General features: G+C 70.6%; 100 protein-coding genes and 3 pseudogenes. 62 read left to right on the top strand and 41 right to left on the bottom strand.

What is annotated here, in order from left to right; translation table 11 throughout:
- A partial coding sequence (locus ABZ880_RS44940; protein ID WP_361276311.1) for a hypothetical protein occupies positions 1-243 on the bottom strand: 243 nt, incomplete at its 3' end.
- Between the two features lie 563 nt (positions 244-806).
- On the opposite strand from ABZ880_RS44940, the gene ABZ880_RS44935 reads away from it, so the two are divergent.
- Entirely contained in the window at positions 807-2,018 is a 1,212-nt protein-coding gene (locus tag ABZ880_RS44935; RefSeq protein ID WP_361276308.1) for an IS110 family transposase, read from the top strand.
- Positions 2,019-2,604: 586 nt separating this feature from the next.
- Here the strand turns inward: ABZ880_RS44935 and ABZ880_RS44930 are convergent.
- The gene (locus ABZ880_RS44930) at positions 2,605-3,645 is read right to left on the bottom strand and encodes a hypothetical protein (RefSeq protein WP_361276305.1); all 1,041 of its coding nucleotides are present in this window, start codon (positions 3,643-3,645) and stop codon (positions 2,605-2,607) included.
- Between the two features lie 225 nt (positions 3,646-3,870).
- Between ABZ880_RS44930 and ABZ880_RS44925 the strand changes: the two genes are divergently transcribed.
- Both ABZ880_RS44925 and ABZ880_RS44920 read left to right on the top strand, forming a co-directional pair.
- The gene (locus ABZ880_RS44925) at positions 3,871-4,335 is read left to right on the top strand and encodes a MarR family transcriptional regulator (RefSeq protein WP_361276303.1); all 465 of its coding nucleotides are present in this window, start codon (positions 3,871-3,873) and stop codon (positions 4,333-4,335) included.
- A gap of 398 nt (positions 4,336-4,733) precedes the next feature.
- Entirely contained in the window at positions 4,734-5,174 is a 441-nt protein-coding gene (locus ABZ880_RS44920) for a hypothetical protein (protein ID WP_361276301.1), read from the top strand.
- A gap of 17 nt (positions 5,175-5,191) precedes the next feature.
- On the opposite strand, the gene ABZ880_RS44915 is transcribed toward ABZ880_RS44920, so the two are convergent.
- A complete protein-coding gene (locus ABZ880_RS44915) occupies positions 5,192-6,337 on the bottom strand; it encodes an alpha/beta hydrolase (protein WP_361276298.1) in 1,146 nt (381 codons plus the stop codon).
- Between the two features lie 315 nt (positions 6,338-6,652).
- Positions 6,653-7,120, bottom strand: a pseudogene (locus tag ABZ880_RS44910) (FCD domain-containing protein); the annotation flags it as partial.
- Positions 7,121-7,133: 13 nt separating this feature from the next.
- Here ABZ880_RS44910 and ABZ880_RS44905 point away from each other — a divergent pair.
- Positions 7,134-7,415, top strand: coding sequence for a hypothetical protein (locus tag ABZ880_RS44905; protein ID WP_361276295.1), 282 nt, complete (start codon positions 7,134-7,136; stop codon positions 7,413-7,415).
- Positions 7,416-7,421: 6 nt separating this feature from the next.
- Here the strand turns inward: ABZ880_RS44905 and ABZ880_RS44900 are convergent, their stop codons facing one another.
- Positions 7,422-8,624: an IS110 family transposase gene (locus ABZ880_RS44900; RefSeq protein ID WP_361276292.1), complete on the bottom strand. Its 1,203-nt coding sequence runs from the start codon at positions 8,622-8,624 to the stop codon at positions 7,422-7,424.
- Between the two features lie 253 nt (positions 8,625-8,877).
- On the opposite strand from ABZ880_RS44900, the gene ABZ880_RS44895 reads away from it, so the two are divergent.
- Entirely contained in the window at positions 8,878-9,201 is a 324-nt protein-coding gene (locus ABZ880_RS44895; RefSeq protein ID WP_361276289.1) for a hypothetical protein, read from the top strand.
- Entirely contained in the window at positions 9,194-9,574 is a 381-nt protein-coding gene (locus ABZ880_RS44890; RefSeq protein WP_361276286.1) for a hypothetical protein, read from the top strand. The genes ABZ880_RS44895 and ABZ880_RS44890 overlap by 8 nt, the downstream gene beginning before the upstream one ends.
- A 14-nt stretch (positions 9,575-9,588) precedes the next feature.
- Here the strand turns inward: ABZ880_RS44890 and ABZ880_RS44885 are convergent, their stop codons facing one another.
- The 3 genes from ABZ880_RS44885 to ABZ880_RS44875 form a co-directional block, all read right to left on the bottom strand.
- Positions 9,589-11,250, bottom strand: a complete 1,662-nt coding sequence (locus ABZ880_RS44885; RefSeq protein ID WP_361276283.1) for an FAD-dependent monooxygenase — start codon at positions 11,248-11,250, stop codon at positions 9,589-9,591.
- Between the two features lie 330 nt (positions 11,251-11,580).
- Positions 11,581-12,432: an amidohydrolase family protein gene (locus ABZ880_RS44880; protein ID WP_361276281.1), complete on the bottom strand. Its 852-nt coding sequence runs from the start codon at positions 12,430-12,432 to the stop codon at positions 11,581-11,583.
- 253 nt (positions 12,433-12,685) lie between these two features.
- Positions 12,686-13,231: a flavin reductase family protein gene (locus ABZ880_RS44875; protein ID WP_361276279.1), complete on the bottom strand. Its 546-nt coding sequence runs from the start codon at positions 13,229-13,231 to the stop codon at positions 12,686-12,688.
- A gap of 105 nt (positions 13,232-13,336) precedes the next feature.
- On the opposite strand from ABZ880_RS44875, the gene ABZ880_RS44870 reads away from it, so the two are divergent.
- The 7 genes from ABZ880_RS44870 (at position 13,337) to ABZ880_RS44840 (ending at position 21,078) form a co-directional block, all read left to right on the top strand.
- The gene (locus ABZ880_RS44870; RefSeq protein WP_361276277.1) at positions 13,337-14,248 is read left to right on the top strand and encodes an FCD domain-containing protein; all 912 of its coding nucleotides are present in this window, start codon (positions 13,337-13,339) and stop codon (positions 14,246-14,248) included.
- Positions 14,249-14,943: 695 nt separating this feature from the next.
- A complete protein-coding gene (locus tag ABZ880_RS44865) occupies positions 14,944-16,248 on the top strand; it encodes an FAD-dependent monooxygenase (protein ID WP_361276274.1) in 1,305 nt (434 codons plus the stop codon).
- Positions 16,249-16,376: 128 nt separating this feature from the next.
- The gene (locus ABZ880_RS44860; protein ID WP_361276271.1) at positions 16,377-17,624 is read left to right on the top strand and encodes an acyl-CoA dehydrogenase family protein; all 1,248 of its coding nucleotides are present in this window, start codon (positions 16,377-16,379) and stop codon (positions 17,622-17,624) included.
- Positions 17,625-17,683: 59 nt separating this feature from the next.
- The gene (locus tag ABZ880_RS44855) at positions 17,684-18,136 is read left to right on the top strand and encodes a pyridoxamine 5'-phosphate oxidase family protein (protein ID WP_361276268.1); all 453 of its coding nucleotides are present in this window, start codon (positions 17,684-17,686) and stop codon (positions 18,134-18,136) included.
- 62 nt (positions 18,137-18,198) lie between these two features.
- Complete coding sequence (locus ABZ880_RS44850) at positions 18,199-18,648, top strand: OsmC family peroxiredoxin (RefSeq protein WP_361276265.1); 450 nt, start codon at positions 18,199-18,201, stop codon at positions 18,646-18,648.
- A gap of 397 nt (positions 18,649-19,045) precedes the next feature.
- Complete coding sequence (locus ABZ880_RS44845) at positions 19,046-20,284, top strand: CoA transferase (protein WP_361276262.1); 1,239 nt, start codon at positions 19,046-19,048, stop codon at positions 20,282-20,284.
- A complete protein-coding gene (locus ABZ880_RS44840; RefSeq protein ID WP_361276259.1) occupies positions 20,281-21,078 on the top strand; it encodes a citryl-CoA lyase in 798 nt (265 codons plus the stop codon). Before ABZ880_RS44845 ends, ABZ880_RS44840 begins: the two co-directional genes overlap by 4 nt.
- 52 nt (positions 21,079-21,130) lie before the next feature.
- Here ABZ880_RS44840 and ABZ880_RS44835 read toward each other — a convergent pair.
- A pseudogene (locus tag ABZ880_RS44835) lies at positions 21,131-22,345 on the bottom strand (IS110 family transposase).
- Between the two features lie 260 nt (positions 22,346-22,605).
- Between ABZ880_RS44835 and ABZ880_RS44830 the strand changes: the two are divergent.
- The 3 genes from ABZ880_RS44830 to ABZ880_RS44820 all read left to right on the top strand — a co-directional run bounded on the left by ABZ880_RS44830 (position 22,606) and on the right by ABZ880_RS44820 (position 25,786).
- Complete coding sequence (locus ABZ880_RS44830; protein WP_361276256.1) at positions 22,606-23,469, top strand: extradiol ring-cleavage dioxygenase; 864 nt, start codon at positions 22,606-22,608, stop codon at positions 23,467-23,469.
- Complete coding sequence (locus tag ABZ880_RS44825) at positions 23,466-23,828, top strand: hypothetical protein (RefSeq protein WP_361276253.1); 363 nt, start codon at positions 23,466-23,468, stop codon at positions 23,826-23,828. Before ABZ880_RS44830 ends, ABZ880_RS44825 begins: the two co-directional genes overlap by 4 nt.
- 164 nt (positions 23,829-23,992) lie before the next feature.
- Positions 23,993-25,786 (top strand): FAD-dependent monooxygenase, encoded by a 1,794-nt coding sequence (locus ABZ880_RS44820; protein WP_361276250.1) that lies wholly within the window; start codon positions 23,993-23,995, stop codon positions 25,784-25,786.
- A 225-nt stretch (positions 25,787-26,011) separates the two neighbouring features.
- Here ABZ880_RS44820 and ABZ880_RS44815 read toward each other — a convergent pair whose 3' ends face one another.
- Positions 26,012-26,818 carry an IclR family transcriptional regulator gene (locus ABZ880_RS44815; protein WP_361276247.1) on the bottom strand — a complete coding sequence of 269 codons (807 nt, stop codon included), beginning with the start codon at positions 26,816-26,818 and terminating at the stop codon, positions 26,012-26,014.
- Between the two features lie 607 nt (positions 26,819-27,425).
- Here ABZ880_RS44815 and ABZ880_RS44810 point away from each other — a divergent pair.
- Positions 27,426-28,259: an alpha/beta hydrolase gene (locus tag ABZ880_RS44810; protein WP_361276244.1), complete on the top strand. Its 834-nt coding sequence runs from the start codon at positions 27,426-27,428 to the stop codon at positions 28,257-28,259.
- An 80-nt stretch (positions 28,260-28,339) separates the two neighbouring features.
- On the opposite strand, the gene ABZ880_RS44805 is transcribed toward ABZ880_RS44810, so the two are convergent.
- Both ABZ880_RS44805 and ABZ880_RS44800 read right to left on the bottom strand, forming a co-directional pair.
- The gene (locus tag ABZ880_RS44805) at positions 28,340-29,317 is read right to left on the bottom strand and encodes a hypothetical protein (RefSeq protein WP_361276242.1); all 978 of its coding nucleotides are present in this window, start codon (positions 29,315-29,317) and stop codon (positions 28,340-28,342) included.
- A 554-nt stretch (positions 29,318-29,871) separates the two neighbouring features.
- Positions 29,872-30,825: an alpha/beta hydrolase gene (locus tag ABZ880_RS44800; RefSeq protein WP_361276239.1), complete on the bottom strand. Its 954-nt coding sequence runs from the start codon at positions 30,823-30,825 to the stop codon at positions 29,872-29,874.
- Positions 30,826-31,216: 391 nt separating this feature from the next.
- Here ABZ880_RS44800 and rhaI point away from each other — a divergent pair, with 391 nt between their 5' ends.
- The 6 genes from rhaI to ABZ880_RS44770 all read left to right on the top strand — a co-directional run bounded on the left by rhaI (position 31,217) and on the right by ABZ880_RS44770 (position 38,979).
- The gene (gene rhaI / locus ABZ880_RS44795) at positions 31,217-32,383 is read left to right on the top strand and encodes an L-rhamnose isomerase (RefSeq protein WP_361276236.1); all 1,167 of its coding nucleotides are present in this window, start codon (positions 31,217-31,219) and stop codon (positions 32,381-32,383) included.
- 53 nt (positions 32,384-32,436) lie between these two features.
- A complete protein-coding gene (locus ABZ880_RS44790) occupies positions 32,437-34,476 on the top strand; it encodes a bifunctional aldolase/short-chain dehydrogenase (RefSeq protein WP_361276233.1) in 2,040 nt (679 codons plus the stop codon).
- Between the two features lie 204 nt (positions 34,477-34,680).
- The gene (locus ABZ880_RS44785) at positions 34,681-36,171 is read left to right on the top strand and encodes a rhamnulokinase family protein (protein WP_361276322.1); all 1,491 of its coding nucleotides are present in this window, start codon (positions 34,681-34,683) and stop codon (positions 36,169-36,171) included.
- The gene (locus ABZ880_RS44780) at positions 36,171-36,926 is read left to right on the top strand and encodes a (Fe-S)-binding protein (protein ID WP_361276230.1); all 756 of its coding nucleotides are present in this window, start codon (positions 36,171-36,173) and stop codon (positions 36,924-36,926) included. Before ABZ880_RS44785 ends, ABZ880_RS44780 begins: the two co-directional genes overlap by 1 nt.
- On the top strand, positions 36,923-38,347 hold the full coding sequence (locus ABZ880_RS44775) for a LutB/LldF family L-lactate oxidation iron-sulfur protein (protein WP_361276227.1): 1,425 nt from the start codon (positions 36,923-36,925) through the stop codon (positions 38,345-38,347). Before ABZ880_RS44780 ends, ABZ880_RS44775 begins: the two co-directional genes overlap by 4 nt.
- A complete protein-coding gene (locus ABZ880_RS44770) occupies positions 38,344-38,979 on the top strand; it encodes an LUD domain-containing protein (protein ID WP_361276224.1) in 636 nt (211 codons plus the stop codon). Before ABZ880_RS44775 ends, ABZ880_RS44770 begins: the two co-directional genes overlap by 4 nt.
- Before the next feature lie 75 nt (positions 38,980-39,054).
- Here the strand turns inward: ABZ880_RS44770 and ABZ880_RS44765 are convergent, their stop codons facing one another.
- Entirely contained in the window at positions 39,055-41,310 is a 2,256-nt protein-coding gene (locus ABZ880_RS44765) for an MMPL family transporter (RefSeq protein WP_361276221.1), read from the bottom strand.
- Between the two features lie 197 nt (positions 41,311-41,507).
- On the opposite strand from ABZ880_RS44765, the gene ABZ880_RS44760 reads away from it, so the two are divergent.
- The 3 genes and pseudogenes from ABZ880_RS44760 to ABZ880_RS44750 form a co-directional block, all read left to right on the top strand.
- Entirely contained in the window at positions 41,508-42,236 is a 729-nt protein-coding gene (locus ABZ880_RS44760; protein ID WP_361276218.1) for a response regulator transcription factor, read from the top strand.
- On the top strand, positions 42,230-43,291 hold the full coding sequence (locus ABZ880_RS44755) for an ATP-binding protein (protein WP_361276215.1): 1,062 nt from the start codon (positions 42,230-42,232) through the stop codon (positions 43,289-43,291). Before ABZ880_RS44760 ends, ABZ880_RS44755 begins: the two co-directional genes overlap by 7 nt.
- A gap of 113 nt (positions 43,292-43,404) precedes the next feature.
- A pseudogene (locus ABZ880_RS44750) lies at positions 43,405-43,878 on the top strand (SDR family oxidoreductase); the annotation flags it as partial.
- A gap of 257 nt (positions 43,879-44,135) precedes the next feature.
- Here the strand turns inward: ABZ880_RS44750 and ABZ880_RS44745 are convergent.
- Complete coding sequence (locus ABZ880_RS44745; RefSeq protein ID WP_361276212.1) at positions 44,136-46,955, bottom strand: glycoside hydrolase family 78 protein; 2,820 nt, start codon at positions 46,953-46,955, stop codon at positions 44,136-44,138.
- A 542-nt stretch (positions 46,956-47,497) separates the two neighbouring features.
- On the opposite strand from ABZ880_RS44745, the gene ABZ880_RS44740 reads away from it, so the two are divergent.
- The 6 genes from ABZ880_RS44740 to ABZ880_RS44715 all read left to right on the top strand — a co-directional run bounded on the left by ABZ880_RS44740 (position 47,498) and on the right by ABZ880_RS44715 (position 55,003).
- Entirely contained in the window at positions 47,498-48,988 is a 1,491-nt protein-coding gene (locus ABZ880_RS44740) for an MFS transporter (protein ID WP_361276209.1), read from the top strand.
- 91 nt (positions 48,989-49,079) lie between these two features.
- Entirely contained in the window at positions 49,080-51,515 is a 2,436-nt protein-coding gene (locus ABZ880_RS44735; RefSeq protein ID WP_361276206.1) for a glycoside hydrolase family 3 C-terminal domain-containing protein, read from the top strand.
- A gap of 55 nt (positions 51,516-51,570) precedes the next feature.
- Entirely contained in the window at positions 51,571-52,197 is a 627-nt protein-coding gene (locus tag ABZ880_RS44730; RefSeq protein ID WP_361276203.1) for a TetR/AcrR family transcriptional regulator, read from the top strand.
- Between the two features lie 110 nt (positions 52,198-52,307).
- Entirely contained in the window at positions 52,308-52,649 is a 342-nt protein-coding gene (locus ABZ880_RS44725) for a hypothetical protein (RefSeq protein ID WP_361276200.1), read from the top strand.
- A 102-nt stretch (positions 52,650-52,751) separates the two neighbouring features.
- Positions 52,752-53,294: a hypothetical protein gene (locus tag ABZ880_RS44720; RefSeq protein ID WP_361276198.1), complete on the top strand. Its 543-nt coding sequence runs from the start codon at positions 52,752-52,754 to the stop codon at positions 53,292-53,294.
- A 5-nt stretch (positions 53,295-53,299) separates the two neighbouring features.
- Positions 53,300-55,003: a SpoIIE family protein phosphatase gene (locus ABZ880_RS44715; protein ID WP_361276195.1), complete on the top strand. Its 1,704-nt coding sequence runs from the start codon at positions 53,300-53,302 to the stop codon at positions 55,001-55,003.
- A 329-nt stretch (positions 55,004-55,332) separates the two neighbouring features.
- Here the strand turns inward: ABZ880_RS44715 and ABZ880_RS44710 are convergent, their stop codons facing one another.
- The 4 genes from ABZ880_RS44710 to ABZ880_RS44695 form a co-directional block, all read right to left on the bottom strand.
- Positions 55,333-55,986 (bottom strand): DUF2637 domain-containing protein, encoded by a 654-nt coding sequence (locus tag ABZ880_RS44710; RefSeq protein WP_361276192.1) that lies wholly within the window; start codon positions 55,984-55,986, stop codon positions 55,333-55,335.
- Positions 55,987-56,233: 247 nt separating this feature from the next.
- Complete coding sequence (locus ABZ880_RS44705) at positions 56,234-57,622, bottom strand: glycoside hydrolase family 43 protein (protein WP_361276189.1); 1,389 nt, start codon at positions 57,620-57,622, stop codon at positions 56,234-56,236.
- Between the two features lie 165 nt (positions 57,623-57,787).
- On the bottom strand, positions 57,788-58,165 hold the full coding sequence (locus ABZ880_RS44700) for a VOC family protein (RefSeq protein ID WP_361276187.1): 378 nt from the start codon (positions 58,163-58,165) through the stop codon (positions 57,788-57,790).
- Complete coding sequence (locus ABZ880_RS44695; RefSeq protein ID WP_361276184.1) at positions 58,162-58,935, bottom strand: ArsR family transcriptional regulator; 774 nt, start codon at positions 58,933-58,935, stop codon at positions 58,162-58,164. The genes ABZ880_RS44700 and ABZ880_RS44695 overlap by 4 nt, the downstream gene beginning before the upstream one ends.
- Before the next feature lie 165 nt (positions 58,936-59,100).
- Here ABZ880_RS44695 and ABZ880_RS44690 point away from each other — a divergent pair, with 165 nt between their 5' ends.
- The 3 genes from ABZ880_RS44690 to ABZ880_RS44680 all read left to right on the top strand — a co-directional run bounded on the left by ABZ880_RS44690 (position 59,101) and on the right by ABZ880_RS44680 (position 62,425).
- Complete coding sequence (locus tag ABZ880_RS44690; RefSeq protein ID WP_361276180.1) at positions 59,101-60,525, top strand: amidase; 1,425 nt, start codon at positions 59,101-59,103, stop codon at positions 60,523-60,525.
- A 26-nt stretch (positions 60,526-60,551) separates the two neighbouring features.
- Entirely contained in the window at positions 60,552-60,770 is a 219-nt protein-coding gene (locus ABZ880_RS44685) for a hypothetical protein (RefSeq protein ID WP_361276178.1), read from the top strand.
- Positions 60,771-60,937: 167 nt separating this feature from the next.
- Positions 60,938-62,425 (top strand): SPFH domain-containing protein, encoded by a 1,488-nt coding sequence (locus tag ABZ880_RS44680; protein ID WP_361276176.1) that lies wholly within the window; start codon positions 60,938-60,940, stop codon positions 62,423-62,425.
- A gap of 34 nt (positions 62,426-62,459) precedes the next feature.
- On the opposite strand, the gene ABZ880_RS44675 is transcribed toward ABZ880_RS44680, so the two are convergent.
- Positions 62,460-64,055, bottom strand: coding sequence for a hypothetical protein (locus ABZ880_RS44675; protein WP_361276173.1), 1,596 nt, complete (start codon positions 64,053-64,055; stop codon positions 62,460-62,462).
- Positions 64,056-64,174: 119 nt separating this feature from the next.
- On the opposite strand from ABZ880_RS44675, the gene ABZ880_RS44670 reads away from it, so the two are divergent.
- On the top strand, positions 64,175-64,621 hold the full coding sequence (locus ABZ880_RS44670; RefSeq protein ID WP_361276170.1) for a type II toxin-antitoxin system PemK/MazF family toxin: 447 nt from the start codon (positions 64,175-64,177) through the stop codon (positions 64,619-64,621).
- Between the two features lie 53 nt (positions 64,622-64,674).
- Here the strand turns inward: ABZ880_RS44670 and ABZ880_RS44665 are convergent, their stop codons facing one another.
- Together ABZ880_RS44665 and ABZ880_RS44660 are read right to left on the bottom strand one after the other, a co-directional pair.
- Complete coding sequence (locus tag ABZ880_RS44665; RefSeq protein WP_361276168.1) at positions 64,675-65,106, bottom strand: hypothetical protein; 432 nt, start codon at positions 65,104-65,106, stop codon at positions 64,675-64,677.
- Entirely contained in the window at positions 65,106-65,783 is a 678-nt protein-coding gene (locus tag ABZ880_RS44660) for a helix-turn-helix domain-containing protein (RefSeq protein WP_361276165.1), read from the bottom strand. The genes ABZ880_RS44665 and ABZ880_RS44660 overlap by 1 nt, the downstream gene beginning before the upstream one ends.
- A gap of 124 nt (positions 65,784-65,907) precedes the next feature.
- On the opposite strand from ABZ880_RS44660, the gene ABZ880_RS44655 reads away from it, so the two are divergent.
- Complete coding sequence (locus ABZ880_RS44655; RefSeq protein WP_361276162.1) at positions 65,908-66,309, top strand: hypothetical protein; 402 nt, start codon at positions 65,908-65,910, stop codon at positions 66,307-66,309.
- A 420-nt stretch (positions 66,310-66,729) separates the two neighbouring features.
- Here the strand turns inward: ABZ880_RS44655 and ABZ880_RS44650 are convergent, their stop codons facing one another.
- Positions 66,730-67,716, bottom strand: coding sequence for a L,D-transpeptidase (locus tag ABZ880_RS44650; RefSeq protein WP_361276159.1), 987 nt, complete (start codon positions 67,714-67,716; stop codon positions 66,730-66,732).
- 321 nt (positions 67,717-68,037) lie between these two features.
- Between ABZ880_RS44650 and ABZ880_RS44645 the strand changes: the two genes are divergently transcribed.
- A complete protein-coding gene (locus ABZ880_RS44645) occupies positions 68,038-68,217 on the top strand; it encodes a hypothetical protein (protein WP_361276156.1) in 180 nt (59 codons plus the stop codon).
- Between the two features lie 230 nt (positions 68,218-68,447).
- Here ABZ880_RS44645 and ABZ880_RS44640 read toward each other — a convergent pair whose 3' ends face one another.
- Complete coding sequence (locus tag ABZ880_RS44640; protein WP_361276153.1) at positions 68,448-69,272, bottom strand: TIGR02452 family protein; 825 nt, start codon at positions 69,270-69,272, stop codon at positions 68,448-68,450.
- Between the two features lie 300 nt (positions 69,273-69,572).
- On the opposite strand from ABZ880_RS44640, the gene egtA reads away from it, so the two are divergent.
- The 4 genes from egtA to egtD are packed head-to-tail and all read left to right on the top strand — an operon-like array spanning position 69,573 to position 73,997.
- Positions 69,573-70,916, top strand: coding sequence for an ergothioneine biosynthesis glutamate--cysteine ligase EgtA (gene egtA, locus ABZ880_RS44635; protein WP_361276151.1), 1,344 nt, complete (start codon positions 69,573-69,575; stop codon positions 70,914-70,916).
- Complete coding sequence (gene egtB, locus ABZ880_RS44630) at positions 70,913-72,247, top strand: ergothioneine biosynthesis protein EgtB (protein WP_361276148.1); 1,335 nt, start codon at positions 70,913-70,915, stop codon at positions 72,245-72,247. Before egtA ends, egtB begins: the two co-directional genes overlap by 4 nt.
- Positions 72,247-73,038, top strand: coding sequence for an ergothioneine biosynthesis protein EgtC (gene egtC / locus ABZ880_RS44625; protein ID WP_361276145.1), 792 nt, complete (start codon positions 72,247-72,249; stop codon positions 73,036-73,038). The genes egtB and egtC overlap by 1 nt, the downstream gene beginning before the upstream one ends.
- A complete protein-coding gene (egtD, locus tag ABZ880_RS44620; RefSeq protein WP_361276143.1) occupies positions 73,035-73,997 on the top strand; it encodes an L-histidine N(alpha)-methyltransferase in 963 nt (320 codons plus the stop codon). Before egtC ends, egtD begins: the two co-directional genes overlap by 4 nt.
- Positions 73,998-74,069: 72 nt before the next feature.
- Here the strand turns inward: egtD and ABZ880_RS44615 are convergent, their stop codons facing one another.
- A complete protein-coding gene (locus ABZ880_RS44615) occupies positions 74,070-74,756 on the bottom strand; it encodes a DUF4352 domain-containing protein (RefSeq protein WP_361276141.1) in 687 nt (228 codons plus the stop codon).
- Positions 74,757-74,959: 203 nt separating this feature from the next.
- Between ABZ880_RS44615 and ABZ880_RS44610 the strand changes: the two genes are divergently transcribed.
- From ABZ880_RS44610 to ABZ880_RS44595, 4 genes are all read left to right on the top strand, one after another.
- Positions 74,960-76,198 carry a GNAT family N-acetyltransferase gene (locus tag ABZ880_RS44610; RefSeq protein WP_361276139.1) on the top strand — a complete coding sequence of 413 codons (1,239 nt, stop codon included), beginning with the start codon at positions 74,960-74,962 and terminating at the stop codon, positions 76,196-76,198.
- A 127-nt stretch (positions 76,199-76,325) separates the two neighbouring features.
- Positions 76,326-77,165, top strand: a complete 840-nt coding sequence (locus ABZ880_RS44605; protein WP_361276320.1) for an endonuclease/exonuclease/phosphatase family protein — start codon at positions 76,326-76,328, stop codon at positions 77,163-77,165.
- A 216-nt stretch (positions 77,166-77,381) separates the two neighbouring features.
- On the top strand, positions 77,382-78,056 hold the full coding sequence (locus ABZ880_RS44600) for a glycoside hydrolase family 11 protein (RefSeq protein WP_361276136.1): 675 nt from the start codon (positions 77,382-77,384) through the stop codon (positions 78,054-78,056).
- Positions 78,053-78,745: a polysaccharide deacetylase family protein gene (locus tag ABZ880_RS44595; protein ID WP_361276134.1), complete on the top strand. Its 693-nt coding sequence runs from the start codon at positions 78,053-78,055 to the stop codon at positions 78,743-78,745. Before ABZ880_RS44600 ends, ABZ880_RS44595 begins: the two co-directional genes overlap by 4 nt.
- Before the next feature lie 21 nt (positions 78,746-78,766).
- Here ABZ880_RS44595 and ABZ880_RS44590 read toward each other — a convergent pair whose 3' ends face one another.
- A complete protein-coding gene (locus ABZ880_RS44590) occupies positions 78,767-80,005 on the bottom strand; it encodes an extracellular solute-binding protein (RefSeq protein WP_361276318.1) in 1,239 nt (412 codons plus the stop codon).
- Positions 80,006-80,256: 251 nt separating this feature from the next.
- On the opposite strand from ABZ880_RS44590, the gene ABZ880_RS44585 reads away from it, so the two are divergent.
- Positions 80,257-80,472 carry a dodecin gene (locus ABZ880_RS44585; RefSeq protein ID WP_361276131.1) on the top strand — a complete coding sequence of 72 codons (216 nt, stop codon included), beginning with the start codon at positions 80,257-80,259 and terminating at the stop codon, positions 80,470-80,472.
- 42 nt (positions 80,473-80,514) lie between these two features.
- Here the strand turns inward: ABZ880_RS44585 and ABZ880_RS44580 are convergent, their stop codons facing one another.
- From ABZ880_RS44580 to ABZ880_RS44570, 3 genes are all read right to left on the bottom strand, one after another.
- Entirely contained in the window at positions 80,515-81,006 is a 492-nt protein-coding gene (locus ABZ880_RS44580) for an HAD family acid phosphatase (protein WP_361276129.1), read from the bottom strand.
- 100 nt (positions 81,007-81,106) lie between these two features.
- Positions 81,107-81,952 carry an alpha/beta hydrolase gene (locus ABZ880_RS44575; protein ID WP_361276127.1) on the bottom strand — a complete coding sequence of 282 codons (846 nt, stop codon included), beginning with the start codon at positions 81,950-81,952 and terminating at the stop codon, positions 81,107-81,109.
- A complete protein-coding gene (locus tag ABZ880_RS44570; RefSeq protein ID WP_361276125.1) occupies positions 81,945-82,223 on the bottom strand; it encodes a hypothetical protein in 279 nt (92 codons plus the stop codon). The genes ABZ880_RS44575 and ABZ880_RS44570 overlap by 8 nt, the downstream gene beginning before the upstream one ends.
- 151 nt (positions 82,224-82,374) lie before the next feature.
- Here ABZ880_RS44570 and ABZ880_RS44565 point away from each other — a divergent pair, with 151 nt between their 5' ends.
- From ABZ880_RS44565 to ABZ880_RS44520, 10 genes are all read left to right on the top strand, one after another.
- Entirely contained in the window at positions 82,375-83,586 is a 1,212-nt protein-coding gene (locus tag ABZ880_RS44565; RefSeq protein WP_361276123.1) for a right-handed parallel beta-helix repeat-containing protein, read from the top strand.
- 388 nt (positions 83,587-83,974) lie between these two features.
- Complete coding sequence (locus ABZ880_RS44560; protein ID WP_361276120.1) at positions 83,975-84,346, top strand: DUF485 domain-containing protein; 372 nt, start codon at positions 83,975-83,977, stop codon at positions 84,344-84,346.
- Positions 84,340-85,935, top strand: a complete 1,596-nt coding sequence (locus tag ABZ880_RS44555) for a cation acetate symporter (protein WP_361276117.1) — start codon at positions 84,340-84,342, stop codon at positions 85,933-85,935. The genes ABZ880_RS44560 and ABZ880_RS44555 overlap by 7 nt, the downstream gene beginning before the upstream one ends.
- Positions 85,936-86,023: 88 nt before the next feature.
- Positions 86,024-86,467 (top strand): (2Fe-2S) ferredoxin domain-containing protein, encoded by a 444-nt coding sequence (locus ABZ880_RS44550; RefSeq protein ID WP_361276114.1) that lies wholly within the window; start codon positions 86,024-86,026, stop codon positions 86,465-86,467.
- A 98-nt stretch (positions 86,468-86,565) separates the two neighbouring features.
- Positions 86,566-86,736: a 50S ribosomal protein L32 gene (rpmF, locus tag ABZ880_RS44545; protein ID WP_361276111.1), complete on the top strand. Its 171-nt coding sequence runs from the start codon at positions 86,566-86,568 to the stop codon at positions 86,734-86,736.
- Positions 86,737-86,742: 6 nt separating this feature from the next.
- Positions 86,743-87,921 (top strand): GTP-binding protein, encoded by a 1,179-nt coding sequence (locus ABZ880_RS44540; RefSeq protein ID WP_361276109.1) that lies wholly within the window; start codon positions 86,743-86,745, stop codon positions 87,919-87,921.
- A gap of 182 nt (positions 87,922-88,103) precedes the next feature.
- Positions 88,104-89,774 carry a LuxR C-terminal-related transcriptional regulator gene (locus ABZ880_RS44535; RefSeq protein ID WP_361276106.1) on the top strand — a complete coding sequence of 557 codons (1,671 nt, stop codon included), beginning with the start codon at positions 88,104-88,106 and terminating at the stop codon, positions 89,772-89,774.
- A 126-nt stretch (positions 89,775-89,900) separates the two neighbouring features.
- Positions 89,901-91,289 (top strand): FAD-binding oxidoreductase, encoded by a 1,389-nt coding sequence (locus ABZ880_RS44530; protein WP_361276103.1) that lies wholly within the window; start codon positions 89,901-89,903, stop codon positions 91,287-91,289.
- Between the two features lie 135 nt (positions 91,290-91,424).
- A complete protein-coding gene (locus ABZ880_RS44525) occupies positions 91,425-92,504 on the top strand; it encodes a hypothetical protein (RefSeq protein WP_361276101.1) in 1,080 nt (359 codons plus the stop codon).
- 69 nt (positions 92,505-92,573) lie between these two features.
- Positions 92,574-93,584 (top strand): LLM class flavin-dependent oxidoreductase, encoded by a 1,011-nt coding sequence (locus tag ABZ880_RS44520; protein WP_361276099.1) that lies wholly within the window; start codon positions 92,574-92,576, stop codon positions 93,582-93,584.
- 16 nt (positions 93,585-93,600) lie between these two features.
- Here ABZ880_RS44520 and ABZ880_RS44515 read toward each other — a convergent pair whose 3' ends face one another.
- Together ABZ880_RS44515 and ABZ880_RS44510 are read right to left on the bottom strand one after the other, a co-directional pair.
- The gene (locus ABZ880_RS44515; protein WP_361276096.1) at positions 93,601-94,626 is read right to left on the bottom strand and encodes an alcohol dehydrogenase; all 1,026 of its coding nucleotides are present in this window, start codon (positions 94,624-94,626) and stop codon (positions 93,601-93,603) included.
- Between the two features lie 132 nt (positions 94,627-94,758).
- Positions 94,759-95,595 carry a helix-turn-helix transcriptional regulator gene (locus ABZ880_RS44510; protein WP_361276094.1) on the bottom strand — a complete coding sequence of 279 codons (837 nt, stop codon included), beginning with the start codon at positions 95,593-95,595 and terminating at the stop codon, positions 94,759-94,761.
- A 113-nt stretch (positions 95,596-95,708) separates the two neighbouring features.
- Between ABZ880_RS44510 and ABZ880_RS44505 the strand changes: the two genes are divergently transcribed.
- The gene (locus ABZ880_RS44505; protein WP_361276316.1) at positions 95,709-96,314 is read left to right on the top strand and encodes an NAD(P)H-dependent oxidoreductase; all 606 of its coding nucleotides are present in this window, start codon (positions 95,709-95,711) and stop codon (positions 96,312-96,314) included.
- A gap of 21 nt (positions 96,315-96,335) precedes the next feature.
- Here the strand turns inward: ABZ880_RS44505 and ABZ880_RS44500 are convergent, their stop codons facing one another.
- The 4 genes from ABZ880_RS44500 to ABZ880_RS44485 form a co-directional block, all read right to left on the bottom strand.
- Positions 96,336-97,040, bottom strand: a complete 705-nt coding sequence (locus ABZ880_RS44500) for a class I SAM-dependent methyltransferase (protein WP_361276091.1) — start codon at positions 97,038-97,040, stop codon at positions 96,336-96,338.
- Between the two features lie 138 nt (positions 97,041-97,178).
- Positions 97,179-97,811 carry a Type 1 glutamine amidotransferase-like domain-containing protein gene (locus tag ABZ880_RS44495; RefSeq protein ID WP_361276089.1) on the bottom strand — a complete coding sequence of 211 codons (633 nt, stop codon included), beginning with the start codon at positions 97,809-97,811 and terminating at the stop codon, positions 97,179-97,181.
- A gap of 273 nt (positions 97,812-98,084) precedes the next feature.
- Positions 98,085-98,300, bottom strand: a complete 216-nt coding sequence (locus tag ABZ880_RS44490) for a hypothetical protein (protein WP_361276086.1) — start codon at positions 98,298-98,300, stop codon at positions 98,085-98,087.
- 598 nt (positions 98,301-98,898) lie between these two features.
- Positions 98,899-99,915 (bottom strand): NAD-dependent epimerase/dehydratase family protein, encoded by a 1,017-nt coding sequence (locus ABZ880_RS44485; protein ID WP_361276084.1) that lies wholly within the window; start codon positions 99,913-99,915, stop codon positions 98,899-98,901.
- 202 nt (positions 99,916-100,117) lie between these two features.
- Between ABZ880_RS44485 and ABZ880_RS44480 the strand changes: the two genes are divergently transcribed.
- The 3 genes from ABZ880_RS44480 to ABZ880_RS44470 all read left to right on the top strand — a co-directional run bounded on the left by ABZ880_RS44480 (position 100,118) and on the right by ABZ880_RS44470 (position 103,978).
- Entirely contained in the window at positions 100,118-100,693 is a 576-nt protein-coding gene (locus ABZ880_RS44480) for a TetR/AcrR family transcriptional regulator (RefSeq protein WP_361276081.1), read from the top strand.
- An 87-nt stretch (positions 100,694-100,780) separates the two neighbouring features.
- A complete protein-coding gene (locus tag ABZ880_RS44475) occupies positions 100,781-103,183 on the top strand; it encodes an excinuclease ABC subunit UvrA (RefSeq protein WP_361276079.1) in 2,403 nt (800 codons plus the stop codon).
- A 132-nt stretch (positions 103,184-103,315) separates the two neighbouring features.
- Positions 103,316-103,978 (top strand): hypothetical protein, encoded by a 663-nt coding sequence (locus tag ABZ880_RS44470; RefSeq protein ID WP_361276076.1) that lies wholly within the window; start codon positions 103,316-103,318, stop codon positions 103,976-103,978.
- A 4-nt stretch (positions 103,979-103,982) separates the two neighbouring features.
- Here ABZ880_RS44470 and ABZ880_RS44465 read toward each other — a convergent pair whose 3' ends face one another.
- The 7 genes from ABZ880_RS44465 to ABZ880_RS44435 form a co-directional block, all read right to left on the bottom strand.
- Positions 103,983-105,152: an alanine--tRNA ligase-related protein gene (locus ABZ880_RS44465; RefSeq protein WP_361276073.1), complete on the bottom strand. Its 1,170-nt coding sequence runs from the start codon at positions 105,150-105,152 to the stop codon at positions 103,983-103,985.
- A gap of 242 nt (positions 105,153-105,394) precedes the next feature.
- Positions 105,395-106,201 (bottom strand): lysophospholipid acyltransferase family protein, encoded by an 807-nt coding sequence (locus ABZ880_RS44460; protein ID WP_361276070.1) that lies wholly within the window; start codon positions 106,199-106,201, stop codon positions 105,395-105,397.
- Entirely contained in the window at positions 106,201-106,995 is a 795-nt protein-coding gene (locus ABZ880_RS44455; RefSeq protein ID WP_361276068.1) for a GNAT family N-acyltransferase, read from the bottom strand. Before ABZ880_RS44455 ends, ABZ880_RS44460 begins: the two co-directional genes overlap by 1 nt.
- A gap of 170 nt (positions 106,996-107,165) precedes the next feature.
- Entirely contained in the window at positions 107,166-108,188 is a 1,023-nt protein-coding gene (locus ABZ880_RS44450; protein WP_361276065.1) for a hypothetical protein, read from the bottom strand.
- 107 nt (positions 108,189-108,295) lie between these two features.
- A complete protein-coding gene (locus tag ABZ880_RS44445; RefSeq protein WP_361276062.1) occupies positions 108,296-109,045 on the bottom strand; it encodes a succinate dehydrogenase/fumarate reductase iron-sulfur subunit in 750 nt (249 codons plus the stop codon).
- On the bottom strand, positions 109,042-110,991 hold the full coding sequence (locus ABZ880_RS44440; RefSeq protein ID WP_361276060.1) for a fumarate reductase/succinate dehydrogenase flavoprotein subunit: 1,950 nt from the start codon (positions 110,989-110,991) through the stop codon (positions 109,042-109,044). Before ABZ880_RS44440 ends, ABZ880_RS44445 begins: the two co-directional genes overlap by 4 nt.
- A gap of 2 nt (positions 110,992-110,993) precedes the next feature.
- Positions 110,994-111,665, bottom strand: coding sequence for a succinate dehydrogenase (locus ABZ880_RS44435; protein WP_361276313.1), 672 nt, complete (start codon positions 111,663-111,665; stop codon positions 110,994-110,996).
- Between the two features lie 121 nt (positions 111,666-111,786).
- Here ABZ880_RS44435 and ABZ880_RS44430 point away from each other — a divergent pair, with 121 nt between their 5' ends.
- Positions 111,787-112,674, top strand: coding sequence for a LysR substrate-binding domain-containing protein (locus ABZ880_RS44430; RefSeq protein ID WP_361276057.1), 888 nt, complete (start codon positions 111,787-111,789; stop codon positions 112,672-112,674).
- Positions 112,675-112,779 lie beyond the last annotated feature (105 nt).

Genomic DNA, 112,779 nt, shown 5'->3' with positions numbered 1-112,779 from the left:
ACCGCGGCCCGAGTCCACGGTGAGCTGACCGGTCTGCACGTTGATGAACCAGTACGTGGTGCCGGTGTCACCGTTGCACAAGGAGTTCAGAAGCGTGTCCGTGTTGAAGGACTCCTTGCCACGGATGTTGACGACCCCGCTGTCGGCGTGCGCCGGGGCGACGAGCCCCAGGGTCGCGGTGAGGCCGACAGCGCCGGCTATCACCGCACGCTTGAGGGCTGCCCGGGAAAGCGGTTGACGCATGGTGGATGCACTCCAGTTCCTGAAGATCTTGTCCGACTCGGTGGCCATCGGCTTCACGAAAAGAGTGACATCTTCAGACGAATCACAGTATTCAGTTATGTGACGTCATATCAGCTTTCTTATGATGCCACTTCATCACTTGTTCACCAGGAGCGTCTCGCGCACCAACGACGAAGCGAGCCGCCCGTCCTTGACGGACACGGACGTCCTCAACCACCACGGACGGCAGGACTCACAGCCCACCGCTGTCCGGTTGCGCCTACGGGGAGGCGGAAGCGGCACGCCTCGGGTGGAACCGGCGGACGGGCAGCAGATCACGGTCGTCGGCGCCGTCACGCCCATTACCTTCCGAGTAGAGCCCGAACTGGGCTCGTGGCCTCCGGGGCCGGTATGGCTCCTTGCCCCTGTCGTTGATGATCTGGGGGGTGCTGCCACCGGTTCCGGTGGCACCGGAAGGTCGCTGATAGAAGCATGTCCACCCGTCGGCAGGGCTGCGTAATGTGGCTGCCGATCTCCGGTGCCCGGTGGGCCACCGGCTGCAACTCCCGGGGAGGGAAAGCCCGGTGACCAGCAACGACTTCACCTCGATCGACGTGTTCTGCGCCCTGGACGTAGGTAAGTCCGAGCACCACGGCACGGCCCTGCTGCGAGATGGCCGCACCACCTTCGACAAGCCGCTGCCCAACGGTGAACCGGCCCTGCGCCAGCTGTTCGCCCGCCTTCAGCGCAAGGGGAAGGTCCTGGTCGTAGTCGACCAGCCGGCCTCCATCGGCACCCTGGCAGTGACCGTCGCCCGCGCCAGCGGCTGCGAGGTCGCCTACCTTCCGGGCCTGTCCATGCGCCGCCTCGCCGACCTGCACCCAGGCAGCGGCAAGACCGACGCCCGCGACGCCTACGTCATCGCCGATGCCGCCCGCACCCTGCCCCACCTGCTGCACTCCATCGAGCCGGAGGACAGCGTGCGGGCCGAACTGACCATGATCCTGGGCCATGACGACGACCTCGCAGGGGACGCCACCCGCACTTCCAACCGGCTGCGCGGCCTGCTCACTTCGATCCATCCGGCCCTCGAACGGGTCCTGGGGCCACGCCTGCGGCACCCGGCCGTCCTGGCCCTGCTGCAGGACTTCGGCTCCCCGGCCGCCCTCGCCGAGGCGGGCGGCGACCGGATCATCGAGGTCATGCTGGCTGCCGCACCACGGATGCGCAGCGCCCGGCACCTGACCGAGCAGATCACCGCCGCACTCGCCGAGCAGACGGTGCAGGTTCCCGGCGCCGGCTCGGCCGCCGAGATCGTCTCCGGCCTGGCCGAGTCTCTGGCTGTCGTCCTCAAGCGCCGCGAGATGCTGGAGACGCGGGTCGCCGCCCTGCTGGGGGCCCACCCTCTCGCGAAGGTCCTGACCTCCATGCCCGGGGTCGCGGTCAGGACCGGAGCCCGCATCCTGGCCGAGGTCGGCGACGCCAGCGCATTCCCCACCGCCGCCCACCTGGCCTCCTACGCGGGACTGACCCCCACCACACACCGCTCCGGGACCTCCATCCGTGGCGAAGGACCGCCCCGCGGCGGCAACAAGCAGCTCAAACGCGCCCTGTTCCTCGCCTCGTTCGCCTCCCTGAGCAGCCCCGAATCCCGTACCTACTACGACAGGAAACGCGCCGAGAAGAAGCGCCACAACGCCGCCCTCATCTGCCTCACCCGCCGCCGCGTCGACGTCCTGCACGCCATGCTCAAGCACCGCACCCTCTACCAACCCGGGCACGAACAAACAGCCTGACCAAGCCCACAGACCTTGACCGAACAGATAGAAGCACCCCCCCGCAGAGCAAGGTAGTGACGGCGCTCTACGGCCTGGAAGTCCGCACGTCGGCCATCGTCCACGCGTCGCCGCCGGAGCCGGACAGGCCGTACTGGACAGCCGGATCAACCCCACGCCCGACTACGGGACCGTCGCCGGACCGTGGGCGTGGAGCGCACCTGCGGGATTGATGCCGCACCGCAGGCCGCTGCGCGGCCCTGAGCAACAACCCCCGCGCCCGGGAGTCGCTGACGGCGCGGGAGCCGGCCCGGGTCACTACGGCGTGCCAGGTCGCCGTTGAACTGCCGCCCGTCGAGCCAATGCCGTCCGCGTCTGTGGCTGTGGCCTCCGCGGCGGCCCCGGTGGCGTGCGGTCCGCCGGCTGGTGAGGCTCGGGAGCAACTGCCTTGCGGTTCCGGCGCGGTACGACCACGAGGCGGCAGCTCACTCGACGGGAAACGCACCCTGCAGGGAGAAGCTCCACACCGCGTGAGGGGCCGCCGTCACACCACGCCTCGCGCGGTCAGCGGCGCAGGAGTCGTCCGTGCCGGACAGGCGAGGACTCCTCAGCGCCAACCGCAGTCGAGCGCGGCCGGATCGATCGTCCCCCGCTGCACCTTGGCGTCGTGGGGCTCGGGGAAGCCGGCGTCGGTGACGTAGATCCGGTTTCCGTGTACCGCGATGGCGGTCGGTGAGGCAAGGCCGTCCGAGGCGGTCAGGGCGGTCTCGGTGACCCCGCCCGGACGGATGATCACGACCTGACCCAGGCGGTTCAGGGCGGCGAACACCACGTCGGAGCGGTCGTTGAGAAAGTTGAAGTCGTCGACGCTGGTGAGGCCGCCAGCCACGGTGCCGATTCGGCCGGGGGCACCGGAGCCGGTGACCGGGATCCGCAGCAGGGTGCCCCGCGCGGCATTGGAGACCCAGACCGCCCCCCGGTGGAACCGGAGCCCGTTGACACCGAACGGGTTGGACGGGTTGGCCGGATCAGCCGCGAGGGCGGGGTCGGCCAGCCAGGCGGTCGCCTCGCCGCCGACGGCCGGGACGGCCCAGATGGTGCCCTTGCTGCTGTCCGCCACGTACAGGGTGCGCCCGGCGGGGTCGAGGGCCAGGCCGTTGGGGAGCCCGTCGGCGGGCAGGGCGGCGATACGGCCGGGGGTGCCGCCCGGGGACAGTTTCCACACACCGGCCCGGGAGGCGTCGGAGGAGTACACGTTGTAGTAGACGGTGCCGTCGCGGCCACGCGCCAGACCGGTGAACGCGTCGCCCCGCTGCCCCCTCACGATCACCCCACGCTGCCCGGACGGACCGATCCGCAGCAGTGCCGGACGCTCGCCCGGCGCGCTGCTCCCGCCCAGCGTGGAGACGGTCAGCGAGTTGTCGGGGTTGACGGTGATGTTCTCCGGGGAGTCACCAGCGGTGAAGTCGAGTGCGGCGAGTGTCCGCACGCCGGTGACGGCCGGTCGCGGGGACTCCTGCCGTGGCGCCGCGGACGCGTAGGGCGCCGAGACGAGGAGGGCTGCCACGGCGATCACCGCCGCGGGTCCGGACCGCTTCTTCAGGTGGGTTGCCACGGGTACGGCTGTGGAGATTTCCATACGGTTCATCGCGCGTTTCTGAACGGGCGCAGTCGAGGCTGCGCGGAGTATCGGGCATGGGTTGCACCAAGTGGCTCCAGGACGCGGAACGGGTCCGCTCCCGGGCCGGGCACTCGACCGGCGCCCGCTCCCGGCGAGCGGAGGCCGCGCCGGGCAGGACAAGTTGTTCCAACTTGAACGACTTCGACATTAGCGTGAAGTTCCAATTTGAACAAGTTCCGCTAGGATGAAAACATGGACACGTCACGGTCACTGAACCAGCGCGAGGAGCGGGCCTGGCACACGCTGGTCACCGCCACCACGCTGCTCAACCGGGTACTCGATCAGCAGTTGCGCGCCGACGCCGGGTTGTCCCATGTGCAGTACGCGATCCTGGCCCACCTCGGTTACGCCCCCGGCGGGTCGATGCGCATGGTGGCGCTCACCGACGCGTTGAAGGTCACCAAGAGCGGCCTGACCTACCAGATCGTGCAGTTGGAGAAGGACGGCCTGGTCGTTCGCGGAGCCTGCGGCACGGACGACCGCGGAGTGGGCGCCACCCTCACTCCGCGTGGCAGGGAGTTGATGGACCGCGCGGCGCCCGGTCACGTCAGCCTGGTCCGCGAGCTGGTGATCGACGCCCTCACTCCGGAGCAACTGGACGCTCTGGCCGAAGGATTCGCGGAGATCCTGCGCCGCATCGTCGACACCAGGGCGTAGGCGACGCGCAGCGTTCGGCCACCGGTGCCGCTGTCGTCGCAGAGGGCGCGGCGGCCTTCTCAGGCCGACCGCCGACCGCCGGGTACGGCTCCGAGCCGCACGCCCGGCGGCCCACCACGGGTGTGATCGGCCGGCACCGCGGCCGCGATCGCGGACCGGACGGACCGGACGCCGGGCATCTCGCCGGCGACGGGACGGACCGGCCGGCCCGGGGACACCAGACGACCCTGCCCGTACGACGGGGCCACGGTTGCCGGGGCACGGCCGTCGGCGGTGACACGAGCCTCCACAGTGACGCTGTCGCGGCACGCGCGCCCATGGAGCGCCGGCGCGCGTCGGCCGGGTCCCGCCAGGCACCCCTCCCGGTCGATCGCCAACTCGCCTGACATCATGACGACATGAGACCCCCGCTGCGCGTGGTCCTCTGGATCTACATAGTCTTCAACCTGATCCAGACCATCGTGCTCACCTTCGCCCCCGAGGTGATCGACCGCGCCTATCTCGGCGGCGAGATGACCCCCACCCGGCAGTTCCAGTGGTACGCCGTCGCCGGCTACCACATGCTGATCGTCGCCGTCACCGTCGTCGCGATGGGCCTCGGGCGGGCTTCCGACCGCCGCAGGCTCATCGTTGTCAACGCGCTGATGTACATCCTCTGGGACGCCATCGCGCAGCTCGTCTACTGGGGCCGCGCCATCGGCATGGCCACGTCGGACCTGCTGGTCAACTCCGGCGTCAGCCTCACCGTCGGCCTGGTCCTGCTCATGGTGGCATGGCGGGACCACGACACCGAACCGGTGACCGGGTCCCGCGCGTACGGCACCGACAGGACGAGCTAGGCCCCGGCCGACGAGTGTCAGCGGGGTTTCTTCGGCGGGCAGTTGCCCGGTCCGGTGCGGGCGGCCCAGAAGGCGAGTGCCTGGTCGAACCAGCCGTTGGCCGGTGTGCCGACGCCGAGCCCGAAGCCGTGGCCACCGGTGTCGTATCGCCGGTAGTCCACGGTCACGCCGAGGCCGCGGAGCTTCTCGACCAGCGCGTCCACCCCCGCGATCGGCACTACGGTGTCGTCGGCGGCGTGGGTGACGAAGGAGTCGGGAAAGGACGGCCCGACGAAGTCGCTGTACCGCGGGCTCATATAGGCGCTGATGATGGCCGCCGGGTCGCGGAAGCCATGGGCCTCCGCACTGTACTGGCCGTCGGAGCCCCAGGCGCCGACGATGGAGGCGCCGGCCGAGCTGCCCCAGAGCGCGTAGCCGTCCATGCGGTAGTTCTTGGGTAGCAGATGCGAACGGGTGAACCTCAACACTCGTGCCAGGTCGTCCGTTCCGTCAGCCATCGACTTCAACTCCCCTTCGCGGCCCGGCATTCGGCCGTCGGGACTGACACGGTACTTCAGGACCGCGACGTTGTACCCGGCCTCATGGAGGCGCTTGGCGTGGGGGAACGCCTCCTGGATCGAAGCCACCGAGGTGAACCCTCCGCCCGCGAGAACGACCGCGAGAGGCGCGTTGGGCTTTCCGGGGATGAAGAACACACCGGCCGTGCCCTTCGCGGGGTCGGCCGCGATGTCGGCGTCGGAGTAGATCCGGTGGAAGAGCCGGCTGCCCTGGTTGCGCTGGTCGATGAGGAAGTTGACGCCGTCCACCATCGTCGGCACGTCCCAGCCGTACGGCGCCAGGTACGGCGCCACCTGGGTGATGGGCAGGTCCTTGACGACCTCCCACGTCGGACCGCCTTCCCACGGACCGATGTACCGGCCGAAGCCGGCGAACGCGGGATGCTCGGCGAGCTGACCGAACGTCTCGGCGCCGGTGATGTGCGAGAAGCACCCCTTCTTGCAGACCGGGGTCCCCGGTCCGCCCGTGGGCGCCGCCGAGGCGACGCCTGCGGCCAGCGGCACCGTCAGCACCGCGAGGGCGACCGCGCCCGACACGAGCCGCCGGCGGCCGAGCGCCCCGGCCTTCGTGGATCTGCACCCGTCTGCATCCAGGTCGTACGGCATGGAACAGCCCTCCTGTGGAACACACCACTGTCCGGCCAGGCATCAACCCCGGGCCGCGTCGTGCGGCACACGGAACGTCGTCGACGACCGGTACCGGGCATCGCGCACGACGCCCACCTCATGGCCGCACCAGCGAGTGAAACGATTCGGAAACACGGCGCAACGTAGAGGACAAAACCGAACGACGCAAGGTTTTCGGCAGGCGACCGCTCGGTCAACACGATCGGTCGGCTATGTTCGTGCCGAGTCCGGTCCACCGCGGCCCCACGGAGGCCTCGACCCGTGCCGTCGACCGGGCCGCGGCGTCCGTGCCGCTCAGGATGCCTTGCGGGCGGTTTCGAGGGCGGTCTCCCCGGAGACGGCCCCGAGGGACCCCGACGAGCGGAGGTGCTCGCACAGCCACTCCTCGGTGTTGCCGACGTACAGGAGCGCCGCGGCCTGGCTGAGGGCGAAGTCCCGTGCCGAAAGGGCCGCGCAGATCGCCTCGTGTTCCGCGAGGGTCCTCGCCGCGGCCTGGTCGTAGACGAGACCGCGCCGGATGTGGGCCCGCAGGGTACGTCCGGAGATCCCTTCCAAGAGGGTGAGCAGTGACTCGTTGCCCGTCGCGGCCACAACGGCACGGTGGAACGCGGCGTCGTGCGAGTTCGGCCGCTCGACATGCTCACGAGCCCCCCGCATGGTGTCCAGGTGGCGTTTGACCTCGGCCAGGCCGTCGTCGGTGATCCGGGTGGCGGCGAGGGCGGTGGCCAGGTGCTCCAGCAGTCGCCGTACCTCCATCAGGTCGAGCGAGGCCCCTTTGCCGCTCTGCATCAACACCGCTCTGGACACTCTCCTGACAGCACTGCATGTCGAGCTGGACGACGGCATCATCCCCTCGCGCAGGGCGCGTTCGGGGCCGGGGCATCCGCTGGAGGTGACCGACGCGGAACTGGTCTGCCTGGCGGTGGCGCAGGTGTTGCTGCGGTTCAACGACGAGTGGCACTGCCTCCGGTCGGCCCTGTCCTTGGTCGGGCATCGCGTCCCGCGGCTGCTGTCGCAAAGCGAGTACAACCGGCGGCTGCGGGGGGTGCCCCTATGACTTTAGTCAAGGGGTGATCGGGGTTGGTGGTTGGTAGAAGGTGCCGTCGCGGAGCATCGCGAAGAGCACGTCGGCGCGGCGGCGGGCGAGGCAGAGGATGGCCTGGGTGTGGTGCTTTCCCTGGGCGATCTTCTTGTCGTAGTAGGTGCGGGAGGCCGGGTCGGCGAGCGCGGCGAACGCCGAGAGGAAGAAGGCTCGCTTGAGCTGCTTGTTTCCTCTCCGCAAAGGCTGTTCGCCGCGGATGGACGACCCGGAGCTTCGAGTCGCCGGGGCGAGGCCGGCATAGGCGGCGAGATGGGCGGCGGATGGAAACGAGGTGCCGTCGCCGACGTCGATGAGGATGCGGGCGCCGGTCCTGATGCCGATGCCGGGCATGGACATCAGGACCTTGGAAAGAGGGTGGGCCTCCAGGAGTTCCTCGATCCGGTGGGCCAGGAGTCTGCGCTGGTCGAGCACCGCCTGGAGCGAGGAGGCGAGGCTGGTGACGATCAGTGCGGCTGCGTCCGTGCCCGGAACGACGACGGTCTGCTCGTCGAGCGCGGTGAAGACGTCGTCGATCAGCCGCTCGGCCATGCGGGGTGCTTTCGGCCGGATCAGTGCGATGAGCCGTCGGCGTCCGGCCTTGCGGATCTGGGCCGGCGAGCCGAACTGGTCCAGCAGCCTGAGTACGGCCGGGTGCTGCATGCGCGGGCCCAGGACCCGTTCCAGGTGCGGGTGGATCTGGGTGAACAGGCCCCGCAGCCGGTTGGAGAGGCGGGTCGCTTCCGCGGCGAGGTCGTCGTCGAAGCCGACGATCATCGACAGCTCGGCGATCGTCTCGTCGTCGAGGTCCACCGACCGCAGCGTGTGCGGCATCGCCCTGGCCGCGTCGGCGATGATGAACGCGTCCTTCGCGTCGGTCTTGGCCTCGCCGGGGTAGAGGTCGGCGATCCGCCGCATGGTCAGGCCGGGCAGGTATGCGACGTGGCAGCCCAGCTCGCGGGCGACGGTCAGCGGCAGGGCGCCGATGGAGGCGACCTGGTCGACGAGGACGAGGACGGTGCCGTGTTTGGCCTGCAGCTTGGCGAAGACCTCGCGGAGCTTGGGTTCGCTGTTGGGCAGTCTGCGGTCGAAGGTCTTCTTCCCGGCCGGGGTGAGTGCGGTGGCGTGGTGTTCGCCCTTGCCGACGTCCAGTCCGAGGTAGACGTCGATGTCGCTGGTGTCGATCACGTCGTGGTTCCTTCGGTGCTGTTCACCCGGCCTGCCACGGCACTGATCGCCACATCCACATTACGAAGAGCCTCCCGACCTGCGGAAAGGCCGGTGGTCATGCCCCTAATCAGCGGTCTGTCAGTGCCTTCGGAGCTGGTGACACCCCCCCCCCGGGCCATGAACTCGACAAGGGGAGGTAGTCATGCCAACTCCGAAGGCCGGTAACCCCGTTGCGGGGCTACGAAGACGGTAATGGGGGGCAGGTGACCTGATGGAGGCGACCCTGCGCTGGCTCGCGGCGCGGACCCCGTCGAGTCTCGATGTGGTCCGGTTGTGGGACGGTACCCCCGTCCCGTGCGGCTCCTCGCGTCAGACCGCGCAACGCTCGGACCTGTTCGGATGGGCCGGCTATGGCATGGACAAGTCCCACCAGCGCCTCTACTGGGGCGTCGAGCTGATGCCGGTGTGCGCCCCGGACGGGCTGGTCACCGGGTTCGTCATGGTCAACCCGAAGCCGGTCAAGGAGCGTGACGCGATGCGGGTGATGTTCGCGCTGGAGAAGAACCGGCCCGAGCCGGGCACCACAGGTGTGTGACAAGGGCTTCGCCGGAGCCGAGTTCGAGACGGACATGGCCGAGCCGGGGATCATCGTGGTCCGTCCCGCTCGCAAGGATGAGAGGGACCCGGGGATCTTCCCGTACTGGCTCCGCCAGCGCATCGAGTCGGTGAACTGGACGCTCAAGGGCCAGCTCGGCCTGGAGGCCCACGGCGGCCGGGTGCTCTCCGGTCTGTGGGCCAGGGTGCTCCAGCGGCTCCTGGTCCTCAACGCGGCGATCTGGCACAACTGGGCCTGCGGAGCCGAGAGGAAACGCTCGCTGATCCACTACGACCACCCCACCCCACCCCACCCCACTGACCAGCGCGTAAGAGCGCATCAATCATCTAGGCCGTCCCCGGGAGTGGGGTAGGCGTCCACGGGTGGTCAGGCGTCCACGGGAGCGTGTCCGGCGAAAAGGCGCGCCAGCAGTTCGCCCGGGTCGGCGGGCAGCACGTCGCCGCTCCACGCGACGTACATGTCCGGGCGTACGAGCACCAGCGGCCGGTGGTAGACGGCGACCGCGTCGTCCTCAGCCACGGCCAGTTCGGTCAGTGGTATCCCGGCGTTCACGGCGGCCTCCACCAGGGCGTCGACCGGCGGCGCCGACGGTCCGACGCGGACGATCGTGAGATCCCTTCCGAGTTGGTCGAAGATCGACGCGCGGTCCGGACGCCAGTGGTGCGGGAACCGGACGCCGGGGGTCACCGACGGCACGTAGACGCCGATGCCCTCGATCGCGGGCCCCTCGGTGCCGGCGTCCGCGTCGGTACCCGGCGAGCCGGTGTACCGGGAGCCGAACTGGACTCCCTGGCTGAACCACTGTTGCCGGTCGACCTGTTGGATCAGCTCGCCGACCCGCTGCCGCAGCGCCGCGCCCTCCCGGCTGTTCTCGCGCAACTCCGGTTCGGTGCCGATCGCGTCCATGTCCTTGTCGATCTTCACTGCGGCGCGGGAGGTCGCCTCGCCGACCGAGCGCCGTTCCGTGGCGTAGTCGTCGAAGAGGCGCTCGCCGCCCCAGTCGTCGAGCAGTGCCGCGAGCCGCCAGCCGAGGCCGACCGCGTCGGCGATCCCGGTGTTCATCCCGAAGCCACCGAGCGGAAGCCACAGATGTGCCGCGTCACCGGCCAGGAGGACCCGATCGTCGCGGAACCGGTCGGCGACCAGCCTGCGCGGTGTCCAGCGGACGACCTTGATCTTCTCGTGCGGCATCGGCCGGCCCAGTGCCGCTTCGAGGATCCGGTCGGCATCGAGGTCCTCCGGTTCCATGTCCTCCGGCACGCGCGCATGGCACAGGTACAGCGCCTCGCCGTCGAGTTGGACGAACGAGCCGTGCAGCTCCGGCCCGAACCACCAGTACATCCAGCCCGGCCGTGGCCCCAGGTGCCGCGCGAGTTCGGTGCACCGGAAGTAGACGGAGACACGGGCCTCGGCGACCCGGGAATCGCCCTGCAGGACGGCGCCGATCGACCGGCGTACGGTGCTGCCTCCGCCGTCGCAGCCCACGACGTAGTCCGCCGTCACCCGGTACTCCCGCCCGGACTCCACATCGATGACGTCGACGGTCGCAGCCATACCCTCCTGTGTCACTCCTTCCACCCGGTTCGCGCGCCGGATCTGCACCGAGGGCATGGACCGTACATGCTCTTCCAGGATCGGCTCCAGGTAGATCTGCGAGATCCGGTGCTGGGGCTCCGGCGTCGGCCAGTCGTCGAATTCCGGGGCGTGGCCGGACAGGATGTCGCCGCTGCTGGAGAACGGGAACCGGGTCAGTTCCCAGCCCGTCAGCGCCGTGCAGTAGACGACGTCGGTGGGGTGGCCGACCGGCAGGCCCGCCCGTCGGATCCTGTCCGCGACGCCCAGGCGGCGGAAGTACTCCATCGACCGGGCGTTCGTCGTGTTGCATCGCGGGTTGTCGGTCGTCTCCCGTGCCTGTTCCAGCACGAGCGTCCGCACTCCGCGGATGCCGAGCTCGGCGGCCAGCGTCATGCCGACGGGACCGCCTCCGGCGATGACGACTGGCCAGTGCTGGTTCGATTCCGCGTCCATGATAAAGAACCCCTCCATCGATGGTTGGTCGGACGAAACGCGTGCTGCACCGCGTCGACGGGCACGGCGCGGCCCCGGGTCCGTGGTCCCGTGGTCAGGCGCGGACGGGCGACGCGCCTCCGCGTCCGCGGACGGGCCGCTCCAACACGAAGGGGGCGCGGCCCCGCGTCCGTGGACAGGCCGCGCGAGGGCTGAAGCGCGGCGGACGGCCTCGCGTCCGCGGGCGCGTGCTCAGGCACGGACGGCGGACATCGCCCCGCATCCGCGGGCAGGCTGCGCGAGGACTGACGCGCGGCGGCGCCGCGCAGTCGGCTGACGGAGGTCGCTCCGTCAGCCCTCTTCTCCGGTGCGGCGCGCGCGGGCCTGCGGGAACAGGCGCTCGAAGTTGCGCCACATGACGTTGTCCAGGTCCTCCTGCGGCAGCTCGGAAGCGAGCAGCTCGTTGAGGACGGACGGTGTGTTGTAGGTGACGGGATCGGCGTAGGAGTCGGTGCCGAACAGCAGACGCTCGGACCCGAACCGGGCGATGAAGGTCTCGAGCGGGCGCAGCAGCGGGAAGCAGACCGCCGTGTCGAACAGCAGGTGCTCGTAACGGTCGGCGAGGTCCATGATGTAGTGGATCTGCGTCGCCCCGGAGAACCCGTCCAGTGCGACGAGCCGTGCGTCCGGGTGCTGCTTGGCCAGCTCGCCGAGCATCCACGGGGCCTCCACCGCGGACTCGGAGAACACGTGCAGGTAGCAGGGTAGGCCGAGCGCTGTCGCCTCGTCGATCAGCGCGTGCATCCGCCGGTCCGACAGCGCGACGCCCTGGTAGCGGGTGTGCCAGACGAAGCCGTCGAGCCGGAGCTCGTGCGCCGCCCGTGCCATCTCCTTGCGACACAGGTCCAGCCCGTGGAGCGGTTCCACGACCCCCAACGCGACGGGGAAGTGCCGAGGGTCCGCGTCGCGATAGGCCGCGATGGCGTCGTTGACGGCGCGCGTGTTCACGATCCCGTGCGGACGCTCGTACTGCATGCCGGGCAGGACGCAGGCCGCGGCCATGCCGAACCGGGCGAGCATCGCGCGGTGCGTGCCGGCGGGGTCCTGGTCCGATCGGCCACCGCCCTCACCGGTCACCCCCAGCGCAAGCTCACCCACGTGGTGATGGGTGTCGATGACGAGGGCCACCTCGCGTGGGATCACGGTTGATCCTTTCGTCTCGCGGTCCGGGGGCAGTGTCAGTTCCCTGCCCGTCCGGCGCGTTCGAACCTAGTCGGCCCGAAAGAATAGGTCCAAGACAAAGTCTTGGCTGAACACATAGCCAGTGGGCTATTGACTTCGCTGATGCTCCAGTAGGGCCGCCGCACCGGCCTCGACGCGCGGGTGAGGCTGCCGCCTCCGCACGACTTCGATCCCGCTCGGCGTACCTGTCGCCCCGAGGACGGCGGCGCCTTCGTCACGACCGGGCGGCGCCGGCCCCGAGTTCGTCGAACGCCCCGCGGAAGAAGAGCAACGGGCGCCCGTCGGCCTGATCGCGCACGGCCATCGTCCGTCCCACGACCAGTAGGTGGTCGCCCGCCTCGTGCTCGGCCTCGTGGTGGCACTCGATGTGCGCGATAGCGCCTTGGATCAGCGGCGCGCCGGTGATCCCCGGCTCCCACGCCACCCCGGCGAACTTGTCGGTCCCGCTGCGCGCGAACGCGAAGGCGACGGAGGCCTGCTCCTCCCCGAGGACGCTGATCGCGAACCTCCCGGCTCGGCGGATCCGCGGGTAGGTCACGGAACTCAACGCCGGCGCGAAGGCGATGAGCAGAGGATCCAGCGAGAGGCTCATGAACGACTGGCAGGTCATACCGACCGGTTCCCCGCCGTCAACCGCCGTCACCACCGTGACACCAGAGCAGAACCTGCCCAGGACATCCCTGAACCGGTCTGCGGTGACGCCGGAGGCGCGACTGCTCGGCGCCGGGGTCTCGGGCTGCTGCGCACTCGACACGGACATCGGATACTCCTTTCCCGGCCGGCGGCCATGCCGCGGCCACACTTGTTGTCAGGGGAGTCACGAACCCGCAGTGGCGTCGTCCCGAAGCCGGTCGTTGCCCGGGGAATGTATGACGACATCGATCTCGGCAAGCGCCGGATCCGCCTACTCTCGGCTCTCTTGCAGTCTGCTGCCAACCTGCGTTTGCAGGAATGTACGACGATTTGCAATCCCCGACAAGCGCGGGTTCCGTGCACTCCGCCGCTCGACACCGTCTCGCACGCGGTCCGACCGGATGCGCTCGCCCGGTCCGCAGACGGTGGTGAACCGTTGCCCGCGCCGAAGCCCGCGGATACGCTCGACGGCGTGCTCATCGACTTCGTTCCTGCGAATCCGCAGGTGGCGAACCTGATCGCGGTCCGGGATCTCGTGCTTGACTCGATCCTCACCGGTGCGGTGCCCCTGGGTTCCCCGCTCGACGTCCAGGCTCTCGCGGCACGTGCCGCGAGCCGGATCGCCGACGTCCGGCTCGGACTCGAGGAACTCGTCCACGTGGGGATCGTCGTCCGAACCGCCGAGGGATACTCCGTCACCCGGCTCAGCCGCGAGCTCATCGCGGACATCGACGATGTCCGCATCGAACTCGAGGGAGTCCTGACGCTGCGGTTCGCCAAGCGCGCGCCCGAGCCGCGGGTCGAGGCCCTCGGGACGGGTGCCCGCGCCTTTCGGCTCGTGGTAGAGGACTCACCGACGCCGTGGCGCCTGCAGGTCGCACACGACCGCTTCTATTCCCTGCTGGCGCACTCCGCCGGCTCGACGACGACCGAGGACCTGCTCATCGGCCTTTACCGCCAGGTCAGCGTCCTCATGACGGCAGGGCTCGTCGGCCGGGAACGATCCCGGGCCTCGGCGTGTGAACTGGAGGAAATCCACCGGGCGCTGGCCGACCGGGACGCCGCCGCGGCGGCCGAGGCCAGCGCCGTCCACGTGCGGAGGACCACCCTGGCCGGACTCAGGCTGCTCGACGTCGACGCGTGAGCGGCGGCGCGACCTTCGCGCACGTACGTCGACCGCGCCGGCTGCTCCAGGACGGTGACGATCGCGGCGACCGAGAAGTCGGCACGGCGGTTCTCGACCGATGCGCTGACGCGGCGCGGGCCATGCGCCATTGCTCTCACCCGAGGCCGGGCGACTCGGACAACGATCTTGACAGGCGACTACTCCGTTGCCTCCTCGGCCCGTGCCACCAGGGCCTTCGCCGCACCGAACGCTCGGCAGACTCGCTGACCTGTCGTTTCCTCCGCGCAGAGGCGCAGGAGGCTGTCGGCCGTGTCCGGCGGCTCGTCCATCGCCGTTCGGACGGAGCGCAGCGTCACGCCGTCGGCCGACCACCCGCAGTGGCCAAGCCGGACGATCCCTTGTTCGGGTCGGCGAGAGGACTTCCAGCCACCCTCGGCCATGGGATTCCGTATGACAAACAACCAGGTAGGTGCTGGTCACAGAGGCTTTCCACAAGAATGTCATACAAACTTGAGCTCACCGATAGCGAAAAAGCTATCGAAACCAAAACAGATTAGTCCTAGAACTCTCGATCGGATTGCCATAGCGTTTCGGGGCGTTACCGGACGACGACTCGCCAGCGGTCTTCACCCCGGACCGCCCCATCGCCATGGCGATGGGGCGCCGGCTCGGCGACTCGTCTGCCTACGCGTCAGCCCGAAGGAGAAGGCGTCGTGGAGATCGCGATCATCGGAGCAGGCCTCGGCGGCCTGACAACCGCGCTGCGCCTGCAGCAGCAGGGTTTCCGACCACGCGTGTACGAGTCGGCGGTCGAACTGCGCGAGCTCGGGGTGGGGATCGTCCTCCAGCCTTACGGCGCACGAGAACTCGACGAACTGGGCGTGCTGGACGCCGTCAAGGAGGTGACGGTCGACGCGCTCGAGTCGACCTTCTACAACCAGCACGGCCAGCGGCTCTACGGCGAGCGGTGCGGAACCCACATGGGCTACTCGCACCCGATGCGCTTCTGTCACCGCGGTGTCCTGCAGAAGGTCCTCATCGACGCGGTGACCGAGCGGCTCGGTCCCGACGCGATCGTCGTCGGCGCACGGTGCATCGGCTTCGAGCAGGATGACGAAGGGGTGACGGTCCGTTTCGAGCGCAGAAGCAGCACGGTGCCGGAAGAAGTGCGCGCCGACATCGCCATAGGCGCGGACGGCATCAACTCCGCGATCCGGCACGCCATGCACCCCGGCAGGTCCGGCCCCCGCTACTCGGGCGTCACCATGTGGCGCGGTGTCACACTCATGAAGCCCTACCTGGCCGGCGGCACGATTCTCCACATCGGCGCCCCCAGCAAGGGCAGCATCATCTGCTACCCGATCATCGACAACGCGTTCGGCACCGACCTCACCCTGGTCAACTGGGCCATCGAGGAGTATGGCCGGCCACAGATGGTCGAGGACTGGAACCAGACCGCCGACGCGACCGAGATCGCCGGCATGTTCCCCGACTGGGACGCCGACTTCATCGACATCACCCAGATGCTCCGGACAGCGCGCGCGGCGTATGTCATCCCGATGATGGACCACGATCCGCTGCCCTTCTGGAGCGACCGCCGCGTCACCCTGCTCGGCGACGCGGCGCACGCGCTGTACCCGCGCGGCGGCAACGGTCTGGGCCAGGCGCTCCTGGACGCCGGAGCCCTCGCCCGCAAGCTGGGTGGCGGTGGCGATCCGATCGAGGCGCTCCAGGGCTACGAGAACGAGCGCCGGGAGGCGGCGAACCGGGTCGTGATCGCCAACCGCGGGGAGGGGCCCGAGATCATCCGCCGACTGGTCGAGGAGCGCACCGGCGGCAAGCGCTTCGACCACATCGACGACGTCCTCCCTTCCGCGGAGGCCGACGCGATCTTCTCCGAGTACCACCGTCTCGCCGGGATGACGAGGCCCGGCCAGTCGGCCCAGGACGGCGGAACGGGGTTCTTCGACGAAGCGCAGGCAAGCAAGGTCCGGTCCATCGTCGGACCGGCGTCATGAGGCGGCTCAGAAGAGGGACATATAGCTGAAAAGCTATCCGAAGACACCGAACTTCGTCATAACCCTTTCGATCAGCCGACCATGCGGTGAGATCCGGAAACACGCCCGACACAGTCGGAGGGACAAAGATGTCAGTGGTTCACGACACAGCAACAGGACGGATCACACCGCCCGAGCCCGATCTCACGCCCGAGGATCTGGTCTCCCGCGCGCGGGATCTCGTCCCTGAGCTGATCGCCCGCCAGGCGGAGACCGAGGAGTTGACCACCTACTCGGTGGAGATCCACAAGGCCTTCGAGAAGGCCGGCCTGTACCGCACCCTCATCCCCCGGCGCTACGGCGGCTACGAGTTCGACCTGCGTACGTTCAACGAGATCGTCAAGATCCTCGCCAGCGGCTGCCCGTCCGTCGGCTGGAACTTCTGCCTCGGCGCCCACCACGGGACCCAGGTGGCGGCGTTCTGGCCGGAGAGCGCCCAGACCGCCGTCTTCGGTGACGGGGACTTCGTGTCGTCGGCCGCCATCATGCCGTCCGGCACCATGCGCAAGGTCGACGGCGGCTGGGAGGTCACGGCGCGCTACGGCTTCTGCTCGGGATCGCCCTACGCCACCCACCACATAGCGAACGCCACCCCGGTCGACGACGCGGGCAACCCCCTCGGCTCGCCACGGCCGTTCATCGCGCCGCGCTCAAGCTGGACGATGCTCGACGACTGGGGCGGCACCCTGGGACTCAAAGGCACGGGATCGAACACCATCGTGTTCGACCGCGGTTTCGTCCCGGACGACCATGTGCTGGACGCGGGCACCCTGCGCTTCGTGGACGTGACCAACGGGACACCCGGCTACCGCCTGCACGGCAACCCGCTCTACGCGGGTCCGGTGCAGGCGCAGAGCGCGCTCGACATGGGAGCCCTGCTGGTCGGCATGGCGCTCGGTGCCTTCGACGAGTACACCGCGACCAACCGTGCCAAGACCACCTATTTCCCACCGATCATGCCCCGGATGGAGAGCCCCGAGTACCAGCGCTGGACCGGCATCGCGCGCGGCAGGCTGCGTGCCGCCGAGGCGGTCGTGGCCCAGGGCGCCGACCTCTATATGCGCGCCTGTGAGGACTCCGCCAGCGGCAGGCGGCCCTTCGACAGGGCGACCGAATTGGACATCGTCGCGCTGGGGCTGGAGGCGTGGCACATGGCCTGGGATGTCACCCAGCAGGTCCTGTTCCCGACGGCCGGCTCGACCGCCGCAGCGGACGGCAAGCGCATGCAGCGCATATGGCGCGACATGTCGACGGCGCAGACCCACGCCCTGAACACCAGCCTGGAGAACCTGATGACGGAACTCGGCCGGCGAACCTACGGCATTGCCACACCCTGACCCGACGGAAGCGGCACCGCGGTGTCGCGCCCCGATCCGTACGAGAGGAGAGTCACGAGATGATCTACAGCCAGAGCGAGAAGGACTTCATCCATGAGATGTCGAAGGACAACATCGTCCCCTACGGCAGCCCGCTGACCCATCCCGGTCTGCTGGCCCGCCTGGGCACGGTGGGCCCGTCCGGTCAGCCGATGATCCATCCGCTGGTCGCGTGGTTCGACCTCGACTCCGGACTGATCTGGGTCGGCAGCTTCAACCTCCCGAAGACGCAGAAGGCCAGGAACATCGCGGCCGAACCGCGGGTGTCCGTGGTCGTCGACGACTGGCAGGACAAGGGCAGCGACGTGCGGGGCCGGGGCATCGAGGTCCGCGGCGTCGCCACCCTGGTGCCGGTGGAGGAACCCTTCTCCCGCGGCTTCTCCGCGGATGCGCTCCGCATCGAACCGCGCCGCATCCTGTCCTGGTATCTCGAAGGTCCTGGGCACTTCGCCCGCAACGTGGACGTGGCCTGACCGGCCCGCCCCCTCCGTTGCGCACCCGGCTCCCGACCACCCCGACGAGAGGATTCACCCACATGCCCACGCGATTGGCTCGCACGTCCTGGCACGGCACTTCGATGACCGGATCGGGTGACGTCACGTTCGTGGCCAGCAAGACCGCCCCGGTCGGCTTCAGTTACGAGGAGCGGGTCACGAAGAACGACATGAAGGAGGGGATGACGAGCCCGGAGGCACTGGTCGCCGCAGCCGCGTCCGGCTGCTACTCGATGGCGCTCGCGACCCTGGTCGGGCGGGCGGGCGGCAACCCGAAACATCTCGACGTCGAGGTCGAGGTCCACCTCGTGCCGGAGCCGCGCGGTGGCACCGTCGGTCGGCTGGCGACAATGAAGTACGTGGTCGGCGGTGAGGTCGACGGCCTCGACGAGGCGACTTTCCAGGATCTGGCCGAGAAGGCCCTGCGGTACTCCCCGGTGGCAACCGCTCTGGTCGACACCACGAAGAGCGTCACCGCCACCCTGGGATGAGCGGAAGGGAATTCCCCGGCCGGTACGTCGCCGTCAGGAACTTGGCCACGTGACAAGGCCTTCGCAGCTCAAGCCGCCGACCGGGCCGGGCTCACCTCACCCGCGCGGTGAACCGGGTGCGCGGCACCCCGGTCGCCGGCGCGGACAGGTGGCCGGGACGGGACGGCGAGCGCTCCGCGCCTCCGGCGGCAGGCGGAGCCACAACCCCGCCGGCAGGACGCGTGACAGCCCGCGGAGAACCTAACCCGCGCTCTGCCTAGTCGGTGTTCCGACACGGTGATCGGACAGTGCCGGGCAGGGATGTCCGTGCCCTTGGCCAGGGCGTTCGTCGGCCGCAGGCACAGGTGGCATTCGTTTTCGCGGACAGCTGTCCGTCATGCGGTCGAAAGGTGAAGTCATGGAGATGTCGAAGAAGCGCGCGGCGGGGTCCGGCCTCCCGGTGGCGGGCCCACTGGCCGGACTGCTCGTCGCCGACTTCTCACGAATCCTCGCGGGGCCGTACGCGACCATGCTGCTTGCGGACCTCGGCGCCGAGGTCATCAAGGTCGAGAGCCCTGGAGGCGACGACACCCGGACCTGGATGCCTCCCACCCGCGACGAGGTGTCCACCTACTACCTGGCCGTCAACCGTAACAAGCGGTCGGTGGCGCTCGACCTGCGTGTTCCTGAGGACCTCGCGGCGGCCCGCGAACTCGCGGCCCGCGCCGACGTCATGATCGAGAACTTCAAACCCGGCGGACTGCGCCGGTTCGGGCTGGACCACCCCTCGGTCAGCTCCCGCAATCCGGGCCTCGTCTATGCCTCGATCAGCGGCTTCGGCTCCGGGGCCGGCGCGTCGCTGCCCGGCTACGACCTCATGGTGCAGGCGATCTCCGGGCTGATGAGCCTGACCGGTGCCCCGGAGGGCTCGCCGTACCGCGCGGGCATCTCGGTGTTCGACGTGATGGCCGGCCTGCATACGGCGATCGGGATCCTCGCGGCGCTGCGGCACAGGGACGCCACGGGGCGGGGCCAGCGGATCGAGGTCAATCTGCTCTCCACGGCACTGTCCGGCCTGGTCAACCACTCCAGCGCCTACGTGGCCGGTGGAGTGGTGCCCTATCGGATGGGCAACGCCCATCCCAGCCTGTTCCCGTACGAACCACTGCCGACCGCCGACGGTGAGCTGATCGTCATCGCCGGCAACGACGGGCAGTTCCGCAAACTGTGCGACGTCCTGGGAGCGCCGGAGCTGGTGGACGACGCGCGCTTCGCGCACAACCAGGACCGGACGGCGAACCGGGAACAGCTGCGCCCGCTGCTGGTCGAGCGGCTGCGCAAGCGGACCAAGGACGAGTGGTTCCGGGAACTGGCCGCGGCCGGGGTGGCCTCGGCGCCGATCAACACCATCGAGGGCGGGGTCGCCTTCGCCGCCGAGCTGGGCCTCGATCCGGTCGTCGCGTCGGGGGTGGGCGAGGCCGCGGTGCCGGGCATCCGCAACCCCATCACGTTTTCCGCCACGCCGCCGCGCTACGACCTGCCACCGCCGGCCCTGGACGAGCAGGGCACCGAGATCCGCAGCTGGCTCTCCGTACGGCCCGGAGACTTCTCCCCACAGCCCGAGGACGCGTCCGAGCGGCCCGGAGACGCGCGATGACCAGCTACCCGACCTCCATCGGCACCTCGCAGGCCACCTCGATCCACCTCCTCGGCCAGGACCTCGCCGAGGACCTCATGGGACAGGTGGGCTTCGGTGAACTCGCCTTCTGGCTGGTCGCCCAGCGCCGTCCCGCCCCGTCCGAGGTGCGGGTCTTCGAGAGCGTCCTGGTCGCCCTGGCCGACCACGGCTTCACACCGACGGCGATCGCCGCCCGGCTGACGTACCTCAGCGCCCCGGAGTCACTGCAGGGCGCACTGGCCGCCGGACTGCTCGGCGGAGGATCGCGCTTCCTGGGGGTCACCGAGGACTGCGGCCGGTTCCTCGCCGAGACGCTGGCCCGGACGGACGGGCCGCTGCCACAGGACATGGCGGGTTGGGACGAGATCGCCCTCGCCGCGGTCTCCCGTACCCGTGCCGACCACCGGCTGGTTCCCGGCCTCGGTCACCCGGTGCACAAGACCCTGGACCCGCGCACTCCGGCCCTGCTGCGCATCGCCGAAGAGGAGCAGCTCCGCGGCCCTCACCTGCGGCTGTTCCAGGCGATCGGCAGGGTGCACCCGCAGGTGCTCGGCCGCACCCTGCCGCTGAACGGCGCCGGTGTCTGCGGCGCGGCGCTGGCCGACCTCGGTCTCCCGGTCGACCTGCTACGCGGCTTCGCGCTGCTCGCCCGGGCGGCCGGGCTGCTCGGCCATCTCGCCGAGGAACGCCGCCACCCCATCGGCATGGACGTGTACACGGCTGTCGACCGTAACGCCGCCTACGTGGCCCCGGATCCCGCCGACAACGCCTGAAAGGATTCCCAATGAGGTTGTCAAGCCCGGGCGGTGACTCGCTGTGAGCGTGTCAGCCCAGCGTTGCGGGGCTCGGGGGCGCGGTGATCTCGAAGGTGCGGCCGTCGCGTATGAGCGCCCACAGGACGTTCAGGCGACGTCGTGCGAGGGCGATGATCGCTTGACTGTGGCCCTTTCCTTCGGCCTTCTTGCGTTCGTAGAACGCCTTCGAGACGGGGCAGCACCGGGCGGCGACCATCGCGGACATGTAGAACACCCGCAGGAGCCTTCGGCAGTAGCGGCGTGGTCGGCACATGTTGCCGCTGATGCGTCCGGAGTCCTTCGGGACGGGCGCCAGGCCGGCGACGCCGGCGAGGCGGTCGGAGCTGCCGAAGACGTGCATGTCGCCGCCGGTGTGGGCGATGAACTCGGCACCGAGGACGGGGCCGATGCCGGACATGCTCAGGATGACCTCGGCGTGCGGGTGCTCGCGAAACCGGCCCTCGATCAGGACGTCGGTCTCGGCGATCTCCTCATCGAGGGCCATCACCTCCCTCGCGAGCCTGGCCACCACGGCGGCGGCCAGTCCCTCTCCGGGGACCGCGGTGTGCTGGGCCTCGGCGGCCTCCACGGCGGTGGCCGCGACGAGCTGGTAGTTGCGAACCTTGCGGTTCTTCAGCCAGGTGGCGAGGCGGTTCCTGCCGGTGCGGCGCAGGGCGGCCGGGGTCTGGTAGCCGGTCAGCAGGACCAGGGCCGCCTTCGACGTGCTGTAGTCGATGGCCCGTTCCAGGGCGGGGAAGTACTCCAGCATCTGGGCCCGCATCCGGTTGATCGCCCGGTTGCGGTCCGCGGCCAGGTCCAGGCGGCGCGAGGTGAGGATGCGCAGGTCGACGGCGATGTCGTCGCCGTGGTCCATCGTCTGGAGGTCGTGGCGCATGCGGGCCCGGTCGGCGAAGACGAAGGCGTCGTCCTACGCGTCCGTCTTGCCGTCGCCCCGGTAGGAACCGGAGGCGTGGTGGACGGTCCGGCCGGGGATGTAGAGGACCTGCTGGCCGTTGTCGGTCAGCAGCGCGATCATCAGCGCGGCTCCGCCCGCGTTGAGGTCGATGGCCCAGGTCACCAGCTCGCCCTCGCTCAGCGCGAGGACATCGGCGATCAGGTTGAGCCGTTCGGTCCCGTCGTTGGCCACCCTGCGCGACAACTTCCGTCTGCCGCCGGTGTCGATCACCACGCAGTGATGTTCGGCCTTGTCCGCGTCCGTACCAGCCCACAGTTCGGGCACGGCCACCTCCGAAGTCGTATCCGTTCAAAACCCAGCAGACGACCTCGCCAGCGTGTCCTTACCAAGCGATCTTGTCGCGCGCATCCCAATGAGTGGTCGAGCCGTCGCGGGATGCCGAGCGGCCAATCCTTTCAAGCCACCGACGGGCTGGAGGCACCAAGCCACACCCGGCATCCCTGAGCCTCCCTGGGCCTCCCTGGGCCTCCCTGGGCCTCCCGATCCTACGAGCGACCGGAATCAACCCACCTACAACGTAAGGAGGCATCATGGCCACGCTCGCCGCGGTCATCGCTGCGACGCACCACCCCTTCTACTACCGGACGAGCCTCACCGAGGGCGATGACCGCCCACCGTTCGCGGACGAGTGGGTCGCCAAGATCGGCGCGTTCCGCGAGACGCTGACCAAGGCCCGCCCCGACGTGCTGGTGATGGTCGGTTCGGACCACTTCCACCAGCTGTGGCTGGACAACATGCCGCAGTTCCTGATCGGCAAGGCACCGATGTACGACGCCAACTGGTACAACGAGGAACGCGAGTTCGGGCTCCCGCGGATGACGCTGCGCGGCCAGGAGGACCTGTCGACGCACATCCTTCGCCACGGGCTGGACGCGGGCTTCGACCTGGCGTTCAGCAACGAACTGCGCATCGACCACAGCATCACGTGCCCGATCATCACCCTACGGCCCGAGGCCGACCTGCCGATCGTGCCGATCTACACCAACATCTTCGCCCCGCCGCTGCCCCAGCCCGCCCGGTTCGTACAGCTGGGCCAGGCCATCCGGGAACTCGTCGAGTCCTGGCCGAGCCATCTGCGGGTGGCCGTCATCGGCACCGGACACCTCTCGCTGGAGCTGGGCGGTCCGCGCCAGTTCGGCCCGCACGGACCCGATCCGGAGTTCGACCGCAAGGCGGTGGAATGGATCGCGAGCGGCGACGTGGAGGGCTGCCTGTCCGAGGTCAGCCTGGACAGCCTGTGGACGCCGGGCAACGCGACCCACGGCTTCATGGACTTCATGCTCATGATGGGTGTCGCCGGAGAGGGCGCCAAGGCCGACCACGTCGACACCCTCGACCTGTTCCACACCATGGAGGCCTATTTCACCTGGTACCCGAACGGAGTACCGGCATGAGCAAGTACCTGCTCGACAAGTTCCTCTACACCGTCGACCGCGACCCCGACCTCGTCGAGCGCTACCGGAACGAACCACGTGCCACCGTGACCTGGTGGGAGAAGGAGATGGCGGGCACCCTGCTGGGCTCCATCTCCGCCGAGGCCACCACCTGGCTGCGTCTCACCGCGGAGGAACACGAGGCCCTGGCCACGCACGACTACGTGTCGCTGTTCACCCTGGGCGCGCACCCGTTCCTCACCCTCACCCTCTTCATCGCGCTGTTCGAGCGTGACCACGCCGAACCACTGGGGTTCCAACGTGAATACGCGGCCCGGCTCGCGCACTTCTCCCAGCCCTATCCCGACTTCGCCACCTGACCCGGCGGGCGGCCGCTGCGCCGTTCGACATCGTGACGGTGCGCCGTACCTCGGCCGGCGGATCACCGCCACGGGCAGAGCAGCCGGGTCGGCGCCCGCCCCCGACCGACACCCGGCGCCGGCCGAGGCCCCGGTCAAGTTCCCCCCGCAGAGACGAGGTTTCCGTGAGCCCGCAGTCCCCCGTCCCGTCCACCTCGCACGACACCGATGTCCTGGTCGTCGGATCAGGCCCCGCCGGCGCGTCCGCGGCGCTGCTCCTGGCGACGTACGGCATCCGCGTGCGACTCATCACCAAGTACGGCGCCCTCGCCGACACACCCCGCGCCCACATCACCAACCAGCGGACGATGGAGGTGCTGCGCGACCTCGGTGTGGAGGAGCGCCTCCTGCGTGAGGCGACTCCCTGGGAGTCCATGAGCAACACGACGTTCTGCACCAGCCTTGCCGGAGAGGAACTCGGACGCGTTCCCTCCTGGGGAACGGACGCGCTTCGGCACGCTGACTACGTCCTTGCGAGCCCCTGCTCGATGGTCGACGCCCCGCAGACCATCACCGAGCCGATCCTCGTCCAGGAGGCCCAGCGCCGCGGTGCGAAGATCCGCTTCGACAGCGAGTACCTCTCCCACGAACAGGATGGCGAAGGGGTCACCACCCGGGTACTCGACCGGCTGACCGGCACCACGTACAGCGTCCGGTCCCGCTATCTCATAGGCGCCGACGGAGCCCGCAGCAAGGTCGCCGAGACACTGGGCCTGCCCTTCGAGGGCCCGGGACCGGTCGCCGGCGCGCTCGGCATCGTCTTCGAGGCCGACCTGTCGCGTTTCGTCGCACACCGGCCGTCCGTCCTGTACTGGATGCTGCAGCCCGGCGCCGAGAAGGAAGGCGTCGGCCTCGGCGTGCTGCGGATGATCAAGCCGTGGCACGAGTGGATGCTCATGTGGGGCTACGAGGTCGCCGCCGGCCCGCCGGAGCTGACCGAGGAGTTCGTCCGCGAGCTCGCGGTCAAGCTGGTGGGCACGGACGACTTCGAGATGCGAGTGAAGTCGTCCTCCCCATGGACGGTCAACCACCACTACGCCACCACGATCTCCAAGGGACGGGTGTTCTGCGCCGGCGACGCCGTGCACCGTCACCCGCCCACCAACGGGCTCGGCTCCAACACCTCCATCCAGGACTCCTACAACCTGTGCTGGAAGCTGGCACACGTCATCCGCGGCACGGCCGCGCCCTCGCTGCTCGACAGCTACGACGCCGAACGGGCGCCGATCGCCCGGCAGATCGTCGAGCGCGCCAACCTGAGCATCGCCGACACCGGCCGCATCATCCAGGCGCTCGACCTGACCGACACCTCCGACCCGGACACCCTCGACGAACGCCTCGCGGCACGCAAGGCGCCCGGTCCGCAGGGCGAGAAGACCCGGCGGGCGCTGCGCGAAGCGATCGCATACAAGTCCTACGAGTTCAACGCGCACGGTGTGGAACACAACCAGCGCTACTCCTCGGACGCCGTGATACCGGACGGCTCCGCACCTGAGGAGTTCGCCCGCGACCCCGAGCTGTACGCCCAGCCCACCACCCGGCCCGGCGCCAAACTGCCGCACACCTGGGTCACGCGCGGCGGCGAGCGGATATCCACCCTCGACCTGGGCGGACACGGTGAGTTCAGCATCCTCACCGGCATCGGCGGTCGCCCCTGGCTGGACGCCGCCGAGGCCCTTTCCGCCGAGCGGGGGCTGACAATGCGCGGCGTGTCCATCGGGCCCGGGGAGGAGCACGAGGACCCCTACGGCAGCTGGGCGGACCTGAGCGAGATCGAGGATGGAGGAGTCCTGCTCGTCCGACCCGACCTCCACATCGCCTACCGGCACGCCGCGACACCGTCCTCGCCGCAGGAAGCCCACCGTCTGCTCTCCGCGGCTCTCGCTGCCGTCACGGGCACGGCCGCCGACCTCGACTGACCAAGCCCGGAGCGCGCCGTACGCTCCGAACCGTCTCGTCGCGGAGAGCCGCCGTCTCAGTGGCGGCCGTGTCCCCGCTCGTGCACTCGGCTGGACTCCGTCTCCGTGGCCGGGCGGACCGGTGCCGGTTTTCCGAGGTGACGGAGCCGGGCCGATCGGCCGGTCACCCCGGGCCGCCACCCGAGACCTTGATCCGTGCGCGTTCGCCCGCGCTCCCTCAGCCGGTCAGCCGTACAGCAGTGTCGCGGCCTCTTCGACCGTGGCCCGCAGGGTGGTGCAGATGGAACGCTGGACGGCGGCGGTCATCCGGTGAATCGGGGCGGCGACGCTGATACCCAGATGCATCGGCACACTGCGGGCCGGGAACGCGACGGCCACTGACGAAACTCCGGCCTCGCTCTCCTCGCGGCTGGTGGCGTAGCCGAGTTTGCGGATGGTCGTGAGCTCGGCCTCCAGCACGCTGCGCGTCCGGACGCTGCGCTCGGTCAGCCCTTCGAGCTCCTCCCGCGGATACAACGCGCGCAGTTCCTTGACGGGCAGTTGGGCGAGCATCGCCTTCCCGACGGAGGTGGAGCTCGCCGGCATCGACCGACCGAGCCGGGACGCGACCCGCACCGCCTGGGGACTCTCCAGCGCGTCGACGAACCGCACCGTGGAGCCGTCGAGCAGGCACAGGTGCACGGTCTCCCCGACCTCGGCGTTCAGCCGCTCCAGGTGCGGGCGCAACGTGGTGCGGAAGTCGAACCGCTGCAGGATCGAGAAACCGACCGCGGTCAGCGCCGCGCCCGGTCCATAGAGCTTCGTCCGCTCGTTCTGCCGCACGAACCCCCGGTACTGAAGCATGGCGAGCAGGCGGTGCGCGGTCGAGGTGGCCACGCCCAGGTACTCGCTCACCTGAGTCAGCCGCAGCTCCGGTTGCTCGCCGAGCAGGAGCAGCACCTTCAGGGCGTTGTCGACGGACTCGATCGGGTATTGCGGTGCCCGCGGAGTGGTGGTGAATTCCCCGGCGGCGCCAGAATTTCCTCTCTTCACAGCAGAAATGGTACGGGTGAGCGTGGGGTTGGTCACCTGGCACCCAGTGTCGGGGCTCCGCTCCTGGTGGATTGTCTCGGCTTGATCTTGCTGTGTGGTTGGGTAGAGGTGGCGCAGTTTCACGCGTGTGTGTCGGTGGTGTGGGCCGACCGTCACCTCACGATGGCGGAACTGTCGATGTCCCAGAGCCCGCCGGGATCCGTGTGTGGTCCGATGTGCGTCTACGGCAGGCAGGTACCCCTCGGCCAGCACCTTGGCCACGGCGCGCCGCGCCCCGATCACACATCCGCTCCTGCCCGGCATTCCTGCCGTAGCGGATGTCAGCGGATGAAGGAGGGGGAACCTTGCCCGATGCTCGTGGCCCGGCCCGGGGGGACGGAGGCCGATGATCTAGGCTCCGACCGATGCCGGGAACAGAGGCAACGACAGCCGAAGCAAGGTGCGTGACTCAGCGGCGACCATCGCGGAGGAATCGATGCACGCGCCACCCCGGGTCGGCTCGCCAGAGATTCCTACCAGGAGGGCGTCCATCAGCCGGCGTTCTCGGCCTGTGCGTCCCGGCTCCGTCACCGGCAACGACCGACTGATCCATATGAAGGAGTGGCTCGTGAACGAGCTGAGCATCTCCACCGCCGCCGGCGTGTTCGACGCCCTCGTGGCAGGCCCGCCCGAGGGCCCCCCGGTGCTGCTGCTGCACGGCTTCCCGCAGACAGGACGTGCGTGGGAACGGCAGATCGAGGCGCTGGCCGCGCACGGCCACCGTGTCGTAGCACCGGACCAGCGCGGCTACTCCCCGGGTGTCCGCCCCGAGCGGCCCGAGGACTACCGCATCGACATCCTGGCCGACGACGTGGTCGCGATCACGGAGGAGTTGGGCTGGGCGACGTTCGACCTCGTCGGCCATGACTGGGGAGGCGCGGTGGCGTGGTGGTTCGCCGGTGCCCACCCCGGTCGGGTGCGCACGCTGACGGTCGTCTCGACCCCGCACCCCGCCGCTCTCGCCGAGGCCCTCGGCACCGACGAGGACCAGCGCAAGCGTTCCCAGTACATGATCGACTGGCAGGAGACGCCGGCGACCGAGAACCGTATGCTCGCGAACGACGCCGAGGAGCTGCGGGCCGCCTACGCGGGCAGGATCCCGCAGGCCGGCGCCGACGCCCACGCCCGCCACCTGTCCGAGCCCGGCGCTCTCACCGCGGCGCTGAACTGGTACCGAGCCGGTCGGCCCGACGGCGCTGTCGGCGTCATCGACCTCCCCACCCTGTACGTCTGGAGCACGGACGACGCCGTGTTCGGACCAGTGGCCGCACGCGACACCGGGCGGTGGGTCAGCGGGCCGTACCGCTTCGAAACCCTTGAGGGCGTAAGCCACTGGGTCCCCGAGGAAGCACCCGAGGCGCTCAACAGCCTCCTCCTCGAACACCTGCGGTCACACGGCTGACAGGGCGCGGCGCATCCCCGTCGGCCGTTTCCCGCGGCGCCGGTCCGACAGTCTCGGACCGGACGCAGGGCGCGGGGTACTCAGCCGGCGGTGGAGTGCGAGCGCCAGAACGCGACGGCGTGGCCGAGCCAGCCGTCGGCGGGTGTGCCCGTGCCGAGACCGTATCCATGCCCGCCGGCATCGGTTCTGCGGTACTCCACGTCGACGCCCTGCGAACGCAGGTCGTCGACGACGTGGTCGAGCGCGGTCACGGAGATCAGCTCGTCGTCCGCGGCAGCAGTGACGAAGTACGGCGGAAAAGACGCCGAGTACGGCCCGAACGGGGTGCCCGGATACGCGGTGATGATGACGGCGGGCGGGTGGAACCCGTGCGCGCGGGCCCCCAAGGGTCCGTCAGTGCCCCAGCTCGACACCAGCCGTCCGCCAGCCGAGCTGCCCCAGACCGAGTAGTCGTCCAGGCCGATGTCCCACGCGTCCGCGCGTTCGGCGAGCAGACTCATGGCCCGGGCCAGGTCCTCGTTCGCGCGTGCCAGCGGCACCGCCTTGTCATCGCTCTCGTCATTGCCGTCCTTGCTGATGCGGTACTTGAGGACGGCGACGTTGTATCCGAGCGCGTTCAGGGCCTTGGCGTGGGGGAAGCCCTCCTGGATCGAGGCGACCGAGGTGAAGCCACCGCCCGCGGCGACCAACGCGAGCGGCCTGCCCGGGGCGCCGGGGACGAAGAACAGGCCTGCCGCGGCCTTGTCCGGTTCGGCGGCGATCTCTCCCTCGCTGTAGAGGGGATGGAAGATGGTCCTGCCCTGGTTGACCAGGTCGATGAGGAAGTTGAGACCGTCGACCATGGTCCTGGGGTCCCAGGCTCCCAGGTGCGGCGCGAGAGCCTCGACGGTGAGGGGGCGGGTGATCTCGGCGGTCTCGCCGGACTCCCAGGGCACCATGTAGTCGCCGAAGCCCGCGAACGCCGGGTGGTTCACGATGTCCGCGAAGGTCGAGCCGACCGACAAGTGCTCGAACGAACGGGCACTCCCGGTGGCGGGTACGAGGTCAGGATCGGTCATCGGGTATCTCCAGTTCGTGGCCGCAGCGTCCAAGCGGCCGGTCATACGGTGGGGGTGCGGGGGGGGTGGGTACGGGGGTGGGCCGGGGTGTGATGCCGGAGGTTCCCAGGCCCGGTAGGCTTGGGCTGCGGGGCCATGGCCGGAAGGACAGGCTCCCGACGGGCCACTTACCCCACGGAGACCGCTTCGGCTCCGCGACGGCCGGCTCCGGCACCCCGACCGCTCATTCCGGCGAGCGCAACGTCTCGCTCCGACATCCAGAGCAGTCGCCGCCGATCCACACCATGGGCACAGCTTCGGCCGTCGGGCGCCCGGCCGGCTCCGAGCGAGGTGGCACCCGGTCGGCTCCAAGCCCAACGCACGCGGCAGCCCCGCAGGCGCCCCTCCTCCGCCGGTGGCGACGCCAGGCGGTCGAGGACACCGGGTTCGCGGTCGATGACGCAGGTCCGACGACCCCACGTTCACGGGCGAGGGCACCGCCGCCCGCCCCGAAAGGTCGACCAGGGATGTACCGAGCGGCCTCACCTCGCAGCGTCACATCCGGTGAGCCGCTCTCACAGAACTTCGTCGAGGCTCGCCGGGCCGCCGAGGAGGGATGGCCCGTCGACGAAGCGGCCGTCGGCGACGCGCCGCACGAACGCGGCGGTACGGGCCACCGCCTCGGTCGCCTCGGGCAGGAACCCGACCGCCGTCTGCCACACGTGGAACATCTTCGGCCACACCTCCAGGTCGACCTCGACGCCCGCCCGGGCCGCCCGGTCGGCCACCGTCAGCGAGTCGTCCAGGAGGCGCTCGGCGCCGGACACCTGGAGGAACAGGGGCGGCAGACCGGTCAGGTCGGCGACGACAGGACTGGCGAGGGGGTCGTCCGCGGGGTGACCGGCGAGGTAGTCGTCGTGCATGGCCTGGCCGAGTTCGTCCGGCAGCAGCGGGTCGGTGTCCGCGTTGGCGGTCCAGCTCCCCTCGGAGAACCGTTCCTTGCGCAGGTCGAACACACCCGCGTAGAGCACCCCCGCGAGGATGCCGGGATGCCTCTCCGACAGACGGCGCAGAAGCACCGCGAGCGCGAGGTTGGCGCCCGCCGACTCCCCGGCCACCACGATCCTGGGTGCGAGCGAGGCGGCATGATCGAACGCGGCCAGGCAGTCGTCGAGTCCCGCCGGGAAGGGATCCTCGGGAGCCAACCGGTACTCCGGCAGCAGCACCCGCGCCCCGGTCGCCAGGGCAAGGTGCGCACCCAGCCCACGTGCCCCCCTGGCCAGCCCGGAGCGGAATCCTCCGCCGTGGATGAACAGGATGACCATGTCGTCGCGGGCCCCGTCCGGGGTCATCAGGTACGAGCCCGGCCTGAGCGCCTCGGCGGGCTCGTCGACGACACCGGGCAGGGGGCGGTACATGTCCGCCAGGCCGGCCGCCTGTTCACGGTCCGCGGCGAGGTTCATGGGCCCGCGCTGCGCGGCGGCGTCCTGGAACCACCCCTCCATCAGGGCATACGTGGCACTGGGCATGGCGGGCGGCTCCTTGTCGGCACTCCGGAGAGGGCATCCCTGTCGCCACGTGGCCGTGACGTCGTACACGAGGGATCGTACCCTTGAATCCCGAATGCTAGTAGGTTTCTATTGCCTGGAGAACAGCGGCAGCGATGCGGAGAATTGAAATGTTTCAACCCGCCAACGAGGGGCCTGAACCATCATCGACGACCGCCGAGAGGTGAGTACTCGGCCATCGACGAGCAGTCGATACCGCCTCGGCGCACCGACGCGACGAGGCCCGGTCGGGCCGCCGGGAGCCGGTTGACGGGGGTCGCCACAGAAGCTACCTTCCAGCGCGAAAATGAATCGTTTCATAGCTTGTCAATCCCGGTCCCTCCGTGGGACTCCTTCGTGACCTGAGGTGGACATGCCTGACATCGCTGCGGTGAAGGCCGCACTCGCCGGCCAGCGGATCGAGACGCCGTCCTGGGGCTACGGCAACTCCGGCACCCGCTTCAAGGTCTTCGCCCAGGACGGCGTACCGCGCACGCCCCACGAGAAGCTGGACGACGCGGCGCAGGTGCACGCGTTCACGGGCGTGGCGCCCAAGGTGTCGCTGCACATCCCCTGGGACAAAGTGGACGACTACGGCGCCCTGGCCAAGTACGCCGCCGAGCGCGGCCTGGAACTGGGCGCGATCAACTCCAACACCTTCCAGGACGACGACTACCGGCTCGGCAGCGTGTGCCACCCCGACGCCGAGGTGCGTCGGAAGGCCGTGGACCATCTGCTGGAGTGCGTCGACATCATGGACGCGACGGGGTCCACGGACCTGAAGCTGTGGTTCGCCGACGGCACCAACTACCCGGGGCAGGACGACATCCGCGGGCGCCAGGACCGGCTGGCCGAGGCCCTCTCCGCGGTGTACGACCGTCTGGGTGACGGGCAGCGGATGCTGCTGGAGTACAAGTTCTTCGAGCCGGCCTTCTACACCACCGACGTGCCGGACTGGGGCACGGCGTACGCACACTGCCTGAAGCTCGGGCCCAAGGCGCAGGTCGTCGTCGACACAGGCCACCACGCGCCCGGCACCAACATCGAGTTCATCGTGGCGACCCTGCTGCGCGAAGGCAAGCTCGGCGGGTTCGACTTCAACTCCCGCTTCTACGCCGACGACGACCTCATGGTCGGGTCCGCCGACCCGTTCCAGCTGTTCCGCATCCTGTACGAGGTCTCCCGGAACGCCGGTTTCGAGGCGGCGACGAACGTGGCGTTCATGCTCGACCAGTGCCACAACATCGAGGCGAAGATCCCCGCGGTCATCCGGTCGGTCATGAACGTCCAGGAAGCCACCGCCAAGGCACTGCTGGTCGACCGTGAGGCGCTGACGGCCGCCCAGCGCACGGGCGACGTGCTGGAGGCGCACGCGGTGCTGATGGACGCGTACAACACCGACGTACGACCGCTGCTGCGCGAGGTCCGCGAGGAGATGGGCCTCGGTCCCGACCCGCTCGCCGCCTACCGCGCCTCGGGATGGCAGCAGCGGATCACGACCGAACGTGTCGGTGGCACCCAGGCCGGCTGGGGCGCCTGATCCCACCTCTCGCAACCCGCAAGGTCCCGACCAAGCAAGGAAGAGATCCACTCATGGCACTCCACCCCGAAGCCGCCGCCCTTCTCGCCCGTTCCCGTCGGCTGGGCTCCGATGCCCGGAACACCAACTACGCCGGTGGCAACGCGTCCGCGAAGGGAACCGACACCGATCCCGTCACCGGGGGTGATGTCGAGTTGATGTGGGTCAAGGGGTCCGGTGGGGATCTCGGGACGCTCACCGAGGCGGGGCTGGCCGTGCTGCGGCTGGATCGGATGCGGGCGCTCGTCGATGTGTATCCGGGTGTTGAGCGCGAGGACGAGATGGTTGCCGCGTTCGATTACTGCCTGCACGGGAAGGGGGGCGCCGCTCCTTCCATCGACACCGCCATGCACGGGCTCGTCGAGGCCGCTCATGTCGATCATCTGCACCCGGACTCCGGGATCGCTCTCGCCTGCGCCGCCGACGGGGAGAAGCTGACCGCGGAGTGTTTCGGGGACACCGTGGCCTGGGTGCCGTGGCGGCGGCCCGGGTTCCAGTTGGGGCTGGACATCGCCGCCATCAAGGCCGCCAACCCGCAGGCCATCGGCGTGGTCCTGGGCGGACACGGGATCACCGCCTGGGGTGACACCGCCGAGGAGTGCGAGAAGAACTCGCTGCACATCATCCGGACCGCCGAGAAGTTCCTGGAGGAGCGGGGGAAGGCCGAGCCCTTCGGGCCCGTCATCGAGGGGTACGGCGCGCTCAGCGAGGCCGATCGCCGTGAGCGGGCCGCCGCGCTCGCGCCGTACGTCCGGGCGATCGCCTCCCAGGACAAGCCGCAGGTCGGGCACTTCAACGACTCCGAACCGGTGCTGGAGTTCCTGGCCCGTGCCGAGCACCCGCGGCTCGCCGCGCTCGGCACCTCCTGCCCCGACCACTTCCTGCGCACCAAAGTGCGGCCGCTGGTCCTCGACCTGCCGCCCACCGCTCCGCTGGAGGAGGCCATCGCGCGGCTGGATGTGCTGCACGCCGAGTACCGCGACGAGTACGCCGCCTACTACCAGCGGCACGCCCTGCCGGACTCCCCCGCCATGCGCGGCGCGGACCCGGCGATCGTGCTGATCCCGGGTGTCGGCATGTTCTCCTTCGGCAAGGACAAGCAGACCGCCCGGGTCGCCGGCGAGTTCTACGTCAACGCGATCAACGTGATGCGGGGCGCCGAGGCCGTGTCCTCGTACGCGCCGATCGAGGAGTCGGAGAAGTTCCGCATCGAGTACTGGGCCCTCGAGGAGGCCAAGCTCCAGCGGATGCCGAAGCCCAAGCCGCTCGCCACGCGCATCGCCCTGGTCACCGGCGCCGGCAGCGGCATCGGCAAGGCCATCGCGCAACGGCTGGTCGCCGAGGGCGCGTGTGTCGTGGTCGCCGACCTCAACGGCGAGAACGCGGCCTCGGTCGCGCAGGAGCTGGGCGGATCGGACAAGGCCGTCGCGGTGACCGTGGACGTCACGGACGAGGAGCAGATCGCCGGCGCGTTCAAGGCCGCCCTGCTCGCGTTCGGCGGAGTGGACCTCGTCGTCAACAACGCCGGCATCTCCATCTCCAAGCCGCTCCTGGAGACCTCCGCCAAGGACTGGGACCTCCAGCACGACATCATGGCGCGCGGTTCCTTCCTGGTCTCCCGCGAGGCGGCCCGGGTGATGATCGCGCAGAAGCTGGGCGGCGACATCGTCTACATCGCCTCCAAGAACGCCGTGTTCGCCGGACCCAACAACATCGCCTACTCCGCCACCAAGGCCGACCAGGCCCACCAAGTCCGGCTGCTGGCCGCCGAGCTGGGCGAGCACGGCATCCGCGTCAACGGCGTCAACCCCGACGGTGTGGTGCGCGGCTCGGGCATCTTCGCCGGTGGCTGGGGTGCCCAGCGGGCGGCCGTGTACGGCGTGGAGGAGGCGAAGCTCGGCGAGTTCTACGCCCAGCGGACCATCCTCAAGCGCGAGGTGCTCCCCGAGCACGTGGCGAACGCCGTGTTCGCGCTGACGGGCGGGGAGTTGACCCACACCACCGGCCTGCACGTCCCGGTCGACGCCGGTGTCGCGGCCGCCTTCCTCCGCTGACGGTCACCGCTCCGCGAACGTGCCCGGGTCCGTCGCGTCGATACGGCGGACCCGGGCGCGGCCCCGGCGGGAGACCTCAGCCGAGACTTCCATCCCACCCTGAACTCCGGCCCTGTTCCCGCGGCCTCTCCCGAACTGCTCGCTCCACTCCCTGTCCTGCTTCAACCGACCGTGCACACCGCGGAGGTACCCCACGTGAGCACCATCCCGCCGTCCTCCGCCTTCCCCTCCACGTTCGCGGCCGTCGACCTCGGCGCGACCAGCGGACGCGTCATCCTCGGCCGGGTCGGACCGGACAACCTCGACCTCACCGAGGCCCACCGGTTCGCCAACACCCCCGTCCAGCTGCCCGACGGTCTGCGCTGGGACGTCCTCGCCCTCTTCCAGGGCATGCTCGACGGGCTGCGCGAGGCAGCCCGCGCCGGTGGCGTCAGCTCCGTCGGGGTGGACAGCTGGGCCGTGGACTACGGGCTCCTCGACGGCTTCGGTTCGCCGGTCGGCCACCCCTTCCACTACCGGGACAGCCGCACCGACGGAGTCGCCGAACGCGTCTGGTCCCAGGTCGGCCCTGCGGAACTGTACGAGGTCACCGGCCTGCAGCACCTGCCGTTCAACACCGTCTTCCAGCTCGCCGCGGAGGCGGGCGGCGCACGGCTCGCCTCGGCCCGCTCCCTGTTGCTCATTCCGGATCTGTTGATCCACTGGCTGACGGGATCCATCGGTGCCGAGGAGACCAATGCCTCCACCACCGGCCTCTTCGACGCCAGAACCGGAACCTGGTCCAAGGACCTCCTGGAACGTCTCTCCATCGACCCCGGTCTGCTGCCGCCGCTGCGGGCCCCGGGCGACCCGGCCGGAGTCGTCCTGCCACACGTCGCCTCCTACACCGGGCTCGCCACGGGCACGCCCGTCACCACCGTCGCCTCGCACGACACCGCGTCCGCGGTCGTCGCGGTGCCGGCCACGGAGCCCCACTTCGCCTACATCTCGTGCGGCACTTGGTCGTTGGCCGGCCTCGAACTGGACAGCCCGGTCCTGACCGAGGCGTCCCGGGCCGCGAACTTCACCAACGAGCGCGGAGTGGACGGGACCATCCGCTACCTGCGCAACATCATGGGGATGTGGCTGTTGGAGGAGTGCCGCCGCACCTGGGCCGCCAAGGGCCTGCCCGCGCACATCCCGAGTCTGCTCGCCGACGCCGCCCGTGCCGAACCGTTCGCGGCGGTCATCGACCCTGACTCCCCGGAGTTCCTCCCGCCCGGCGACATGCCGGAACGCATCCGGGAGTACTGCCGTCGCACGGGCCAACCAGTCCCCGGCAGTCGGGGAGCCGTGGTCCGCTGCATCCTCGAGAGCCTGGCCCTGGCCCATCGCCGCACGCTCCGTCAGGCCGCCGAACTCGCCGACCGCGACATCACCCACGTCCACCTTGTGGGCGGTGCCTCCCGCAACGACCTACTCTGCCAGCTGACCGCCGACGCCATCGGCCTGCCCGTGGTCGCCGGCCCGACCGAGGCCACCGCGATGGGCAACATCCTCGTCCAGGCCAGGACCGCCGGCCTGGTCGGCGGCCTGCCCGCGATGCGCCGGCTCGTCGCCGACACCCAGCACCTGCGCCGGTACGCCCCTCGCGGCGACACGGCCGTCTGGGACGCCGCCGAGGCCAGGATCTCGCCGACCGGAAAGGACGCGTGATGCGCGTCGCGCTCTTCGCCACCTGCGTCAACGACGCCGTCTACCCGTCCACCGCCATCGCCACCGTCAGGCTGCTCGAACGCCTCGGCGTGGACGTGGACTTCCCCGCCGCGCAGACCTGCTGCGGCCAGCCGCAGTTCAACACCGGCTACCGCCGGGAGACCGAACCCCTGGTCCGCCGCATGGCCCGCGCGTTCGAGGGATACGACCATGTCGTCACCCCGTCGGGGTCGTGTGCCGCGATGGTGCGGGACAACTACCCGCGCATCGGCGCCAGGGCCGCCGCGGAGGGACGCGGCGCCGAACTGGCGGACGCCGCCGCGTCGCTCGTACCGAGGACCTACGAACTGACGGAGTTCCTGGTGGACGTGTTGGGGGTGACGGATGTCGGGGCGTACTTCCCGCACACGGTGACGTACCACCCCTCCTGCCACGGCCTGCGCATGCTGGGCCTGGGCGACAGGCCCCGTCGCCTCCTGCAGGCGGTCAAGGGGCTGGAGCTGGTCGAGCTGCCGGACGCGGAGGAGTGCTGCGGCTTCGGCGGGACGTTCGCCGTGAAGAACGCGGACGTCTCGGCGGCGATGGGCGCAGACAAGGTCTCCAACGCGCTGTCCACCGGCGCGGAGGTGCTGTGCGGCGCCGACAACTCGTGTCTGATGCACATCGGCGGCATGCTGCGCCGCCAGAACGCCCCGCAACGCCCGCTGCACCTCGCGGAGATCCTGGCGAGCACGGAAGAGGAGCCCCTGAAGTGAGCGGGACGTTCGTAGGAATGCCGGCCTTTCCCGAGGCCGCGCGCGAGGCGGTCGGCAACAAGACGCTGCGCGGCAATCTGCGCCACGCCACGCACACGATCCGTGCCAAGCGGGCGAAGGCCGTCACGGAGGTCTCCGACTGGGCGGAGCTGCGCGAGGCGGGCAAGCAGATCAAGGACCACACGCTGCGCCATCTCGACCGCTACCTCGTGCGGTTGGAGGAGTCGGTCGTCGCGGCGGGCGGCACCGTTCACTGGGCGGCCGACGCTGACGAGGCCAACGAGATCGTGACCCAACTCGTCAGGATGACCGGCGAGTCGGAGGTCGTGAAGGTCAAGTCGATGGCCACGCAGGAGATCGGGCTCAACGAAGCGCTGGAGGCCGCGGGCATCCGGGCCTACGAGACCGATCTCGCCGAGCTGATCGTGCAGTTGGGCAAGGACCGGCCCTCGCACATCCTGGTCCCGGCCATCCACCGCAACCGGGGCGAGATCCGGGACATCTTCGAGCGCGAGATGAGCGAGTGGGGCCGCCCGGCGCCCGAGGGGCTCACCGACACGCCCGCCGAGCTGGCGGAGGCGGCACGGCTGCATCTGCGGGAGAAGTTCCTGCGGGCCAAGGTCGGCATCTCCGGCGCCAACTTCATGGTCGCCGACACCGGCACCCTGGTCGTCGTCGAGTCCGAGGGCAACGGGCGGATGTGTCTGACCCTGCCCGAGACGCTGATCTCGGTCGTCGGCATCGAGAAGATCGTGCCGACCTGGCAGGACCTGGAGGTCTTCCTCCAGACCCTGCCCCGCTCCTCGACGGCCGAGCGGATGAACCCGTACACCTCGACCTGGACCGGCACGACCGACGAGGACGGCCCGCGGAATTTCCATCTGGTCCTGCTCGACAACGGCCGCACCGACACGCTCGCCGACGAGGTCGGCCGCCAGGCCCTGCGCTGTATCCGCTGCTCGGCCTGCCTCAACGTCTGCCCGGTGTACGAGCGCGCGGGCGGCCACGCCTACGGCTCGGTCTACCCGGGCCCGATCGGCGCGATCCTCAGCCCCCAACTCCGGGGCACGCAGAGCGAGATCGACGCCTCCCTGCCGTACGCCTCCTCGCTCTGCGGGGCCTGCTACGAGGTCTGCCCGGTCGCCATCGACATCCCCGAAGTGCTGGTGCACCTGCGCGAGCGCGTCGCCGACCAGGGCGGGGCCGGGCACAGGCTGGAGAAGGCCGCGATCAAGGCGGCGGGCTGGGTACTGGACCGGCCGGCCGCGCTCGCGGCGGGTGAACGGCTCGCGTCGAGGACCCGCGGGCTGCATCCCAACCGCCTTCCGGGTCCCGGTGCCCGGCAGTGGACCGAGAGCCGCGACCTGCCGAAGATGCCCGCCGAACCGTTCCGCGACTGGTGGAGGAAGAACCGCCGATGACCGCCACCTCCCGTGACCGGGTTCTGGCCCGGGTACGACGCGCGCTGGCCGACGCGCCCGACGTCCCCGAGGTCTCCCGCGACTACCTCGTCAGCCATACACCCGACGCGCCGGACACGGTCCTCGACCTCCTGCACGAGAACCTCGCCGACTACCGGGCCGTCGTCCACCGTGCCACGGAGGCCGAACTCCCGGCCCTGATCGGTCACCTCCTCGCGGAACACGGTGTCGGACGGGTAGCCGTCCCGCCGGGGCTGCCTTCCGGGTGGCTGGCCACCACCGACGCCGAACGGCTTCCCGACGACGGTCCGTTGTCGCCGTACGAACTCGACACCGTCCACGCCGTGGTCACCGGCTGCGCCCTGGCGATCGCCGAGACCGGCACCATCGTCCTGGACGGCGGCCCCGGCCAAGGCCGCCGCGCCCTGACCCTCGTCCCCGACCTGCATGTCTGCGTCGTCCGCGCGGCCGACCAGATCGTGGCCTCGGTGCCCCAGGCCTTGCCCCGGCTCGATCCGGTCCGCCCGCTGACGTGGATCTCCGGCCCGTCGGCGACCAGCGACATCGAACTCGACCGGGTCGAAGGCGTGCACGGCCCGCGGAGCCTGCACGTGGTCATCGCGGTCGGCTGAGCGTCGGCTCAATCCGACCCGATCGGCTCCGCGAAGGGAGCACGACCGGTGCTCACGCCCAACGGAGGACGTCGGCTACGCACCGCCGCCACCGGAGCGGACCGCGATCCGCTCCGTGCCCGACCGCCCGGGCGGCGCCACCGCTGCCGAGGGGGCGCCGTTCATCCTGCGGGTCAGCCGCTCCCCCTCGATGTCCACGTCCGGGAGGACCCGTCGCAGGAACCGAGGCAGCCACCACGCCCGGTCGCCGAGGACGGCCATCACCGCGGGTACCAGCGCCATGCGAACGACGAACGCGTCCAGCAGCACACCGATGCCGAGGGCGAATCCCATCCCCTTGATGACCTGCATGTCGGCGAAGACGAAGGACCCGAAGACGGCGATCATGATCAGGGCGGCGGCGGTGACGACCTTGGAGCCGTGCCCGAAGCCCCGGATCATGGCGTCGGCGGCCGTCCGTCCGTGGGCGTACTCCTCACGCATCCGCGAGACGAGGAACACCTCGTAGTCCATCGCCAGGCCGAAGAGGATGCCGACGAGCAGCATCGGCAGGAAGCTCAGCACCGGTCCGGTCTCCTTGATCCCGAGCAGGCCGGAGAGCCAGCCCCACTGGAACACCGCCACCATGGCGCCCAGGGAGGCACCCAGCGACAGCAGGAAGCCCAGGGCCGCCTTCAGCGGTACGGCGACCGCGCGGAAGACCACGATCAGCAGGACGAGGGCCAGGCCCATCACCAGCAGGCAGTACACGGGCAGGGCGGCGGAGAGCTTGTCCGCCACGTCGATGTTGACCGCGGTGGTGCCGGTGACGTCGACGGCCGTGCCGGTGCGGTCCTCGACGGCGTCGCGGGCGTGCCGGATCTCCGCCAGGACCCCCTTGGTGGCCTCCGTCTCGGGGCCGCTGGCCGGGGTGACACTGATCAGGGCGGCGTCGCCGGACTTCGCGGGCACCACGGGGGACACGGCGGCCACGCCCGGCAGCCGCTTCACGGTCGAGGTGAGTTCCCCGGCCGCGGACGCCACCGCCTTCTCACCACCCTGGACGAGGACGACGAGGGTGCCGCTGTAGCCGGGCCCGAAGCCGTCGTCGACGAGTTTCTGGGCACGCGCCGCGGAGGTGTCGGGGTCCTGTGTGCCGCCCAGTCCGAGCCGCAGGCCGGCCGCCGGGAGGGCGAGGATCCCCAGGCCGAGCAGGGACACGACGAGCACGGTCCAGCGGCGCCGCGCCACCAGGGTGGCCCATCGCACGCCCGCGGCCGGACGGTCCGTCCGGCGGGCGGCGCGCTCGGTGGAGCGACGCAGCACCGGCACCGTGCTGGTGGCGATCCTCCCGCCCATCAGGCCGAGCACGGCGGGGAGCAGAGTGACGGCGATCAGTACGGAGACCACCACGGTCGCTGCGGCGCCGAGGCCCATCACCGTGAGGAAGGGGATGTTCACCACGGACAGCGCGGCCAGCGCGATCACGACCGTGGCGCCCGCGAACACGACCGCGCCGCCCGCCGTGCCGGTCGCGAGCCCCGCGGACTCCTCGGGATCCATGCCGCCCCGAACCTGCGTCTGGTGGCGGGAGACGATGAAGAGGGCGTAGTCGATGCCCACGGCGAGCCCCAGCATCACGGCGAGGATGATCGACGTGCTGTCCATGGTGACGACACTCGTCAGGGACATCAGGCCCAGGACGCCGACGGCCACGCCGACGAGCGCGGTGGCGACCGGGACGACCGCGGCGCGCAGGGAGCGGAAGACGAAGACCAGCACACCCAGCGCGATCAGCACGCCCACGGCTTCGCCGGGCCCCATCACCTCGACCTTGCTCTGGGAGAACGCGTCACCGCCGAGTTCCACGGTCAGCCCGGCTCGGCGGGCCTCGGCCGCGGCCTTCTCGACGCCGGCCTGGGTGGCCTCCGGCAGGGCGTCGCCCTTCTTCGTGGAGAAGGTCAGCTGGGCGATGCCCGTCCCGCCGTCGGCCGACACGGTTCCGGCCTTCACATCAGGGGCGGTGGCCGCGGTCACGCCCGGGACGCCGGCGACCTCGTCGACGGTCCGGCGCACGGTCTTGGCGCTGTCACCGGCGCTGACGGTCGCGCCGTCCGGCGCCCGGAAGACGATCTTCCCGGTGGTGTGCGTGTCGTCGGTGGGAAACTTCGCCCGCACCACGTCGAGCGTGCGCTGGGCCTCGGTGCCCGGAATGGTGGTGGCCGAGGCGAACGGCCTCATCAGACCGAGCGCGGCCACGACCGCCACGAGCAGCAGGACGGACCAGGCGCCGATGACGGACCATTTGCGCCGGTAGGCGAAACGGCCCAGGCGGTACAGAAGCGTGGACACGCGAATACTCCCGGATGCCGGAGAAGGGAAAGGGATCTGTGTGATCCACGCTAGGAACCCGGCGCCCGTCTCCCCGCCGGAACGGCCTCCTGGAACCGTTCTTCACACACAACTCCCATGGAGCGGAGGCCCGGCGATCCGACATGATCGAACGACACCACGGGGGCACGGCATGCACGACAGGAGAAGCACGCGACATGAGTGACCGGAACTCCGCGTCCGGCGCGGCGGGGCCGCCGCTGCTCGGACGGCTTCTGGTGGTCGACGACGAGCCGGCGATCCTGGACACCGTGGGCCGGTTCCTGCGGTTCATCGGATACGACGTCCGCACGGCCGCCACGGCGAAGGAGGCCCTGACGGCGGCGCGGGACTTCCTGCCCGAACTGATCCTGCTCGACGTGATGCTGCCGGACGGCGACGGCTTCGAGGTGATGCGGCGTCTGCGCGCGGACGGCCTGTCGCACGCCGTCGTCTTCCTCACCGCCCGCGACACCCGGCGGGACCTGGTCAGGGGCCTCACCGCGGGCGGTGACGACTACATCACCAAACCCTTCGGCCTCGACGAGGTGGCCGCCCGGATCGGTGCCGTGCTGCGCCGCAGCCGGCGCCCCGACCGGGACGACCCTGTCCTGCGGGTGGCCGACCTGGAACTGGACCAGGCCACGTACACCGTGCGCCGTGCCGGGACCGCCGTCGACCTGTCGCCCACGGAGTTCAGGCTGCTGCGCTACCTGATGCTGCACAGCGGACGGGTGGTCCCCCGCGCCCAACTCCTCGACCATGTCTGGTCGTACGACTTCAACGGAGACGACACCGTGGTCGCCACCTACGTCAGCTATCTGCGGCGCAAGCTCGACCCGCTGGGTCCCCCGCTGATCCACACACAGCGCGGCGTCGGTTACAGCGTCCGGGAGCCGGAGTGCTGAACCGGATCCGTCGGTGGCCGCTGCGGACCCGGCTCGGCACACTCGTCACCGCCCTGTGCGCGTGCGCCATGGCCGCCACCGCGTTCGCCTGGGTCGTCAGCGGGGACGCGGCCGTCATCGTGACCGTCGAGCTGGCCGGACTGACCGGCGTGGCGGTGATCAGCACCGCCGTGGTGCGCCGCGAACTGCGTCCCCTGGAGCGGGCCGCGGACACCGCCGACGCGATCGCGGCCGGCGAGTTCGGTCAGCGGCTCACCGTGGCCGCCACCGCCCCGACCACCGAGGTCGGCCGGCTCGCCGAGGCGCTGAACCGCATGCTCGACCAGATCCAGACCGCTCTCAGCGCACGTGAGCGCTCCGAGGAGCGGATGCGTCAGTTCGTGGCCGACGCCTCGCACGAGCTGCGTACCCCGCTGCAGTCCCTGCGCGGCTACGCCGAGCTCTACAAGCGGGGCGCGCTGCCGGACACGGCCGCGGTCGACGAGGCCGTGGACCGCATGCTGTCCGAGATCCACCGGATGACGCGGCTGGTCGAGTCCCTGCTGACACTGGCCCGGTTCGACGAGGAGGACGAGGCGGACCTGGAGCCGGTCGACCTCAGCCGGATCGCCCGCGACTCCTGCCGCGATGCCGCCGCGGTCGAGCCGGAGCGCCCGTTCCGGCCGGACATCGAGGCCGGAGTGGTCGTCCTGGGCGACGAGGCCCAGCTGCGGAGCCTGCTGGCCAACCTCCTCGGCAACGTCCGTATGCACACGCCCTCGGGCGCCCCCTGCCACGTCGAGGTGCGTACCACGGGAGACGAGGCGCTGCTCCGGGTCGAGGACGAAGGACCGGGCATCCCGGGGGACGCCGTCGCCCACGTCTTCGACCGCTTCTACCGAGCCGACAAGGGGCGCAGCCGCGCCCGCGGGGGCAGCGGACTGGGGCTCGCCATCGTCGCCGCCGTGTCGGAGCTGCACGGCGGCCGGATCAGTCTCGACAGCGCCCCGGGCCGCGGCACCCGGGTGGACGTGATCCTGCCCCTCCCGCACCGGCCGGCCCGAGAGGCCGTGTGAACGGCGCTGATGACCGGCACTTCGCCATGAACGTCGTCCCTGCGACCGGAGGAACAGCGTGGTGGGGATCTCGGGCAGGACGGTCCTGATCGTCGGCGCCTCGTCGGGGATCGGTGCGGAAGTCGCGCGCCTGCTCGCTCCCGGCGGCAACCGGCCTTGTCCTCACCGCGCGGCGGGCCGCCCAACCGGCCGCGGTGGCGGAGCAGGTGCGCGCGGCGGGCAGCGCCTGTCTGGACATACCCACCGACGCCCTGGACCCACGGGTGGCCGCCGAGGTGGTGACGGCCGCCGTGGCGGAGTTCGGCGGTGTGGACGTGGCGCTGCTCAACGTCGGCCAGGGACCGGACATGTCCATGGACCAGGTGTCCGTGGCCGACGTCTCACGGATCATGGCCCTCGACCACGGCGTGGTGGTGAACTGCCTTGTCCCGTTGGTCGCGCAGATGGAAGGCCAGTGGGTCGGGGGCACGATCGCGCACGCCAACTGGCCGGCCGGCCTGATGGGCCTTCCCCGCCGGGGCCCCTCCTCTGCGGCGAAGGCCGCCGCGCGCACTCTCCTCGACGCGGCACGGGTCGAACTGGCGCCCCGGGGCAGCCGGTTCGCCTCGATCCACCCCGGCTTCGTCGCCACCGACCGGATCAGCGAGGACGGTCCTGCCGAAGCCCCTCCAGATCCGCCAGGACCGCGCGGCGCGACATGTCGTACGGGCCCTGGAGAGGGAACCGGCGCGGGCGTACTTCCCCTGGCCCGCGGCGGCGTCGGTGCGCACGCCGCGGGCCCTGCCCACGCCGGTCTCCGCCCTCCTGCTCAGGAGGCTTGCCTCCGGTCAGGAGGGCGGCGCCGTCAGGCGCGGCCCTCCAGTTCGGCGAACTTCGCCTCCAGGTCGGCGAGGAACTTCTCGGCGTTCGGGATCATCCCCGCGATCGTGCGGACCGTGGTCCCGGCGGGGGCGGCCCCCGACCCGCTCTCGATGAACTCGGCCGCCTCCGGAATGTAGGAGATCAACAGGTCCTTGAAGGCACGGGCGGCCTCCTCGCGGTCCATCAGGGCGTCGACGTCCATGTCCACCGACAGCGGGGGCAGTTCGGCCTCCTCGGAAGCGAGCGTCACCGTCCAGCTGTGCCGGCCCGAGCCGACCCCGACGATCTCGTCCCCGTCCGGCAGGAGGACCTCGGCGGTGGTGTTGGGCGGCACCAGCGCCTCGACCGTCACCTCCGCCCCGGTCCGGGTCCAGGAGACCGCCGCCTCGCCGTACGGGGTGCGCAGCTTCGCGCCGGCGTGGGTGAGGCCGCCGCCGGGGCGGGGCTGGATGCGCAGGCGCCGGTAGCCGGGGGCGGCGGGGGCCAGACCGGCGACGGTGCGGTGCAGCCAGTCGGCGACGGCGCCCAGGGCGTAGTGGTTGAAGGAGGTCATCCCGCTGGGGTTGACGGTGCCCTCGGGCAGCAGGCTGTCCCAGCGCTCCCAGATCGTGGTGGCGCCCATGGTCACGGGGTAGAGCCAGGACGGGCACTCCGTCTGGAGGAGCAGCCGGTACGCGGTGTCCTCGTGCCCGGTGCGGGTCAGGGCGTCGCAGACCAGCGGGGTGCCGACGAAGCCCGTGGCGATCTTGTGTCCGTTGCCCCGGACCAGCCTCGCCAGCCGCTCGCCGGCGCGGTCGCGCTGGGCGTCGGAGTCCAGCAGCTCGAAGCAGATCGCCAGGGCGTACGCGGTCGGCGCGTCGGACATCATCCGGCCCGCGTCGGTGACGTACTCCCTCTGGAACGCCGTCCTCACCTCGCCGGCCAGGGCTCGGTAGCGTTCGGCGTCCTCGGTGTGGCCCAGGATCGCGGCGGTGCGGGCGAGGAGTTCGCTGGAGCGGGCGAAGTAGGCCGTGGCGACCAGTTCGCCCGGCGTCGCGGCGCCGTCGGGCCGCCCGGCGGGGGCCGTCGGGTCGAGCCAGTCACCGAACTGGAAGCCGCTGTCCCACAGCCGGCTGTCACCGGCGAGCGAGGCCACGTGCTCCACCCAGGCCCGCATCGAGCCGTACTGGGCGGCCAGGACCCCGGTGTCGCCGTAACGCTCGTGGAGCACCCAGGGCACGAACACGGCCGCGTCGCCCCAGGCCGCGGTCGGGGTGTCGGCCCCGGCCACGCCCACCCGGGGCACCACGAACGGCACCACACCGTCCGCGCTCTGCTCGACGGCGAGGTCGGCGAGCCAGGAGCCGAGGAAGCCGGCACTGTCGTAGAGGTAGGAGGCGGTCGGTGAGAAGACCTGGATGTCACCGGTCCAGCCGAGCCGCTCGTCACGCTGCGGACAGTCGGTCGGAACGTCGAGGAAGTTGCCCCGCATGCCCCACACCACGTTCTCGTGCAAGCGGTCGACGAGTTCGTCGGAGCACTCGAACGATCCCGTGCGCTCCAGGTCGGAGTGCAGGACCACGGCACGCACCGTGGTCGGGTCGAAGTCGTCGGGCTGTCCCGTGATCTCGGCGTACCGGAAGCCGTGGAAGGTGAAACGGGGCTCGAAGACCTCCTCACCGTCTCCGCGCAGGGTGTAGGTGTCGGTCGCGGCGGCCGTGCGCAGGGGTCTGGTGCACAGTTCGCCGTCCTCCAGGATCTCGGCGTGCCGCAGGGTGACCTGGGTGCCGCTCGCTCCGGTCACGGTCAGCCGCAGCCGGCCCACGAGGTTCTGGCCGAAGTCGAGGAGCGTCCTGCCGGAGGGGGTGGCCGTCACGGAGACGGGGGCGATCTCCTCGATCCGGCGTACCGGAGGGCCGTCGGGCGCCACGAGGGTGCCGAGGTCGCGTTCCAGGACGCGCACCCCGCGCCAGCCCGACTCGTCGTGGTCGGGCAGCGACCAGCCGGAGCGCTCCAGCCGGGCGTCGTACGCCTCGCCGTCGTAGATGCCCGAGGAGAGGACCGGACCGGTCGCCGCACGCCACGAGCCGTCGGTCGTGATCCGCTCGGTCGTGCCGTCGGTGTACTCCACCTCCAGCTGGGCCAGCAGGGCGAGCCGGTCGCCGTAGACCGCGCGGGTCTTGCCGTCGAAACCGATGCGCCCGCGGAACCATCCCTCCCCGAGGACCGCGCCGATCGCGTTGCGGCCCGGCCGCAGCAGGTCGGTGACGTCGTGGGTGCGGTAGCGCAGGCGCTTGTCGTACGCCGTCCAGCCCGGGGCGAGAACCTCGTCGCCGACGCGGACGCCGTTGATCTCCGCCTCGAACACCCCGAGCGCGGTGGCGTACAGGCGCGCCCTGCGCACCGGGACGCGCAGCTCGAACTCTCGGCGCAGGAACGGCGAAGGCTGGTCCGTCTGCGGGTCCTCGTCCCAGTCCGGTGTGACGAAGACGGCCGACCAGTCGTCCGGAGCGAGCAGCCCGGCCTCCACCGGTGCCGGCGTGCTCCAGGGGGAGACCGCGCCGTCGGAGCCGGTGACCCGGACCCGGATGTCGGCCCTGCCACGCGCCGGGAGCGCGTCGAACGGCCAGGGCACGAGAACGGAGTCGGCCGACTCGACCCGCACCGTGACGGCGGGACCGTCGCCGCCCGGCACGGTCAGCTCGACCTCGTACGCCGTCTGGGTCCAGTCCCGGGCCTCGGTGAGCGTGGTCCACGACAGCCGCGGACGGGCGGTTCCGAGACCGAGCGCGTCACGCACGTGCTCGAACCGGACATCGCTCACGACACCCGTCCGGTCAAGGGTTTCCTGACTCACCTGTGGTCCTCACTTTCGCGCCGGCACGACCGTGTGCCTGTGTACATCATGAGTCGCCACGATGATCTGAATCGATTCAAATCCCGTGGGTCAGAGCCCGGGCCGCCCGAGGCGGTGGCCGTGAAGATCCAGACGACGACTCAAAAAAGTTATGAGCGAAACCCTAGCCACGAATCCCGAACGTAGCTAGGTTTCCGCCATGTGAACTTCTCGTTGACTCTGGATCCAACCGGTTCAGAGGCCTGCGGGAGCCGCACTCCGGCCCACGTCACGCCCGCCCGCTCGCCACGGCCGAACGGCCGGAACCAGACGGGTTGACAGACCGGAGCACGACTCCCACCATGACCGCCACGGAGTTGAAAGGTTCCAACCGACGGGCGCCGTTCTGTATCCGCCCACACCCTCGGACGCGTCGTTCGTCCCGTACGAACCTCCCCACCGACCCGACGAGGTCCCTCAAAGCCCCACCTCCGCTCACCACCCTCCCTCCGAAGAGAGGCCACATCGCCGTGTCTTCCTCCACCACGCCCTCGCCATCACCCGCGACCACACCGGCACCGGCGGCCAAGGCTCCCCGAGCCGGCATGGGCGCCCGTTTCGCCCTCATCGCCCTCGCCCTGATGTGGCCCACCCAGCTGCTGTCGCTGGCCGGCCTGCTCGGCGGCAACGCCCAGGCCTCCGTGGCGATCCACTTCCGCACCACCGAAATCGGCTGGTTCATCCTGGTCAACGCGCTGGTCGGCACCGTGGTCGCGCCGTTCGCCGTGAAGCTCTCCGACTTCTACGGCAAGCGCAACGTCATGATCGTCATCACCGTCATCGGCCTCGCGGGCGACATCATCGCGGCTTTGGCGAACAACTACGCCACGCTGCTGATCGGCCGCGGCATCGCCGGCTTCTACGCGCCCATCGCGGCCCTGGCCTACGCGTCCGTCCGTGAGCTCTTCCCGCCCAAGCACGTGGGTGCGGCCAGCGGCATCATCGGCAGCGGCATCGCCTTCGTCGCCATCGGCGGGCCCTTCCTCACCGGCTGGGTCATCGACAGCTTCGGGTGGCGGGGCGTCATGTGGTCGCTGGCCATCGCCACGGCCATCGGCCTGCTGCTCCTGCTCACGCTGGTTCCGGAGACCCCGCACCGCGTGGAGCGGACCAAGGTGAACTGGCTGGGCGGCCTCCTCCTCGGCGGCGGCGCGGCGGCCCTCACCTACGGCATCGGCAAGGGCGGCGAGTGGGGCTGGACCGACGCGGGCACCCTGGCCTACATGTTCGGCGGTGTCGCGGCGGTCCTGCTCTACATCGTCACCGACCTCAAGGGCGCCCACCCGCTGTTCGACCTGACGATGGCCTCCCGCCGTGGCGTCTGGTCCGTCTTCCTGGCCACCGCGCTGGTCGGCGCGACCATCTTCGGAACCGGCATCATCGGCCAGCTGCTGGTGCTCTACCCGAAGATCCCCACGGTCTCCGACGGTCTCGGCATGACCGCCACGCACTACGCGGTCATCGGCATCCCGGCCAGCATCCTGATCCTCGTCGTCGGCTTCGGGACCGGTGTGGCACTGCGCAAGGTCGACGCCCGCCTGCCGCTGGCGCTCGGTGCCGCGTTCGCCGCCGTCGGGTTCGTGCTCCAGCGGAGCTGGCACTACAACAGCACCCAGCTGATGCTGCTGGGCGTCTTCTCCGCGATCGCCATGGGCCTGATGGTGTCCTCCATCCCGGTCCTGATCATCGAGGCGGTCAGCCCCGAGGAGCAGGCGACCGCCAACGGCCTGCAGAGCCTGGCCCAGGGCGTGCTGACGACCATCGTCACCCAGATCGTCTACGTGATCCTCGCCAAGGACAGCACGGTGGCCCAGGGCACCCGCTTCTACCACGACGCCGGCTACAAGAACGCCATGCTGTTCGGCGCGGCCATGGCAGTGGTCGGACTGCTGACCGTCGCCCTCATCCCGCGGCTCAAGCGCGCCGAGGACGTCGAGGCGGGCGAGGCCGTGGCCGCCTGAGCACTCACCCGCTCCGGGGCCGCCGCCCGACTACTGCCCCGTCGCGGCGGCCCCGGCTCCCCCACACCCGCCAGGAAGGCAGGAACGGCCCATGACCCGTCGGCAGACGGTGGACGAAGCGGACCTCACCCGGCGCCTCGACGCCATGTCCCTCAAAGAGAAGGTGACCCTGCTCACCGGCGGCGACGCCTGGACCCTGACACCGGTCGCCGCCGCCGGCCTCGCTTCCCTCACCCTGTCCGACGGGCCCGTGGGCCCCCGCGGCCCCTCCTTCGGAGGCGACACCCCGCCCGCGCTCCTCTTCCCCAGCCCGAGCTCCCTCGCCGCGACCTGGGACGAGGACACCGCGTACGAGACCGGTCGGCTGATGGGCCTCAAGGCGCGGGAGATCGGCGTCCATGTCCTCCTCGCCCCCACCGTCAACCTCCACCGCTCCCCGTTGGGCGGCCGGCACTTCGAGTGCTACTCCGAGGACCCGCACCTGACCGCCCGTGTCACGGTCGGTTTCATCAGGGGCGTGCAGTCGACTGGGGTCGCCGCCACCGTCAAACACTTCGTGGGCAACGACTCCGAGACCCAACGCATGACGTACGACGCCCGGATCGACGAGAAGACCCTGCGGGAGGTCTATCTGCCGCCCTTCGAGGCCGCCGTCCGCGAGGCCGACGTCTGGGCCGTGATGGCCGCCTACAACTCCGTCAACGGCACGACCATGACCGAGAACGGCCGGCTGCTGACGGAGGTGCTCAAACAGGAGTGGGGCTTCGACGGCGTGGTGGTGTCCGACTGGCAGGCCGCCAGGACGACCGAGGCGTCCGCCGTGGCGGGACTCGACCTGGTGATGCCGGGCCCGGACGGGCCGTGGGGCGACGCGCTGATCGCAGCTGTGGAGCAGGGCGCCGTGCCGCCGGCCGTGATCGACGACAAGGTCCGCCGCATCCTGCGGCTGGCGGCCAGGGTCGGCGCCCTCGACGAGGCGGCCGGCCCCGGACACATCCCGGTTCCCTCGAACGTCCGCTCCCGCATGCGGCAACTGGCGGTCCAAGGGTCCGTCCTGCTGCGCAACGACGGACTGCTGCCGCTGCGCCCCGGCACACTGCGCAAGGTGGCCCTCATCGGCCCCAACGCGGTGCGCTTCGCCACCCAGGGCGGTGGCAGCGCCCAGGTCACACCGGAACACGTGGTCACCCCACTCGACGGACTGCGCCGGGCGCTGGGCGAAGACATCGAGATCACCGTCCACCCGGGCGTCTTCCCGCACACCAAGCTCCTGCCGCTCGACGGCGGGACGGCCACCGACCCCGTCACCGGGGAGCCCGGTGTCCGGCTGGACTACCTGGACGCCGACGGCAACCTCGTCTCCGACGAGCACAAGGATCCGGCGAACTGGTGGTTCCCGATCGTCCTCGGCCCCGGAGTGGCGGAACTGACCGTCCGCACGCGTCTCGGACTGCGGGACTCCGGCACCCACCGGCTTTCCGTCATCGGCACCGGTCACTTCACCCTGCGTGTCCCCGGGCACGAACCACTGACCCACGAGCAACTCCAGGAGGGCGACGACATCGCCGCCCTGCTGCTCAACCCGCCGTCACACACTTTCGCCTTCCCCGCCGTCCGCGGCGAGACGGACATCATGCTGAGTGTCCGTCCGCAGCGGAACCTCCCCTACCCCGTCACCCTGCTCGGCCTCGGCTACGACGTCCCCCGCGGCACCGACGAGGAGGAGCTGGAAGCGGCCGTCACCGCCGCGGCGGAAGCGGACGCCGTCGTGCTGATGGTCGGCAGCGACTCCGACACCGAGGCCGAGAACGTCGACCGAACGACACTCACCCTGCGGGGCCGACAGGACGAACTCGTCGAGCAAGTCTGTGCCGCCAACCCGCGCACCGCCGTCGTCGTCAACGCCGGCTCCCCCTTCGTCCTCCCCTGGGCCGAGCGGCCCGCCGCCCTGCTCTGGTCGTGGTTCCCCGGCCAGGAGGGCGCAGACGCCATCGCCGACGTCCTCACCGGCACCGAGCCCGGCGGTCGGCTGCCCACCACCTTCCCCGCCGCCGAAGCCGACGTACCGGTCCTGTCCACACGGCCGGTGGACGGCACGCTGGACTACTCGGAGGGCGGCCTGATCGGCTACCGCGCCTACACCGCCCGCGGCACCGCGCCCCTCTTCCCCTTCGGGCACGGGCTGTCGTACACGACCTGGGACTACGAGGACTTCGCCGTGACCGGCGACATCGAGCGCGGGCTCTCGATCCGCGTCACGGTCCGCAACACGGGCGGCCGCGCGGGCCGCGAGGTCGTCCAGGCGTACCTGGACCCGGCGGGCGACGAGCCACAACGTCTCATCGGTTTCGCCGCGGTCGAGGCGGGGGCCAGTGAGGTGGTGATGGCCTCGATCACCGTGCCGGCCGAGACCCTCAGCATCTGGGGTGCGGCCGGGTGGGTTCCGCGCACCGGGCCGCACCGCATACGTGTGGGGCGCTCCGTGGCCGATCTGCGGCTGACCGCCGCCGCACCCCGCCCGTCATGATCACGATCGGCGCCCCGGCCGACCCACACGCCCATGAGTGAAGTACGGTCTGACCGTGAGCACACCACGCAAACCGAGAGGCCCGTACCGCAAGGGACTGGAGCGCCGCAAGCAGATTCTGCGGGCGGCTCTGGAGGTCTACAGCGAGCAGGGCGAGCGCGGCTCGTCGCTCAAGGAGATCGCCGACCGCGTGGGTATGTCCCAGGCGGGTGTGCTGCACTACTTCGATTCCCGGGAGGACCTGCTGCTGGCCGTGCTGGCCGAGCGGGACGCCCTGGACACCGAAGCGGTCGTCGATGTGATGTCGCCGGGCGAGGCGGTGGCCCGGACCGTCGGTCACAATGCCCGGCAACCGGGTCTGGTCGACCTGTTCGTGAACCTGTCGGCCGCCGCATCGGACCCGGAGCATCCCGCCCACGCATTCTTCAAGCGGCGGTACACCGAGCTGAGCGCCCAGATCCAGAACGGCCTGGACCACGGGAAACAGGAGCAGCGCATCCGCGAGGACGTCGACTCCGAGCTCATGGCACGATTGCTGCTCGCGGTGTCCGACGGCATCCAGCTGCAGTGGCTCCTGGACCCGAGCGTCGACATGACCGTGCTGGTGGAGGCGTTCAACCGGATGTGCGGCCCCCACGTGGGCGAGAGCGCGGACGGCACGCCCATCGGCGAGAACGACTGACACACACGGGTACCCGTGCGCGGCGGACAGCCGTGCCGACGGACGATCGGCGACTCGATGACCCGGCAACGCATGAGGCGCATACTTCGTGCTGCCCCGAAGGGTTCGCAGTGCAACCCGGCGCCCGAATCCTCCTCGTCGACTACCTGACCGTCATCGGGCCCGGGGCCCGTCCCAGCCGTGCGGCACCGTTCGACGAGGCCGACATCGACGCCCTGAGGCGGCTGGGAGAGACGGTCGCCCAGGTCTTCGAGGCCGCCGCATCCCGGTCGGACGCGGAGCTCGTGCGGATGAGGGATCGCAGCTGCGGGCATGAGCTGGGGTCGGCGGATCCTTGGGTGTGCGGCCTGCCGGACCGGCTCCGTCATCTCGGGAAAGTGACACCGTTCCACCCGACCGCGGAGGGCATGCGCGCTGTCGCCGACGCCGTCGTCGAGCACCTGAAGAACTGAACGCAGCCCCGGAAGGCCCGCATCGGCGAGGACCGCCGCTGCAGGCTCCGCCGCCGACAGGCCAGGGCCCATGGCCCGCGACCGACATGAAAAATGACTACCGTGATAGAGCTCAACCTGTTTCAGAGCGGACATAGGGTCATGCCCTTTCCCCAAGCACAAGACCAGCCGTTCGCCTTCGACGGCTTGCCTGCCGCCGCAGCCGACGTCACCGGCGTGATTGTGTGCCGGCCCGACTCGGCGGCGGCGCCGACGGAGTCACCACCTGCAAGCCCTGCGGCCACCCCCACACAGGTTGTGATCGACCGCGAGCGGAGCGTCGCACCCCTCGACGTGCTTGCTTCCCAGCACAGCACCGGGATCGCTCTGCACGACACCGACGTGGCAATCGTGCAGACCAGCGCGTCGTCCGGGGTCACGGGCGGCCCCGGCGTCCCGATCGCCAACCAGGCAGACGATGTGGTGTCCTGGGATGACGCCAAGGGCGTCGAGCCGGTGCTTCGCCCGGTTCCGGAAACCGGCACCCCAGCGGTCGACGGCGAGCGTCGGGTACGACTACGGCACGGCCCGGCACCCTGGCGAGGCCTCTCGCGCTACGTCTTCCGGCTGCAGAACTCCCAGGTCAACCCCACTGGGTGGCGGTGATGTTCATGGAAACAACCGAGCAAATGCTCGCCCGTCGGCGGCTGGAACTGTCCCACGAGGCGGCCGTACGCGTCGGGGGCTCTCTGGACGTTCGGCGCACCGCACAGGATCTGGCGGACGTGCTCGTTCCGACCCTCGGTGACCTCGCGGGGGTCGAACTGGCGCAGGCCGTGTTCGACGGCACCGACCCCCCGCGCGGGCTGGGCGGGGGAGATCTTCATCTGCGCCATGCCGCGCTGGCGCCCGCCACGGTCGGCCCGCTGACCGGCATCGACCTCGGTGACGAGCTTCCGCCGGTCCCCGACAGCCCTCTGCTGCGCGGCCTCCAGCAGGGCATCACAGTCACCCTCGGACGTGACGAACTCACCGCCATGCTCGGAGACCCCGAGCTGGTCGAGCTTCTCCTGCCCAAGTCCTTCCGCTGGGTGATGCTGGCCCCTCTCTGGGCGCGCGGCTTCCTGCTGGGCGACGTGACCGTCTGGCGCATCGACCGGTCCGATCCCTTCACCCAGGAGGACGCGGACCTGTTGACCGAGGTCGCCTCGCGCGCCGCGCTCGCCCTCGACAACGCCCGACGGTACACGCGTGAGCACCGTGCGGCGGTCGCGCTGCAGGAACGTATGCTTCCGCCGGCCACCACCGACACCCCCGCGGCCGAGACCGCAGGCGCCTATCTCCCCGCAGGTGACGGAGTTGACATCGGTGGGGACTGGTTCGACGCTCTGGCGCTGCCCTCGCTCAGGGTCGCCCTCGTCATCGGCGACGTGGTCGGCCACGGCATGCACGCGAGCGCCGGCATGGGGCGGCTGCGTGCCGCCATCCAGACTCTGGCAGACCTCGAACTGGAACCCGAAGAAGTGCTCACACGCATCGCGGACCTCGTCAATCGCCTCGCTGCGGAGGCGCCGCCCGCGGAGCAGGACGGCATCGGGGCCACCTGCCTGTACGCGGTCTACGACCCGGTCACCGGGCGCTGCACCATGGCCAGCGCCGGTCACCCTCCACCCGTCGTCATCCGGCCCGACGGGACCGTGCACATCGTCGCAATCTCCCCCGGGGCTCCGCTCACCGTCGGCGGCATGCCGTACGAGACGACCACCATCGACATCGAGCCCGGTAGCATCCTCGCCCTCTACACAGACGGCCTCATGGAACGGGACAGCCGGGACCTCGACGACGCCCTGCGAAGGCTGACCACCCGTCTCGCCGTGTCATCCGGTCCGGAAGCCGACCTGGTGGAGGTCGGCCAGGCGCTGCTCGCCGACCTCGCGGTCCAGCCGCGGCGCGACGACATGGCCCTTCTGCTGGCCCGCACACGGTCGATCCCGAAGGAGGCAACCGCTCTGTGGGAGTTCCGGGCTGATCCCGCCGTGGTCGCCGAAGCCCGCAAGCAGACAGCCCGCCAACTCACCGCGTGGGGGCTGCAGGATCTTGTTTTCGCCACCGAGCTCATCGTCAGCGAACTGGTGACCAACGCGGTCCGCTACGCGGGCGGACCGGTGGGCCTGCGACTGCTCCGCCACGACGTGCTGGTCTGCGAGGTGACCGACCCCAGCAACACCCAGCCTCGGCTGCGGCGTGCCCGCACTACCGACGAGGGAGGACGCGGCTTGTTCCTCGTCGCTCAGCTCACCTCGCGCTGGGGCTGTCGATACGGCCGGAACGGGAAGACAATCTGGGCTGAACAGCCCATCGACAACCCCCTCTGAAGCGTCCGCCCGGCGCCGGCCGTACGACGCCGAGACCCACCGGGGGTCTCGGTCATGCAGAAGCCCCCGCGGATGACTCCTGTCTACTGGCCTTGGCATCCTCGGAGCAGGCCCACCGGCCCGACCAACTTTCCAGGGTCGGCTTCGACCGGCTGGACAACTACTCCCCCCCGTAGGAAGCTCCGTTTCGACGCGGCCAGGGAACCAAGGCCCGGATCATTCGCGGGCCAGGCAGCCACCCCCATCTCCTCCAAGCCCATTTCCGCAGGTCAAATGCCTCGCAACGCTGTACCACCAGCAGAAGAAGAAGATGTTGGTACTTGCGTCGCTCATTCAAAACGACGTCGCCCCTCCGCCTCTCCTAGTTCGGCAGACCTCGCAGAGGCCTCGGAAACGTTCCTGACGAGAGCAGCAAGGTGTCTTGACCGGGCAGCGCCGATGTGTAGCTCCTTGCGGATCGTTTCCGCCGAAGCGGGGCGCCGATGCTCTTCCCAGTGGCGGGCGTCAAGCGTGCGAGCCTTCTGCAACAGGAGATCACCAGGCCCGTCGGCGGTAGTCGCGTCATCCGCTTCCTGCCCTCGCTCCAGATGGGCTGCGCCGTCCTTGGTTAGGTCTGCCGGACGGTGCACCAACAGTTCGACCGAGAGCAATAGAGCTACCGGAGGCCACCCTGCGACCAGCACCGGTTTCCATTCCACAGCCGGCGCCGCGGCAACGTTCGCGGCCAGCGAGACGGCAATCCCCAACAGGAAGGCCGACCGTACCGCCCAGCGAGCGCGACGCGTCACCGACTCCGAGTTCTTCAAAAGGCCGGCCGTAGCCAAGAGCAGCAGACCGTCCACGGACAGCGGCCACAGCGAGGCACTGACGGGATCCGCTCCCCCTTGCCGGGCGAACTCCCGCTGATGAACGTATGACGCATAGGCGGCGACCCCCGCGACAACCAGTGCGCACAGGGGTCGCACCCACGCTTCGAGATCCATTGCCCGTCGACTGGGGAGGAGCTCCGTCGCCTCTTCGCGACGCTTCATCCCGCCCTCACAGGCAGCACTCGCCCCCTGGACTTCCCGTCCGGCCAACGCTCGCTGCCAGCCAAGGTGCGCCATCCGACCGGCAAGATCGTCGCACATTTAGTGCACACTTGGCCGGGGACTCCCGGGAAATCCAGGGAACTGGAGGGAACTACTCCGTTAGCGCCATCGCTCCTTCCCAGCTCAGCAGCGGTGCAGCTCAGGCCCAGGCAGCCACCGGCACGAACGAACTGTCCTGCCGGAACAGATCCGTCCCGTCCGTCGCGTTCACCACCAGTTGGTAGTTGTAGTGCCGCAGGTAGTAGCCGGGATAGTTGTACGACTCCCAACGGATCGAGCCGCTCGCCGAACCCGTCCGCGCAATGAACGTCGCGTCCTTCGCGAACGTCGACGTGCCGTCGTTCGCGTCGAAGCGGCCCCGGAAGTTGTAGTGCCGCAGGTAGTTCCCGGACGCGTCCCTGAACGAGAAGCCGTTGGAGTCGGCCAGGCCCGCCACGACCGTGAACGTCGACGCCGTCTTCTCCGCGCTCGTGCTGGAGCTCGTCACCACGGGGAGGTTGAGGAGAGAGGACTGCTCCTGCCAGTAACGCGTCGTGTAGTTCGCCGACTGGAAGGAGCGGGTGACGTTCTTCGAGAGGGTCGGGCCGCCCGACACCGTCTCCTTGATGACCGTGAAGTGGCGCGCCGTGCCGGAGATGGTGGGCAGGGCCTTCGGGGCGGTCCAGGTCGCGAACGTGTCGTAGCTGTCGCTGTAGTAGTAGTTGCCGTCGCCGTAGCCGTCGAAGAAGATGCGCCAGCCGCCGTTGTCGAGCTGGATGACGGACGGGCCCTCGCGGTAGCTGCCCCAGCCGGCCCAGTCGCCGGTCTTCGAGATGGTGTAGGGCCCGGTCAGGCTCGACGCCGTGCCGTACTCGATGTACTTGGCCGTCTCGTTCTTCGTGAACGCGTGGTACGTCGAGCCTACCTTCACGATGTACGTGTCGATGTGGTTCGAGCCGATGCCGGACAGGGCGACCGGTGAACTCCACGCCGTCAGGGACGAGTTGGTGGCCTTCAGGACGTACGGGGTGAAGATCCACTCGTCGCTGGTGGGCGAGCAGGACACGATGACGTTGACGCTGCCGTCGCTGTCGACGAACCACTCCGGCGCCCAGGCCCGGGACAGGTTGGTGATCGGCACCGTGTAGTCGTACAGGAACGTCCAGTTGGCCCGGTCGGAGCTGCGCGCGAAGCCGATGGTCGTGCTGACGTCCTGCCAGGTGTGCGTGGTGTAGGTGATGTAGTAGTAGCCGTCCGTGTGCTTGAAGACGCTCGCGTCGCGGATTCTGTTGCTCGGCGGGGTGTAGGCGGAGGCCTTGACGAGGCGGAAGTCCGTGGCGTCGTCGGACTGGTAGACGTTGACCGTGCCGTCGTTGCTGTTGAGGAACGGGACGATGGTGTAGCGGGTGGCGGAGCCACTGGCCGGTGCGGCGGCCGACGCCGTGCCGAGCAGGCCCGGCAGTTCGCCCAGCACGAGGGCCGTGGCGGGCAGGGCGGCCATCGCGCGCAGGAGAGCGCGGCGGGACGGGGCAGGGGGGCGTGTAGTCACGGGCGGCTCTCCCTCGTACACAGTCTATATTCGATATTTCGAACGAAGTTCGGTGAATCGATCAGAAGGTAAGGGTGAGGTACGGGCACGTCAATGCTTTGCACGCAACCAGAAGTGGCCTGTGGGAAAGCTGTGGCGACCGCCCGGAGCCGCCTCCGCCCCGCCCTAGTGGGCGGGTTCGAAGAGTTCGATGAGGTTGTCCGCGGGGTCGGTGAGCAGGATCTGACGGCCGCCGGGGCCGCTGACCACATCGCTGCTGAAGGACAGGCCCGCGTCGCGCAGCCGGTCGATCTCCTTGTCGAGGTCGTAGACGATCAGGTGGATGCGGTTGCGGCCGGCCCCGGCACCGCTGGGGGTGACGCGGGCGCCCGAGCTGGCCGGGCCGGACAGCAGCAGCCGCAGCGGCCCGCGTGTCACGTCGGCGAAGGCGGGGGCCGGATGGCTGCGGAGGGTGAAACCCAGGTGAGTGGTGTAGAAGTCGACGGCGGCCTGGACGTCGTCGACGACGTAACGGACGCTGGCGAACTGCTCTGGCGTGGTCACGACTTGACCTCCTTGGGCGTGCGGGCGAGCTGCGGCAGCAGGAAGCGGATGCGAGTGTCGATCTCTGCTGCCGTATGGACGAAAGCGGGGTAGTCGGCCCGGTGAGGGCCGTCGGCTGCGGCGGGGTCGGGCAGGCTCCAGTGGACGAGCCGCGGCCGGCTGCCGAAGTCGGGGCAGACCTCGCGGACCTTGTCGCACAGGGTGATCACGTAGTCGAAGCGGTGATCGGCCAGTGCGTCCAGGTGACGGGGGCGCCGGGCCGCGATGTCGATGCCGTGGTGCTCGCGCAGGGCCCGTACGGCGTGCGGATGGAAATCGGGCTTGGGGTGGCTGCCGGCGCTCGTCACCTCGATACGGCCGTCGGTGTGATGCCGGAGCAGCGCCTCGGCCATGGGTGAGCGGCTGCTGTTTCCGGTGCAGGCGAACAGCACGGCGGTTGGTTGTGTGGGTGCCGGTGCGGGCGGGGTCGGGTGGAAACCCAGCGCCGGGTGCAGGGCGCCACCGGCGTCGGCGAGCGCCTGCGCGCAGCGTTCCAGGTCCAGGTGGTAGTAGCCGTCCCGGGCGTCGAAACTGCTGCGCCGGGTGGTGACCAGCCCGCCACCGCGCAGCAGCCGCAGATGGTAGGAGACCAGGTTCTGCGGCTGGCCGACCCGCTCCACCAGCTCACGGACCCGGTAGTCGCTTGCGGCCAGTTCGGTGAGCAGGCGCCAGCGCAGCGGGTGCGCGGCCAGATGCACAAACGCCGGGGTGGTGCGACCCGAAGGCATCATCCGCCCAGAATACATCAAATGTATTTGATGGATCTGGCGGGCCCCTCATCAGCCATCGCGGTGGTCGCCTCACCCCTACGCGCCACAAGCCGTCAGAGCCGTTCCGCCTCCGCCGTCCGGACGTTACTGTTCGGTAGACAACGACGTCCCGGAGAGGTGCCCCGCATGACGTTCGACCGTGCCGCAGGCCTGGCGGAGTCCGCCCGAGCACTCGCCGACGGGGAGACCACCTCCCGGGCACTCGTCGAGGAGGCCCTCGCGCGGATCGAGGCCACGCAGTCCTCCCTCAACGCCTTCCGGATCGTGCGGACCGAGGCCGCGCTCGCCGAAGCCGACGCCGCCGACAAGGAGTTGGCCGCCGGGGCGCGCAAGCCGCTGCTCGGGGTCCCGGTCGCGGTCAAGGACGACATGGACGTGGCCGGTGAGCCGACCGCGTTCGGCTGCGACGGGCAGTTCCCGCCGGTCGCCGAAGACGGCGAGGCCGTACGGCGGCTGCGCGCGGCCGGGGCCGTGATCATCGGCAAGACCAACACCTGCGAGTTCGGGCAGTGGCCGTTCACCGAGGGGCCCGCGTTCGGTGCGACACGCAACCCGTGGAGCCCGGAGCACACACCCGGCGGGTCGTCCGGCGGGTCGGCCGCCGCTGTCGCCGCAGGGCTCGTACCCGCCGCGCTCGGCTCCGACGGCGCCGGATCCGTGCGCATCCCCGCCTCCTGGACCCACCTCATCGGCATCAAGCCCCAGCGCGGCCGCATCTCCACGTGGCCGCGCGGCGAGTCCTTCCAGGGCATCACCGTCAACGGCACCCTCGCCCGTACGGTCGCCGACGCGGCCCTGCTGCTGGATGCGGCGAGCGGCAACCACGAGCACGATCCCCACCAGCCGCCCGCCATCGACGCGTCCGCGGCGGTCGGCCGCGAGCCCGGCCGGCTGCGTATCGCGCTCGCGCTGAAGCCGCCGTTCACCGCGCTGCCCGCGCGCCTGCAGCCGGAGGTGCGCGCCAAGGTCGTCGAACTCGCCGGAAAAATCGCCGAGTTGGGGCATGTCGTCGAGGAGGCCGACCCGCCCTACGGTCAGATCGGGCTCACCTTCATCCCCCGCGCCACCGTCGGTCTCGCCGAACGCGTCAGCGAAGCCCCCTTCCCCGCACTTCTCGACCGGCGCACCCGCGACGCCGCCCGGCTGGGACGGCTGCTGGGCGGGGCGCCGCTCAGGGCGGCACGGCGGGCGGAAGCGGTGCTGCACCGTCGTATCGGCGGATTCTTCGAGTCGTACGACGTGATCCTCGCGCCGACAACTGCCGCTCCCCCACCCCGCATCGGCGCGATGCTGCCGCTCAGCGGCTTCGCCACCGACCGAGCCATGATCGCCGCCTGCCCGTACGCCTGGCCGTGGAACGTGCTGGGCTGGCCCGGCGTCAACGTCCCCGCCGGCTTCGTCTCCGGCGGCCTGCCCGTCGGGGCGCAGCTGCTCGGACCGGCCGGCAGCGAACCCCTTTTGATCTCGCTCGCCGCGCAGCTGGAGGCGGAGCTGCGCTGGCACGAGGCGTGGCCGCCGCAGGTCGTCGGCACGGATTCCACCGCTGCCTAGTCCCCTTCCGCCCGTACCCTGTGGCCATGGACGATGCGTCGATGGTCGGGCTCATGGGGCGGGTCACCGGAACGGTCGGGCCCGGGCTCGTCGGCGAGGTGATCGTCCGGGTGCGCGGCGGGGCCGAGCACTTCCTGGCCTATCCGGCCACGGGGACCGCGCGGATCGAGCGGGGCACGGTGGTGATGGTGGTGGAGTACCTGCCGCCGAGGACGGTCTATGTGACTGCGGCGTACGACAGTTGAGCCCCCGCTAGAATTAACACGTGAGCCTGCTTCCGCCCAGGTGAGAGCGTTTTCGAGGGCCGTGCGTCAAGAACGCGACAAGGATTCGTCAGCGTCTTTATCCGGGCGTCGCGCAGGAGCACACTCCCTTCGTTCGGTGCCGAAAGGGCACCATGCAAAGGGGGCGTATGCCGATGGTTGTCGGCGTCGTTGCGGGAGTGGCGGTTGCCGCCGTTCTCGCTCTGATCGGTCTGTTCAAGCTCATGTGGCGCGTCGCGGAACCCAACGAGGCGCTCGTCATCTCCGGCTCCAAGCACAAGACGGAGGGGCTCGGCGAGGGCATGGGCTTCCGCATCGTCACCGGTCGCGGCACGCTGGTGCTGCCCGGTGTCCAGGCGGTGCGCAAGCTCTCCCTCGACCTGAACGAGACCGAACTGCATGTGGACTGCGTGACCCACCAGGGCATTCCGCTCAAGGTGCGGGGCGTGGTCATCTTCAAGGTGGGCGACGACTTCGTGTCGATCGCGAACGCCAGCCGCCGCTTCCTCGACCAGCAGAAGCTGATGGCGGAGCGGGTGCACAACGTGTTCGCCGGTCATCTGCGGTCCATCGTCGGCGGGTTGACCGTCGAGGACATGATCCGCGACCGGGAGAAGCTCACCGCACAGACCCGGGCCGCCTGCGGCACGGAGATGGAGAAGCTGGGACTCATCGTCGACTCCCTGCAGATCCATGAGATCGAGGACCCGACGGGGTACATCCAGAACCTGGCCGCTCCGCACGCGGCGGCCGTCCAGCGGGACGCACGCATCGCACAGGCGGAGTCGAACCGGCTGGCCACCGAGGCCGAGCAGCAGTCGTACGCGCGGATGGCCGAGGCGACCAGGGACAGCGAGATCCTCCAGGCCGGCTACCAGGCCGAGCGGGACAAGGCGGGCGCCAAGGCGCGCCAGGCCGGTCCGCTCGCCGACGCCGCCGCCCGGCAGGAGGTCGTCGTCCAGGAGACGCGGGTCGCCGAACTCGAGGCGCACCGGCGGGAGCAGCAGCTCCAGGCCGACGTCCGCAAGCCGGCGGACGCCAAGGCCTACGAGAAGCGCACGCTGGCCGAGGCCGAGCGCGACGCACGGATCTCGGCCGCCGAGGCCAAGGCCAAGGAGACGGAGCTCGCGGCGGCGGCCGAGGCCACCCAGGTCAAGACGGCCGCGGGTGCCGAGGCCGAGGCGACCAAGACCCGCGGTGCCGCCACGGCGGCCGCGACACGGGCCACCGGTGAGGCCGAGGCGGCGGCCGCTCAGGCCAGGGGTCTGGCGGAGGCCGAGGCGACCAAGGCCCAAGGTCTCGCCGAGGCGGAGGCCATCAAGGCGCGGGCCGCGGCCCTCGCCGAGAACCAGGAGGCGGTCGTCGCCCAGCAACTCGCCGAGAACTGGCCGGAGATCGTCAAGGCGGGCGCGTCCGCCTTCGGCAGCGTCGACAACATGGTGGTCCTCAACGGCGCGGACGGCATGGCCGACATGCTCGCCAAGGCCCTCACCATGGGCGGCACCGGCCTCGGCCTGGCCCGCCAGCTGCTGGCCTCGATGAACCAGAACGGCCAGACCCCGAACGGGACTTCACCGTCCCTGAACGGGATCGCCTCACCGCCGTCGCAGAAGGTGCCCGTGGAGAAGGAGGGTTAATCCGCTCTGTTCCGGTCGGACGGCCGGGGTTCCCTCACCAGAGGCCCCGGCCGTCCGTCGTCAGCAGCCGGTCGATCGTGGCCGGGTCCAGCGCCGGGTTGGCGGCGGCGTGGTGGGCCAGTTCCTCGTCGCCCAGGAGTTCCGCCAGCCGGGACGCCGGCAGGTTCGGATGGCGCGCGAACGCGGCCCGTACGTCCGCATCGGGGTCCTGGGTGAGCCGCTCCACGGTGGCCGGCGCGGTGTCCGGGTCCCGTGCGGCCAGGGCGCGGACCTGCGGGTCCTCGTCATCGGCGAGCGCGGCCAGTTGGGCGGTCGGGAAGTTGGGCCGAGTGGTCAGGTGGTCCCGTTCGGAGCCGGTGTACTCCAGGAAGCTGCGCAGCAGCAGGGCCGGCGGGGCGTCCGGGTGGTTCTGGGCCAGCAGCACGCGTACGCCCAGGTCGTCGTCCTCGGCCAGCCGCGTGACGAGGTCCGGCGGCAGGTCGTGGTCCTTCGCGGCTTCCCGGCGGAGCATCGGGTGGCGGGAGAGAGCCTTCCTGCGGACGGCCTCGGACTGCGAGGGCTCGGCGGGCTTGGCAGACACCACGGGCGCGGGGTGGTAGCCGAAGCGGCAGTCCATGGGGACGTCGTAGTCGATCCCGGCCCGTTCCTCCTCGCTCAGGGCCGGGTGGACGGACACGGCCAGGCGCACCCGCGGATCGGGGTCCGCCGCGAGCGCACGGCGCTCGTCCGGCCCGAGATCGGCGCGATACGCGGCCGCCCTGCGCACCTCCGGCTGCGGATCGGCGACGAGAGTCTGACGCTCGGCGGGCCCGAGATCCGTGCGGCGCGCGATCTCCTCCCGTACCTCGGGGTCCGGATCACTGGCCAGGAGGATCACGACGTCGGGCGGGAGGCTGGGATTTCGGGCGATCACCGCCTTGTCGTCCTTGCCGGCCGGAGCCATGAGCACGCTGTCCACGACCGCTCGGCTCAGGGCCCGATGGAGCAGGACGTCGGTGCGGGCATGACACGAATGAGCCGGCAGCACGCTCTCCACCCAGACCGGATCCTCATAGCGCGCATGGTTCTGCGCCCGATCCCGCACGCTCTGGTCGGGGTCCGCCAGCAGTGCGGCCCTCGCGTCTTCGGGCAGCCGCGCCCAGCCATTGACGCCCCAGCAGCGGACCTTCGGCTGCGGGTGCGTGAGCAGGGACTCGATCAGCGCGGCCGACATCTGCTGGAACATGCCGAGCGTGCCCAGGAGTTCGTCCTCATACGTGCAGATCATGCGGACGACGACGTCATCGGGCAGCGGCCTCGGCCGGTGTGGGTACTTGATGTCGGGCCCCTCGGCGAGGTGCGCGCGCACAAACCACTCCGGGTCGTCCACCAGCCGTGCCCGGTGGGCCGGATCGACATGGGCGTTGGCTGCGAAGAATCCACGGGTGCGGGTGTCGGGATGCGCGATCACGGCATCGACTACGGCAGCGGGCAGGTCCCGGTCCCGGCACAGCACCATCCGTACGGCGAGGGTGGCTTCCGCGAGCAGGCGCAGCAGGACGGCCTCCGGTGCGGACGGGTTGAGGGCGAGTCCGGCGAGCCGACGGGTGGGCAGGTCGGTGTCGGCCCAAATCTGCGCAGGCGTAGGCATGTTCGCGATCCCCCGTGTCCCCGTAACCCCGTAACCCCGGATCCGCGTATGCCCGGTATGCGATCCCGGCTCTCACGGCCCACTGATCCGCGAGCTTACGGGACCACTAGGGTGCCTGCGTGACTGCCTTTACCGATGAGAACGTCCCCGGCCGCTTCGGCCGCACCGCCACCACCGAGGCCGACCCCCGCCAGGTCGGCAAGGTGCGCACCGAGTACTCCCCCGCGCACGACGGCGACCCCGACCCCGGCGAGATCGTGTGGACCTGGGTGCCCTTCGAGGAGAACGACGGCCGCGGCAAGGACCGCCCCGTCCTGGTCGTCGCCCGGGAAGCCGGCGGCACCCTGCTCGCCGTGCAGCTGTCCAGCAAGCGGCACGACGGCGACCGGGAGTGGGTGGCGATCGGCAGCGGGCCCTGGGACCGGACGGGGCGCGATTCCTGGGTCGACGTGGACCGCGTGCTGCGGCTGCACGAGGAGGGCATGCGGCGGGAGGCCTGCGCCCTGGACCGGGGGCGGTTCAACCTGGTGCGGCAGCGGCTGCACGAGCGCTACGGCTGGACCTGAAGCCGCCGTATTGGTGTGGCAGCGGTTCTCGGTGAGGACCGGCTGCTTCGCCGTCACGCCATGGTGAACAGGCCGACGCCCAGGGCGATCAGGGCGGCTACTTTGGCGAGCTCGAGGGCGACGTAGTAAAGGTGCTCGCGTGAGCGGGGCAGGTCCTCGCCTGCCAGGATCCGGTCCGAGCGGCGGTTCAGGCGCGGGCGCACGACGAGGAGCTGTGCCAGCAGCAGTACGGCCGCGACGGCGACCGGTCCCACGACCCGGGCCGGTGGATCACCCGCGGCGACGGCGGCCACGACCGTGATGGCGAGGACGGCCTCGACGAGGTTCAGGGCGCGGAAGACCAGCCGTCCGATCCCCAGCCCGAGCGGGATGGTCACGCCCGGCGCGCGGAACTTCAGCGGCGCCTCCAGGAAGGAGATCGCCAGCACCATCCCGAGCCAGACGAAGGTGACCGCGACCGCTGCCGCGGCCCACGTGGCGTACATCAAGGGTGCCTTTCTGCCGTCTGCTCGGGTGCGGGCGCCAAGTGGGCCAGGCACGCGTGGGGTTCGGCGAACGGTTCCAGGTCGGTCGCGGTCAGCGGGGCGCGCAGTTCGGCCAACGCGCCCTGCATCAGGGCGAGATGGAGCGGGCAGACCAACTGGCCGTATTCCTCGGCGAGTTCGAGGAAGGGGCAGTGGCGCAGGCGGATCCGCGTCGACACCGGGCCGCCCTGCGGTTCCGGGGCGAAGCCGAGTTCGTCCAGCAGTGCGACGAGGCGGGCGGCCGATTCCTCGGGGGTCGACTGCTGGGGCGGAGGCGGCGATTCGACGAGGAAACGGCCCCAGGCCCGGCCGGCCTCCATCGCGGCAGAGCGCGCTTCGGATCCGGTGGCTGCGAGGCGGCTGAGCAGCATCTGCGCGAGCAGTTGGTAGCCGCGCACTCCGCCGCGGTCCATGCCCGGCCGCGGGGCGTAGACGGTACGCGGACGTCCCGGACCGGAGGGCTCCTGCACATGCGGCTCGACGAGCCCCTCGCCGACCAGCGCGTCCAGATGGAACCGCACGGTGTTGGGGTGGACGCCGATACGCTCGGCCGTCTCCGTGACGCCGAGCGGGGACGCGGCTGCACGCAGGACGTCCAGGACCTGGCGGCGGCGGGGGCTGGTGCGCGCGGTGGACATGTCTCCCTCCCCACCCCTCTCCCCACCTGCGGTCATTTTCTCCAAATGGTACCTGTAATAATTGAGTGGCAGACCGAGCGAGGGCGAAGAGCGTCGAGCGAGGACGAGGAGCGGAGGGCAGCCGATGGCCGACGCCGAGAAACACGTCAGCAAGGAGCGGGAGGCGGCGGCGATCCCGCGCATCCTGTGCGACGCCGACGCGTTGAGCGCCGAACCGAGCGCGGCCGGAGTGCTGTGGAAGCTCACCGAGCGCGCACGCCAACTCGACGCCAACATCGTCCGGTTGACGCCCGGCCGCCATGTCGCCCCGCACGCGGAACCGGACCTGGACGTGCTTCTGCTCGTCGTCTCCGGCGACGGCGTCCTCGGCGCCGGACCGGGTGACGAGCCGCAGCCCCTCACCACGGGCACCCTGCTCTGGCTCCCCCACGGCTCCACCCGCAGCATCACCGCGGGCGACGACGGCCTCGCCTATCTGACGGTCCACGTCCGCCGCCCCGGCATGCGGATCGGCCGCGCCCGCTGACGGGACGATTTCGCCGGACGGGAACTCGGCCCGTCTCTCGTCCGTCTTCCCTAGTGAGTCCCCCGCGGCATCCCCCGTCTGCGGGGGACTCACCAGCTCCGGAGCCAGGAGCGTTCACCGTTCGGGGTGGCGCAGGGCCCAGCTCCGGTCGCTCGGTGCCGGCTCGGTCCGCCAGGCCGCCTCGATCTCGCCGTGCTCGCTGGCGGTGTCCTCGGTGCCTGTGTAGTGCCCGCGTTCATCACGGTCGGCGGGTCGTACTTCGTGTGCGGTACACGTAGGGGAGATGCACGTCCCTGTCCTTCAGCACCCACCCATCCCCTGACCGCCGAAGGCGCCCGTCAGGCTGCGGAGTTGAGCCACGCGGGCCGCGGCGTCGATGCCTGCGCACCGTCACCGCAGCCCGTCACAGCCCGCAGCCCGTCACAGCGTCGAGGTCGTTGCCTCCCCGGACGCGCTGCCCGCGAGCCACTGGTCCCAGCTCAGGTTGAAGTCGGCGTAGCCGTTGTCGGCCGGGGCCTTGGCGCGGGACGAGCCGGTGATGGTGACGGGGTCGCCCTGCTTGACCTGGCCGTAGAACCACTTGGCGTCCGACATGGACAGGTGGACGCAGCCGTGCGAGCCGCGGGCGCTGCCGCTGCCCGGGTTCGGGTCGCCGGTCGAGTAGTGCACGTAGGTGCCGGAGTAGGTCAGGTGGACGTCCCAGGGCAGCGTCAGGTCGTAGTAGTTGGCGCTGCCCTTGTCGCAGCTGATGCCGACGCTGCAGGAGGTCATGTGGACCTTCTCCTGCTTGTCGATGACGGCCATCGTGCCGTTCCACGTCGGATACTCGGCGCTGCCCGCGTTGATGGACAGGGTGCGCACCGTGTTGCCGTTCCGGGTCACCTTCATGGTGTGGCCGGTCACCGAGACGTCCGCGCGCACATCGTCGCCGACCTTGAAGGTGTGCGTGTAATTGTGCACGCCGTAGCGTCCGTTGCCGTTGCTGACGCCCGTCATGTCGGCGTCGATCTTCACCGTCGTGCCGGAGGGCCAGTACGTCTTGGGGCGCCAGTCGGCGCGCTTGTCGCCGAACCAGTGCCAGGCGCCGGCCACCGGCTGGGAGGCGCTCACCTTCATGTGCTTCTCGACCGTGGCCCGCGCCTTGGCCGCCACCGGGTTCGTGAAGACCACCGAGATCGGCATGGCCACGCCGACCGTGGTTCCCGTCTGCGGGGTGATCGTCTCCAGCAGCATCGGCGGGCCCGCGGGCTTCGTCGGTGACGGAGAGACGCTCGCACTCGGCTTTCCCGCCACCTTTGCGTCGTCCGCGCTCGCCTTGCCACTGCCGCCCACGCCGCAGGCGCTCGCCCCCATCAGCATCGCACCCGTGACGAGTGCGATCCCTATGCTGCCCTTGCGCCGTCCCACAACCTGCCCCGCTTTCTCGCTCCTCGGCCCTGACGGGGCCCGACTCCATGTCAGATGGCGACAGCGGGGGTGGCAGTTGCATTCGTCGCGTAAAACGTGTCTCAAGACTCAGTGCGCGGCGCCGGATGGGCTGCCGCACACGACGCGTCCGGGGCCTTCCGCTCGGAGGGCCCCGGACGCGTTCAGCCGTGGGCAGCCGGCAGCCCCGGTGGGCGACCTAGCCCGCGGAGCAGAGCCCGTCGGTCGGGCAGAACATGACCCAGGTGTAGGGTCACGGGATTCGGGTCGGGACCCAGATTGATGTAGGAGCCCGGGTCGGGGGTGGCGGTGAAGGTGACCGTCGTGCCGACCGTGAAGCTCGCGGTGCAGGTGCCGGTCGGGTTCGGGGCGGTTGCGTCGGGCGCGTACGGATCCCATGCCGTCGTGTGGCAGTTGATTCCGGCGGGCTGGCTGGTGATGGTTCCGCCGGCCCAGCCGTCGCTGATCCAGGCGGATAGTTGAGCGGTGGACTGAGCCTGGGCCGGGGCGACAGAGGCGATCGCGGCGGCCGTGGCGAGTGCGGTGACAACTCCCTTGCACGCCAGGCGCCGTTTCTGTTCCTACGCGTGAAAAGGGTCCTCGGATCGAACCATGTCGGCCCCTCCCACCAGCCTATTCACCGTCTCGGCGGGCTGCCACGGGAGCGGGCGCCGATCGCCGGTGAGCAAGAACGTCGTGGCGGGGACGCCGCCCTACGGCTGCAGTTGACGCTCCGGAAACGCCCGTACGAACGCTCCTCGGACCGTGTTGCCCGTCGTGCGGTCCAGGATGCCGAACGTCACGTGCTCGAAGGTCCGGGCGAACCGCCCCTCGGGGCCGAGCAGAGCGCGGAAGGCGCCTGCCACCTGCGCCGGGTCGTTCTGGAACACCCCGCATCCCCACGCGCCCAGCACCAGCCGGCGGTAGCCCTGGGCCGCGGCCGTCTCCAGCACCCGCTCGGCACGCGTGGCCAGGGCCTGCGGGAGCTCGGCGGCGCGCTGCGGCGTCGTACGCCTGACGACTCCCGCGTTCGGTGCCGGGGAGGTCAAGAAGCCCGCCAGGTACGGCTCGTCCAGCAGGCGGCCGCGGTCGTCGCGGAAGACGGGGACGGCCGGTGAGTGGATGACGCGGTCCGTGTAGAACGGGTCGCGGTGGGTGCGGTGGTGGTCGTAGAACTCCGGGGCCTCGATCAGGCAGGTGTACAGCGCGGAGGCGCGGCACAGGGCCTCCTCCTGGGCCTGGGCGCCGTTGAGGTAGCCGCCGCCGGGGTTGCGGGCCGAGGCGAAGTTCAGCACCGCCACCTCACCGCCCAGGCGGCGGGCCGCCTCCAGGCTGCTCTCGCCGGTGACCTCGAAGAACGTGTCCGCGGCAGGGAGCGGCGGCACTGGTATCGGCTCCGGGCCGTACATCCGGGTGCGGGCCCGCGCGGCCGCCACGGCCGCCGCGATGGGCACCTCGCGTCCGGTGGGCGCGGTGTACGCGCCCGCCGCCACGATCTGCTCCGTCTGCTGTGCGATGCCACGCAGGCGCGCGCTCATGGCGCCACCCCCGTGTGCGCCATGCTCGCGCGCCGTGCGCGCTCCCCCGTCGTGCTCATGCATCGATCCTGGGTGATGCTGGACATGCGGTGCAACAGAGTTTCCGTGTCCCCGAACGCCCAGGAAAGCCGCAGGAAAGGTCCCGAGAAACGCTCGGAACGAGGAGATTACCGAGCCGGAACGTACCGGTACGCACCCTTGTGCGATACGGCGGGAGGGTCTTGGGTGGGACGAGTGTTGCCGTCCGGGCGCCTGACGGGCCAGGTCGACAACGCCGTCGAATCTCAGGAGGTTCCCGACATGTCCGACACGCCGAGCGACTGTACGGCGCCTGACTGTACGGAGCCCCGCACCGCCTTCACCGAAGCCGAGGTGGAGGCCCTGGTCCGGGGCATCTGTTTCAAGACCGGCCCGCCCCGCACCGTCGGGGTGGAAGTGGAATGGCTCGTCCACGAGCTGCGCATGCCGCAGCTCCCCGTCACAACCGAACGACTCGATGCGGCCTACGCCGCACTGCGGGCCGTACCCCTGAGGTCGGCGCTCACCGTCGAACCCGGGGGCCAGCTGGAGCTGAGCTCGCCGCCCGCCGCCTCCCTGATGGAGTGCATCAACACCGTCTCCGCCGACCTCGACGCCGTCCGCTCGGTCCTCGCCGGGCACGACCTCGGCCTCGTGGGTCTCGGCCACGATCCCTGGCACCCGCCGCGCCGCTTCCTGCGCGAGCGGCGCTACGACGCCATGGAGGCCTGCCTGGACCGCACGGGTCCGGCCGGCCGCCGCATGATGTGCACCTCGGCCTCCGTCCAGGTCTGCCTGGACGCCGGGTACGAGGAGCCCGGCCCGCTCGGCCACGGGCGGCGCTGGTGGCTGGCGCACCAGCTGGGCGCGGTCCTGGTGGCCGCCTTCGCCAACTCCCCGCTGGCCGGAGGCGAGCCCACCGGCTGGCGCTCCACCCGGCAGCTGCTGTGGATGGAGATCGGGCCCGGCCGGGCGGGCGCGCCCGCGCTGGACGGCGATCCGCGCACGGCCTGGGCCCGGCACGTCCTGGACGCGCCGGTGATGTGCGTGAGGCGCGACAGCGGGCCGTGGGACGTTCCGGAGGGGCTGACCTTCCGGGAGTGGACCCGGTCGGGGGTGCCTTCGAAGGAGGACCTCGACTACCACATCACCACGCTGTTCCCGCCGGTCAGACCGCGCGGCCATCTGGAACTGCGCATGATCGACGCACAGCCGGGCGACGACGGATGGATCGTCCCGCTCGCCGTGGCGACGGCGCTCTTCGACGACCCGGAGGCCGCCGAGACCGCCTACCGCATCGTGAAGCCCCTGGCCGAGCGGTCGCTCGGGCTGCCGGCGCCGCACAATCCGCTGTGGCTCGACGCGGCCCGCTCCGGCCTGGCCGACGCCGAGCTGCACGAGGCGGCCGTCGCGTGCTTCGCGGCGGCGCTCGAGGCGCTGCCCAGGCTCGGCGCCACCACCCAGGTCACGGACGCCGTTGCGGCGCATCTGGACCGCTATGTCAGCCAGGGCCGCTGCCCCGCCGACGACCTGCTGGACCGGCTGCGCGGCACCGACGTCCCCCGGTCCCGGCTCGGCTCGACCGGGGGGACCCCCATGCCGCACGGGAAGGACCTTCGCACATGACCGACCGCGCCATCGAGGAACCCATCGTCGACGCGGAGACGCTCCGGCAGCGGGCGCTGGCCACCCTCACCACCGCCCGCGCCCGCACCACGCTGCTGACCAGCTGCGTCGAGGAGCCCGACCTGACCGCGCAGCACTCGCCGCTGATGTCGCCCCTGGTGTGGGACCTGGCGCACATCGGCAACCAGGAGGAGCTGTGGCTGTTGCGGGCCGTCGCCGGCCGGGAGGCGATGCGTCCCGAGATCGACGGCCTGTACGACGCCTTCGAGCACCCGCGCTCCGAGCGGCCCTCGCTGCCGCTGCTGCCGCCCGCCGAGGCCCGCACCTATGCGGCCGAGGTGCGCGGGCGGGTGATGGACCTGCTGGAGAGCGCCGACTTCCACGGCACGCGGCTGACCGCGGCGGGCTTCGCCTTCGGGATGATCGCGCAGCACGAACAGCAGCACGACGAAACGATGCTGATCACCCATCAGCTCCGCAAGGGCCCGCAGGCCCTGACCGCCCCGGACCCGGACCCCGTGCCGCTGTTCACCGGGCCGGCCGAAGTCCTGATCCCCGGCGGCCCGTTCACCATGGGCACCTCCACCGAGCCCTGGGCGCTGGACAACGAACGCCCGGCGCACCGGCGGGAGGTGGCGCCGTACTACATCGACACGACCCCGGTGACGAACGCCGCCTACCAGGCGTTCATCGACGACGGCGGCTACGACACCGAACGCTGGTGGACGGCCGCGGGCTGGGCGCACATCCGCGAACACTCCATCCACGCCCCGCTGTTCTGGAAGCGCGACGGCAGGCAGTGGCTGCGGCGCCGCTTCGGCGTCACCGAGGTGCTGCCGCCGGACGAGCCGGTGCTGCACGTGTGCTGGTACGAGGCCGACGCCTACGCCCGCTGGGCCGGCCGGCGGCTGCCCACCGAGGCCGAGTGGGAGAAGGCCGCCCGCCACGACCCGGCGAGCGGCCGTTCGATGCGCTATCCGTGGGGCGACGCGGACCCGGCGCCGCAGCACGCCAACCTCGGCCAGCGGCATCTGCGCCCGGCCCCGGCCGGCAGCTACCCGGAGGGCGAATCCCCGCTCGGGGTACGGCAGTTGATCGGCGACGTATGGGAGTGGACGTCCAGCGACCTCGCGCCGTACCCGGGCTTCGAGGCCTTCCCGTACAAGGAGTACTCGGAGGTGTTCTTCGGGCCGGAGTACAAGGTGCTGCGCGGCGGTTCGTTCGCCGTGGACCCGGTGGCCTGCCGGGGGACGTTCCGCAACTGGGACTACCCGATCCGGCGGCAGATCTTCTCCGGGTTCCGCACCGCCCGGTCCGCGGGAGACGTCTGATGTGCCGTCACCTGGCGTACCTGGGGCCCGAGGAGCCGCTCGGCAGAGTCCTCGTGGAGCCCGCGCACGCCCTGTACCGCCAGTCGTGGGCGCCACGGCGGCAGCGGTACGGAACGGTCAACGCCGATGGTTTCGGGGTGGGTTGGTATGCCGAGGGCGACCCGGTTCCGGCGCGCTACCGCCGGGCCGGGCCCATCTGGGCGGACCTGTCCTTCACCGACCTGGCCCGCGTCGTGCGCTCGGGCGCGGTCCTGGCCGCCGTACGGGATGCGACGTTGTCGGGTGCCGACGCGGAGGCCGCGGCGGCGCCGTATGCGGCCGGGCCCTGGCTGTTCAGCCACAACGGCGCGGTCAAGGGCTGGCCGGGCTCGCTGGCACCGCTCGTGGCGGGTCTGCCCGCGGTGGACGTGCTGTCGCTGGAGGCCCGCAACGACTCGGCGCTCGTGTGGGCGCTGGTCCTGGCGCGGCTGCGGGCCGGTGACGACGAGGGGCAGGCGCTGGCCGACACGGTCCTGGAGGTCGCCGAGGCGGCCCCCGGATCGCGGCTGAACCTGCTGCTCACCAACGGCGAGACGATCACCGCGACGACCTGGGGCGACACCCTGTGGTACCTGTCGCAGCCCGGCCGCAGCACCGTGGTGGCCTCCGAGCCCTACGACGACGACCCGCACTGGCAGGAGGTCCCCGACCGCACGCTGCTCGCGGCGAGTCGCACGGACGTGCTGCTGACCCCTCTCAAGGATCCGAGCGAGACCTTGGCCCCCGCACCACCGAAGGAGCCCCATACGTGAGTCCGTTCCTTCTCACCCGCACCCTGCCCGAGGACGCCACCGACGCCGCCCTGCGCGCGGACGTCCAGCACGGCCTCACCGGCAACCCCAAGACGCTGCCGCCGAAGTGGTTCTACGACGCCCACGGCAGCGAACTGTTCGAGCAGATCACCGAGTTGCCCGAGTACTACCCGACGCGCGCCGAACGGGAGATCTTGATCGCCCGCTCCGGCGAGATCGCGGCGGCCACCGGTGCCCGCACCCTGATCGAGCTGGGCTCCGGCTCCTCGGACAAGACCCGCCACCTGCTGGACGCCCTGACCGGCCTGCACACCTACATCCCGGTCGACGTCAGCGAGAGCGCGCTCACCCAGGCCGGGCATGCGCTCATCGCCGAGCGCCCCGGCCTCCAGGTCCACGCCCTGATCGCCGACTTCACCGCCTCGCTGACCCTGCCCAAGACGCCGGGCCCCCGCCTGATCGCGTTCCTCGGCGGCACGATCGGCAACCTGCTGCCCGCCGAACGGGCGGAGTTCTTCAAGGCGATCCGCACCCTGCTCTCCCCCGGCGACGCGCTGCTGCTCGGCACGGACCTGGTCAAGGACGAGAAGGTGCTGGTCGAGGCGTACGACGACGCGGCCGGCGTGACGGCGGCCTTCAACAAGAACGTCCTGGCCGTCGTCAACCGGGAGCTGGACGCCGACTTCGATCCCGGCGCCTTCGACCACGTGGCGCTGTGGGACACCGGGAACGAGTGGATCGAAATGCGGCTGCGCTCGCGCACGGCGCAGTCGGTGAAGATCCCCGCACTCGACCTGGCCGTCGACTTCGCCGAGGGCGAGGAACTGCGCACCGAGATCTCGGCGAAGTTCCGCAAGGACGGCGTACGCGCCGAACTGTCCACGGCGGGCCTGGAGTTGGCCCACTGGTGGACGGACGGGGAGGGACGGTTCGCGCTGTCGCTGAGCGTGGCGCGCTGATCTCTGCACGCGAGGCCCGACCGCCGGGGACGGCGGTCGGGCCTGTCAGTCGTGCCAGCGGGCGGCTCCCGGTCAGGACACGTCGATGCGGGTCTCGTCGCCGAGGAGGTCCTCGGTGAAGGTCACGTACTTCGGCGTGAAGTTGCCCTTGCCGGTGACGGTGCCCGAGGTGTTCTCGCCGGGGGCCAGGTCCACGGTGTCGATCTGCTTGTCGTCGACGGCCAGTTCGGCGGTGTGCTTGGTGCCCTTGCTGTCGGTGATGGTGAAGTACAGCGGGTTCACGCTCACCTTGTCGTCGCCGTTGTTGGTGACCGTGACCAGCACGCTCGTGTAGTTGCCGCTGTCGGCGAGGATGCTCTTGGCGAAGGCCGTCTTCTTGGCGGTGATCTTCACCGGCGCCTGTGCCTGCGGCTTCGAGTCGCTCGACGTGCCGCCCGAGTCGTCACTCGACGTGTCGTCCGCGTCCTTCGCCGTGTCCTGCTTGGTGCCGGCCGAGGCGCTGCTCTTGGCGCCGGTGGCCGTGTCGTCCGTGTCGGAACCGCCGCCGAGGGCCGCGCCGATGACGCCGAACACGACGACCAGGGCGACGAGGCCGAGGCAGCCGAAGCCGAGGATCTTTCCGACGGGGGACTTCTTCGGCGGCTGCGGGGGCGGCGGGCCCCATCCCGGCTGCTGCGGATACTGCTGCTGCGGTGCGCCCCAGCCCTGTTGTTGCGGTGCTTGCCACCCCGGCTGCTGCTGCGGGTACTGCTGACTCACTTGCGCCCCCCTGGCGGTGATTTACGTGGAGCGTGAATCTAATACATGTGAGGACCAAGTAAAGAATGTGAGTTCAAGTTGTGATCTCGGGTGGCCGGTGCGGGCCCGGCCGTAAACCGCTTGACCTGGTCACGGGTCGACGCTGCACTGTGGCGGGGCACCATGAGTCGTGGTGCGGGCATCACGGGGAGGCAGCGGCACCGATGGAGATCCGTTCCACGACCGACCAGGACTTCGACGTCTTCGTCGACACACTCCATGCCGCGTTCGGCCGCTTCCCGGAAACCCCGAACGAGGACGGCGGCGGAGTCTGGTGGTCCGCGCTCGAAATGGACCGCAACCTGCTCGCCGTGACGGCGGACGGGCGGCCGGTCGGGACCGCCGGTGCGTACTCCTTCGAGCTCACCCTGCCCGGTGAGCTCCTCGCCCCGACCGCCGGGGTGACCGCCGTCGGCGTCGTGCCCTCGCACCGACGCCGGGGCGTGCTCAGCGCGATGATGCGGCATCAGCTCACCGAGCTGCGGGCCCGAGGGGAGTTCCTCTCCGTCCTGCTGGCCTCCCAGGCGGTGATCTACCGCAGGTTCGGCTACGGACCGGCGACCTACACGCAGCGGCTGACGGTGCCGCGCCACCGGGCCGCCCTCGCCCTCCCCCGATCGCGCGCAACGGCCCACGCCCCGGCGACCGGTTCGGACACCGGCACCATCGAGGTGCTGCGGCGCGCCGAGTGCGGCGAGCTCCTGGAGGAGGTCTACGACCGCTACCGCCGCGTCCAGCCGGGCGCGCTGTCCCGGCCGCACCGCTGGTGGACCTCGGGCGCCGGACAGCCCCCGATCTCGCCCACGCCGCGCTATGTCGCCGTCCACCGGGACGCGGACGGCACCCCGGACGGTTACGCCTGCTATGCGACCGGCGACCCCGACTACACCTTGACGGTCGACGAGAACATCGCCGCCGACGACGCCGTCTTCACGGCACTGGCCCGGTGCGTGCTCGAACACGACCTGGTCACTCAGGTCGTGTTCAAGCACTTCCCGCCCGGACACCCGCTGCGCTGGCAGCTGGCGGACTTCCGCGCCGGCCAGGTGAGCGGCGACACCGACTGGCTCTGGGTGCGGCTGCTGGACATCCCGCGTGCGCTGACCGCGCGCGGCTGGTTCACGGACGGCGAGCTCGTCCTCGACGTCGACGACCCGTTCCTCGGCGAGCACGGCCACTACCTGCTGACCGTCCGCGACGGCAAGGCCGACTGCGTCCCGACGGACCGGGAGCCCGACCTGTCCCTGGACGCGAGCGACCTGGGCTCCGTCTACCTCGGCGGCACCGCCCCGAGCACGCTCGTGCGGGCCGGACACATCCGGGCCCACCGCCCGGGCGCGGCCGCCCTCGCCGACGCCCTCTTCCGCGCCGAGCGCTCCCCGCACTGCCTGCACTGGTTCTGACCGGCGATCACCACCTGGCCGAGGCGGCGGCTTCGTACGAGCGCAACGAGATTCGGCGCACCATGCGTTGCTCACAGCCGGGTCCCATAACCTCGTGCCAGGAGACGTCGGATGCTTCGAGGAGGCGATGGTGCTCGAAAGGGGCACGCGGTTGCTCGCGGGGGCCATGGTCGTGGCCTGTGTGCTGCTCGTCGGCCCCAGCGTCCCGGGCGGTGCCCCCATCGCCAGGTCACTGCCCGCCGATGCCGCCGAGGACGTCGTACCGAACCGGGTCATGACGTGGAACCTCTGCAACCCCTGCGAGGCGGGCAACGTCGACCGGGCGGCGGAGATCGCCACGTATGCGCCCCAGATCATCGGCCTGCAGGAAGCGTGCGCGAGTGACGTCGAGAGGATCAGGTACTACCTGCAGCGCCTGTACGGGCTGGTCTACCACGTCGAGTACGGGTCGGTTCTGCAGAGTTGGGGCCGCTGCGGTGGAGCGCCGTGGAGTCCGGGAGGCTTCGGCCAGGCGATCCTCTCGGCGGCGCCGATGACGGACCGCGTCAACGTGGAATACCCCGACGGCGGTTCCGAGGACCGCGGGTACATGGCGGTCACCACCACCGTGGGCGGTCAGCGCATCCGGGTCTTCAACACCCACCTCGCCCAACGCCGCCAAGAAGTGGTCCGAGCGGAGCAGGTCCGCGTGCTCGCCGCCGAGGTCGCCCGGCACGACCGGGCCATCGTCCTCGGCGACTTCAACGCCGTGCCGGACGCTCCCGAACTCGCCCGGATGTGGGCACTGGCCGCGGATGCGGACCCCCAGTGCCATCCCCTGCCCGCCGGCGCCTGCGAGCCGACCACCGACTGGTACAGCAGGTTCGACTACGTCTTCCTGCGAGGCATCGCCCCGCGTGAGCACCGCGTGCAACCCACCTCGTACTCGGATCACCACCTGCTGTACGCCGACCTGGACGCATCGTAAGAGGCATTCACCGAGCTTTCGTGGTCCGGAAACTCTTCGAAACATTCGAGAGCTTGCGGCCAGGCAATGATCTAATCAAATCCTCCTGTAACAGATAACTGCTGCACATAGCTCCGAATGTTTCGCGATCAATGCCGAAACTATTGACGCTTGACGGGGACAGGCCAACACTGTTCGACCAATACCCGGCCTCGGACAGCGAGGAGGAACCCCCACATGAACGGCAATCCCGCACACCCGATGAACCGCCGGAGCGCCTGCGGCATGCTGCTGGGTGCCGCGTCGGTGCTGGCACTGCCCGGCACCGCACGCGCCGCCACGGTCATCACCACGAACCAGACCGGCACCAACAACGGCTTCTACTACTCGTTCTGGACCGACGCGCAGGGCACGGTCTCCATGACCCTGGGCTCGGGCGGCAACTACAGCACCAGCTGGAGCAACACCGGCAACTTCGTCTGCGGAAAGGGCTGGAGCACCGGCGCCCGCAGGAACGTGACCTACTCGGGCAGCTTCAACCCGTCCGGCAACGGCTACCTGGCCCTCTACGGATGGACGTCCAGCCCGCTCGTCGAGTACTACATCGTCGACAACTGGGGCACCTACCGGCCCACGGGAACGTACAAGGGCGCCGTCACCAGCGACGGCGGCACGTACGACATCTACCTGACGACGCGCTACAACGCGCCGTCCGTCGAGGGCACCAAGACCTTCAACCAGTACTGGAGCGTGCGGCAGTCGAAGCGGACGGGCGGCACCATCACCACCGGCAACCACTTCGACGCCTGGGCCCGCGCCGGGATGACCCTCGGCAGCTTCAAGTACTACATGATCCTCGCTACCGAGGGCTATCAGAGCAGCGGCAGCTCCAACATCACGGTGTCGGCATGAGCCGCCGACCAGGCGTTCCGTTACGCCCCTTGACGACGAGCCTGGCCGCCGTCGCCCTGGCCGCCACGGGCACCCTCACCGCCCACGCCTCCCCCGCCCAGGCCGCCACCTGCAACGGATACGTCGCACTCACCTTCGACGACGGCCCGTCCGGCAACACGACCGCCCTGCTGAACGCGCTCAAGCAGAACGGGCTGCGGGCCACGATGTTCAACGAGGGCCAGTACGCCGCCGCCTACCCCGCCCAGGTCAAGGCGCAGGTCGCCGCCGGCATGTGGGTCGGCAACCACAGCTACACCCACCCGCACCTGACCGGGCTCGGTCAGGCCCAGATCGACTCGGAGATCTCCCGGACCCAGCAGGCCGTCGCGGCCGCGGGCGGCGGCACGCCGAAACTGTTCCGGCCGCCGTACGGCGAGACCAATGCGACGGTCAAGGCGGTCGAGGCCAAGTACGGTCTGACCGAGATCCTCTGGAACGTCGACTCGCAGGACTGGAACGGCGCCAGTACCGACGCGATCGTGGCGGCCGCCGGCCGGCTCACGAGCAGCCAGGTCATCCTCATGCACGACTGGCCCGCCAACACGGTCGCCGCGATCCCGCGCATCGCACAGGGGCTGGCCGCCCGCAACCTGTGCGCCGGCATGATCTCCCCGCAGACCGGCCGCGCGGTGGCCCCGACGGCGTAGCCAGTCCGCACAACTGGGCCGTCAGTCCAGGCGGTTGAGGTCCTCGGTGATGCGCCGGGAGGCGCGGCGGGCCTCGGTCGCCGGGTCGGCGCCCTCCAGCACCTTGGTCATGTACGGCTTGATCGGGTTGTCCTCCTCCACGGCGCCCCACTGCGCGGTGGAGGGGGTCGCCCGGCCCTGCGCGGCGCCGGCCGCCATGGCCGCGGCTCCCTCCTCGCCGGCGACGGCCTTGGCAAGGGACTTGGCGAGGGACTTCTTGTTGGGGACGTAGTTCATGGTGCGGGCCAGCTGGGTGTCCCACTTGGCGCCGGTGAGCGCGGCGACGACGGCGACGGCGCCGTCGTGCTCGTCGGTGTTGTTCGGGATGACGAGGTCGGAGCCGCCGGTGAAGACGGCACCGGGCTTGGCGGCGGTCTTGCCGGGCACGGGGAAGAAGCCCAACTTGCCCTCCAGGTCCGGGTTCTGCTGCACGATCGTCCGGGCCAGCCCGGGCACCGCCACGATCTGCGCGACGTGCCCCTTGGCGAACACGCCTGCCTGCGGCGGGTGTTCCTCGTCGGAGCCTGCCGGGCCGTCGCCCAGTGACTGCAGGCGGCGGTAGAAGTCCATGCCGCGCAGCGCGGCCGGGGTGTCCAGCGTGCCGCGCCAGCCGCCGTCGGCGTCGCTCGCGAGGTCGCCGCCCTCGTCCCAGATGAAGCCGGAGAGGGTGTACCAGTCCTGACCGGCGAGGTAAATGCCCTGGTTGCCGCCCGCGTTGAGCTTCTCGGTGTCGGTGAGCCACTCCTCGCGGGTGCGCGGCGGCGTCTTGATGCCGGCCCGGGCGAAGAGGTCCTTGCGGTAGACGACGACGCGGTTGGCGGCGTACCAGGGGATGCCGTACTGGTGCGACAGCAGCTGGCCCGGCTCGGCGAGGCCCGGCAGCCAGTCCTCGCTCCCCCAGCGCAGCGCCGATTCCAGGGTCAGGTCGAACAGCCGGTCGTCCTCCACGTACTGCGGGACCTGGGTGTTGCCGACCTCGATGACATCGGGCCCGCCGCCGTCGGCGTCCAGGGCGGCCTGCACCTTCTCGCCGATGCCGGTCCACTGCTGGATGCGGATGTCGAGGCGCAGGTCGGAGTGCTTGCTCTCGAAGGACTTGGTGAACCGGCGCAGGAAGTCCTGCGAGGCGCTGTCCTTCATCAGCCACACGGTGACGGTCTGCCGGTCCGTCCCGCCGACGTGCGGCACGACTCCGCACGCGCCGAGCAGACAGGCACAGATGCAGGCACAGACGAGGGCGGGCAGGCGATGGCGTCTCACGAGGGGTCCTGTTCTGCCTGGCGGACAGGGTTGGGGGCCCGACGTGGGGGGACGAGCGCGAGGCTCGTACGGGTCTGCCGGATTTTGGTATGGACCAATGCCGAGGGTCAAGGGCCGCAGGGCGTCGGGGCGGACGTCTCGCGCTCCGCCGCAGCTTGGGGCACGGTGGAGTGACGCGTGACACAGGTGTCACGGCGGAGAGGAGCGCCCGCATGACGAACCACACGTACCGGGTCACGGAGATCGTCGGCAGCTCGCAGGAGGGCGTCGACGATGCCGTCCGCAACGGCATCGCCCGCGCCTCGCAGACCCTGCGCAACCTCGACTGGTTCGAGGTGACACAGGTGCGCGGCCAGCTCGAGAACGGCCAGATCGCGTACTGGCAGGTGGGCCTGAAGGTGGGCTTCAGGCTGGAGGAGTCGGACTGACGCCACGGCCCGACCGGAAGCCGGCCGAAAACCGCCGGATCCTCAGGTCCGCCCCTCCCGCTCCTGCGCCACCTCGAGCTCCGCGGACGGCGCCGTCCAACGCGCCCGTACGACGGTGAAGCCGGCCCGTTCCGCGTCCTCGCACACCAACTCGTCGTCGTCCACGAGGACGCGGATGTCGCGGGTGCCGGCGAGGCGGCGCAGGATCTCCAGCTTGGTGCGGCGGGCGGGCCTGCGGTCGTCGTTGCGGCGCATGAAGACCCGGCCCTCGGGCAGCCCCTGGGCGGCGAGCCAGTCGAGCGTGTCGCGCCGGCAGCGCTCGGGCCGCCCGGTCAGATAGACGACCTCGCACTCCTCGGCACTCTTCAGCACCAGCGCGATGCCCTCGGGGATCGCCGGATCGTCCGGCGCGGCGGCGAAGAACGCGTCCCAGTCCCGCGGGGTGCGCTCCAGGAAGCGCTGCCGGTGGGCGGTGTCGGCCAGGGTGTTGTCCAGGTCGAACACGGCGAGGGGGCGCTTGCTGCTGTCGGTCACCCGATCCACCCTAGTGCGGTGACCATGCCGGCCGTCGGCATCCGTCAGCGAGGTCCGCGCGCCTTGGCCCAAGTGCCCGCCGCCATTCATCCCGGCCGCGTCACTCCCGCCCCCGGCACACATCGGTGAGGAACGTGAGCAGGGCGGCGGTGAGTTCGGCGGGGGCGTCCTCCTGGACGAGGTGGCCGGCGCCGGCGACGGGTTCGAGCCGGGCGGACGGGATGCGGGCGGCGAGTTCGTGTCCCTTGGCCGGGGGGATCCAGGTGTCCTCCTGGCCCCAGCAGATCAGGGTGGGGATGCGGATCTCGCCGTAGCGCTCCTGGACTTCGTCGGTGTAGCGCTGGTCGGCCTGGGCGATCTGCCGGTAGAAGGCCGCCTGGCCGCTCTCGCCGAGCCAGGGCTGGACGAGCCGGTCGAGGACGGTGGGATGCAGGCCGGGGCTGCTGGCCGAGCCGACGTACTCGCGCACCAAGGCCTCGTGCAGCGCGGGCGGCAGCTGCTCGAAGACCTCGGAGTGCGCGCCGACGAGCCGGAAGAACGGCGACCCCCACGGGGCCAGCGCGACCGGGTCGACGAGCGCGAGCGCACGGTAGCGGGCCCCGTGCAGCAGATGCGCCCGCAGCGAGACCGCACCGCCGAAGTCGTGCGCCACCACCAGCGGTTCGGCCACCCCCCAGTGCGCCAGCAGCTCGGTGAACACCCTGCCCTGCGCCGCCAGCGAGACATCCTGCCCGGCGAACATCTGCGACGCCCCGTAGCCGGGCATGTCCCACACGAACACCTGATGGCGCCGCGCGAGCGACCGCGCCACGGCACGCCACACGTACGACGAGAAGGGCGTGCCGTGGCACAGGACGACCGGATCCCGGCCGGGCTCCCCCAGGCTGTCCCAGCGGACCTCGCCGGAGGCGCTGCGGAAGGTCTTGGTCAGCGGCCAGTCATTCACCGCGGGTGCCCCTCTCGATGTCCGTGTGCCGTTGGCCGCGCGCCCGGTCCACGACCACAGCCGTCAGAAACGTCAACGGTGCGACCGCCGAGCCCACCAGGATCGCGAGGAGAAAGCCTCCGGGCTGCGCCTGCCTGTCCGTCCCGGGCGGTGCCGGCGGTGGATCGAGCCGCAGCGACTTCGTCACGTGATGCCGGCGGAAGACCTCGAGCCAGAGGCCGCACCAGGACAGCAGCCATACGACTCCGCCGGCCACCTTCAGTCGCCGCACGGCGCGCACCTCCTTGCAGCCGGCCTCAGGCGTCGGCGTCGGTGACCTTCCGTGGACACGCTAGCCAACCGGCGACCTCCGGCGGGCAACCTTCACGCCGCCCGCGACCACTGCTCAGCGACACGGCGGACAGGCGGAGGCGGGAGGCCCCATGCGCAGGAGGAACGCGGCGATCTGGACGGCGACGGTCGTGAGCGCGGCGACGGTGACGGCACTGGGCACGGCGGGCGAGGCGTCGGCCGCCGCGAAGACCCTGGTCGTGGCCACGAACGGGGACGACTCAGCGCCCGGGACGCTCACCCGGCCCCTCAAGTCCATCCAGAAGGCAGTGGACTTGGCGGCCCCCGGCGACACCATCGCCGTACGCGGCGGGACGTATGCGCTGACCGACAACATCACCATCACCACCTCGGGCACGGCGTCGCAGCCCATCACGCTCGGCGCCTACCAGGGCGAGCGGGTCGTGGTCGACGGGGAGCAACTGCCCGCCAGTCACACGCCCGTCGGCGGCAGCATCCCGCGGGCCGAGCGCGGGGCGATCCACCAGGAGGCCTCGTACTGGCGGATCTCCGGCCTGGAGATCGTCAACGGGCCGTACGGCATCTACTGCGACGGCTGCAACGGAAACGTCTTCTCCCGCCTGTCCACGCACGACAACTACGAGTCCGGATTCCAACTCCAGGGCGCCTCCAGCAACAACCGGATCCTGAACCTGGACAGTTACCTCAACCGCGACCCGCGCAAGAACGGCGAGAGCGCCGACGGTCTCGCCATCAAGGAGGGCAGCGGCACCGGCAACGTCGTGCGCGGCGCCCGGCTGTGGAACAACGTCGACGACGGCTTCGACGCCTGGAAGTTCACCTCGCCGATCCTGATCGAGAACACGGTGGCGTACGGCAACGGCTTCAACCGCTGGAACTTCCCCGACTTCGCGGGCGACGGCAACGGATTCAAGCTCGGCGGCGGGACCCCGGCCCCGGCGGTCGCCCACACCGTCCGCAACAGCGTCGCTTTCAAGAACGCCGCGCACGGCTTCACCGACAACGGCAACACCGGCGCGCTCACTCTGAACCGCGACTCCGCCTACGCCAACGCGGGCACCGGCTTCGACGCCGACGTCTCGGGCGGCACCGCCACGCTCAGCGCCGACCTGTCCATCGCCGACGGGAAGGCGGTGGCCCGCGGCTCCGGGACGGTCTCCCAGGGCAACTCGTGGGATCTGGGCGGTACTTGGGATGCTTCGTCGGTTCTGAGCACGGACCCGGGCGCACTCACCGGGCCGCGGGCCGCGGACGGTTCGCTGCCGTCGGCCCCGGCTTTCCTGGTCCCGCGCAACGGCGCCGCGATCGGCGCCCGGTTCTGAAGCGCCTGCGACGTATTTGAGACAGCCTGGCCGGAGAATTAGTCCGGACTATTCGTCCGGGGCTTGCTTTGCGCAGGCTGTGCGATAGCGCTTGCACACCGGGCGTGCACGAATGAGCCATGTGTACACATCAATACGTCCTGGCGGTTGATTGTTCAAAGAGCCCGCTGCAATACTCCGCTTCCTACGTCGCCCTCCGCGTCCCCGACAAGGCGTTGAATTCGAAGCGCAGGGAATTCGGATTCACGATCTCCCCACAGCCCGCACCCCACCAGCACATTCTGCACGGTGCATGGCATGAAGCGGCAAAGAAGGTGCTTTTGTGCCCGAACAGTCAGCCTGGCCCCATGACCCGCCCCCGTATCCCATGGCGAACGATGTCCGTCCCATGGCGAACGGCGAACAGTTGAAGCCGCCTCCGATATCCGATCATCCGGAATTTCACTCCCTGCGTCGCGCGCACCGCCGCTTCGGTACGCGCGCGACCCTGTGGTCGGTCGGCGGATTCCTGCTCTACGTGCTGTTGTCGAGTTTCGCCCCCGGTGTGATGAACGAGCCCCTGTTGGGTCATCTCACCGTCGGGCTCGCTTTCGGCCTGGGCCAGTTCGTCGTGATGGGCGTGACGGCGTGGTGCTACGTCCGGCACATGCGCACCCGCGTCGACCCGCTCGCCCGCGGTCTGCGGGCCAAGCTCCATCAGCGCGAGGCCCACCACCAGCAGCGCGAGGCCCGGCGGGCGAGGGGGCAGCGCGCGTGGTGAGCATGTCCGCAGCCGTCGTCGACCGGTTCAGCCTGCAGCTGACCTTCGTGCTGTTCCTGTCGGTGGTCGTGGTCACGCTGTTCATGGCCCTGCTGACCGCCCCGCACCGCGACGAGATCAGCGAGTTCTACCTCGGCAACCGCGCCATGTCGCCGCTGCGCAACGGCCTGGCCATGTGCGGCGACTACCTCTCGGCGGCGACCCTGCTGGGCAGCACCGGACTGGTCGCCCTCACCGGATACGACGGGCTGCTGTATCTGTCCGGGACCACCGTCGCCTGGATGATGGTGCTGCTGCTGATCGCCGAGCCCCTGCACCGCGCGGGCAAGTTCACGCCCGGCGACATGCTGGCCCTGCGGCTGCCCCGGCTGCAGCGGCCGGTGCGGATCGCCCTGGCGGTGTGCACGCTGACCATCACGACCCTCTACCTGGTGGCCCAACTCGTCGGCAGTGTCGCCCTGTTGACCCAGTTCACCGGCGAACCCGGCGCCACCACCCGGACGTTGTGCGTGGTCACCATCGGCACCGTCGTCATCGTCTACGCCTCCATCGGCGGCATGCCCGGCGCCACCGTCATCCAGATCATCAAGGCCGTGATGCTGGTGGCGGGCGTGTCGGTCACCGCGGTGATGGTGCTGCACCACTTCCACTGGAGCCCCGACGCACTCCTGACCGCGGCCGCCGACCGCAGCGGATTCGGCACCCGCTTCCTCGAACCGGGCCTGCGCTACGGCGCCAGCACCACCAGCAAGCTGGACTTCCTCAGCCTCGAACTGGCCATCGTGCTCGGCCTCGCCGCCCTCCCGCACGTTCTCATGCGGCTGCTCGCCCCGCGCTCCGGCGGCGTGCTGCGCTCCTCCGTCGTCTGGGCCGTGGGCCTGGTCGGCCTGGTCTGCCTGGCGGCCGGCGTCCTCGGCCTCGGTGCCACCGCGATCGTCGGCCGGGACACCATCGCCGGCACCGACCACAAGGGCGACGCCGCCGTGCTGCTCCTCGCCCACGCCCTGGGCGGCGGCATCCTGACGGCCCTGCTGTCCTGTCTGGCGTTCGTCACGCTGCTCGCCGTCGCGGCCGGGCTCACCCTCGCCGCGGCCACCTCCCTCGCCCACGACCTGTACGGCGAGGTGATCCGCAGGGGCCGGGCCAGCCAGACCGAGGAGCTGACCGTGGCCCGCCTGTCCGCGGTGGTCATCGGCGTCCTCGGCATCCTGCTCGCCCTCGTCTCCTGGGACGCCAACACCGCGACCCTGGCCTTCCTCGCCTTCGCCATCGCGGCCTCGGCGATCCTGCCGGCGCTCGTGTACAGCCTGTTCTGGCGGCGGTTCACCGGCCAGGGCGCACTGCTCAGCCTCTGGGGCGGCCTGGTCTGCTCCGTGCTGCTCGTGGTGTTCTCCCCCGTCGTCTCCTCCACCCCGGACTCGATCTACCCGTCCGCCGACTTCGCCTGGTTCCCGCTGCAGAACCCGGGCATCGTCTCCATCCCGGCGGGCTTCCTCCTGGGCTGGCTGGGCACGGTACTGAGCACCCGTCAGGAGAACGTCTCCCACGAGGAGTTCGAGGTACGGATGCTCGTGGGCAGCGAGCCGTGAGACCACCCTCGGCGGCCACCGGCACGGCAACGCGGCGCGCCACGACCCCCGTGCGCGCCATGATCGCCGTACACCGCATGCTTCTCGCATGTCATCTCGCACGATCATGATCGGCGCCGCCCGGCAGCGCCCCTGCACGCTCGTCGTGTGCCGGGGCTGCTGCTGCGGCGACCCGCGCAAGCTCCCCCAGTCTCGGCTTCGCTCGACCGGGGGGACCCCCATCGGCACGGACCACGCCTGGCAGTTGGACCGACTGCAGGCCGCGGCGGCCGAGCACGGCTTCCAGGTCCGTACGACCGACTGCCTGGGCCCCTGCGACCAGGCGAACGTCATCGTCGTCCAGCCGTCGGCGGAGGGGCGCCGGGCCGGCGGCCGCGCCACGTGGGTCGGCTTCGCCATGGACGAGGACTGCACGGAGGAGGTCATCGGCTGGGCGGCGGCGGGCGGCCCGGGGCTCGCGGAGCCGCCGGTCACGCTGGAGTTGCAGTTCATCCGGCCGCCGCGGGAGGCGCGCGTGCGCACCCGTCGCTGACGGCCCTCGAAGGGCGACCATCGCTAATTGTTAATGGGATCCATTTTCATGTAGCGTCCTCGGTGCCTGCCCACCCAGGGCCACCGAGGAGGATTCCCATGGCTGTCCCCAAGCGGAAGATGTCCCGCAGCAACACCCGCCACCGCCGCGCCCAGTGGAAGGCGACCACGCCCCAACTGGTGCCCCTCACCATCGACGGCGTCGCCCACCTCGTGCCCCAGCACCTGGTCAAGGCGTACGAGCGCGGGCTGCTGCGCCCCGAGGGCTGACGCCGGATGCCGCACGACCGCCTGCCCGTCACTGTCCTGTCCGGCTTCCTCGGGGCGGGCAAGACCACACTGCTCAACCACCTCCTCGCGAACCGCGAGGGCCTGCGGGTCGCCGTCATCGTCAACGACATGAGCGAGGTCAACATCGACGCCGCCCTGGTGCGCGGCGGTGAGGCCGCCCTGTCGCGGACCGAGGAACGCCTCGTCGAGATGACCAACGGCTGCATCTGCTGCACGCTCCGCGACGACCTGCTGGAGGAGGTCGACCGGCTGGCCCGCGAGGGCCGCTTCGACCACCTTCTGATCGAGTCCTCGGGCGTCTCCGAGCCGATGCCGGTCGCGGCCACCTTCGCCTTCGCCCGCGACGACGGCGCCACCCTCGGCGAGGTCGCCGAGCTGGACACCATGGTCACGGTCGTCGACGCCGCGAACTTCCTGCCGGAACTGGAGGCGGGCGACGAGCTCGCCGAGCGCGGGCTGGCGCCGTTCGAGGACGACGAGCGCACCGTCAGCGATCTCCTGGTCGACCAGGTCGAGTTCGCCGACGTCATCGTGCTCAACAAGGTGGATCTGGTTGACGCACAGACGGCAGCGTGGCTGCAGGCCACGCTGGCCCGCCTCAACCCCGCCGCCCGGATCGTCCCGGCCAGCCACGCGCGCGTGGACCTCCACCAGGTCCTCGGCACCCGCCTGTTCGACCTGGACCGCGCCCAGCAGGCGCCGGGCTGGGTGCGCGAACTCAACGGGGACCACGTGCCCGAGACCGCGGAGTACGGCATCTCCTCCACCGTCTTCCGCTCCGAACTCCCCTTCCATCCCGGCCGGTTGTGGCGTTTCGTGACGGAGGACCTGGACAGCGGCGCGTACGGCCGGATCCTGCGCTCCAAGGGCTTCTTCACCCTGGCCGGCCGACCGCACGTGACGGGCCTGTGGTCCCAGGCCGGCAGCGTGGCCCGCTTCGAGCCGTCCGCCGCCCGTGACGTCGATGCGCCGTACGCACAGGAACTGGTCCTGATCGGCACGCAGTTGAACGCGCCGGGACTCCAAGCAGCCCTGACCGGCTGCCTGATGACACCCGGCGAGAGCCTCCCGCCGGTCGATCCGTTCCCCGCCTGGGACACCTACGGCATCGACGAGGCCTGCGATCACGATCACGCGGCCCGGGGCCCGCTACTCCTGCCCTGACTATCCTGGCCATAGGGTCTGCCCGGCGGATCGGGTCGGCTGCAGGAGACGGTGCTGCCTGGCCGCCCCGAGCGGGGTCTGGTGCCACAGATGTGCGTGCCTGGGCCCGCGACGCCGAGCTGATCCGCCGGACAGGCCCTACGGGGCGGTCCTGCTCGCGGCGGGCGTGAAGGGAGCCGCGTGTGACTGAGAAGAGCGGCGGCGACGTACTGCGGCGGGCGCGGGAGGCCGTGGCCCGGGAGGCGTGGGCCGAGGCGTACGGGCTGCTGCACCGCCTGGACCCCGGCCGGCTCACCGCCGACGACTGTGCCGCGTTCGCCGACGCCGCCTGGTGGACCAGCCGCATCGAGGAGTCGATCGTCCAGCGGATGCGCGCCTACACCGGGTACGTGGCGGCCGGCGACGACCGACGGGCCGCGTACTGCGCCTGGATGCTCTTCTACGAACACCAGCTGGCCGGCCGCTCCGCCGTGGCCGCCGGCTGGCTGCGCCGGGCCCGGCAGCATCTGCGGGACCAGCCCGAGTGCGTCGAGCAGTGCTATCTCGCCTGGATGGACGCGGAGGCGGCGCAGCAGCGCGGCGCGTTCGAGGAGGCGATGGCCGCCGCCCGGCGCATGGCCGAGATCGCACACCGCTGCAACAGCCCCGACCTGCACGCCATGAGCGTCCAGGCGCAGGCGGGCGTCCTGGTCGCCCGGGGCCGGGTCGCCGAGGGACTCGAGCTACTCGACGACGCGATGTGCTCGGCCACGGCCGGCGAGCTCAGCACCTTCTTCACCGGCTGGATCTACTGCCTGGGCCTGCAGCAGTGCATGGCCTGCGCCGACCTCGCGCGCGCCGCCGAGTGGACCGAGGCGGCCATGACCTGGTGCGCCTCGATACCGGCGGAGAGCAGCTTCCGGGGCCTGTGCCGGGTGCACCGGGTGGAGGTGCTGGAGCTGCGGGGCAGCTGGACGCGGGCGCTGGCCGAGGCCGTACGGGCCTGCGAGGAGTTGCTGCCCTACGAGCGGCGGATGGCCGCCGAGGCGTTCTACGTGACCGCGGAGGTCCGGCGGCGGCGCGGTGAGCTGGCGGCGGCCGAGGAGTCGTACGAGCGCGCCCACGAGCTCGGCCGTGACCCGCAGCCCGGACTGGCCCTGCTGCGGCTGGCCCAGGGGAAGGCCGAGGCCTCGGCCGCCGTGCTGCGCCCGGCCCTCGACGACAGCCGCGAGGCTTCCGGGCCCGGCGGTCTCGAACGCTGTCAGCTGCTCGCGGCCCAGGTGGAGATCTGCCTCGCCCTCGGCCGGCTCGACGAGGCCGATGCCGCGGCCGAGGAGCTGGAGTCCCTGGCCCGGGAGTGGCAGCGGCGGCGCGGTTCGCACACGACGGTGCTGCATGCGAGCGCGGCCTCGGCGCGCGGCGCGGTGGCGTTCGCGGCCCGGGAACTGGACCGCGCGCTGCCGCTGCTGCGCCGGGCCGTGACGCTCTGGCTGGAGCTGCAGGTGCCGTACGAGGCGGCCCAGGTGCGGATGACGCTGGCCGCGGCCGATCGCGCCGCGGGCGACGACGAGGGCGCCCGGATGGAGCTGCGGGCCGCCGGGCAGGCCTTCCGGGAACTGGGCGCCGTACCGGACGCCCGCCGGGCTGCGGCCCTGCTCGCCGATGTGCAGCACCGGCCGCCGGGCGGGCTGACCGGGCGGGAGATCGAGGTGCTGCAGCTGGTCGCCGCGGGCGCGACGAACCGGGCCATCGCCGCCGAACTGGTGATCAGCGAGCACACCGTCGCCCGGCACCTCAACAACATCTTCGCCAAGCTGGACGTGTCCTCGCGGGCGGCGGCGACGGCGTACGCCTGCACGCACGGCCTGGCCTGATGGGCCGTTCTGCCCATGCCCGCCGGTGGACCGGATGGGCCGTTCCGGCGATGAGGACCACCCGCTTCTCCCGTAGACCGGTGGTGTACCCCCTCCCGACACCGGAACGGAAAGCAGGTGGCCGCCATGACAACCACCGCCACACCGGCCCTCGACCCGCAACTGCTGGGGCGGCTGCACGGGTCCGTGCGCGGCGAGATCGTCGCACCGGGTGACCCGGAGTACGACGAGGCGCGCGCGGTCTACAACGCGCTGCACGACAAGCGGCCGGCGATCGTCGTCAGGGCCGTCGACGCGGGCGATGTGATGGCCACCGTGGACTTCGCGCGCGAGCAGGGCCTCGCGCTCGCGGTCCGCGGCGGCAGTCACAGCGTCGCCGGGCACGGGACCTGTGACGGCGGAGTCGTCCTCGACCTCGGCCGGATGCGCGGGATCCGCGTCGACCCCGACACCCGTACGGCGTGGGTCGAGGGCGGCTGCACCTGGGCGGACGTCAACCACGCCACGCACGCCTTCGGCCTGGCCACCACCGGCGGGATCGTCTCCACCACCGGGGTGGGCGGCCTGACCACGGGCGGCGGCATGGGCTATCTGGCCCGGCGCTGCGGTCTGGCGTGCGACAACCTGACCTCGGTGGACCTGGTGACCGCCGACGGATCCTTCCGGACCTGCACGGACGAGCAGAACAGCGACCTGATGTGGGCCGTGCGCGGGGGCGGCGGCAACTTCGGCGTCGTCACGTCCTTCGCCTACCGGCTGCACCCCGTCGCCGACATCCTCGGCGGGCCGACGTTCTTCCCGCTCGACGCCGACGTGATGCGCCGCTACCGGGAGCTGATCGCGGAGGGCGACGAGCGGCTCGGCGCGCTGCTCGTCGTGGGCCTCGGACCGCCGCTGCCGTTCCTGCCCGAACGCTGGCACGGGCGGCCGCTGTGCGGCGTGGTCACCTGCTGGACCGGCCCCGAGGACGAGGACGACCGCATCCGCGACCGCGTCGCCGGGCTCGGGCCGGTGCTGGGCCGGATGGTGGAGCGCATGCCCTACCCGGTGATCAACACCCTGTTCGACGACCTCGTGCCACCCGGCCTGTTCCACTACTGGAAGGGCGCCTTCAGCCGTGGGCTGCCGGACGGAGTCGTCGACGCGTTCGTCGAGTACGGCGCCACCACCCCGTCCATCCAGAGCGTGACGGTCGTCTTCCCCGTCGACGGCGCCTGCCACCGGGTCCGCCCGGAGGACACCGCCTTCTCCTACCGGGACGCCGACTACTCGATCGCACTCAGCCCCACTCTGACCACCCGGGGGGACTGCGAGGCCCAGAAGCCCTGGGTCCGCGCCTTCTACAAGGCGCTCGAACCGCACTGCGCAGGAGGCGGCTACGTCAACTTCATGGACGCCGACGACCACGACCGCGTCCGCGCCAACTACCGCGGCAACCACGCCCGTCTGACGGAATTGAAGCGCCGCTACGACCCGGGCAACCTGTTCCGCCTGAACCACAACATCGCGCCCTGAGATCTCCACCGAACCGCACGACGGCGACCGGTCCGGGGCGTCCGAAGATACGCACAAGAGGCCATGTCTCCGCACGCTTCGCTCCCCTGGCATCCCGCGGGACGGCCGAGCGGCCGTCCCGACGAGGGGTGCCCGATGAGTCGTCGGACTTTCGGGCGGGCCGGGCGCCGCCAGCTCGTGCTCGCACTGGCGGCCATGGCCCTGCTGGTGGTCACAGCGTGTTCGAGCGGTTCCTCGGCAGGACGCGCGGCGCCGTCCGTGTCCGGTGCGATAAGCGGCGGGAGCACTGCGTCGTCGCCGAATCCCTTCGCCGGGGACGACGCCTGGATCGCCTACCAGACCAGCCGCAGCGGCACCGAAGGCGTATGGCTGATCCACCCCGACGGGACGGACGACCACCGGATCGCCGCCGGCACGGAGAAGGAGCAGCTCCTTCCGGACTGGTCACCGGACGGGAAGCGGATCGTGTTCACCACCCGCGGCGGCGCGACCGAGCCGCTCTACGCGTACGACCTCGCCACGAAACGGGCCCGTCAGCTCTTCCAGTGCGCGGATCCGTGCGTGGGCGACGACGAGCCCGCCTACTCGCCGGACGGCAAGAAGGTGGCCTTCTCGCGCGCCCTCGCGGCGTTCGTCGACAGCAAGGAGGCGGGAGACCAGGTCCCCTCGGACTGTGGGCTGTGGATCGGCACCGTCGCGGGCGGGAAGGTCGAGCAGATCACCAGCAACACCCGTCCGGCATGCGACCGCGAGTACAACCCGCGCTGGTCGCCCGACGGCTCGCGGCTGACGTACTGGCGTGACCCCTACCGGGACGGAAAACCCACCGGGACCGCCGTGTACACCGTCGCGGCGGACGGGACGCACGAGCGGCGGCTGACCGACCCGAAGATGTTCGCGGGCGACGCCGACTGGTCGCCCGACGGCCGGTGGATCGTCTTCTCGACCTATCCGCTCATCGAGTGCAACTTCACCCCGAAGATCTCGAACCTGTACCGCATCCACCCCGACGGAACAGGGCTGCAGCAGCTGACCCACAACAAGAGCACCGACCTGCGGTCCACGCAGCCCCGGTACACACCGGACGGAAAGTGGATCGTCCTTACGGCCGTCAAGCCGGACAGCCGAAGCCTGTGGGCCGTCCCCGCCGACGGCGGCACGCCCGACGTCATCGCCGAGGGCGGGCTCCACGCGCACGGCACCTGGCAGCCGTAGCCGCCGGTTGTGTGAGCGAAGTCCGCTGCCGCTGCGGAATCCTGGAGGCTCCCGGGTGTTGAACCCTCCATGAGCTCCGCGATCGCCTCGACCCGTTTCTCCGTCCTCGACCGCTCCCGCACCCGCGAGGGCCACACGAACGCCGAGGCGCTGCGCGACACCGTAGAACTGGCGCGGGAGCTGGAGGAGCTCGGCTACCACCGGCTCTGGGTCTCCGAACATCACGGAGTGCCCGGAGTCGCCGGGTCGGCACCGACCGTGCTGGCCGCGGCCGTCGCGAGCGCGACCCGCACGATCCGGGTCGGCACCGGCGGTGTGATGCTGCCCAACCATCAACCCCTGGTCGTGGCCGAGCAGTTCGGGGTGCTGGAGTCCCTCTTCCCGGGGCGCATCGACATGGGTCTTGGCCGCTCGGTCGGCTTCACGGACGGGGTGCGCAAGGCGCTCGGGCGGGACAAGGACGATGCCGAGGACTTCGGGGCGCAGCTCGAGGAGCTGCTGGGCTGGTTCCGCGGGACGTCCCCGACCGGGGTGCACGCGCGGCCCGCCGAGGGGCTGAGCGTGCCGCCGTTCGTGCTGGCGATGGGCGAGGGCGCCGCGATCGCGGCCCGTGCGGGGCTGCCGATGGTCATCGGCGACCTCCGCAACCGGGAGAAGATGCAGCGGGGTATCGACCACTACCGGGCCCACTTCCGCCCCTCCCCCTGGGCCGCCGAACCGTACGTCGTCATCTCCGGCACGATCGCCGTCGCCGACAGCCCCGAACGGGCCCGCCGGCTGCTGATCCCGGAGGCCTGGTCGATGGCGTACTCCCGCACCCACGGCACCTTCCCACCGCTGCCGCCCGCCGAGCGCGTCGAGGCGCTCGCGATGACCGCCAAGGAGCGCGGCTTCTACGAGGCCGGGCTCGCCGGGCACATCGCGGGCACCGAGGAGCAGGTGGCGCACGAGCTGGAGACGGTGATCAAGGAGACGGGGGCGCAGGAGGTGGTGGTGACCACCAGTACGTACGACCGGGCGGCGCTGGTGGACTCGTATCGCCGCCTCGCCCGTATCGCCACCGGCGGGCCCGGTCGTTGACCAGCGGGGCGTGGTCTCAGCCGGTGGTGATCACCATCCGGAAGCGGGCGGTGCCGGAGAGCATCTTCTCGTACGCCTCGCCGGCCCGGTCCAGCGGCACGGTCTCGGTCATCGGGCGGATGCCGTGCAGGGCGCTGAACGCCATGGTGTCCTGCACGTCCTGCGAGGTGCCGGAGGGATGGCCGCGGACGACCCGGCCGCTCATGAGCAGCTGCCCCGGGCTGATCCCCAGGGGCTGGGCGTCCGCCCCGATGACCACCAGCTCGCCGCGGGGCGACAGCCCCTCCACGGTCGCCGTGATGGCCTGCGAATTGCCGGCCGTGGCCAGGACGACCCTGGCGCCGCCGAGGGACCGCAGGGCTTCCGCGACGGGCGTGGCCGCCGTGCTGTCGATGTAGTGGTGGGCGCCGAGCTGCTTGGCGAAGTCGGCCTTCTCGGCCCCGCGGGCGATCCCCACGGTCTCGTAGCCCATCGCGACCGCGTACTGCACGCCCAGGTGGCCCAGGCCGCCGAGGCCGAGCACGGCGACCAGGTCGCCCGGCCGGGCAGAGCTGCGCCGCAGCCCGTTGTACGTGGTCACGCCCGCGCAGGCCATGGTCCCGGCGTCGATCGCGGACAGGGCGTCGGGAATGCGGGCCAGTGCGTCGGCCGGCGCGATCAGCATCTCGGCGAAGCCGCCGTCGTACGCCCAACCGGGCACCTTCAGGCTCTCGCAGACGATGAAGTCGCCCTGCCGGCAGGGCGTGCAGTGGCCGCAGCTGCCGCCGAACCAGCCGACCGCCACCCGGTCGCCCACCTGCCAGCCGCGGTCCTGGGCGCCCTCGCCGAGCGCGTCGATCCGTCCGGCGATCTCGTGCCCGGGGACCACCGGGAAGCTGATGCCCGGCGCTCCGCCGTTCACGAACAGGGTGTCGCTGTGGCAGACCCCGCAGGCCTCCACCACCACGCGTACGTGGCCGGGGCCGGGCTGCGGCACCTCCCGCTCGACGATCTGGAACGGCCCGCCGGCCTGCACGGCCTGCGCGACTCGATAGGTGTCCATCTGTCCCTCCGGGATGGGCGGGAAAGGGGGAAGTTCCAGGAACCAGCAGAACAGCTCGCGGCCGATCACGCGCGCGGGATTGAACAAGCTTTGCGGGCCGTGGGCCGGTCTCGTCGGCTTCGGCGGCCGGGGTCAGGAGATGGCCCGGAGCCGGCCGTGGGGCAGGCGGCCGAGTTGCTCGACTGCCTCGGCGGTCCGCTCGTCCGCGGGCAGGAAGACCACCAACTGCTGGGCGTCCGAGGAGAGTTCCAGTGTCTCGCGCTCGAGACGGAGTTCGCCCCCGGACGGGTGGTCGAGGCGGAGAGCTGCGCGGGGCGGAACCACATGGCGGTTCAGGCGGCGGGTGAAGTCGGGGCCTGCGACGGGGGCGAGTTCGGCGGTGAACCACTCCGAGTTCTCCACGGACGGTCCCAGCCACAGGTCGAAGACCTGCTCGTCCGCCACGTCGTCCCAGTCGGCGAAGAACGTCCGGGCGCGGGGGTCGGTGAAGAGGTAGCGGGTGAGGTTGGGTTCGTCCGCGTCGAGCAGTCCGGCCGCGCTCATCACCGCCTCGTAGCCGCCGGTGCGGGCGAGGACGTCGCCGAGCCGGTTGGTGACCATGGCGATCCCCGGCTCGATGAGGCGGAGGGTCGCCAGGACCTGTGGCCGGACCTGGCGGCGCGGTGGTGCGGGCCGGGTGTGGGCGATGCATTCACCGCCGGTGATCTTCGCGAGGTAGCGCAGGTGGTTGCGCTCCGCCGGGTCGAGGCTGAGGGCGTCGGCCAGCGCGTTGACCACCGCCACCGACGGGTTGCGGTCGCGGCCCTGTTCGATGCGGGTGAGGTATTCGACGCTGATGCCGGCGCGCGCGGCGAGATCCTGGCGGCGCAGGCCCGGTGACCGGCGGCGGCCGCGCTCGGGCAGTCCCAGCGACTGGGGCTGGATGCTGTCGCGCTTGGCCCGGATGAAGTCCCCCAACGGCGTGCCCATGTCGGCGAGCATAGGACGCGGGCCGCTGATCGCGGAGGGCTCAGCGTGGCCCTGTGGGGGCCAGCCTGAGCACGGTCTGGCTGGGGTCGCGGTGCGGCGTGATCGTGGTGGCCATGGAGAAGAACGAGCAGAGCAGGCACAAGCTGGTGATCGTCGTCGCAAGCGTGCGGGACGGGCGGTTCGGCCCGGTCGTGTCCTCGTGGGTCGCCGAACAGGCCGAAACACACGGCGGGTTCGAGGTGGAGATCGTCGATCTGGCCGAGATCGACATCCCGTTGGCCCTGCCGGCGGCCTCGCCGAAGTACGCCGGCGACGCGTACCCCCGTCCCTCCGGGATGGCGGCCCTGACCTCGGCCCTGGAGGGCGCGGACGCGTTCGTCGTGGTGACACCGGAGTACAACCACAGCTATCCCGCATCGCTGAAGGCCGCCATCGACTGGCATTTCACCCAGTGGACGGCCAAGCCCGTCGCCTTCGTCAGCTACGGCGGCGCGGCGGGCGGCCGGCACGCGGTCCTCCACCTGGAGAACGTCCTGACCGAGCTGCACGCGGTGACGATCCGCGACGGTCTCGCCTTCCCGAACTACTTCACGGCCTGGCAGGACGGCCGTCCCGTCGACAGCGAGGCGCCCGGGTACGCCAAGACGCTGCTGGACCAGCTGTCTTGGTGGGCGGGCGCGCTCCGATCGGCACGGGAGGCTGCGCCCTATCCGGCGTGAGGCTGCGCGGGCCCGGCACGCTCAGTCCTTGCGCATGCGGACGGCGACGAAGAACGGCGTCCGAAGGGTCTTGAGGTAGCGGCTCTCGTCGACGTGGCGGGCCGACTCCTCGGCGCGCGGCTCCACCAGCCGCTCCAGGGCGAAGCCGGCGCCGAGGAGTTCGCCCAGGAACGTCTGCATCGTCATACGGCGGTAGGAGTTGGTGAACCCGCTCTCGCCGAAGCGGACTTCGATGCGGTTCTCATCGAAGTAGGAGCCACCGTTCCACACCCAGTCGGCGGTCGGATGGACCGTGGAGAGCAACAGGATTCCGCCGGGACGCAGCACCCGGCGCAGTTCGACCAGCAGCTGCGTGCGGTCCTCCAAGTGATGGTGCACCAGGGCCACGACCGCAAGGTCGAAGGAACCGTCCGGCAGGAAATCGAGCGGCTCCTCCAGGTCGTGGTGGTGCAGCGTGACGGCCGCGTCGCGACCGACCCGGTCGCCGGCGTGGCCCAACAGCGTCGCGCTGCCCTCCACGCCGACCACCTCGGCCGCGCCCCGGGCCCGCAGTTCGGCGATGTAGTGCCCGGCGCCGCAGCCGACATCCAGGACCCGCAGGCCGGTGACGTCGCCGGCCAGGGCGAGCATGGCGGGCCGGTCGGTGTGGGCGTTGTAGGGGCCGTCGGTGGCCGATTCGGCGAAATAGTCGCCCAAGGCGCCCTCATAGGCGGTGTTCTTGCGCATCGCGGCATGCTGCCAGCGGTCCCCGGGCGATGCCAAGCCTCCGGCGACTGCTCGGCCGTGCCGCCAACACCGCGGCGGACTCGGGAAGTTGAGGGATCCATTGGTGGGCGAGCTCGACGACGAGAAGGTCCTCGACGTTCATGATGCCGGGTTGAGCAGCTTCCAGTGCCCCTCGGAGACGACCTCGACGTCGCCGTCGGCCACCTTGATGGCGGTCTGAGCATCGATGGCGTACGCCGGACCCTTTATATCGGCGGCCCACCGTTCCGCCGCGGCCATGGTGTTCTCCGGACAGTCCGGGCTGTCGAGGTGCGGGAAGATGGAGAAATCGACGACTCCCAGCGTGCTGTCGTCACCGGTGGGCGGCTTCCAGCCGACGAAGGCCTCCCCGATGCGGGGAGTCAGCACCATGCTCCCGGCACTGAGCCCTACGTAGACCGTGTCGTGCAGCGACGGGAAGAGGTCGGCCAGTCCGGACTCCCGCATCCAGTGGCACAGGTACAGCGCGTCGCCGCCGTTCACCAGCAGGGCGTCTGTCTCTCGGACCCACGAGACCCAGCGTTCCTTGTCGATGCCGGGCAGTGCGGTGAGCTCCAGCACGCCCATCGACTTCCACCCCAGCTCGGTCATGGGATTGGGGGACCGTCCGCTGATGAAACGCCATGGTCCGCCCGGGTCCCCGTACTGGCCCCCGTACCCTGCGGTGGGGATGCAGAGGGCGCCGGCCTCGGCGATCGGTTTGCCCAGGAGATCGACCAGAGCCGCCAGCATGCTTGCGTTCCTGACACCGGAGTCGGTGAGGAGAAGCTTCATCGCGCCCCCGAACTGGTCGCATCGCGAAAGTAGTTGAGCGACGTTAACGCAACCGGACGGATGACGAGGTTCATGAGCGAACTGCGCGAGCAGCACCCCGGCATCCCCGGCCGCCGGTGACACCGTCGGTCTTCACCGGATCGCGGGCGGCATATGAGGCGCGGTAGAGGAAGCGGGCAGGCCCTGGGCGAGTCCGCTCACCTCGTCACCGCCGTCTCCACCGACACCGCCTCAGTGCTGCCACACCTCCGGCCCGCCGCCCCGCCACTCGATCAGTGGGGACTGCCGTACCCAGTCCTCGTCCACGTCCTCCAGACCCGCGAGGCGCAGGAACTCGACGATGTCGAGAAGCCCGTACGCCATGCCCAGGAAGTGGTCGGCGGCGCGGACTCGCCGCCCGCCGTCCTCGGCGGGAGGGTAGATCACGATGGGCTGTGCGCCGCTCATGCTGCCAGCCTCACCCCGAGCGGGGAGCGGCGCATGACGGAGTGCGCCGACCGCGTGGGGCCCTCACCCGGGGCTACGGTCGCCCCACCCCCGCTGAGCCCGCCCGTGCACCCAAGCCCGCGGGGCGTCGGGTTCCTATGTCTGGCACTGCTTCGTCGATGCGGACGACCACCCGCTCCACGCAGCACCGTCGGCCCGAGCATGTACTGGGATCTCGACGTTCACGGGGCGCAGATTCGGGTCGCGCTTCCCACTTCGACGGGGCCAATGGCTTCGCCTGCCCCGACGTAGGAGCGACCGGTGCCCACCTTCTCCCAGGAGCCGCCATCGGGACGCGAGAATGCCTCGCAGGAGACATTGAGCGCCTTGGTTCCGGTGTTGCGCACCTTGATGTACGCCGTCAGATCTCGAGTGGGGAAGGGGCCGGCAGTTCCCCGCTGGGCGCGGCCGCGCCAACGACTGTTGCGGCACGCCTCGGATTCAATGCCCTGTCCCTTCCATCGGGCCGGTTTTGTCTTGAAGGGACCTTGGCTCACCCTCGGGCACAGGGAGAGCACTTTCATTGAGCCTTTCACCCAAATAGGTGCATAGCAACCCCCTAGACCACGCCGCGCCCGATCAGGCTCTCCGCACAGTCGAGCACCGCCTCCCGGGCAGAACGCGGCTGCCAGCCGAGGAGCGTCCTGGCCTTCTCGGTGCTGTGGCGGTTGCGGCGGCCGAGGGACACGGTGATCTCCCTCAGGGAGGGGTCCCGGAAGCGGGCGGCCAGGCGGACGACGAAGTCCGGGATCTGACGGGTGGGCACCCGGCGGCCGTGGTCACCGAGGCCCTCGTGGAGGGTGCGGGCCATGTCGGCCATCCACATGAACTCGCCGGTGGCCAGGAAGCGTTGGCCCGCGGCGGCCGGGGAGGTCATCGCGCGGAGGTGGACGTCGACGAGGTCGCGGACGTCGACGATCTCCAGGCCGATACGGGGGATGCCGCGCATCCCGCCGGAGAGCATGCGGGCGACGATGCCGACGGAGCCGGTGGCGTCCGTCGTCAGGACGGGGCCGAACACGGCGCCGGGCAGGACGGTGGCCAGTTCCGTCGGGCCGTCGTAGACCTCCATGAAGTCCCAGGCCGCGCGCTCGGCGAGGGTCTTGGAGCGCCGGTACGGGATCAGCGTCGGATCGTCGGGATCGGTCCACAGCGTCTCGTCGGTGATGCCCTCGGTGTACGAGGACGGGCTCGCGGCGTTCGCCGCCGACGTCAGCACCACGCGCCGCACACCGGCGGCGGTGGCCGCGCGCAGGACGCGCAGCGTGCCGTCGCGGGCGGGGCGGACGAGGGCGTCCGGGTCGCCCGAGGCGCCGCCCAGCGGGGACGCGACGTGCAGGACGTGGTCGACGCCCTTGAGCGCCGCGTCCCAGCCCTCGTCCGCCGTGAGGTCGGCGATCGCGAAGCTCAGGCGGCCGGCGCGGTCGACGACGGCCGACACGGCGTCGGTGACGGACTTCTCGCGGTCCGCGGAGCGCACCGTCGTGCGGACGTCGTAGCCGCGGCGCAGCAGTTCGGCGATGCACCAGCCGGCGATGTAGCCGCTGCCTCCGGTGACCAGAACGAGTTCGGGCATGACTGTCCTCCACGGAGTGGGTGGGATGTGCCGACAGATGCGTCGGCAGGAAGAGTGCAGGCAGAGAGCAGGGGTGTGCCGACAGGGAGCGGACCTGCTTGTGCCACAATGAAGCGGAGGCCCCTCCGCTACGACACCCAACGTACCGGAGGCCCCTCCGCTTGGCAATCTCACCTGATCGACGAGGGGACGACCGACACCCGTGAACCCGCCGCCCGCCGCGAAACCGACCCGGAAAGACGCGCTCAGCAACCGCGAGCGGATCCTGACCGTCGCCCGCGAGGCGCTGGCCGCCTCCGGTTCCGCGTCCCTCACCGCGATCGCCAAACAGGCCGGCGTCGGCATCGGCACGCTCTACCGCCACTTCCCGACCCGCGAGGCGCTCGTCCTGGAGCTGTACCGCCACGACATCCAGCACCTGATCGACCGCGCGCCCGCGCTGCTCGCCGAGCATCCGCCCCTCGAAGCCCTGCGGCGCTGGTTCGACGAGGTGGCGCACTACGGACAGCTCAAGTACGGCGTCGCCGAGGTCATCCACGCCGCGACCAACGGCGGCCTCGACGACGAGTACTACGAGCCCTTCGTCCGCGCCATCGGCCTCCTGCTCGACGCGGGCGCCGCCGACGGCTCCCTCAAGCCCGGCCTCGACCCCGAGGACGTCCTGCTGCAGCTCAGCGTCCTGTGGCGGATCGACCCGGCGCGGGGTGGCGAGGAGCGCGCTCGGCGCATCCTCGACCTGATCGTCGACGGCCTGAGGACCACGCCGTCGACGGCCTGAGGACCACAGGCCTCGCGTAGGATCGCGAGGTTTGCCCGTCCGCCCCTGTTTGCCGCCCCGACCGAAGCCCCGTACGGAGCCCGCTTCATGCACGACCCACACGACTCGCGCGACCTGCACGGCCCGCACGACCGCCACGACCCACACGGACCGCACGATCCCTACGTCCGCGTCCGCGGCGCCCGTGAGCACAACCTCAAGGGCGTGGACGTCGACATCCCGCGGGACGTGTTGACCGTGTTCACGGGCGTGTCCGGGTCCGGGAAGTCGTCGCTGGCGTTCGGGACGATCTACGCCGAGGCGCAGCGGCGCTACTTCGAGTCGGTCGCCCCGTACGCCCGCCGACTGATCCACCAGGTGGGTGCGCCGAAGGTCGGCGAGATCACCGGACTGCCGCCCGCGGTCTCCCTGCAGCAGCGGCGCTCGGCGCCGACATCCCGCTCCTCCGTCGGCACGGTCACCAACCTCTCCAACTCTCTGCGCATGCTGTTCTCCCGCGCCGGCGACTACCCGCCCGGCGCCGAGCGCCTCGACTCGGACGCCTTCTCCCCCAACACGGCCGCCGGCGCCTGCCCCGAGTGCCACGGCCTGGGCCAAGTCCACCGTACGAGCGAGGAGTTGCTGGTCCCCGACCCGTCGCTGTCGATCCGCGAGGGCGCGATCGCGGCCTGGCCGGGCGCCTGGCAGGGCAAGAACCTGCGGGACATCCTCGACGCGCTCGACCACGACGTGGACCGGCCCTGGCGCGAACTCCCCGCCGAACAGCGGCAGTGGATCCTGTTCACCGACGAGCAGCCGGTCGTCACTGTGCACCCCGTCCGCGACGCCGACCGCATCCAACGGCCGTACCAGGGCACGTACATGAGCGCCCACCGCTACGTCATGAAGACCTTCTCCGACTCCAAGAGCCCGACCCTGCGGGCCAAGGCGGAACGCTTTTTGACCAGCGCCCCCTGCCCGGCCTGCGGCGGCAGCAGGCTGCGCCCCGAGGCGCTGGCGGTCACCTTCGCCGGCCGTACGATCGCCGAGCTGGCCGCACTGCCGATCACGGATCTCGCCGACACCCTGGACGCCACCTCCGAGGCCGCCCGGGTCCTCACCGAGGATCTGAAGTCCCGTATCGCCCCGATCCTCGAACTCGGCCTCGGCTACCTCAGCCCGGACCGCGCCACCCCCACCCTCTCCGCGGGTGAACTCCAACGGCTGCGCCTGGCAACCCAGTTGCGGTCCGGGCTGTTCGGCGTGGTGTACGTCCTCGACGAACCCTCCGCCGGACTGCACCCGGCGGACACCGAGGCCCTGCTCACCGTCCTGGACCGGCTGAAGTCCGCCGGGAACTCGGTGTTCGTGGTCGAGCACCACCTCGACGTCGTACGCGGCGCCGACTGGCTGGTGGAGGTGGGCCCGCGCGCGGGCGAGCACGGCGGGGAGGTCCTGTACAGCGGCCCGGTGGCGGACCTGGCCGCGGTGGCGGAGTCGGCGACGGCCCGCTACCTCTTCGACCACTCCCCCGCTCGGGTACGCCAAGTCCGCACCGCCCGCGGCCAGTTGAAGGTCGGCCCGCTCACCCGGCACAACCTGCGCGGGGTGACCGCCGAGTTCCCGCTCGGCGTGTTCACCGCGGTCACCGGTGTCTCCGGGTCCGGGAAGTCCACCCTCATCGGCGAGATCACCGAGGACCTGGCGGGCGTGGAACGCCTGGTCTCGGTCGACCAGAAGCCCATCGGCCGCACCCCGCGCTCCAACCTGGCCACCTACACCGGCCTCTTCGACGTCGTACGCAAGGTGTTCGCGGCCACCGACGAGGCGCGCGCCCGGAGTTACGGCGTCGGACGGTTCTCCTTCAACGTGGCTGGGGGTACCCCCTCTGGGGGAGGGCGCTGCGAGACCTGCCAGGGCGAGGGGTTCGTCAGCGTCGAGCTGCTGTTCCTGCCGAGCACGTACGCGCCGTGTCCGGACTGCGGCGGGGCCCGCTACAACCCCGAGACGCTCGAAGTCACGTACCGGGGACGGAACATCGCGCAGGTGCTGGACCTGACGGTGGAGAGCGCGGCGGAGTTCTTCACGGACACGGCGGCGGTGGCCCGCAGTCTGACCACCCTCCTCGACGTCGGCCTCGGCTACCTGCGCCTGGGCCAGCCCGCCACCGAACTGTCCGGCGGCGAGGCCCAACGCATCAAGCTGGCCAGCGAGTTGCAGCGCGGACGGCGCGGCCACACCCTCTACCTCCTCGACGAACCGACCACCGGGCTCCACCCGGCCGACGTCGAGGTCCTGATGCGCCAACTCCACGGTCTCGTCGACGCCGGCCACACCGTGATCGTCGTCGAGCACGACATGTCGGTCGTGGCGGGCGCGGACTGGGTGATCGACCTGGGGCCGGGCGGCGGGGACGCGGGCGGCCGGGTCGTGGCGGCGGGGACGCCGACGGAGGTCGCGGGGACGGGCGGGAGCGCCACGGCTGCCTTTCTGGCACGGGCGCTTCCCTGAGCTCTGCTACCGCACAGGTCCGCCGTGTTGCGGCTCGGAGTGGCCGATTCCTCGACAGTCACCGTGCCGCGGCGCCAATAGGGTCGGCCACGGAGGGGACGCCCACCCGACCCCGATGAGCAGGAGGCCGTCATGGCCGACGACACCACGATCCAGGAGCGTGCGCTCACCGCGCCGAAGCAGATCCCCGGAACCCCCAACGCGGACGCCGAGCCCCCGACGGTCGCCAGGTCGGGGAGCAACGTCTTCGTCCTCTGGCACGAGTTTCCGCCCGGCTTCGATCCGAACGACCCGCAGCCGGACGTCTTCCTGGCCCGGAGCAAGGACGGGGGAACGACGTTCCTGCCCCGGATCAACCTCAGCGACAGTCGCACGGTCTTCTCCGGCGGCGAGAGGATCGCGGTGTCCGGTACCCGGGTCTATGTGGTGTGGGCCGAGGGCGGCGATGTCGTCTTCCGGCGGGACCGGGAGAACGACGGCATCTTCGCCAACCGCATCAAGCTGAGCAACGCCACCACCGGCACCGATCCCGACTTCCTCCGAGTCGTGGCATCCGGGACCAACGTCTTCGTCGCCTGGCAGGCGGTGGTGAACAACCAGTTCGCCGTCTACTTCACCCGGAGCACCAACGCAGGTGACAGCTTCCAGGCGCCTACGAAGGTCAGCGCCGACAACCCGGAGTCGCCGAGCCCGGACATGACGTTGGTCGGCGACAACCGGGTCCTGCTTGCCTGGCGCGACTCCCACGGCCCCGCGGGCGCGGGCATCGAGATCTTCTACGCCCTGAAGCCGTAGCCGCTCATCGGGTGGTGAGCAGGCCGGCAACGAGGTCGCGCGGCAGGCCGTGGGTGTCGTGCAGGTAGCCGAAGTCCTCGTCCGTCAGCGGTCGTTGGAACTCCGAGCGGGACAGCACGCGGCGCCCTCGTTCGAGGAGTTTCGTGAACCGCCTTTCCTCCTCCAGCAGTTCGTCACGGATCGGTCCGGTGCCGCTGGGCTGGTGGAAGTGGTCGAGGGTGTGCTCGATGAGCTCCTGCGGCAGGTCGGACAAGGTGCGCGGGGAGCCGTCGCGCCTCAGTGTGGTGAGGAGGCGGCGGAGCAGGCGGCGCAGTACGTAGCCGCGGCCGGTGTTGGACGGGCGTACGCCGTCGCCCAGTACGACGATGCTCGAGCGCAGGTGGTCGTGGACGAGACGCATCGAGGGCTCGTCCAGGCCCCACAGCGGCGGCAGCAGTCGCGTCCACGGCTCGAACAGGTCCGTCTCGTAGACCGAGTTGTGGCCCTGGAGGACGGTCAGCAGCCGTTCCAGTCCCATCCCGGTGTCGATGCCGGGCTGCCGCAGGGGTTCGAGGCTGCCGTCCTCGTGGCGCTGGTAGCGCAGGTGGACGTGGTTCCAGATCTCCACCCAGCGGGGGTCGGTGGTCGGGGTGCCCTGGGGTGGGATGTCGCCGGTCCAGACGAAGATCTCCGAGTCGGGGCCGCAGGGGCCGACGGGGCCGTTGGACCACCAGTTGTCCTCGCCGGTCGGCTCCACGGGCACTCCCAACTCCCGCCAGGTGCACAGGGATTCGGTGTCGGGGCCCACCTGGTCGTCGCCGCCGAAGACGGTGACGTGCAGCCGGTCGTGCGGGATGCCGAATCCGTCGCGCAGCAGCTCGTATCCCCACCGCAGACTCTGCGAGTGGCCGTAGTCGCCCAGCGACCAGGAGCCGAGCATCTCGAAGACGGTCAGGTGGGTGAGGTCGCCGATCTCGTCGAGGTCCGTCGTGCGCAGACAGCGCTGGACGTTGAGCAGGCGTCGGCCGTGGGGATGGGGGCGGCCCAGGAGGTAGGGCGTGAGGGGGTGCATGCCGGAGGTGGTGAACAGCACCGGGTCCGAGTCCGGGGGCAGGAGCGAGCTTCCGGTGATGAGGTGGTGGCCGCGCTCGCGGTAGAAGTCGGTGAACGTCCGCAGGGTCTGCTCGGTGTTCATGGCGTTGGTCCTTCAAGTCGTCGGGACCGGAAAGAACCGCGCGAGCAGACGGGGAGAAGAGATACGACGACGACCCGGCGGTCCGTATCCAGCCGCCGGGGAATGTGGTGGAGAGGTCAGGCGTCGGCAGCCGGTGAGCTGGTCGCTCGCGCGGCTGCGGTACGGGTTCGCCTGATGACCTTCATGGGATCAACGCTAACAGTCGGTGCCCGAGCCGTCCTCGGGTTTTTCCTTCGCCGGGCCTAGGCCACCAACGCGGCGTGGGTCCAGTCGGGTTGGGTGCTCGCGCCGGGCTGCGCGGCCCGGGCGAGGGAGCGCCGGTCGGGGTGGCTGCCGGGCGGGATGACCGGCCGTACCTCCACCTCGGCGACCAGCCCGCGGGCCGACACCACCCGCCACACCGAGGCCAGCAGCGAGTCGTCGCCGATGAAGGCGGGCGCCGTGCTGGACGGCCCGCCGGTCACCCGGTACTGCAGGCGTACCGGTTGGACGGGGACGCCGGCGTCCAGTGCGGCCTGGAAGACGGCCCGGCGGAAGTTGCCCTGGGCGCGGCCGCACCAGGTGCTGCCCTCGGGGAAGACCCCGACGGCCTGCCCGTCGCGCAGCGCGTCCGCGATGCGGGCGACCGTGCCGGGGAGGGCGCGCAGCCGGCTGCGGTCGATGAACAGGGCGCCGCGCGCGGCCACCGGCCCGGCCACCGGCCACTGCCGGATGTCGGACTTGGCCAGCATCCGGGCCGGGCGGACGGCGGCCAGCAGCGGGATGTCCAGCCAGGAGATGTGGTTGGCGACCAGCAGCAGTCCGCCGGTGGGCGCGGCGGCGCCGGTGATACGGACCTGGACCCCTGCGGCCCGTACGATCCACCGGCACCACCGCTTCACCCACTCGGCGGGGATCCGCCCGCCGAGCGGCGACAGCACGATCCCGACGATCATCAGGATCGTGACCGCCGCGATCCGCGCCACGGCACGTGGTAGGGCCGTGACGGACCCCGTCGGCTCGATGCACGCCCTGGGGGTGCAGGGCGCGCTGGGCTGCCAGACGCTCATCAGGCCGGGACGAGGGAGAGGAAGTGCCGCAGATAGCGCGGGTTGACCCGGCGCATCGACAGCAGCACATACAGGTCGGCGACCCCGAAGTCCGGGTCGTGGGCGGGCTCGGCGCACACCCAGGCACCGAGGCGCAGGTAGCCGCGCAGCAGGGCGGGGAGTTCAGGGCGGGTGGGCGGGAGAACGCCAGCGCGCGCGGCCGGGGCGGCCGTGTCGGGGACCCAGGGCAGCAGGGGCCGTACCCGGAACTCCTCCGGAGCCAGGTACTTGTCCTGCACCCGGTCCCAGGTCGCCGAGGCGAGCGCGCCGCCGTCCGCGAGCGGGATGGAGCAGCAGCCGGCCAGCCACTCGTGGCCGCGGTCGACCATGTAGCGGGCGATGCCGGCCCAGATGAGGCCGATGACGGCGCCGTCGCGGTGGTCGGGGTGCACGCAGGAGCGGCCGACCTCGACCATTCCGGGGCGGATCGCGTCGAGCGCGCCGAGGTCGAACTCGCCCTCGGAGTACAGCCGTCCGGCGACCGCGGCGCGCTCCGGCGGCAGCAGCCGGTAGGTGCCGACGACCTGGCCGGTCACCTCCTCGCGCACCAGCAGGTGGTCGCAGTACGCGTCGAAGGAGTCGATGTCGTAGCCGGGCTGCGGGGTGGCCAGCAGGGCGCCCATCTCCCCGGCGAACACCTCGTGCCGCAGCCGCTGCGCGGCACGCACATCGGCTTCGTCGCGGGCGAGGGAGACGCTGTAGCGGGTGGGGGCCTCGGACTGCGGGGGACGGTCGAGGGTGGTTACGCCGGTCATGGCTCTCTCCTGATCGCGGGCCGGGTCGGCGGAGCGGGCGGCAGACCGGTGGCGTTCGATCTGCCGCCCCTGTTCTTCCGATGCCGACTGACCTTCGCGTGTCCGGCGCAGAGAGAGCGGGTGTGGGGTTGTTGAACGGCTCGCTCAGCGGGCCGATCGTGCGCTGCCGTTCACTTCGCGGCCACGCACTGCTCCAGCCATCCCCTCGTTTCCGCCTCGTCGAGCACACGCTCCAGGACCAGGTCCCCGGTCATGCCGGGGAAGAACCGGCCCGCGGGCCAGCCCCGCTGGTACGGCGGCGGGTCGAGGACGAGCAGCCGTACGCCGTCAACGACCGGGATGTCCGCGGGAGTTCCCTCGTTCCACACCCACTCGCCGTCCGGGCCCACGAGATTGAAGGAACCGGTGGTCGGCACCTGGCCCGCCGCGTCACGGCACACCGCGGCCTCCTGGGCGGACGGGGCGTGACCGGGCAGGTGGCCGCCGCCCACGAGGACGTCGGCGAGGAGGGTGTGCAGCTGGAAGTTGTCGCCGAGGCCGCTCATACGCAGCACATAGCCGGTGCCGGTCGGCCGGTGGAGCACGACCATCGGCTCGTCGTCGAGGACGAGCAGAGCGTAGTACAGGCACTTGAAGTCGTGGTCGGAGGCCTCCTGCACGGACCTCACCGCCTCCAGCAGCCGGGGGCGCCGGTCGCCGAGCTCGGCCCGCACCGCGGCGTGGTTGAGCATCGCCACGGACGCCATCTCCCACTGGGGCAGTGTCAGCCAGCCCTCCGCAGCGTCCGCTCCGACCCGTTCGAGGGCCGCTTCGTCCAGGGCGTCCGGATCCGGGGCGGGGATCTCTCCCCCGCCGGTCGCCGCCCAGCGTTCACAGAACTCCCCTGCGGCGCCGAGCGCTTCGCCGAGCCCGTCGAAGACGTACGGCGCGCAGGCGCGCGCGTCGGCGCCCCGCTCGACACATGCCCCGACCAGTACGGCGACCAGGCCGCGGGGCCCCAGGGGCACCTCCGGTAGCAGCGCCGCCAGCCGCGGCCCGGCCTGGACGAACTCGCCGTCCCCCGCCTTGGCGTAGTGCTGCTGAATCTCCTGCATCGCGCGCTGAGAACGCTCCCCGTCCCGCTCACGCACAGCGGCCTCGAACCCGGCGACGGCCTCGAGAAACCGCTCCCTCCCCTTACGTCCAAAGATCATGCGCGGACACTACACGCGGCACACAAGCGAGACGGGGCCGGGGAGCACCACTCCCGGCCCCGCCCGTCCGCACGTTTTCGGCGAACGTATTTGTTGCCTGGCCGGCTCTACCGCTTGGCCACCTTCCGAGTGGCCCGCAGCCACTCCTTGTTCATGCTCGTGATCGACACCAGCGGAATGCCCTTGGGGCAGGCGGTGGCGCACTCCCCCGTCAACGTGCAGCCCCCGAAGCCCTCGTCATCCATCTGCGCCACCATGTCCAGCACCCGCGTCTCCCGCTCGGGCGCTCCCTGCGGCAGCACATTCAGATGGTTGATCTTGGCGGAGGTGAACAACATCGCCGCCCCGTTGGGACACGCCGCCACACACGCCCCGCACCCGATGCACTCCGCGTGCTCGAAGGCGAAGTCGGCATCCGGCTTCGGCACCGGCGTCGCATGCGCCTCCGGCGCGGCCCCGGTCGGCGCGGTGATGTACCCGCCGGCCTGGATGATCCGGTCGAAGGCCGACCGGTCCACCACCAGATCCTTGATCACCGGGAACGCGGAGGCCCGCCACGGTTCGATGTCGATCGTGTCGCCGTCCTTGAAGGACCGCATGTGCAACTGACACGTGGTGGTCCGTTCCGGCCCGTGCGCATCCCCGTTGATCACGAGCGAGCACGCACCGCAGATGCCCTCGCGGCAGTCGTGGTCGAAGGCCACCGGGTCCTCACCGCGCAGGATGAGTTCCTCGTTGAGCGTGTCGAGCATCTCCAGGAACGACATGTCGGAGGAGATGCCGTCCACCTCGTACGTGGACATGGCGCCTTCGGCGTCGGCGTTCTTCTGCCGCCAGACGCGCAGGGTGAGCTTCATGCGTAGCTCCGCTGAGTGGGGTGGACGTACTCGAAGACCAGGTCTTCCTTGTGCAGGGTCGGAGCCTCGCCGGTGCCGGTGAACTCCCAGGCGGCCGCGTACGCGAACTCGTCGTCCCTGCGGGCCGCTTCGCCGTCCGGCGTCTGCGACTCCTCGCGGAAGTGGCCGCCGCAGGACTCGCTGCGGTGCAGCGCGTCGAGGCACATGAGCTCGGCGAGCTCCAGGTAGTCGACGACGCGATTCGCCTTCTCCAGCGACTGGTTGAACTCCTCGCCGGTGCCGGGCACCTTGATGCGCCGCCAGAACTCCTCACGGATCTGCGGGATCCGCTCCAGTGCCTTGCGCAGACCGGCATCCGTACGGGCCATCCCGCAGAACTCCCACATGAGTTCGCCGACTTCGCGGTGGAAGGAGTCGGGGGTGCGGTCGCCGTCGACGGACAGCAGCAGGTTGAGCCGGTCCTCCGTCTCCGCCAACACCTCCTGCACGACGGGGTGTTCGGCGGTGACCTTCTCGTGGTGCGGGTTGCGGGCCAGGTAGTCGTTGATGGTCGCCGGCAGCACGAAGTAGCCGTCGGCCAGACCCTGCATGAGCGCGGAGGCACCCAGCCGATTCGCCCCGTGGTCCGAGAAGTTGGCCTCGCCGATCGCGAACAGGCCCGGGATGGTGGTCTGCAGGTCGTAGTCGACCCACAGCCCGCCCATCGTGTAGTGCACGGCGGGGTAGATCCGCATCGGCACCTCGTACGGATCCTCGTCGGTGATCCTCTGGTACATGTCGAAGAGGTTGCCGTACTTGGCCTCGACGGCCTTGCGACCCATGCGCTCGATGGCGTCCGCGAAGTCCAGGTAGACACCCTGACCACCCGGCCCGACGCCCCTGCCCTCGTCGCACACGTTCTTCGCGGCGCGGGAGGCGATGTCGCGCGGGACCAGGTTGCCGAAGGACGGGTAGATGCGCTCCAGGTAGTAGTCGCGCTCGTCCTCGGGGATCTTGTTCGGCGGCCGGTCGTCGCCCCTGGCCTTCGGCACCCAGATCCGGCCGTCGTTGCGCAGCGACTCGCTCATCAGCGTCAGCTTCGACTGGTGGTCGCCGGTGCGCGGGATGCAGGTGGGGTGGATCTGCGTGAAGCAGGGGTTGGCGAAGTAGGCACCGCGCCGGTGGGCCCGCCAGATCGCGGTGGCGTTGGAGTTCATGGCGTTCGTCGACAGGTAGAAGACGTTGCCGTAACCGCCGCTGGCCAGTACGACGGCGTCCGCGAAGTAGGTGTCGATCCTGCCGGTGATGAGATCACGCGCCACGATCCCGCGTGCCCGCCCGTCGACGACGATCAGGTCGAGCATCTCGGTCCGCGGGTGCATCTCGATGTTGCCCGCGGCGATCTGCCTGCTGAGCGCCTGGTACGCGCCGAGCAGCAGCTGCTGGCCCGTCTGCCCGCGGGCGTAGAAGGTCCGCGACACCTGTACGCCGCCGAAGGACCGGGTGTCGAGCAGACCGCCGTACTCACGCGCGAACGGCACGCCCTGCGCCACGCACTGGTCGATGATCTCCACCGAAATCTGCGCCAGGCGGTGGACGTTGGACTCCCGCGCCCTGAAGTCGCCGCCCTTGACGGTGTCGTAGAAGAGGCGGTGGATGGAGTCGCCGTCGTTGCGGTAGTTCTTGGCCGCGTTGATGCCGCCCTGCGCGGCGATGGAGTGGGCCCGGCGCGGCGAGTCCTGGTAGCAGAACTGGACGACGTGGTAGCCCTGTTCGGCGAGCGTGGCACCCGCGGAACCGCCCGCCAGCCCCGTGCCCACCACGATCACCGTGTGCTTGCGCCGGTTGGCCGGGTTGACCAGCTTGGCCTCGAAACGGCGCTTGTCCCAGCGCTCGTTGACGGGGCCGGAGGGGGCCTTGTCGTCGGCGACGGGCTCGCCGGTGTTGTAGTCCGCGAAGTCGGTCATGTTCAGCTCACCACTCCGGTCATGACGCCCACGGGGACGGCGATGAAACCGGCCGTGAGCAGCAGTGCGAGGACGTTGGCGACGGTCTTCAGGGCGCGGTCGCGGGCGCGGCTGCCGACGCCGAGGGTCTGCGCGGCGCTCCAGAAGCCGTGCCGGACGTGCAGACCGAGCGCGAGCATCGCGACGATGTAGATGACGTTGCCGTACCAGGTGGAGAAGGTGTCCACGACGTTCTGGTACGGGTGGCCCTCCTGGAAGCCGCCCGAGTGCACGGTGCCGGTCGTCAGGTCGAGGATGTGCCACACGATGAACAGGCCGAGGATGATCCCGCCCCAGCGCATGGTGCGCGTCGCGTAGCTGGCCCGCGGCCTCTTGTGCACGTACTTGCTGGGCCGCGCCCTGATGTCGCGGCGGCTGAGCTGGTAGGCGGACGTGGCGTGGGCGACGACCGCGACCACGAGCACGACCCGGATCAGCCAGAGCGTCCACTCGTAGTGCATGAACGGCTCGCCGATGGTGCGCAGCCAGTGGGCGTAGTGGTTGAACTCGCCCGCCCCGAAGAAGATCTTCAGGTTGCCGATCATGTGGACGACCAGGTACAGCAGCATGATCACACCGCTGACGGCCATCACCGTCTTCTTGCCGACGGTGCTGTCCCACACGGTGCGCGCCATGGACGGCCGTCGGTCCGTCCGCGTTGCCAGAGCCATGACTCAAGACGCTAGGGCCGAACGGCCCCATCGGTCCAAGACATGGTCCGGCTTGATTCAATAGGGAACAGCTATCGTACGACTCATGCAGTTCCAGCAGCTCCAGTACTTCGTGGCGGTCGCCGAGACCCGGCACTTCACCCGGGCCGCCGACCTCGTCCATGTCGCGCAGCCGTCGCTGTCCCAGCAGATCAAGGCGCTGGAGCGGGAGCTGGGGGCCGATCTGTTCCTGCGGGCACGCGGCAACATCACGCTCACCGACGCGGGCGAGGCGCTGCTGCCGCTGGCCCGCCGCATCCTGGCCGACGCGGACACCGCCCGGCACGAGGTGCAGGAGCTGGTGCAGCTGCGCAGCGGCCGGGTGCGGCTGGGCGCGACGCCAAGCCTGTGCACGGGTCTGCTGCCGGACGTGCTGCGCGCCTTCCACGACCGCTATCCGGGCATCCGGCTGCTGATCGAGGAGGGCGGCTCCCACGATCTCGTACGCGAACTCGCCCGCGGCGCCCTCGACTTGGCGCTCGTCGTCCTGCCGCTGCCGACGCCGTCCCCCGCGCTGACGACGGTGGAGCTGCTGCGCGAGGACCTGGTGGTGGTCTCGTCACCGGAGTCGCCCGCACCCGCCGGCCCCGGACGGCGCACGGTACGCATCGCCGACCTGGAGAGCGCACCCATGGTGATGTTCCGGCACGGCTACGACCTGCGCGAGCTGACCGTGGCCGCGTGCCGCGCCGAGGGCTTCGAGCCGGACTTCGCGGTGGAGGGCGGAGAGATGGACGCGGTGCTGGGGTTCGTCCGGGCCGGGCTCGGCGTGGCCGTCGTACCGCGCATGGTCGCGGCACGGTCCGGCCGCGGGCTGCGGGTCACCCCGCTCGCCCGGCCCGGACTGCACCGCACCATCGCACTGGCCCACCGCAGCGACGTGGCACCGCCGCGGGCGGCCCGCGAGCTGCAGCGGATGCTACTGGAGCGATGAACCGGGCCGGGGCCTAGGGCTCTTCTGATGGATCTCCGTGGGAGAAGGAGCGGCGTTCGGTGCGTGCTCTCGGCGTGCCGGGCGGAAGCCCTCGTAGCGGAGCTA

Origin of the sequence: Streptomyces sp. NPDC047043 (assembly GCF_040644055.1) — a bacterium.
Lineage (GTDB): Bacteria > Actinomycetota > Actinomycetes > Streptomycetales > Streptomycetaceae > Streptomyces.
The sequence above is the reverse complement of the archived record's forward strand: the minus strand, read 5'-3'. Positions and strand labels throughout refer to the sequence as shown.

Coding starts and splice junctions, on each gene's coding strand:
- ABZ880_RS44930 (WP_361276305.1), bottom strand. CDS start 3,645: ATGAACCGTATGGAAATCTCCACAGCCGTACCCGTGGCAACCCACCTG.
- ABZ880_RS44925 (WP_361276303.1), top strand. CDS start 3,871: ATGGACACGTCACGGTCACTGAACCAGCGCGAGGAGCGGGCCTGGCAC.
- ABZ880_RS44920 (WP_361276301.1), top strand. CDS start 4,734: ATGAGACCCCCGCTGCGCGTGGTCCTCTGGATCTACATAGTCTTCAAC.
- ABZ880_RS44915 (WP_361276298.1), bottom strand. CDS start 6,337: ATGCCGTACGACCTGGATGCAGACGGGTGCAGATCCACGAAGGCCGGG.
- ABZ880_RS44895 (WP_361276289.1), top strand. CDS start 8,878: ATGGAGGCGACCCTGCGCTGGCTCGCGGCGCGGACCCCGTCGAGTCTC.
- ABZ880_RS44885 (WP_361276283.1), bottom strand. CDS start 11,250: ATGGACGCGGAATCGAACCAGCACTGGCCAGTCGTCATCGCCGGAGGC.
- ABZ880_RS44875 (WP_361276279.1), bottom strand. CDS start 13,231: ATGTCCGTGTCGAGTGCGCAGCAGCCCGAGACCCCGGCGCCGAGCAGT.
- ABZ880_RS44870 (WP_361276277.1), top strand. CDS start 13,337: ATGTATGACGACATCGATCTCGGCAAGCGCCGGATCCGCCTACTCTCG.
- ABZ880_RS44860 (WP_361276271.1), top strand. CDS start 16,377: ATGTCAGTGGTTCACGACACAGCAACAGGACGGATCACACCGCCCGAG.
- ABZ880_RS44855 (WP_361276268.1), top strand. CDS start 17,684: ATGATCTACAGCCAGAGCGAGAAGGACTTCATCCATGAGATGTCGAAG.
- ABZ880_RS44850 (WP_361276265.1), top strand. CDS start 18,199: ATGCCCACGCGATTGGCTCGCACGTCCTGGCACGGCACTTCGATGACC.
- ABZ880_RS44845 (WP_361276262.1), top strand. CDS start 19,046: ATGGAGATGTCGAAGAAGCGCGCGGCGGGGTCCGGCCTCCCGGTGGCG.
- ABZ880_RS44840 (WP_361276259.1), top strand. CDS start 20,281: ATGACCAGCTACCCGACCTCCATCGGCACCTCGCAGGCCACCTCGATC.
- ABZ880_RS44830 (WP_361276256.1), top strand. CDS start 22,606: ATGGCCACGCTCGCCGCGGTCATCGCTGCGACGCACCACCCCTTCTAC.
- ABZ880_RS44825 (WP_361276253.1), top strand. CDS start 23,466: ATGAGCAAGTACCTGCTCGACAAGTTCCTCTACACCGTCGACCGCGAC.
- ABZ880_RS44805 (WP_361276242.1), bottom strand. CDS start 29,317: ATGACCGATCCTGACCTCGTACCCGCCACCGGGAGTGCCCGTTCGTTC.
- ABZ880_RS44800 (WP_361276239.1), bottom strand. CDS start 30,825: ATGCCCAGTGCCACGTATGCCCTGATGGAGGGGTGGTTCCAGGACGCC.
- rhaI (WP_361276236.1), top strand. CDS start 31,217: ATGCCTGACATCGCTGCGGTGAAGGCCGCACTCGCCGGCCAGCGGATC.
- ABZ880_RS44790 (WP_361276233.1), top strand. CDS start 32,437: ATGGCACTCCACCCCGAAGCCGCCGCCCTTCTCGCCCGTTCCCGTCGG.
- ABZ880_RS44780 (WP_361276230.1), top strand. CDS start 36,171: ATGCGCGTCGCGCTCTTCGCCACCTGCGTCAACGACGCCGTCTACCCG.
- ABZ880_RS44770 (WP_361276224.1), top strand. CDS start 38,344: ATGACCGCCACCTCCCGTGACCGGGTTCTGGCCCGGGTACGACGCGCG.
- ABZ880_RS44760 (WP_361276218.1), top strand. CDS start 41,508: ATGAGTGACCGGAACTCCGCGTCCGGCGCGGCGGGGCCGCCGCTGCTC.
- ABZ880_RS44735 (WP_361276206.1), top strand. CDS start 49,080: ATGACCCGTCGGCAGACGGTGGACGAAGCGGACCTCACCCGGCGCCTC.
- ABZ880_RS44715 (WP_361276195.1), top strand. CDS start 53,300: ATGGAAACAACCGAGCAAATGCTCGCCCGTCGGCGGCTGGAACTGTCC.
- ABZ880_RS44710 (WP_361276192.1), bottom strand. CDS start 55,986: ATGGATCTCGAAGCGTGGGTGCGACCCCTGTGCGCACTGGTTGTCGCG.
- ABZ880_RS44695 (WP_361276184.1), bottom strand. CDS start 58,935: ATGATGCCTTCGGGTCGCACCACCCCGGCGTTTGTGCATCTGGCCGCG.
- ABZ880_RS44690 (WP_361276180.1), top strand. CDS start 59,101: ATGACGTTCGACCGTGCCGCAGGCCTGGCGGAGTCCGCCCGAGCACTC.
- ABZ880_RS44685 (WP_361276178.1), top strand. CDS start 60,552: ATGGACGATGCGTCGATGGTCGGGCTCATGGGGCGGGTCACCGGAACG.
- ABZ880_RS44680 (WP_361276176.1), top strand. CDS start 60,938: ATGCCGATGGTTGTCGGCGTCGTTGCGGGAGTGGCGGTTGCCGCCGTT.
- ABZ880_RS44675 (WP_361276173.1), bottom strand. CDS start 64,055: ATGCCTACGCCTGCGCAGATTTGGGCCGACACCGACCTGCCCACCCGT.
- ABZ880_RS44665 (WP_361276168.1), bottom strand. CDS start 65,106: ATGTACGCCACGTGGGCCGCGGCAGCGGTCGCGGTCACCTTCGTCTGG.
- ABZ880_RS44660 (WP_361276165.1), bottom strand. CDS start 65,783: ATGTCCACCGCGCGCACCAGCCCCCGCCGCCGCCAGGTCCTGGACGTC.
- ABZ880_RS44655 (WP_361276162.1), top strand. CDS start 65,908: ATGGCCGACGCCGAGAAACACGTCAGCAAGGAGCGGGAGGCGGCGGCG.
- ABZ880_RS44640 (WP_361276153.1), bottom strand. CDS start 69,272: ATGAGCGCGCGCCTGCGTGGCATCGCACAGCAGACGGAGCAGATCGTG.
- egtA (WP_361276151.1), top strand. CDS start 69,573: ATGTCCGACACGCCGAGCGACTGTACGGCGCCTGACTGTACGGAGCCC.
- egtB (WP_361276148.1), top strand. CDS start 70,913: ATGACCGACCGCGCCATCGAGGAACCCATCGTCGACGCGGAGACGCTC.
- egtC (WP_361276145.1), top strand. CDS start 72,247: ATGTGCCGTCACCTGGCGTACCTGGGGCCCGAGGAGCCGCTCGGCAGA.
- ABZ880_RS44610 (WP_361276139.1), top strand. CDS start 74,960: ATGGAGATCCGTTCCACGACCGACCAGGACTTCGACGTCTTCGTCGAC.
- ABZ880_RS44605 (WP_361276320.1), top strand. CDS start 76,326: ATGGTGCTCGAAAGGGGCACGCGGTTGCTCGCGGGGGCCATGGTCGTG.
- ABZ880_RS44600 (WP_361276136.1), top strand. CDS start 77,382: ATGAACGGCAATCCCGCACACCCGATGAACCGCCGGAGCGCCTGCGGC.
- ABZ880_RS44595 (WP_361276134.1), top strand. CDS start 78,053: ATGAGCCGCCGACCAGGCGTTCCGTTACGCCCCTTGACGACGAGCCTG.
- ABZ880_RS44585 (WP_361276131.1), top strand. CDS start 80,257: ATGACGAACCACACGTACCGGGTCACGGAGATCGTCGGCAGCTCGCAG.
- ABZ880_RS44565 (WP_361276123.1), top strand. CDS start 82,375: ATGCGCAGGAGGAACGCGGCGATCTGGACGGCGACGGTCGTGAGCGCG.
- ABZ880_RS44560 (WP_361276120.1), top strand. CDS start 83,975: ATGGCGAACGGCGAACAGTTGAAGCCGCCTCCGATATCCGATCATCCG.
- ABZ880_RS44550 (WP_361276114.1), top strand. CDS start 86,024: ATGTCATCTCGCACGATCATGATCGGCGCCGCCCGGCAGCGCCCCTGC.
- rpmF (WP_361276111.1), top strand. CDS start 86,566: ATGGCTGTCCCCAAGCGGAAGATGTCCCGCAGCAACACCCGCCACCGC.
- ABZ880_RS44540 (WP_361276109.1), top strand. CDS start 86,743: ATGCCGCACGACCGCCTGCCCGTCACTGTCCTGTCCGGCTTCCTCGGG.
- ABZ880_RS44530 (WP_361276103.1), top strand. CDS start 89,901: ATGACAACCACCGCCACACCGGCCCTCGACCCGCAACTGCTGGGGCGG.
- ABZ880_RS44525 (WP_361276101.1), top strand. CDS start 91,425: ATGAGTCGTCGGACTTTCGGGCGGGCCGGGCGCCGCCAGCTCGTGCTC.
- ABZ880_RS44520 (WP_361276099.1), top strand. CDS start 92,574: ATGAGCTCCGCGATCGCCTCGACCCGTTTCTCCGTCCTCGACCGCTCC.
- ABZ880_RS44515 (WP_361276096.1), bottom strand. CDS start 94,626: ATGGACACCTATCGAGTCGCGCAGGCCGTGCAGGCCGGCGGGCCGTTC.
- ABZ880_RS44510 (WP_361276094.1), bottom strand. CDS start 95,595: ATGGGCACGCCGTTGGGGGACTTCATCCGGGCCAAGCGCGACAGCATC.
- ABZ880_RS44505 (WP_361276316.1), top strand. CDS start 95,709: ATGGAGAAGAACGAGCAGAGCAGGCACAAGCTGGTGATCGTCGTCGCA.
- ABZ880_RS44500 (WP_361276091.1), bottom strand. CDS start 97,040: ATGCGCAAGAACACCGCCTATGAGGGCGCCTTGGGCGACTATTTCGCC.
- ABZ880_RS44495 (WP_361276089.1), bottom strand. CDS start 97,811: ATGCTGGCGGCTCTGGTCGATCTCCTGGGCAAACCGATCGCCGAGGCC.
- ABZ880_RS44490 (WP_361276086.1), bottom strand. CDS start 98,300: ATGAGCGGCGCACAGCCCATCGTGATCTACCCTCCCGCCGAGGACGGC.
- ABZ880_RS44485 (WP_361276084.1), bottom strand. CDS start 99,915: ATGCCCGAACTCGTTCTGGTCACCGGAGGCAGCGGCTACATCGCCGGC.
- ABZ880_RS44475 (WP_361276079.1), top strand. CDS start 100,781: ATGCACGACCCACACGACTCGCGCGACCTGCACGGCCCGCACGACCGC.
- ABZ880_RS44470 (WP_361276076.1), top strand. CDS start 103,316: ATGGCCGACGACACCACGATCCAGGAGCGTGCGCTCACCGCGCCGAAG.
- ABZ880_RS44465 (WP_361276073.1), bottom strand. CDS start 105,152: ATGAACACCGAGCAGACCCTGCGGACGTTCACCGACTTCTACCGCGAG.
- ABZ880_RS44460 (WP_361276070.1), bottom strand. CDS start 106,201: ATGAGCGTCTGGCAGCCCAGCGCGCCCTGCACCCCCAGGGCGTGCATC.
- ABZ880_RS44455 (WP_361276068.1), bottom strand. CDS start 106,995: ATGACCGGCGTAACCACCCTCGACCGTCCCCCGCAGTCCGAGGCCCCC.
- ABZ880_RS44450 (WP_361276065.1), bottom strand. CDS start 108,188: ATGATCTTTGGACGTAAGGGGAGGGAGCGGTTTCTCGAGGCCGTCGCC.
- ABZ880_RS44445 (WP_361276062.1), bottom strand. CDS start 109,045: ATGAAGCTCACCCTGCGCGTCTGGCGGCAGAAGAACGCCGACGCCGAA.
- ABZ880_RS44440 (WP_361276060.1), bottom strand. CDS start 110,991: ATGACCGACTTCGCGGACTACAACACCGGCGAGCCCGTCGCCGACGAC.
- ABZ880_RS44435 (WP_361276313.1), bottom strand. CDS start 111,665: ATGGCGCGCACCGTGTGGGACAGCACCGTCGGCAAGAAGACGGTGATG.
- ABZ880_RS44430 (WP_361276057.1), top strand. CDS start 111,787: ATGCAGTTCCAGCAGCTCCAGTACTTCGTGGCGGTCGCCGAGACCCGG.